The organism is Enterobacter chengduensis (assembly GCF_001984825.2).
Taxonomy (GTDB): domain Bacteria; phylum Pseudomonadota; class Gammaproteobacteria; order Enterobacterales; family Enterobacteriaceae; genus Enterobacter; species Enterobacter chengduensis.
On record NZ_CP043318.1, the window covers coordinates 342,750 to 458,092 of the forward strand.

A 115,343-nucleotide genomic window follows, 5' to 3' on the forward strand; every position below is an offset into this window, starting at 1 on the left:
TCAGGCCGCACATAAACGTTTCCCGGCACTTTGTGATCGCCTTCTTTTTTATTCCGCTCCATAAGCAAAAACTCCTTCCCTTCACCTCCCGCTGGGGTTATGGTCGGATAGTTTTTTGACCATTCGCTCAAAATAAAACGATAACAAGCTGAATATTCAGGGGAAAATATGCGCAAGATCACACTGGCGCTCAGCGCCGCCTGCTTATTGTTCTCACTTAATAGCGCCGTCGTCGCCCGTGCTTCGGCCCCGACGCCGCTTTACACCGGCACCACCGCCGCCATGCTTGCCGAGCAGGCGCCCATTCACTGGGTTTCCGTGGCCCAAATCGAAAACAGCCTGATGGGCCGTGCGCCAATGGCCGTGGGCTTTGACATTGACGATACCGTGCTGTTCTCCAGCCCCGGCTTCTGGCGCGGTAAGAAAACGTATTCACCGGACAGCGAAGCGTATCTGAAGAACCCGGAGTTTTGGGAAAAAATGAATAACGGCTGGGACGAGTACAGCATCCCGAAAGAGGTTGCCCGCGCGCTGATTGCCATGCACGTGAAGCGCGGTGACAGCATTTATTTTGTGACCGGCCGCAGTCAGACCAAAACAGAAACCGTCTCTAAAACCCTGCAGGATGATTTCCAGATCCCGGCTGCCAGCATGAACCCGGTCATTTTTGCCGGCGACAAAGAGGGGCAAAACACCAAAACCCAGTGGCTGGAGAAGAAAAATATCAAAGTATTCTACGGCGATTCGGATAACGACATTACCGCCGCGCAGGACGTGGGAGCCAGAGGTATCAGGGTGTTACGCGCCTCTAACTCAACCTATCGACCGCTGCCGATGGCCGGAAAGTTTGGCGAAGAGGTGATCGTCAACTCCGAGTACTGAGTCCCTGGCAGCGTGTTTGACTCTTTTTTAATCAAATCTCGCTGCCGCGGGTTTTACCTTTCGTCTTCTTGCTGCACACTTAGAAAGATTCGTCTTTCATCATGGAGCATCGCATTCACGGTGGTTCGCGTAAAATTATCGCCACGCTACAAGGGGAATAAAGATGACAATTTCGGAGATACTTCAGTACTGCATGAGCAAGCCCGGCGCGGAGCAGAGCGTTCACAGCGACTGGAAAGCCACGCAGGTTAAGGTGGGTGATGTGCTGTTTGCGATGGTGAAAGAGGTGGACGGCCGTCCTGCGGACGTCGCTGAAAACCAGCCCTGAACTGGCGGATTTGCTACGCCAGCAGCATGATGACGTGAGGCCGAGCAAGCATCTCAATAAGGCGCACTGGAGCACCGTCTATCTGGATGGAACGATTCCAGGCTCTCAAATTTACTACCTGGTGGACGCGTCCTATCAGCAGGCGGTTGAGCTGCTGCCGGAATCCACCCGACAGCAGCTCTCCGTGTGACAATTACAGCAACGGCTTAAGGAAGCGCGCGGTGTGCGAGGCTTCGCACTCTGCAACCGTCTCTGGCGTACCGGAGACGAGAATTTCACCGCCGCCGCTGCCGCCTTCCGGGCCGAGATCGACAATCCAGTCCGCGGTTTTAATCACGTCCAGGTTATGTTCGATGACCACGATCGTGTTGCCCTGATCGCGCAGCTGATGCAGCACGTCGAGCAGCTGCTGGATATCGGCAAAGTGCAGGCCGGTGGTCGGCTCGTCCAGAATGTAGAGCGTCTGGCCGGTGCCGCGTTTTGACAGCTCGCGCGCCAGCTTCACGCGCTGGGCTTCACCGCCGGACAGCGTGGTTGCCGACTGCCCCAGACGAATGTAGGTCAGGCCGACGTCCATCAGCGTCTGCAGCTTACGCGCCAGCGCAGGGACGGCGTCAAAGAACTCGCGCGCCTCTTCGATGGTCATGTCCAGCACTTCGTGGATGGTCTTACCCTTGTACTTAATCTCCAGCGTTTCGCGGTTATAGCGTTTGCCTTTGCACTGGTCGCACGGCACGTAGATATCCGGCAGGAAGTGCATCTCAACCTTGATCACGCCGTCGCCCTGACACGCTTCGCAGCGGCCTCCGCGCACGTTAAAGCTGAAGCGTCCCGGCGTATACCCGCGAGAGCGCGCTTCCGGCACGCCGGCAAACAGTTCACGTACGGGCGTGAAGACGCCGGTATAGGTCGCCGGGTTAGAGCGCGGGGTTCGGCCAATCGGGCTCTGGTCAATGTCGATAACCTTATCGAAATGCTCCAGCCCCTGGATGTCGCGGTACGGCGCAGGCTCGGCCAGCGTCGCGCCGTTCAGCGCCGTCTGCGCAATCGGGAACAGGGTATCGTTGATCAGTGTCGATTTACCGGAACCGGACACGCCGGTGATACAGGTAAACAGGCCAACCGGCAGCGTCAGGGTGACGTCTTTCAGGTTGTTGCCGCGCGCGCCGGTCAGCTTCAGCACTTTTTCCGGGTCGGCCTCCACCCGCTGTTTCGGGACTTCAATCTTGCGCTTGCCGCTCATGTACTGGCCGGTCAGCGACTCGGGCACCGCCATAATGTCTTTCAGCGTCCCTTCCGCGACCACCTGACCGCCGTGGACGCCTGCGCCCGGGCCGATGTCGATGACGTGGTCAGCCGCGCGGATCGCATCTTCGTCGTGCTCGACCACGATCACCGTGTTGCCGAGGTTGCGCAGGTGAACCAGCGTGCCGAGCAGACGCTCGTTGTCGCGCTGGTGCAGGCCGATGGACGGCTCATCCAGCACGTACATGACGCCGACCAGGCCCGCACCAATCTGGCTGGCCAGGCGGATACGCTGGGCTTCACCGCCGGAGAGCGTTTCTGCCGAGCGGGAAAGCGTCAGGTAGTTCAGGCCGACGTTCACCAGGAACTTCAGGCGATCGCCAATCTCCTTCAGCACTTTTTCGGCAATTTTCGCGCGCTGGCCGGAGAGCTTCAGGTTGTTGAAGAAGTCCATCGCGTGGCCGATGCTCATGTCCGAGATGGTCGGCAGCGCCGTGTTTTCCACAAACACGTGGCGCGCTTCGCGACGCAGGCGCGTGCCCTCGCAGGTGGCGCAGGAGCGGTTGCTGATGAACTTCGCCAGCTCCTCGCGCACCGCGCTGGACTCGGTCTCTTTGTAGCGGCGCTCCATGTTGTGCAGCACCCCTTCGAACGGGTGGCGACGCACGGAGGTATCGCCGCGATCGTTCATGTATTTGAACTCGATGTTCTCTTTACCGGAACCGAACAGGATCACTTTGTGCACGTTCGCACTCAGGCTCGCCCACGGCGCTTCAACGTCGAACTTGTAGTGCTCTGCCAGCGACTTAAGCATCTGGAAGTAATAGAAGTTACGCTTGTCCCAGCCGCGAATGGCCCCGCCCGCCAGCGACAGCTCCGGGTTCTGGATCACACGGTCCGGGTCGAAATACTGCTGCACGCCCAGGCCGTCACACGTCGGGCACGCGCCCGCCGGGTTGTTAAAGGAGAACAGGCGCGGTTCCAGCTCGCGCATGCTGTAGCCGCAAATCGGGCAGGCAAAGTTGGCGGAGAAGAGCAGCTCTTCCGCTTTCGGGTCGTCCATGTCGGAGACCACGGCCGTGCCGCCGGAGAGTTCCAGCGCCGTTTCGAACGATTCCGCCAGGCGCGTGGCGAGATCGTCGCGCACCTTGAAGCGGTCAATCACGACTTCAATGGTGTGCTTCTTCTGCAGTTCCAGCTTGGGCGGATCCGACAGGTCGCACACTTCGCCGTCGATACGGGCGCGGATATAGCCCTGGCTTGCCAGGTTTTCCAGCGTTTTGGTGTGTTCGCCCTTACGCTCTTTAATGATCGGCGCCAGCAGCATCAGGCGTTTGCCTTCCGGCTGCGACAGCACGTTATCCACCATCTGGCTCACGGTCTGTGCCGCCAGCGGGACGTCGTGGTCCGGGCAGCGCGGTTCGCCAACGCGTGCATACAGCAGACGCAGGTAGTCATGGATTTCGGTAATGGTACCGACCGTTGAACGCGGGTTATGCGAGGTGGACTTCTGCTCAATAGAAATAGCAGGCGACAACCCTTCGATATGGTCGACATCCGGTTTTTCCATCAGCGACAGGAACTGACGCGCGTACGCAGAGAGCGACTCAACGTAACGACGCTGTCCTTCGGCATACAAGGTGTCGAAAGCCAGTGAGGATTTGCCAGACCCCGAAAGCCCGGTCACGACAATGAGCTTGTCGCGAGGGATTATGAGGTTGATATTCTTGAGATTGTGGGTGCGGGCGCCCCGAACTTCGATCTTATCCATTCACCTTTCCCGGTTGGAACACGGATTGCCTGGTTTGTTTGAAGGACAAACGGCTGTCAGAAACGGCTAATTATGACACAATTTGACCTGTTTGAATATACAGTATTGGAATGCATTTTCTGATTCGCTGTGTAACAATGTCGAGTTGCGGGAGAACTCTGGAACGTGCTACGCAACTATCAAAGTGCAGCATGGAAATGGTACACTCGCGCGTTTACACTATTAAGAAACGTATTCAGGAGACACGAACATGGCCAGCAGAGGCGTAAACAAGGTGATTCTCGTCGGTAATCTGGGCCAGGACCCGGAAGTACGCTACATGCCGAGTGGTGGCGCAGTTGCCAACATTACGCTGGCTACTTCCGAATCCTGGCGTGATAAAGCGACCGGTGAGATGAAAGAGCAGACCGAATGGCACCGCGTTGTGCTGTTTGGCAAGCTGGCCGAAGTGGCCGGTGAGTATCTGCGTAAAGGTTCTCAGGTCTATATCGAAGGCCAGCTGCGTACCCGCAAATGGACCGATCAGTCCGGCGCTGAGAAGTACACCACTGAAGTGGTGGTGAACGTGGGCGGCACCATGCAGATGCTGGGCGGCCGTCAGGGCGGTGGCGCACCGGCAGGTGGTGGTCAGAACCAGCAGCAGGGCGGTTGGGGTCAGCCTCAGCAGCCGCAGGGCGGCAACCAGTTCAGCGGCGGCGCGCAGTCTCGTCCGCAGCAGCAGTCTGCTCCGGCACCGTCTAACGAACCGCCAATGGATTTCGACGACGACATTCCGTTCTGATTTCCGCGTGCTTGAAACAAAAAACCCAGACTCTCGTCTGGGTTTTTTTATTCCATCAGGGATCAGGTAATCACCATCGGCCAGTCTGGTGGCGTGTGGCTCATCGCCTCAACCATCACCACTTTAATATTTTCCCAGACGGCAGCGATATCCACCAGGGTGATCCCAAGCAGACCCGTTGCAAACCAGCAGGCAGCCCCCAGACCCAGCAGGGTGCTGATCACCGCAAGACCGGCATAGTCAGATTTACGAAACTGAATGTTCAGCGTGCTGGCTAAAAACATCAGTACCGCACTCAACAAAGGCCAGCGCAGGAGAACCATGCTGGTAGTAATGGCTGCCATAAATCCATCCTCTACAAAACAGACGACCTGAATGAAACGGTGTTTCTCGTTACAGATTATGTGTGAACTATATCACATTTGTTGATTTATTCGCCAGTGTCTGAGCAATCAAAAAAGAGGATTTTATTCCTCAGGAAAGAAGATTGCGCAGGCGGACCCTGCCTTCAACGCGTGAGGTGACGGATCGACAACGTGCCGTAAACGCCCATCGGGCAAGTGGCGATAACTCAAATTCGGTTTTTATTAGAAGGGTATTATTCGCAGCCGAACCTGAGAATATTGCGGTAAAGACTGATTATTTATAAATCAACAATGGTCTGTTGTGTTATCTTCGCGCCAGCCCTGGTGGGTTGGATAATTATTTCCCTTAATTGAAACGGAACGAATACTCACAGTTTAACTTACGGGAAAATATTATCGTCATAACGAAATTTAAGAATTTTAATACTAAAAGTCAGTTGCTAACTTCGCATGATTCATGCAACGTAATCACCTGTTTAACAAAGCATCCGGCCTTCATTACTACAGGCGTACAACATGCAGGGATATAGGGCGGGAAATGAATCGTAGCGCGCGGCGCAAAATGCTCAGGGTGGTAGGGATCATCATGGTAGTTATGCTGCCGGTGATGCTTGCGCTATGGTTTGCCCAGCTGCGTGCCGTGTCGGAAACAAGCGCCCAGCTACGCACATTTGCTGAACTGGCTTTAGACAAAACTGAGCTTGTTATTCAACAGGTTGACCTGGCGCGGGACGAGGCTGAAAAATATCAGGGTGAGCTTTGTACGCCGGGACACCGTCAATATATGCTGAACGTTGTTCGTGGCCGCCTGTTTGTCGCCGATTTAATTTACGCTGAAGGCGAGCATTTTCTTTGTTCGACCGTTTTTACACCGGATCGCCCCTACGCCATTCCCGCCGCTAATTACACGCGTAAACCTGATGTCGCTATCTATTATTATCGCGATACCCCATTTTATACTGGCTATAAAATGACATATATGCAGCGTGGAAATTATGTGGTGGTCGTCAATCCGCTTTCATACAGTGAAGTCATGTCTGCGGATCATTCTCTTTCATGGGGGGTGTATGACACGGTAACTAACGCTTTCTTTTCCGTCAGCCAGAAAGCCAATGTTTCTTTATTAAATTCGATGATTCGGGATAAGGAATCGGTATTTCAAAAAGATAACCGTTTCTATACCGTCGTGAAATCGCCAAAACGGCCTATTGCCGCTATCGTGTCGACGTCAAATAAACGTTTTTATGAAACGCTCTATCATCAGGCGACGCTGACGCTGCCGCTGGGGATGATTTGCAGCATTATTATTTTGCTGGTCTGGTCTCGCACCCACCGCGAGCTTAATTCGCCGGGGCGTCTGCTGCACCGGGCGCTGAACAAACGCCAGCTTTGCCTGCATTATCAGCCGATTATTGATATTAAGAATAACCAGTGCGTGGGGGCAGAGGCATTGTTACGCTGGCCGGGTTTTAACGGACAGGTGATGAGCCCGGCGGAGTTTATTCCGCTGGCGGAAAATGAGGGGATGAGCGAGCGGATTACGGACTATGTCGTTGAAGAGGTATTCAACGATCTGGGCCATTTCCTGGCCGAGCATCCGCATCTCTATATTTCGATTAACCTGTCGGCGACGGATTTCCACTCCTCGCGGCTGATCGCCATGATTTCCGACAAGGCCCGCCACTACGCCGTCCGCGCGCAGCAAATCAAAATCGAAGTGACGGAACGCGGTTTTATCGATGTGCCTAAAACCACGCCGGTGATTCAGGCCTTCCGGCAGGCGGGGTATGAAGTCGCCATCGATGATTTCGGAACCGGTTACTCGAACCTGCACAACCTCTACTCGCTGAACGTGGATATTTTGAAAATCGATAAATCGTTTATCGATACCTTAACGACCAACAGTACCAGCCACCTGATCGCCGAGCATATTATCGAGATGGCGCAAAGCCTGCGGCTGAAAACCATTGCGGAAGGGGTCGAGACGGCAGAGCAGGTGAGCTGGCTGTTGAAGCGCGGCGTTCAGTTTTGTCAGGGATGGCACTTCGCGAAAGCGATGCCGCCCCAGGAATTTATGACCTGGCAGCAGCAGCCTTTGCACTGAGGGTGATTAATTCAGCTGATGGCGATAGTCGCTCGGCGTGCGGTCAAACTCGCGGCGAAACACGCGGGAAAAGGTTTGTTGCGACACATAGCCCAGATCCATCGCGATATCAAAAATCGGCCGCTGCGTTGAGCGTAGCGCCTGCGCCGCCAGCAGCAGCCTGCGCTGACGAATGTACTCACCCAGCGTCTGATGCATGACCGTACGGAACATTCTCTGTAAATACCATTTCGAATAGCCCGACTTTTTCGCGACCACATCAATGTTCAACGGTTGGTCGATATGGTCATCAATCCATTCAATAAGCGTCTGAATAATCTGCTGATGCGACATAAGGTTGCCCCTCTGTAGATACAACTATCTCGGTTAATTCGTCGTTTTCTCTGCGGGGGAGTATAATTCCTCAAGTTAACTTGAGGTAAAGAGGTTTTATGGAAAAGAGATTGCCGCGCATTAAAGCGCTGTTAACCCCCGGCGAAGTGGCAAAGCGAAGCGGCGTGGCGGTATCGGCGCTCCACTTCTATGAAAGCAAAGGGTTAATTAAAAGCATCCGTAACGGCGGCAACCAGCGTCGCTATACCCGCGACGTGCTGCGCTACGTGGCGATTATTAAAATTGCGCAACGAATCGGAATTCCCCTGGCTACGATCGGCGAGGCATTTGGCGTGCTGCCGGAAGGCCACACGCTGAGCCCGAAGGAGTGGAAAGAGCTGTCGTCCCAGTGGCGTGAAGAGCTGGACAGGCGTATCCATACGCTGGTCGCCCTGCGTGACGAGCTGGATGGCTGCATTGGCTGCGGCTGCCTGTCGCGTAGCGATTGCCCGCTGCGTAACCCCGGCGACAGGCTGGGCGAGCAGGGGACGGGGGCGCGGCTGCTGGAAGAGGATTGAGACGGTGCGGTCTGTTTGTCGGGTGGCGGCTGCGCCTTACCCGACCTACAAACCGAGAACGTAGGCCGGATAAGCGAAGCGCCACCCGACAAAAAGCAAAAGCATAAGAAAGAACTAAAGCGCCACAAAGGGCGCTTTAGTTTTTCCCGGTCTTTGTCTTTCTCTCTATCCCGCTGGTTCACGGGAGGGTTTCCCCCGACATCAGCACCCCTCAGTGTCGAGCTGGTTGGGGAGGTTCCGGATTGTGCTGACACTTTAAGTCTATGCAAGGCCCGTTTTTTCGCCAGCGGCGCTGACCGGTTTTTAGCCGAATTTTTTTCGCGGTGTTGTTCAATTTTCTATAGTTAAAAAGTATGAATAACAGGAGAAAGCCATGCTCACGGTACACCACCTTAACCAGTCGCGCTCGCACCGCGCGATCTGGGCGCTTGAAGAACTCAACCTGCCTTATGAGATCGTTCACTACCAGCGCGAAAAGAACATGCTGGCACCGGAGGCGCTCAAAAAGGTGCATCCGTTGGGCAAATCACCGGTCATCGAAGATAACGGACTGATCCTTGCGGAGTCGGGCGCCATTCTGGAGTACCTGCAGGAAACGTACGACGCCGAGTCACGCCTTAAGCCTCTGGATCCGGCGCATAAGGTGCAGTACCGCTTCTGGCTGCATTACGCCGAAGGCTCGCTGATGCCGCTGCTGTTAATGAAGCTGGTTTTCAACAGCCTCGGCAAGCCGCCGGTGCCGTTTGGCCTCAGAACCCTGGGCAAAGCGCTGGGGCAGGGCGTGCAAAAAGCGTATCTCAACCGTCAGCTGGAAACCCATGCGCGCTTTATTGAGTCGCATCTTGCTAAAAACAGCTGGTTTGCCGGGGATTCGCTCAGCATGGCCGACATTCAGATGAGCTTCCCGATCTTTGCCCTGCTGGCGCGCGGCGGTATCCACAACCTGCCGCATACCCAGGCATGGAAGACAAAGGTCGAGACTTGCCCCGGCTGGCAAAGAACCCTGGAGAAAGGGGGGCCGTTATCTATTCCCGGTGAGGACTGAAAATGTAAACAAATTGCGCATAGACGATAACGTTTGCGCATCCTCTGTTTATTTCTTCAGCGTCATAAGGGAATTTTAGCGAAAAACGATAAAGTTCAGTTGAAAAGGGCGGGGATTAGGCTAGATAATCGTTTGCCTTAATTTGACCACCCGTTTGTAAGCGCGGAGCTAAACGTTTGCTTTTTTTGTGACGCCCTTTCGTCACAAACGCAACACAAGGATTTGACGTTCAGCTGGCAGTGGCGTCTCCACCTCGCTTACGGACTTTCTAAAAAACTCTCAGGGGATGTTTTCTATGTCTACGCCATCTGCGCGTACCGGCGGTTCACTTGACGCCATGTTTAAAATTTCGGCTCGCGGCAGCACCGTGCGCCAGGAAATCGTTGCCGGTTTGACAACGTTTCTGGCGATGGTTTATTCCGTCATCGTTGTGCCGGGCATGCTGGGCAAAGCGGGCTTCCCGCCAGCGGCTGTGTTTGTGGCGACCTGCCTCGTGGCTGGCGTGGGGTCCATCGTGATGGGCCTATGGGCGAACCTGCCGCTGGCAATTGGTTGCGCCATCTCTCTGACCGCGTTCACCGCGTTCAGCCTGGTGCTGGGCCAGCACATCAGCGTACCGGTTGCGCTGGGTGCCGTGTTCCTGATGGGTGTGTTGTTTACCGTGATTTCAGCGACGGGCATCCGCAGCTGGATTTTGCGCAACCTGCCGCAGGGCGTGGCGCACGGTACCGGTATCGGTATCGGCCTGTTCCTGTTGCTTATCGCCGCCAACGGCGTTGGTCTGGTCATCAAGAATCCGCTGGACGGTCTGCCGGTCGCCCTCGGTCATTTCGCCAGCTTCCCGGTGATCATGTCGCTGATCGGTCTGGCGGTGATTATCGGTCTGGAAAAACTGAAGGTCCCGGGCGGTATTCTGCTGACCATTATCGGCGTTTCCATTATCGGCCTGATTTTCGATCCTAACGTCCACTTCTCCGGCATTTTCGCCATGCCGTCGCTGAGCGATGACAAAGGCAACTCCCTGATTGGCAGCCTGGATATCGTTGGCGCGCTGAACCCGGTCATCCTGCCGAGCGTGCTGGCGCTGGTGATGACCGCCGTGTTTGACGCGACCGGTACCATTCGTGCGGTGGCCGGTCAGGCGAACCTGCTGGATAAAGACGGTCAGATTATTGACGGCGGCAAAGCGCTGACCACCGACTCCCTGAGCAGCGTCTTCTCTGGCCTGGTGGGCGCGGCGCCTGCGGCGGTGTATATCGAATCCGCAGCGGGTACGGCGGCAGGCGGCAAAACCGGCCTGACGGCGATCACCGTGGGCGTGCTGTTCATGCTGATCCTGTTCCTCTCTCCGCTCTCCTATCTGGTTCCGGCGTATGCGACCGCGCCAGCGCTGATGTACGTTGGCCTGCTGATGCTGAGCAACGTGGCGAAAATCGACTTTGCGGATTTCGTGGACGCGATGTCTGGCCTGATTACCGCGGTCTTCATCGTGCTGACCTGTAACATCGTGACCGGCATTATGATCGGCTTCGCGTCGCTGGTGATTGGTCGTCTGGTCTCCGGTGAATGGCGCAAGCTGAACGTGGGCACCGTTGTTATTGCCGTTGCGCTGGTGGCGTTCTACGCGGGCGGCTGGGCAATCTAAGTTGTCCTTTGATGCGAAAACGGGTGGCTCAGGCCGCCCGTTTTTATTTTCAGGACTCATCCTGTTGCCTTTTGCGTTACTCTGGGGAAGATAGAATAAAAGGCACGACGCCTTCCGGAGTACATAAGCAACACAGCAAACAGGGAACGCATGGAAATCTTCTTCACAATACTCATCATGACCCTTGTGGTCTCGCTATCCGGGGTGGTTACACGCGTACTGCCCTTTCAGGTCCCCCTGCCATTAATGCAAATTGCCATCGGCGCGCTGCTGGCGTGGCCGACGTTTGGCCTGCACGTGGAATTTGACCCCGAACTGTTCCTCGTGCTGTTTATTCCGCCGCTGCTGTTTGCCGATGGCTGGAAAACGCCCACGCGCGAATTCCTTGAGCACGGGCGAGAGATCTTCGGCCTGGCGCTGGCGCTGGTGGTGGTCACCGTCGTCGGGATCGGTTTTCTGATCTACTGGACGGTACCGGGTATTCCTTTAATACCGGCTTTTGCGCTGGCCGCCGTGCTGTCGCCAACCGATGCCGTGGCGCTGTCCGGCATTGTGGGTGAAGGCCGCATTCCGAAGAAAATCATGGGGATTTTACAGGGTGAGGCGCTGATGAACGACGCCTCCGGCCTGGTTGCCCTGAAGTTTGCCGTGGCCGTTGCGATGGGCACGATGGTCTTTACCGTCGGCGGTGCCACCCTGGAGTTCTTCAAGGTGGCGATTGGCGGTATTCTAGCGGGCTTCGTGGTGAGCTGGCTGTACGGCCGCTCGCTGCGCTTCCTCAGCCGCTGGGGCGGCGATGAGCCTGCTACCCAGATCGTACTGCTGTTCCTGCTGCCGTTCGCCTCCTACCTGATTGCTGAACATATCGGCGTGTCGGGCATTCTGGCGGCAGTGGCTGCAGGGATGACCATCACCCGTTCCGGCGTAATGCGCCGCGCGCCGCTGGCCATGCGCCTGCGCGCCAACAGCACCTGGGCAATGCTGGAGTTTGTCTTTAACGGCATGGTATTCCTGCTGCTGGGCCTTCAGCTGCCGGGCATTATGGAATCCTCGCTGGTGGCGGCCGAAGCCGACCCGAATGTGGAAGTCTGGATGCTGTTTACCGACGTCGTGCTGATCTACCTGGCGCTGATGCTGGTGCGTTTTGGCTGGCTGTGGACGATGAAAAACTTCAGCGTGCGCTTCCTGAAGAAAAAGCCGATGGAGTTCGGCTCGTGGACAACGCGTGAGCTGCTGATCGCCTCCTTTGCGGGCGTTCGCGGGGCGATCACCCTTGCCGGTGTGCTCTCCATTCCGCTGCTGCTGCCGACGGGCGACGTCTTCCCGGCGCGCTACGAGCTGGTCTTCCTGGCGGCGGGCGTGATTCTGTTCTCCCTGTTTGTTGGGGTGATTATGCTGCCAATTTTACTTCAGCATATTGATGCCGGTGATTCGACCCAGCAGCATAAAGAGGAGCGGATTGCCCGGGCGGCCACCGCCGAAGTGGCGATTGTCGCGATCCAGAAAATGGAGGAACGTCTGGCCGCGGATGCGGAAGAGAACATCGACAACCAGCTGCTGACGGAAGTGAGTTCCCGGGTGATTGGTAACCTTCGCCGCCGCGCGGACGGGCGTAACGATGTGGAAAGCTCGCTGCAGGAAGAGAACCTGGAGCGCCGGTTCCGCCTGGCGGCGCTGCGCTCAGAGCGTGCCGAACTTTACCACCTGCGCGCCACGCGCCAGATCAGCAACGAAACGCTGCAAAAGCTGCTGCACGATCTGGACCTGCTGGAAGCGCTGTTGATAGAGAATCAGTAGCGCTGTTTTGCCGGGTGGCGGCTTCGCCTTACCCGGCCTACGTGCTCGATCGGTTCCCTCTCCCTGTGGGAGAGGGTTAGGGTGAGGGCACCCAAAACCCCTTACAGCACTCGAGCCACGCCTGCGCGCTCTGCGACAGATACACCCCTTCACGCCAGATCATCCCCAGCTGCCAGTGCAGTTCGCTCTCCAGCGGGATCCAGCGCAGCGTGTTTTTATCCAGCCGCTCGCAAATCGGCTGCGGCAGAATGGCAATCCCCACGCCGGCCTGCACCATCGCCGCCAGGAAGTCCCACTGTCCGCTGCGCACCGCAATGCGCGGCTTCACGTTATGCTGGTTGAACAGCGTCATCAGCTGACGGCTTAAGGCGAAGTCTTCGTTGTAGATCAGCAGGGGATGTTCGCCGAGCAGTTCGGGCTTCACCGAGTCAATCTTCAGCCAGTCGCCGGAGCGTGGTACCAGGACGCAGAGCGGATGGCTAAACAGCGGCAGGGTCGCCAGACCGCTCTCTTCCTCCACGGGAAGGGCGGTCATTGCGACGTCGAGCTCGCCGTTGGTGACGGCCTGCTGGACGGTTAATCCACCAAATTCCGAAATCTTCAGCTCAACGCCGGGATAACGCTGGCGAAACAGGCTAATCGGCCCGGCCATCATCATCCCCACCATGGGCGGAATGCCGAGGCGAAGCACCCCTTTGGTCAGATGATTAATATCGCCCAGCTCCGCTTCCAGCTGGCGGAACTCCGCCAGAATCGCCAGCCCGCGTTCGAACACCACGCGTCCGGTATCGGTCAGCAACAGCTTGCGCCCGTCGCGGATCAGCAGGGTACAGTTCAGTTCATCTTCGAGGTTTTTCAGCATCTTGCTGATGGTTGGCTGGGTAACGAACAACTTCTCCGCTGCGCGGGTAAAACTTTGCTGGCGAACCACCTCGACAAAATAGCGCAGCGTTCTTATGTCCATGATTATTCCTCGAAACTATACCTGTGATGATTTTAATTCATTTCAGTCCATACCGTACGCTCACTATACTGGCGCCTCGTCTCATTTTTGAGGAAAACCCCCATGGCCGTGGCGTTAAGCCGTGTTACGCCTGCCGTTGTACAACGACTCCAGGTCCCTGTTCAGGTACTGCTCTACGCGGGACTGTTTGTTTTCGCCGAATATCTGGTCGGCTGGCTGCATCTGCCGCTGCCCGCCAATCTTGTCGGGATGCTGCTGATGCTGACGCTTATTCTGTGCCGCGTGATCCCCCTCAGCTGGGTGCGCGCCGGGGCGCGCTGGCTGCTGGCGGAGATGCTGCTGTTCTTTGTCCCTGCCGTCGTGGCGGTGGTGAACTATGCGCAGCTGCTGATGGTAGACGGCTGGCGGATCTTTGCGGTTATCGCGCTGAGTACGCTAATGGTGCTGGGGGCGACCGCCTGGGTGGTGGATAAAGTGTATCGCTTTGAAATCAGCAGGCACAAACATGACTAATTTTCAGGTCAGCATCCTTTGCCTGGTGGCGACGCTGGCGATCTACTTTGCCAACAAGCGGTTGTATCGTCGTTTTCATGCCCTGCCGCTGATGCCGCTGGTCCTCACGCCGATCCTGCTGGTGATGATGCTGGTCTTCGGCCATATCTCCTGGCAAAACTACATCGGTGAATCCCACTGGCTGCTGTGGCTGCTCGGCCCGGCGACCATCGCGTTTGCCGTTCCCGTTTATGACAACCTGGCGATCATCAAACGCCACTGGATGTCGCTCAGCGCGGGCGTACTCACCGCCACGGTGGTGGCGGTATGCAGCTCCGTCTGGCTGGCCCGGCTGTTTACGCTGTCCGATGAAATTCAGCGCAGCCTGGCCGTCCGTTCGGTGACGACGCCGTTTGCGCTGGCCGCGGCGAAACCGCTCGGCGGGCAGCCGGACCTGGTGGCGCTGTTTGTGGTCGTGACGGGCGTCTTTGGGATGGCGGTTGGCGATATGCTCTTTCTGCGGCTGTCTATCCGGGAAGGGATGGCGAAAGGCGCGGGGTTTGGCGCGGCGTCGCACGGCGCGGGCACGGCACGTTCCTATGAGCTCGGCCAGCAGGAGGGCGTTGTCGCGAGCCTGGTGATGATGCTGTCGGGCGTAGTGATGGTCCTGATTGCGCCGCTGGTGGCGTGGGTGATGTTTTAAGCTCCCCGGCCGTAATGGCCGGGGAGAAAGGCTTAGTGCGCGCGGCCCTGCTCAACGCCCAGGCCGGTTTGTGAACGGATAAACTGGGCGCGGAATTTCTCACGCTCCAGGTTACCCTCCGGCGAGTTGTCGGTGGCCGAGAAGAACCAGATGCCGATAAACGCCACGGCGATCGAGAACAGCGCCGGATACTCATACGGGAAGATGGCGCTTGCGTGGCCGAGGATCTGCACCCAGATGGTCGGGCCCAGAATCATCAGGATCACCGCCGTCAGCAGCCCCAGCCAGCCGCCAATCATTGCCCCACGCGTGGTCAGTTTCGACCAGTACATGGAGAGCAGGATGATTGGGAAGTTACAGCTTGCCGCAATCGAGAAGGCCAGCCCCACCATAAAGGCGATGTTCTGCTTCTCAAACAGAATGCCCAGCAGAATCGCCACGACGCCCAGCACCAGCACGGTGATTTTTGAAACCTTCAGCTCATCGCGCTCGCTCGCCCCCTTGCGGAAGACGTTCGCGTAGAGGTCATGCGATACCGCCGACGCGCCGGCGAGGGTCAGACCCGCAACTACCGCCAGAATGGTGGCGAAGGCCACGGCGGAGATAAAGCCGAGGAACAGGTTGCCGCCTACCGCGTCCGCCAGATGCACAGCCGCCATGTTGTTACCGCCAATCAGCGCGCCCGCCGCGTCTTTAAACGCCGGGTTCGCCCCCACCAGCATGATCGCGCCAAAGCCGATGATAAAGGTCAGGATGTAGAAGTAACCCATGAAGCCGGTGGCGTAGAAGACGCTTTTGCGTGCCTCACGCGCGTCGCTTACGGTAAAGAAGCGCATCAGAATGTGCGGCAGGCCAGCCGTACCAAACATCAGGCCCAGGCCGAGAGAGAGCGCGGATATCGGGTCCTTCACCAGCCCGCCAGGGCTCATGATCGCTTCCCCTTTCGGGTGAACCGCCATCGCTTCGGTGAACAGGTTGTTGAAGCTGAAGCCGACGTGCTTCATCACCATAAAGGCCATAAAGCTGGCGCCGAACAGTAGCAGGACCGCTTTGATGATCTGCACCCAGGTGGTCGCCAGCATGCCGCCGAACAGCACGTACATCACCATCAGCACGCCCACCAGCACCACCGCGATGTGGTAGTTCAGGCCGAACAGAAGCTCGATCAATTTACCCGCACCGACCATCTGCGCAATCAGGTACAGCGCCACCACCACCAGAGAGCCGCAGGCGGAGAGGGTGCGAATCGGCCCCTGCTTCAGTCGATAGGATGCCACGTCCGCAAAGGTATAGCGGCCTAGGTTGCGCAGGCGCTCGGCAATCAGGAACAGGATGATCGGCCAGCCGACGAGGAAGCCGAGAGAGTAGATCAGGCCGTCATAGCCGGAGGTGTACACCAGCGCGGAGATCCCGAGGAACGAGGCGGCGGACATAAAATCACCCGCAATCGCCAGCCCGTTCTGGAAGCCGGTAATGTTGCCCCCGGCGGTGTAGTAATCGTTACGCGAGCGCACGCGTTTCGACGCCCAGTAAGTGATGTACAGCGTCAGCAGGACGAATATCAGGAACATGATAATCGCCTGCCAGTTGGTCGGCTGGCGCTGAACGTCACCGGTAATGGCATCCGCCGCGTGGGCGGCAAAGGGGAGGGCGGCGGCGAGCGCCGTCAGGACTCGCTTCATGATGCTTTTACCTCTTGCAGAACCGCTTTATTGAGACGATCGAATTCACCGTTCGCGCGCCAGACGTAGACGCCGGTCAGCAGGAAGGAGATCACAATCACGCCAATGCCAATGGGAATGCCGCGCGTGACGCTGGTGCCCGCATGCAGCGGGGTGCCCAGCCAGTGCGGTGCAAAGGCGATCAGCAGAATAAAGCCGACGTAGATAATCAGCATGATGATGGAAAGGATGAAGGCAAACCGTTGCCGCTTATCGACGAGCTCCCTGTAGTGCGCACTATTCTCTATCTGCTGACAAATATCGTTATTCATCACAGAGTCTCCAAAGGTAAGGTTGGTTTGTTTTATCCCCTCTCCCCTATGGGGAGAGGGTTAGGGTGAGGGGAGAGGGAGAAAACACTAGGAAGGCATTGCGATGGCCTGCTTCTCTTCGAGCAGTTTTTCCACCACGCCAGGATCCGCGAGCGTTGAGGTATCACCGAGGTTGCTGGTATCCCCCGCCGCGATTTTGCGCAATATACGGCGCATAATTTTGCCGGAGCGGGTCTTCGGCAGCGAGTCGGTCCAGTGCAGCACGTCCGGCGTCGCCAGCGGGCCAATCTCTTTACGCACCCAGTTGCGCACCTCGGCGTACAGTTCCGGTGACGGCTCCTCGCCGTGGTTCAGCGTGACGTAGGCGTAAATCGCCTGGCCTTTGATGTTGTGCGGGATCCCAACAACGGCGGCTTCGGCAATCTTCGGATGCGATACCAGGGCCGATTCAATCTCGGCGGTGCCCAGACGGTGGCCGGAGACGTTCAGCACGTCGTCCACGCGGCCGGTGATCCAGTAATAGCCATCTTCGTCACGACGCGCGCCGTCGCCGCTGAAGTACATGTTTTTAAAGGTCGAGAAGTAGGTCTGCTCGAAGCGATCGTGATCGCCGAACAGGGTACGCGCCTGGCCCGGCCACGAGTCTGTGATGACCAGGTTGCCTTCGGTGGCACCGTCCAGCGGGTTGCCTTCGTTATCCACCAGCGCAGGCTGGACGCCGAAGAACGGACGGGTTGCCGAGCCGGCTTTCAGCTGCGTGGCGCCCGGCATCGGGGTGATCATAAAGCCGCCGGTTTCAGTCTGCCACCAGGTGTCCATCACCGGACATTTCTCGTTGCCGATTTTCTTCCAGTACCATTCCCAGGCTTCCGGGTTGATTGGCTCACCCACTGACCCGAGGATGCGCAACGAAGAGCGGTCGGTGCCTTCGATGGCCTTATCGCCTTCCGCCATCAATGCGCGGATCGCCGTTGGCGCGGTATAGAGAATATTGACCTGGTGCTTGTCGACGACCTGGCACATCCGCGCCGGGGTCGGCCAGTTGGGTACGCCCTCAAACATCAGCGTGGTCGCGCCGCAGGCCAGCGGGCCGTACAGCAGGTAGCTGTGCCCGGTCACCCAGCCCACGTCGGCGGTACACCAGTAGATGTCGCCGGGGTGGTAGTCGAAGACGTATTTAAAGGTGGTGGCCGCGTAGACCAGATAGCCGCCGGTGGTGTGCAGCACGCCTTTCGGCTTACCGGTTGAGCCGGAGGTATAAAGAATGAAAAGCGGATCTTCAGCGTTCATCTCTTCCGGCTGATGCTGGTCGCTCGCTTTTTCAATCAGGTCGCTCCACCACAGGTCGCGCCCCTCGTTCCAGTCGATTTTGCCGCCGGTACGCTTAAGGACGATGACGTTGCTGACCGTTTTGACGTTCGGGTTTTTCAGCGCTTCGTCGACGTTTTTCTTCAGCGGGATACCGCGTCCGGCGCGCACGCCTTCATCGGCGGTGATCACCAGTTTTGAGCTGGAATCGACAATACGGCCCGCCACCGCTTCCGGGGAGAAGCCGCCGAAAATCACCGAGTGAATTGCCCCGATGCGCGCGCAGGCCAGCATAGCCACCGCCGCTTCCGGCACCATCGGCATATAGATCGCGACCACATCGCCCTTTTTAATGCCTTTTTCCAGCAGGACGTTGGCGAAGCGGCACACGTCGCGGTGCAGCTCTTTATAGGTAATGTGCTTGCTCTGCGAGGCGTCATCGCCTTCCCAGATGATGGCGGTTTCATTCCCGCGCTCGGCAAGGTGACGATCCAGGCAGTTCGCCGCCAGGTTCAGGGTGCCATCTTCATACCATTTAATGGAGACATTGCCGGGCGCAAAGGAGGTGTTCTTCACCTTCTGATATGGCTTGATCCAGTCAAGAATATGGCCCTGCTCGCCCCAGAAGGCGTCCGGGGCGGTGATAGATTGCTGATACTTCTCGTGGTACTGCTCCGGGTTTATCAGGCAACGGTCCGCAATATTAGCGGGAATGTCATGTTTGTGTATTTGGCTCATGGCTTTTTTTCTCCTTGTAAGATGTTAATAATATGTCACTAAAACGTTAATTGTAGGGGCTTTACAAGCTTTGTTTATTATTTGGGCTACAGATCACGCATTGTTTGAACAGGTTGAAAAATGAGCGAATGAAACTTTGAAGGAAAATAATTCACGCCAACAATTATTCACATTTATGTTTAAAAAAGCGTTTTAATAACAAAAGGTTATTTATCAGAATCAGGAGAAACTCTCGTCACAGACGCTTTTACGGGTGAAATGCGTCGATCTTTAAGGCTTGCGCAACAGGCCGCGCAGATGATACTCATACGCCGCGTTAAAAAATCCCATAAATCGACGCAACACAATTCATACCCTTTCAGTATGTCCCCATATTCATGCAGTTTTCGTGAATAAGGCGCTTCATTGAGGAAGTCAGTTTCTATGAAAAACGTTAAAGTCAGCCTCGCCTGGCAGATCTTAATCGCCCTTGTGCTGGGCATTCTGCTGGGCAGTTACCTCCACTATCACAGCGACAGCCGCGAGTGGCTGATTGCGAACCTGCTTTCCCCGGCAGGGGATATCTTTATTCATCTGATCAAGATGATTGTGGTACCGATTGTGATCTCGACGCTGGTGGTGGGTATCGCGGGCGTCGGCGATGCGAAGCAGTTAGGCCGTATTGGTGCGAAAACCATTATCTATTTCGAAGTGATCACTACGGTTGCGATTATCCTGGGTATTACCCTGGCGAACGTGTTCCAGCCGGGTTCCGGGATCGATATGTCGCAGCTGGCAACGGTGGATATTTCGAAATACCAAAGCACCACGGCGGATGTACAAAGCCATGCGCACGGCCTGATGGGCACCATCCTTTCTCTGGTGCCGACCAACATCGTGGCATCGATGGCGAAGGGTGAGATGTTGCCGATTATCTTCTTCTCGGTGCTATTTGGTCTGGGGCTCTCTTCACTGCCGGCAACGCACCGCGAACCGCTGGTGACCGTGTTCCGCTCTATCTCCGAAACCATGTTTAAAGTGACCCACATGGTGATGCGCTACGCGCCGGTAGGGGTGTTTGCGCTTATCGCCGTCACCGTGGCGAACTTCGGTTTTGCCTCCCTCTGGCCGCTGGCGAAGCTGGTGATCCTGGTTCACTTCGCCATCCTGTTCTTTGCGCTGGTGGTGCTGGGCATCGTGGCGCGCCTGTGCGGGCTGAGCATCTGGATCCTGATTCGTATCCTGAAGGATGAACTGATTCTGGCCTACTCCACGGCAAGCTCTGAGAGCGTGCTGCCGCGTATTATTGAGAAGATGGAAGCCTACGGCGCGCCAGCGTCGATCACCAGCTTCGTTGTTCCAACCGGCTACTCCTTTAACCTGGACGGCTCCACGCTGTACCAGAGTATCGCCGCTATCTTTATTGCGCAGCTGTACGGCATTGACCTGTCGCTGTGGCAGGAGATCGTGCTGGTGCTGACGCTGATGGTGACGTCTAAAGGTATTGCCGGCGTTCCGGGCGTTTCGTTCGTGGTGCTGCTGGCAACGCTGGGCAGCGTCGGCATTCCGCTGGAAGGCCTGGCGTTTATTGCGGGTGTCGACCGTATCCTCGACATGGCGCGTACGGCGCTGAACGTGGTGGGTAACGCGCTGGCGGTGCTGGTTATCGCCAAGTGGGAACATAAATTCGATCGTAAAAAGGCGCTGGCGTACGAACGCGAGGTGCTGGGTCGTTTTGATAAGACGGCTGACCAGTAATGTGTTAAGCCCGGTGGCGCTGCGCTTACCGGGCCTACGGGTTTTGTAGGCCGGGTAAGGCGAAGCCGCCACCCGGCACTTTATTCTCCGCTCAACGCATCAAACTCTTCGCAGCCCGTATCAAACCCTTCAGTGCAGCTCAGGTTCAACCAGTAAAGCGCTTTCTGTTTATTCGGCGTGATAAAGCCTTTCTCGCCCTGCCTGAACAACATTCCTGCCCAGTACTCGGCGTAGCCCGTACGTGAAAGTGCTGAACTGCGCTTGAACCATGAGGCGGCCTGCAGATCATCCTGCGCCACCTCTACGCCGTTGGCATATATCAGCCCGAGCAGCATTTGCGCATCGACCGCAGAGTCGTTGTCGATATCTTCGGTCGCCGTTTGCAGCAGTTTGATGGCCTGAGGGTAGTCGGTTTTACCGGCCTGAGTATTGACCAGCACGCGGGCCAGCATAATCGCGCCGCGTTTGCTGCCTGCAATATTGGCCTGTTGCGCGAGGGCTTTGGCCTGGGCGTAATCGCCCTGCGTAAAGTGGATTTGCGACAACAGCGCCATGGCGTCGACGTCGCCACCTTTTGCCGCTTTTTCGGCCCACAGCGCAGCCTGCTTGCTGTCGCCAGAGCTGAAGTATGTATCGGCAAGATAATACTGGGCGCGGGCATCACCGGCTTCCGCCTGCTTTTGATACTGGCTGCCTATCTCATCTGCATGGGCAAGGGAGGTTAAAAAGAATAACAGCAGAAAAATGGGTTTCATGGATTCTTATCATCTGGGTACACGCCGCGCAGTATAATCGCGGTGGCGGAAGAAAAAAATGGGTGCGTTAAGACCTCAGCATCCTACAAGCCGGGCGGAACCGCTGTTCCGCCCGAAGAGGTTAGCCTGCGTTGCAGGCTAATTTAGCCGCCACCTCCTGATGTTCACCCTTTATTGAAAACTCGCATAACTTACCGCGAGTAATAAAGGTAAAGATCACTATCGTCAGGCAAATAATAAAGACGATACCTAACGCAGTTTTTAATGGCGTCATGCCTTTTACTCCTTGTCAAAAAAAGAATAAGAGGCTACTCTCAACCTGTTGGGAGTTGAGGGAGTAGCCTCGGGTTGTACTGACCCCAAAAAGTTGGACAGTTAAACACGAGGCACATAGGTCTGGGTTCGATATTCAATTGGACTCAGACCTTTTAATTTCAGGCTAATTCTTCTGCTGTTGTAGTAGTCAATATATTCCGTAACAGCATCCTTCAGTTCGCTTATATTACTGAACTCGTCAAGATAAAAACACTCCGACTTTAAGGTTCCAAAGAAACATTCCACGACTGCATTATCCAGACAATTGCCTTTTCTGGACATGCTCTGTGTAATGCCTTGTTCTTTAAGGATGTTTTGATACCTTCTCATACGATACTGCCATCCCTGGTCAGAGTGCAGAATAGGATGCTCGTGAGGCTTAAGCTTTTTGAATGCCTGATCGAGCATATTCTCGACCATGTTCATCACAGGTCTTTCCGACAGGCTGTAAGAAATAACTTCGTTGTTGAAGAGATCTATTACTGGAGACAAATACAGCTTTCGCCCATTGACTGCAAATTCAGTAACGTCGGTAACCCACTTCTCGTTTGGCCGTGTAGCCTTGAAATCCCTTTGGAGAACATTGGGGGCGGTTTGCCCTACCTCTCCTCTGTAGGAGCTGTATCGCTTGACCTTAATCGCTGCCTTAAGCGAGAGGGTTCCCATCAGGCGCTGAACGGCTTTATGGTTAATCCGTTCCCCGTCTCGATGGAGAGACAACGTTACCCTACGGTATCCGTAACGACCTTTATTCTCGTGATAAATCTCACCAATACGCTTTTTAACATCCGCATACTTATCAGGCTTGCTGAGAGCCTTTAGATGGTAATAAAACGTACTGCGCGGTATCTCCGCTGCCTTGAGAAGCTCATCAAGAGGGTAAAACTGCCTTAGCTCGTTGAGTACTTTCACTTTTTCGCGGGATGAGCTAAGGCTTTCAGCTTTTTTAGATACGTAAGCCGCATTTCAAGGAATCGAACTTGTCTTTCAAGATCCTCAATACGTCGGTCTTTCGACAGCTCCAATGCTAACGCCGCTTTTTCTGGATCAACTGACATTGTAATGTTTCTTTTGGTGCCGATCTTGAGTGCGCGTAAACCAGCTTCTCCGTGCTCCTCATAGACTTTCAGCCACTTGGCTACAGAACCACTACCAGCAAGCATAAAGTGAGCAGCAGCCTGATTGAGGGACATCTGCTGCTCGGTCACGGCTTTCACGACCTTAATGCGCAACTCTGGATCAGCACTAACGCCTTTAGGTTTGGGAATTAAACCTTTTTCTCCATGTTTTTCATAGAGGGCAACCCACGTCCTGACCTGGGTTCGAGGCACACCAAAACGTGCAGAGATGATCCTGTAACCATCATCAGTTGTGAAGTAGTGATTCACGACTTCAAGGCGCTTTTCGAAGGGGTATTTTGGCTTTGACATATCAGGGACTATTCCATTTCATCGTCCAACAAAATGGGTGCAGTACAGGTAAATGAAAATTTCCCGGGGCTTCCTACTTTCTGTCCCTCAACAATGCTCAAGACAGAAAGTCTTAAGCACCCGCCGCACATCTTATCTCTCTGAATTAAAATGCAAAGATGTAATTCTATTCTGCGTAAATTACATTATTTCTGCGAGCCGCTTTCCAGAATAATAATTGATATTATTGATGAGCTAATCGGAAATAAAAAGGGAGTGAATAGTTCACTCCCTTTATTCATCGATGAATTAAAGGCTTCAGCCCATTGCGCTTTCGCGCAGGCGGGCTTTCAGCTTGTTATATTCGTCGATCACATACCGTTCCGCCGCGTGCTGATCCGCAATCGGTTCAACGTTGACGGCGCAGTATTTATACTCCGGCGTTTTGGTTATCGGGCTTAAGTTCTCCGTCACCAGCTCGTTGCAGGCGCCAATCCACCACTGGTAGGTCATATAGACCGCCCCTTTGTTTGGACGATCGCTGACCTGCGCGCGGGTGATGATCCGCCCTTTGCGCGAGTTCACCCACACCAGCGCTTCATCCTCGATGCCGAGGCGCTCCGCGTCGGCGGTGTTGATCTGCGCGTAACCCGGCTCGTCCGCCAGCGCGGCCAGCGCGGCGCAGTTACCGGTCATCGAACGACAGGAGTAGTGGCCCACTTCACGTACGGTTGAGAGCACCATCGGATACTCGTCGGTGAGTTTATCGATGGGGGCGACCCAGTCGCAGGTGAAGAACTGTGCCAGCCCGTTCGGGGTGTCGAACTTCTCCTTAAAGAGATAGGACGTGCCTTGATCGGCCTCCGACTCATCCCGGCACGGCCACTGGATGTACCCCAGCTCGCCCATTTTTTCATAGGTGGCGCCGTAGAAGTCCGGGCACAGATGCCGCAACTCGTCCCAGATCTCCTGGGTGTTGTTGTAGTGCATCGGGTAGCCCATGCGGGTGGCGATTTCGCTGATGATTTGCCAGTCCGTTTTCAGATCCCACTTCGGCTCGACCGCCTTAAAGAAGCGCTGGAAGCCGCGGTCCGCCGCCGTGTAGACGCCTTCATGCTCGCCCCAGGAGGTCGACGGTAAAATCACGTCCGCCGCCGCCGCGGTTTTGGTCATGAAGATATCCTGGACAATCACCAGCTCCAGATCCTCAAACCCTTTACGCACCGCAGAGAGCTCGGCGTCGGTCTGGAGCGGATCTTCACCCATGATGTAGGCCGCACGCACTTCGCCATGCGCCGCGCGGTGCGGCAGCTCGCTGATGCGATACCCGGTGTGTTCCGGCAGGCTTTCCACGCCCCAGGCCTTCGCGAATTTCTCGCGGTTTTCCGGGAACTTAACGTACTGGTAGCCCGGATAGGTATCCGGCAGCGCGCCCATATCGCAGGCGCCCTGGACGTTATTCTGACCACGTACCGGGTTAACGCCGACGTGCGCCTTGCCCAGGTTTCCCGTCAGCATGGCGAGGCTGGTCAGGGAACGCACGGTTTCCACGCCCTGGTAGAACTGGGTCACGCCCATGCCCCAGAGAATGGCGGCGGTTTTCGCCCCGGCGTACATTCGTGCGGCCTGGCGGATCTCCTGCGCGCTGACGCCGGTTATCGCTTCAACCGACTCTGGCGTATAGCCTTCGACAATTTTCTTATACTCTTCAAAACCTTCCGTGCGGCTGGCGACAAACGCCTGGTCGTACAGGTTCTCCTCAATAATGACGTGCCCCATCGCATTCAACAGCGCGATGTTCGAGCCGTTTTTCAATGCAATGTGCATATCCGCAATGCGCGCGGTTTCAATTTTGCGCGGATCGCAGACGATGATTTTCGCCCCGTTCTGCTTAGCGCGAATAACGTGGTTCGCGACGATAGGGTGAGAATCCGCCGGGTTATAGCCAAAGATGAAGACGAGATCGGTATTATCTATCTCGTTGATGGCATTACTCATTGCGCCGTTACCGACCGACTGGTGCAGACCTGCAACCGATGGGCCGTGTCAGACGCGAGCGCAGCAGTCGACGTTATTGGTTCCAATAACGGCGCGCGCGAATTTTTGCATCACATAGTTGGTTTCATTCCCCGTCCCGCGTGAGGAACCGGTGGTCTGAATCGCATCCGGACCATACTTGGCCTTGATGGCGCTAAGGCGCGTGGCGACGTAATCCAGTGCCTCGCGCCAGCTGACGGCTTCCAGCTTGCCGCTGCGTTCGCGACGGATCATAGGGCTTTTCAGGCGCGGGGTGAGGATTTGGGTATCGTTAATAAAATCCCAGCCGTAGTAACCTTTCAGGCACAGCGTGCCCTGGTTGGTTTTCCCCTGTGCGGCCTCTGCCCGGACGATTTTGCCGTTATCGACCACCAGGTGGATCTTGCAACCTGAGGCACAATAAGGGCAAACCGTGACGACTTTCTTCATCAGTCTGCTCCAGTTAATCGAATCATTCGCACCCACTATGCAGCTTCTATGCCATGTTTTTTGTATGGCTACTCCCTGACTTTACGGCCCCTTCGCGGTGAAAACCCTGACAAAAAGCAGCCCATCGTCAAAATTGACGTGTCGACAGGGCAGCGGATGTGACATGGGTTGAATTTCCGTCACTGAAAAAACCCTTTAACTGGAGCCGACGGCAGAATGGTTCAGACTTAACATAATCCCCTGACGGAAGCATATGATGAAACCGGCGATTCTGGTGGTTGATGACGATACGGCAGTCTGCGAACTGCTTCAGGATGTGCTGAGCGAGCACGTCTTTAGCGTGCTTGTCTGCCATAACGGCCAGGATGCGCTGCGCCGCGTACAGGAGGAGCCGAATATCGCCCTTGTCCTGCTGGATATGATGCTGCCGGATATCAACGGCCTGCAGGTTCTGCTGCAGCTGCAAAAGCAGCGACCGGCGCTGCCGGTGATCATGCTAACCGGGCTGGGCAGTGAGTCCGACGTGGTGGTGGGGCTGGAGATGGGGGCCGACGACTATATTGGCAAGCCGTTCAACCCGCGCGTGGTGGTTGCCCGCGTGAAAGCGGTATTGCGCCGTACCGGCGTGCTGGCTGCCGAAGTGCCCGCAGCGCCCGCGGCGGGCATCGCGTTTAACGGATGGACGCTCGATACCACCCGCTGCGAGCTCAGCGATCCGCAGCGTAATCCCGTGCCCTTAACCCAGGGCGAGTATGGCCTGCTGCTGGCGCTCACGCAAAATGCCCGTCGGGTGCTGAGCCGTGACCGGCTGCTTGAGCTGACCCACAGCGAAAGTGCTGACGTGTTCGACCGCACTATCGACGTACTGATCATGCGCCTGCGCCGGAAGATCGAGGCCAATCCGCATCAGCCAGCGCTCATTAAAACCATCCGTGGACTGGGTTATGTATTTGCCACCGACGTTAGCCGCCCCGAACAGGCGGCATAAGGTTTACGTTATTGCCGGAACAAGAAGGGCGGCAAAAATGGCGCTGATGCACAGGTACTTGAGGGCGTAATAGGCTTTACGATTCCGTTTTTTAAGACGTTGTCCGCGTTCGCGGCCCGCATGAACATATTTAAAAATGCGGTTAATGCCGCCGGTGCGGTCATTATCGTCATTCGGTGAGCTGGCCGCAGACATCAGCGTGGTGCCCACCCAATGGTTAACCGCCTGCGCCCAGCGCCACTTCATCGGACGCTCGATATCACAGAAAAGAATAATGCGCGTCCGATCGGTTTTATTTTCCGCCCAGTGGACGTAGGTCTCATCAAAAATGACCGCCTCGCCATCGCGCCAGCTATGACGCTGCTGGTCAACTTCAATAAAGCAGCGATCGTCATTCGGGGTAGATAAGCCCAGGTGATAGCGCACCGAGCCCGCATAGGGATCGCGATGCTTGCCCAGCTTTGCCCCCGCAGGCAGTTCGGCAAACATGGCCGCCTTCACGCAAGGAATTTGACTCACCAGCCGCGTGGTCACCGGGCAAAGCGCTTGCGCAGAGGGGTGAGCGTCGGCGTACCATTTCAGATAAAAACGCTTCCAGCCGCGTTTAAAAAAGGTGTTAAAGCCAGCGTCGTTATTATTTTGCGCCGCCTTTATATGATCCTGTAAACGCACCGCCTCTTCACGAATAACCTGCCAGTTTTCCGTCAGCGTGTTTAATTCGGGGAAACGCTCTGTCTCAAAGAAAGGCTGCCTGGCGGGCAGGGAAGAGAACGCCGTCATAAACATATTGATGGGTGCCATGAACGTCGAATGGTCGAACAACTGACGAGACAGCGTCTGTTTTTCTTTGCCGCGTGAATGCGCGTAAATAACGCTAATAATGAAAATACCGATGATGATGGCTGCGAACATTTTTCCCTTGTCCTCTTTCTATCTCATTTCGGAAAAGCGTGCGGACAGAGTGCTGCCCACGCCGAATATGCCAGATGGAGAGAGTGTAGTTCGGGAATGCAAAATTCATAGAACTGTAATGAAAAATCGCAATTTTTGTTAAATTAAGTGCCTTCTCGAATAAAAGCCTCCAGCTCGGCCAGCGTTTTTGCGCCGTCAATCGCGTTGGCGGCCAGCAGGCTTGCCCGCGCGCAGGCGTGCGCCAGATAAATGCTTTCCGTGAGCGGCAGCGACTCATGGCAGCCGTATAAAAAGCCCGCGCAAAAGGCATCGCCCGCGCCGACGCTGCCGATGATCTCTTCCTGCTCCAGCATCCATGACGGGATCCAGCGGCCCTCTTCACCGCGTGCTTCTCCCCATGCGCCTTCCGGACAGTGGATCACCACCCGCTGGCGTACGCCGGCCGCCAGCAGCCGCGCCGCGGCGTCGGCGATATGGGCAACGTGCGGGACGTCGTTTTCGTCACGCATCGTCAGGCCGCTAAACTCACCGGCCTCCAGCTCGTTAATCACCAGATAGTCGAGATGGCGCAGGGCAGGGAGCACCAGCGGCTGATAGCGCGGGTCGCCCTTGCGGGAAACCAGATCGAGCGACGTTTCATACCCCTGGTCGCGCATCTGCGCCAGCAGCCGCGCGCTGCGGGTGCCGAACTCATCGTCGGGCATGTCCAGGCTGTCGAGCAGCAGCAGATAGCCGAGGTGAAAGATCTTCATCGATCCGTCCAGGCGATCGAAGGCGGGAAGATCCAGCAGGCGGTTCGCGCCCGGGGAGTGGAAAAAGGTGCGCTGTCCGCTGGGATCGGTCATCACCTGCGACATGGAGGTTGGCGCAAAGGTGGTACGCTGTACGCGCTGGCGGTTGACGTGGTACTGGTCGAGCATCGCCAGAATGTAGTCCCCGTCGCCGTCTTCGCCAATCAGCCCTACCGCCTGCAGCGGCAGGCCAACGTGCATTTTCGCCAGCGTCAGCAGGACGTTGAGCGGCGCGCCGCCGGTTGACCGTTCGCTGCGGGTGATTTCCGCCAGCCAGCCGCGCTCCGGCCACTGCACGATCTGGTGGACGTGGTCCACCAGCATATTACCAGCGGCGATGATGCCTTTACGTTCCATTATGCCTGCCCCGCGCTGCCGAAGATGCGCATCTGTTCGGCGACCGTATCCGCAATCGCCTCTTCTATCCCCAGCAGCAGCTCGGCAAACTCATCGTAAAGCGGCTGGCGTTTTGCCATCCGCTGCTCCACGGCGGCAAGCGCGGCCTGCGACATCCCAGTATAGAAATTGATTTTATGAATACCCAGCTCGATGGCGCGGCGGAAGTCGGCATCGCTAATCCCGGAGCCGCCGTGTAAAACCAGCGGCAGCCCCGTCTGCTGGCGAATGGCGTCCAGACGCGGGAAATCGAGCTTCGGCTCGCCTTTATACTTGCCGTGTGCGTTGCCGATGGCGACCGCCAGCGCGTCAATGCCGGTTGAATCGACAAATTCGCGCGCGAGCTGCGGGTCGGTAAAGCAGGCTTCATCCGCATGGCCGTAAAGCGCGCCGCCTTCATCGCCCCCGACCGCGCCCAGCTCCGCCTCCACCGACACGCCCACCGCGTGGCACATCTTCACCACCTCCCGCGTCTGGCGGATGTTCTCCTCGTAGCTCAGCGTCGAGCCGTCGAACATCACGGAGCTGAACCCCAGGCGCAGGGCGCGCACCACGGCGTCAAAATGCAGGCCGTGGTCGAGGTTGAGCACCACGGGAATAGCGTGACGGGCGGCCTCGAACTTGACCGCTTCGACAAGCGAATCCAGGGACACGTACTTAAAATGCACTTCGGCGATGTTGATAATAAACGGCGAGCGCTCCTGCTTTGCGGCGGCGAACAGCGCGCGCAGGAAGTGGGAATCAAGGACGTTAAACGCGCCCAGCGCATAGCGGTGCTGTCTGGCGTGTGCCAGACCGTCGGCAAGAGAAATCAATGGCATCATTCACCCCTTAAATCCGAAACAGGTTGTACTCGTTGCACAGCACCAGCACGGCCGGTTCGTCCTCTTCGATGTTGTTATAGCGGGCAACGGGCTGCAAAAAGCGGTTGTCGTGCTCATCGTCATTCACCGATGACACCTCCCCAACCAGCACGTCGCCGAAGCCGCGTTCGCCCCAGAAACTGTGGTAAAGGCCGGGCGTCAGGCAGATGCTTTCCCCTGGCGTGAGGCGAAGCTGGCTGCCGGGCGCGTGAGTCTGACGGCAGCCGTCGACGGTAACCGTCACGTCGGTGTTTTCCGTCTCTTCATGCGCCCCGGCATTCCATAACTCAATGATAAGGTTCCCGCCGCCCCGGTTGATGATGTCTTCCCGCTTGCGCCAGTGAAAATGCATCGGCGTGACCTGGCCGTCGCGCACGTGCATGATTTTTTCGGCATAGCCTTTTTCATACGGCACGCCGTTGGGCGAGCCGTTGCGCAGGGTAAACAGCGTCAGCCCCTCGGCGGCAAAATGATTGCCGCCGAACGCGGTCACGTCCCAGCCGAGCTTGAGGTCGAACACTTCCTGCCATGCGGCCTGGTCAAGCTGCTGCCATTTCGTTGGCGGAAAGCTGGCAAAGGGCGGGAGATGCACGTCGTGCATGGAAAAAAACTGCCGCGTGTGGCCGAGGATCTCGTTAATGTCGGAGCGTTTCATGGGGACTCCTTGAAAACAGTTCCCTCTCCCTGTGGGAGAGGGTTAGGGTGAGCAGCTGTGTTTAAAGTCAACAGCTGACGACTAAGCTGCCGCCCATTTTTTATTGTCCCGCACCATCGCATTCAGGATTGTTACCAGCTTTCTGACGCAGGCTGTCATCGCCACTTTAAAGGCTTTTCCCTTGCTTCTCAGTTTCTCAAAAAAAGCCTGTATGGTTGGGTTATAACGCACCGCTGACATTGCCGCCATGTACAGCGCTGCACGCACCGCACTTCGTCCTCCCCAGATACATCGTTTTCCTTTCATCTTTCCGCTGTCATGGGCATAAGGACACACGCCTACCAGTGCGCTGATTTTACGTCTGTTAAGTTGTCCCAGCTCCGGCAGCATCGACAGCAGAACCGCCAGCGTTGTCCGTCCTATACCCTTGACTTCTTCCAGCAGCTTCACTTTCTCCTGCCATAGCGGCATCACTTTTATCTGCTGGTCGATGTCGTCATCCGTGTCCTTTATCTCTGCGTTAAGCCAGTCAATATGCCGTTTGATACCCATCCGGATAAGCTCATCAGTGCAGGAGCCGTAGCGGTTCTGCTCCATGGTTCTGTTGTCCACCAACTGGCGGCGGCGGGATACCATCATGGCGAGACGCTGCGTCTGTTCGTCCGGAGCGGGTCTGATATCCGGTGTCATCCTGCGGCCAAACTCGCAGATGATGCGGGCATCGTTCGGGTCTGTCTTGAACAGCGTCCCGAGAGCGCGGGCGAAGTGTTTGACCTGAGCAGGATTAACGACGGCGACAGGCAGCCCGGCAAGTTCAAGCGTGGCAGCAAGCAGGTTGTGGTAGCGCCCCGTGGCTTCCATCACGATGCGTGTAACGGTACGGGATGAAAGGGCGTCGAGGAGTAGCTGATGGCCCTGAGGGGTATTATCCAGATGAAGAAAAATCCCGTCAGGACTGATAAATACATCAAAGGTCTCTTTGGCGATATCGATGCCAACGTTGGTATGTTCAGTCATGTTCGAGTCTCCCGGCCTTGTAATATACGGGCTGGCACAGGCCGCCCAGGCAGCTGTTCGGGTTAACAGGAAAACTGATGCCACGCCATGAGCTCACCCGCGGGCTTGGAAACCCAGAGGGCTAACGGGCTGTGGCATCAGGTCAAACTCAGTGACAGTTTACCCGTCTGTTGACGGGTAACTGAAGTGACTTTAAACATACAAGGGCATCAGGCCGCAGCGAGATTACTTAACCGTCCACCCCTTATACGTGCCGACGTTCTTTTTATCGATCATCGTCACCGGGATCAGCACCGGTTCTTTCGGCGCCGGTTTGCCCTGCAGAATGTCATAGCCGATCTCTACCGCCTTCGCCGCCATCACCTGCGGATCCTGCGCCGGGGTTGCCACAAACAGCGAGTTTTCGCGCTTCAGCGCTTCCTCACCGTCCGGGCTGCCATCCACGCCGACGATAAAGAACTCGTTGCGCTGCGCCTGTTTCGCCGCCAGATCGGCGCCGATCGCGGTCGGATCGTTAATCGCAAACACGCCGTCGATCTTCGGATTGGCCGCCAGCAGGGAGGTCATCACTTCCAGACCGCCTTCACGGCTGCCCTTGGCGTTCTGGTTATCCGAGAGCACCTTGATATCCGGATGTTTTTTGAATTCCGTCTGGCAACCTTCCACGCGGTTTTGCACCGCTGAGACCGGCGGTCCGTTGATGATCACCACGTTGCCTTTGCCTTTCAGGCGATCGGTAATGTACTTACAGGCCATTTCGCCCGCCTGGGTGTTATCGGAGGTAATGGTGGCGTCAGCCCCTTCCGCCGCGACGTCAACCGCCACGACCACGATCCCGGCGTCCTTCGCGCGCTTCACCGCCGGGCCGATCCCTTTGGAGTCCGCGGCGTTGAGGATGATCATGTCCACTTTCGCGGCGATGAAGTTGTCGATCTGCGCCACCTGCTGGCCCAGATCGTAACCGCTGGAGACCAGCGTCACCTTAACGTTATCGCCCGCCAGCTTGCGCGCTTCCAGCTCGGCACCTTTGGTGATCTGCACGAAGAACGGGTTAGCCAGGTCGCCCACCGTCACGCCGATGGCCTTCAGATCTTTTGCCTGCGCAAACGGCGTTGCTGCAAGCAGTGCGCCAGCACAGAGCGCGGTTACTAACGGTTTCAAACGCATAGTGTTTTCCTCGAAGCTGTAGGGTTTTGTTGTTATGCACTTTGATGGTGTCGGGTACGGTATTTGTCGATCAGCACCGCTATGATGATCACCGCCCCTTTGATCACCAGCTGCCAGAAGTAGGAGACGCCCATCAGCGTCATGCCGTTGTTGAGGGTGGCGATGATAAGTGCGCCGACCAGCGTGCCGGTGATCGTGCCGATCCCGCCGACGAAGCTGGTGCCGCCGAGGATCACCGCCGCAATCGCGTCCAGCTCGTAGCCCGTGCCGAGGTTGCCGTTGGCGCTGTAGAGGCGCGAGGCGCTCATGACGCCGCCGAGGCCGGAGAGCAGCCCGCTCATGCCGTAGACAAACAGCAGCACCAGCCAGACCTTAATGCCCGTTAAGCGTGCCGCCTGCATGTTGCCGCCCACCGCATAGATGTGTACGCCGAGGGTGGTGCGCCGCAGGATGAACCAGCACACCGCGATTACGGCGAGGGCGATAACCACCAGCCAGGGAATCGGGCCGAGATAGTTATTGCCGATCCACTCGAAGCTGATGTTGGAGTTAATGACCGTCGTGCCGTCGGCCAGCAGGTAGGCCGCACCGCGCAGCGCCGTGTAGGTGCCGAGCGTGACGATAAAGGGCGGCAGCCCGGCAAAGGCCACCAGCGCGCCGTTAAACAGGCCCAGCACCATGCCGAGCATCAGCGCGGCCGGGATGGAGAGCATGGCGAACTCCGGAATAAGCGACACCACCATCGCCGCCACTGCCGTGGTGCCCAGAATCGAGCCGACGGAGAGGTCAATCCCGCCGGTTAAGATGATGAAGGTCATCCCCGCCGCCAGCACGATGTTGATCGACGCCTGACGGGTGATGTTAAGCAGGTTGCTCTCGGTAAAGAAGTTGGGGGCGATAAAGCCAAATACCGCCACAATCAGGATAAGAATCGGCAAAATGCCGACCGTTTGCATCAGATCGCTCATCAGCATTTTTTTTGCGGAGGCGGATTTCGCCACCTGCTGCGGACTGGTTGAATGCGTCATGGTTACACCGCCTGATGATGAGAGTCGTTTACGCCGGTTGCCAGCGTCATGATGTTTTCCTGAGAGATGTCGCGCCCGCGGAGTTCACCCGCGATGCTGCCTTCGCGCATCACGTAGACCCGGTCGCTCATGCCCACCACTTCCGGCAGCTCGCTGGAGATCATTAGAATCGCCACCCCTTTACGCGCCATCTGGTTCATGATGCGGTAAATCTCGCTTTTCGCCCCGACGTCCACGCCGCGCGTCGGTTCGTCGAGAATAAGAATGCGCGGGCCAATCGCCACCCAGCGCGAGATCAGCAGCTTTTGCTGATTGCCGCCGGACAGCCCGCCCGCGCGCACCTGCGAATGCGGTACGCGGATGTTGAGCAGGGCAATCGCGTCATCGGAAATCGACTGCGCTTTTTTGCGGTTCAGCATGCCGAAGGTAGCGTCGCGCTCCAGCGTCGCCATGGTGATGTTCTCCTGCGCCGCCAGCTCCAGAAACAGCCCCTGCTCCTTGCGGTTCTCGGTGAGAAAACCGATGCCGTTTTCGATGGCCGCGCGCGGGGAGTGGATCACTACCGGCTCGCCGTCGACCTCAATCATGCCGCCGGTGGCTTTACGCACGCCGAAGATGAGCTGCGCCAGCTCGGAGCGTCCGGCCCCGACCAGGCCCGCCAGGCCGACAATTTCGCCGGAACGCACCTGCAGGCTGCACGGCTGCACTTTTTTACCGTCGGTGAGGTGATGCACGTTGAGGCGCGGGCTGCCGAGGGGGATATCACGCTCCTTGTTGAACAGGTCGCTCAACGGGCGGCCCACCATCATTTTCACCAGCTCGGAGGCGTTGAGCCTGTCGCGCGTCAGGCTGCCGACGTACTGCCCGTCGCGCAGAACGCTGACGCGGCCAGAGAGTTCATACACTTCCGCCATGCGGTGGCTGATATAGATGATTGCCATCCCTTCATCGCGCAGGCGCAAAATCAGTTCAAACAGGCGGTGCGTTTCCCGCGAGGAGAGGGCGGCGGTGGGTTCATCCATCACCAGAATGCGGCTATTGCGGTGCAGCGCGCGGGCGATTTCCACCTGCTGCTGCTCGGCGATGGTCAGCTTCATCACTAAATCGGTGGCGCTGAACTGCGCGCCGAGGCGGTCAATTACGGCCTGCGCCTGAGTAGCCATCTCTTTGCGCTTTACCATCCCGCCGCGCGACAGCTCGCTGCCGAGGAACATATTCTCGGCTACGGTCAGATTGGGCGCGAGCTGCATCTCCTGATAAATCAGGGTGATGCCTGCGGCCAGGGCGTCTTTCGGCCCTTTAATGTGAAACGGCTGGCCGTCAATCAGGATCTCGCCGCTGGTGGCGGTATAGGCACCCGCGAGGATTTTCATCAGCGTGCTTTTTCCCGCGCCGTTTTCGCCCATCAGCGCGTGGATCTCACCGGGAAAAACCGTCAAATCTACACCCTTGAGCGCGTGGAAGCTGCCAAACGTTTTGGCAATGCCGCGCATTTCTAATACGGGGGTTCTGCTCATGGCGGATCTCCTGTGAATGCCGATTTCTGCACTTCATCACAGGTGCGTAAATGCAAAATGTCAGAAGCTGTTCATATTTGTCATAGTGATGAATAGCTAAGGTGGATCACATTTTACCCTCACCCCGGCCCTCTCCCTGGAAGGGAGAGGGAGCAAATCATCCCCTCGCCCCTTTGGAGAGAGGGTGAGGGGACACCAAACCGCACAGGAGCCCAAACTCATGCCATCACGCCCCCCGTTTTTCGCCAGCGCCCGTGGCCGCCTGCTGATGTTCAATCTGCTGGTTGTTGCGGTCACGCTGATGGTGAGCGGCGTGGCGGTGCTCGGCTTTCGGCACGCCAGCCAGATCCAGGAGCAGGTGCAGCAGCAAACGCTGGATGACATGACCGGCAGCATGAACCTGGCGCGCGATACGGCAAACGTGGCGACGGCGGCGGTGCGGCTTTCGCAGGTCGTCGGGGCGCTGGAGTACAAAGGTGAAGCCGAGCGCCTGAAGCAGACGCAAATGGCCCTGCGCCGCTCGCTGGAACAGCTTGCGGATGCCCCGCTGGCGCAGCAGGAACCGGCCCTGGTAGCGCGGATTATTCAACGAAGCAATGAGCTCCAGCAGAGCGTGACGGAGATGCTGGAGCGCGGACAGCGACGCCACCTGGAGCGGAACGCGCTGCTGAGCGCGCTGTACCAAAGCCAGAGCTACCTGCGCCATCTGCAGGACATCAACCGCCGCTATGGCAGTAACGTGCCGGATGCGCGGCAGCTAATGGAGATGGACCGGCTGATCGCCGCCGCCATCGATACCCCTTCGCCGCGCGCGACCGTTCAGCAGCTGGACGCGGTGGCCGCAATGCTGCCCCAAAATGCCGAACTGCCGGTCGTGAAGGGGGTACTGCCTGATTTTAATGCCGAGCTAGGCAAGCTCGCCCCGCTGTCGAAGCAGCTGGAAGAGAGCGATCTGGCAATAAGCTGGTATATGTTCCACATCAAGGCGCTGGTGGCGATCCTCAACAGCGACATCAATCAGTACGTCGAGCAGGTGGCGCAGGCCTCCCGCCAGCGTACAGCCCAGAGCCACCACGAGCTGCAGTCCATCAGCGTGTTTATCAGCGTCTTCGCCGTGCTGGCGCTGATCATCACCGGGTGCGCCTGCTGGTATATCTACCGCAATCTGGCCTCCAACCTGACGGCGATTTCCCGGGCCATGTCGCGCCTTGCCCACGGCGAGCAGGATGTTTCCGTTCCCGCCCTGCAGCGGCGCGATGAGCTGGGCGAGCTGGCGCGCGCGTTTAACGTTTTTGCCCGCAATACCGCCTCGCTTGAGCACACCACGCGGCTGCTGAAAGAGAAAACCACACAGATGGAGATCGACCGCGTTGAGCGTCAGGGGCTGGAAGAGGCGCTGCTGCACAGCCAGAAAATGAAGGCGGTTGGACAGCTAACCGGCGGCCTGGCGCATGATTTTAACAACCTGCTGGCGGTGATCATCGGCAGTCTTGAGCTCACCGATCCTGAATCAAAAGACGCGCCGCGCATCGGCAGGGCGCTGAAGGCGGCCGAGCGTGGTGCTTTACTGACCCAGCGACTGCTGGCGTTTTCCCGCAAGCAATCCCTGACGCCGCATGCGGTAGAGATGCTGCCGCTGCTGGAGAACCTCCGGGAACTGCTGCGCCACTCCCTGCCCGCCACCCTGACCCTGGATATTGAAGCGCAAACCCCTGCCTGGCCCGCATGGATAGACGTCGGCCAGCTGGAAAACGCCATCATCAACCTGGTGATGAACGCGCGTGATGCGATGGAAGGGCAAAGCGGGGTGATTAAAATTCGCACCTGGAATCAGCGCGTCACCCGCAGCGACGGGCGCAGGCAGGATATGGTGGCGCTGGAAGTGATTGATCGCGGCAGCGGCATGTCGCAGGAGATTAAATCCCGGGTCTTTGAACCGTTCTTCACCACCAAGCAGACCGGGAGCGGGAGCGGGTTAGGGCTGTCGATGGTCTACGGCTTTGTCCGCCAGTCCGGTGGTCGCGTAGAGATTGAAAGCGCGCCGGGGCAGGGCACCACCGTCCGGCTTCATCTGCCGCGCTCCGTGCTGCCCGCCGCGGCAGAGGATGAAGCGCTGTCAGCAACCGCCTCCGTCGATAGCGAGCGCCTGGTGCTGGAAGATGAGGCGGACGTTCGTCAGACCCTGTGCGAACAGCTGCACCAGCTTGGCTACCTGACGCTGGAAGCGGACAACGGCGAGCAGGCGCTGAGCATGCTGGCGGCGTCGCCGGATATTGGCATGTTTATCAGCGACCTGATGCTGCCGGGAAGCCTGGGCGGGGCCGAGGTGATTAACCACGTGCGCAGCCATTATCCGCAGCTTCCGGTGCTGCTCATCAGCGGCCAGGATTTACGGCCCGCGCATAATCCTCAGCTGCCGGACTTTCAGCTACTGCGCAAGCCGTTTACCCGCGCGCAGCTGGCGCAGGCGCTGCGCAAGGTGACGGTAATTTGAGATTTCTTAGTGATTTTCAGAATTTAACCTCTATTTCAGCCATTTACAGCACACTCTCTCCATGCAAACATCCTGATTAACCTTAATTTAAATCAGGTCTTTGTTATGGATAACTGGCTGGCGCTTTTCGACGGACAGACCCGCTATTTTCTGGATATCAACGACAGCCAGGTAAAGCCGGACGTTCTGCGCTTTAGCGGCAGGGAAGCACTGAGCGAGCCGTTTAAGTGGGATATTGAGTTCACTACGCCGCAGGGCAACATCGTCCCGGAAGACGTGCTGATGAAGTATGCTTCCGTCCGGCTGAAATCTCGTGCCCTGAAATCTACGGCACCCTGCCTGCCCGCGTTGAGAGCCGGGAGAAGAATGTCATTCACGCGCATCTGGATGAGCAGGGGCGCTACCGGGTGAAGCCGGAGTTTGACCGCGAAGGAACAGAGCAGGGCTTTGGGTATCTGTGGCTGAGGCTGAAGGCCAGCGAAGGTCCTGTGGAGGTGCAGGCGAAGAATGCAAATATGCGGTTGTTTGCAGAGAGAAAGCTGACGCTGAGCTCGGCGAGTGACATATCCTTTGCCGGTAAAAAACGCATCACGCTGATTGGTGGCGGGAGCTACCTGCGGCTGGAGGCGGGGAAAATTGAGTACGGCACGATGGCGGCGTATCTGCGCCGGGTGAAGCGGACGATGGCGGCGGGTGCGGCCACCATGCAGTTATTCATTCCGCTTCTCCCGGGCCAGTATTCGCCACTGAATGTGAGTGCCTCCTCAATGCCATCAAAGCCAACGACGCTATCGTTCAGGGAGCGTAGACAATGGATGTTACAAAAATGATGCAGGTGCTACCTGAATCAACTCACACTCATATCTTTATGTTGCTGGAAGGCGGTGCGCGAACACAGGACGCTTTTCAGGCTTTTTATAACGAACATGCGTCGGCTTTGTATTCGCTTTATCTCTATCCGCACCTTGCTGAATTCAGAAACTATGGCCCTTGGTTGTTCGCATTAAAAAATAAGGAGACGCAACATCGTTATATTGATTCCACCCCGGGTTTAACCGCTGTTATCGCCTCTTCACGCTCAGGAGGCGCTTTAGCCGTTCAGCTTTCTGCTGCATGTACAATTATTTCGCCCAATGGGGCCGCGGCTTTAGTGCGTTTTTATACGCGGGATGTGATGAGTTTGCTGGCGAGTCGTAACGACCGTGAATGGCACAGTGTGTTATTTAGAGGGGTTTCACAGTGGTGGGCACCTGAAGAAAATGGATGGCATCCTGTAGATATACCACCTTCACTGGTAATAAATGAGAGAGACAGCGCCATACGGCTGAATAAAGAAGAATGGCAATATCTCGCGGATGAACCGGTTGTCACCAGTTTATTAACAGCTTGGAAAAAGTTGCCGTCAAGCCAGCATTTTTCCCCTTGCGTACAAAGGAATATGGTCAAAAAAGCGCTGAAAAAAGCCTGCGAAGGGAAAATGAAAGCAGGCACAGAGCAAAAGCTGTATGCCCTTTTTTATCTTGATGGCGGTAAAATAACACTGGCGTCAGGGACGATGCAATCTGCATTAGAAAATGTGGCTCTGGGGAAAGTCTCGCTGGAGCAGGTTTAAAAAAATGACGTTCAACATCAGGGATGAAAATACATTATGGGATTTTTCAAATCTTATAAGAAAATTGATAATGGAATTAACCGTGGTTATGCCCGCTGGGGGAAATGGCTCTGGGGTGTGTTGTTGTTGCCGGTGGTGATTTACCTTGGCTGGTCGGTGTGGGCTGCTATCTGGGGGCCACCGTCAGGACCGGTCACGCTGATTATTCACAGTGAAATTGACAGGCCTATTCGAGAGTTTAGCGTGAATGGCATGGCAGGGGGGAATGCGTTCGCGCGTGATAAAAGTAATCCGTACGGGACTGGTCCTGGTGCAGCTACCTGCTGCGGAAGCATCAGCGGGGATACAGCAGAAATTATCTGGACAGTTGATTACACACTTGCGCAATACAAAGCGGGGATGCGAACAGAAGTCCACAAAAAAATATTACCCATGCCGCAGCGGGAGTGGGGCGAAAATTACCTCCATACCTATTTCCTGCCGGGAGACAGAGTCTACTTATGGTGGAGCACAGGTTTTAACAGCCCTTCAGCTGATGATATTGCCGCCCAGGTGGAGCAAAAACGTCGGCAGAATATGCACTGATTTTAAGGGATTAAAATGGGATTTTTTAAAACGTTCGATAAAGTAGACGGTGCGGTGAACCGGGGTTATGCCCGCTGGGGAAAATGGCTCTGGGGAGCGTTGTTGTTGCCGGTGGTGATATACCTTGGCTGGTCGGTGTGGGCTGCGGTCTGGGGGCCGCCGTCAGGACCGGTCACGCTGATTATTCACAGTGAAATTGACAGGCCTATAAGAGGTTTTAGCGTAAACGGCGTGGCAGGTGCAAATGCATTTGCTTATGGCGGTGGGAAATCAACCTGTTGTGGAAACATCAGCGGGAATCAGGCAGAAATTATCTGGACAGTTGATTACACACTTGCGCAATACAAAGCGGGGGTGAGAACAGAAGTCCACAAAAAAATGTTATCCATGCCGCAGCGTGAGTGGGGCGAAAACTATCTTCATGTTTATTTCCTGCCTGAAGAAAATGTCCGGTTATGGTGGAGTACAGGCTTTAATCACCCTGACTCTCAAGATATTAAAGTTCACACCTCAGAGTGAAAAAAGGGAAAATAATATATGGATATTGAAAGCCTTATCGCCGCAGCAAATCGGGCCCAGCAGGCAGAAGATGCTGGCTTAGATAACTGCTCGCGGGTATGGCATGCGGGCTTCTTTTTTGATGGGATTCATCGCAATATAGAAAAGGATACACCAGAACATCGCCTCAGCAATATTGCCAGATTATTCAGAGCATTTCCTGATGAGAGAGAAAACATACCAAACGTTACTTACAATGCTTTTTACATTTCTGGCCTAGGTACTCCTTTTAATGAAACTGTCGTTGAAAAACTTCATACCATTATGGACAGCGGTCTGGACAGCATAACGGATGATATAACAAGCCAGCCCGGTGAAATGACCAAAGAAGCGGGTATGGATTTTATAAAAGGTGACAGCTGGTACGAGGTTTTAAAAAAACAGGGAAAGAAACTTCTTAACCCGGCGGAATGGAAAAATCTGGCCTTTGATACGGCTAAAAATGCTGTTAAAAAAGTCAGTATCGAATCAACGCCCTGGCTGCGTGATAATCCTACGGTAGCCGATATGCTGGTAACAGGCGTCGATACCCGTATCACCTCCACAAAGCTAACGTTTCAAGAAGGCTACAAAGAAGCTATTAAAAAAAGCCCGGTTCCCATCAAGCTAATCTCCATTTCACTTTTCGGTTTTGATCTCGGCGCTACCCTGGCACGTAAATTCCTGGATAGTTTGCTAAAAGATATCTGTAAGAAAGAGGGCGATAAATATACTTACCAGAGCATACCCGTCGATATTGTCTTTACCGGGCTGTTTGACTGCTCGCGGCGTACATCTGCCAGCAACAACAACGGCGTGGATTACTTTATCTCTGCGTTCGGCGGTCCGGTAAAAGGGATCGGCGTGTTATTGGGGGATAAATCTATCGACCAGGATACCTCACTGCCAGAAGCGGTAAAGAAAAGCCTGCATCTGGTTGCCGCCCATGAAACCCGCGTCTGGCGCTGCTTGTACCGCACCGGCAGTAATCCAGCGCATAAGGAAGAACTCTATCCTGGGTGCGCAGAGGATATCGGCGGGGGTCTGAAACCGGACGAACAGAAACCGAGTGCGGAACTCAGCCGCGTTGCGCTGCACAGAATGTACCGCGAAGGGACCATGGCGGGCGTGCCTTTCCCTGATTTTCAGACATTGAATGAAAGTAACCCCGTGGTTGCGGCGTATTTCATCGTCCAGGACAACGTCAAAAATCAGTCCGTTCTTCAGTGGGCAAAGGCATACCAGAGCGCACTGCCCCTTTCCTCTCTGAGCACCTCGAATCAAAACCGCCACCTCGACAGCTACATCGACTGGCTGGGACGTCAGTACTACCAGTACAGCACAGAGTGCATGAGGTACGAAAAGCTGCGCGGCGACGTTCTGGCCTCTGCGGGCGCATCGGCGGGTTTTGCGGGCACTACCCAAGAGGCGAAAAACGTCGCCGGACAGTACGCCAGTGAGCTCAGCGTGCTGCGACAGCATTGGGGATGGCTTGACGACGTGAAGGATGCCGCCATCAAGCTGCGAAACAGCATGGAGCACGACCCCGCTGACAGGCGCAGGGAAATCGCACCGCATGTCTATGACCACGCGCTGTGGCGTGCGAAGCGGTTCCTGAACTACGCTAGCGCGGCATACCAGGGTAAACCACAGCCGTTTCCCATCGACGCCGCGCCGCCAGAAATGTACGCGTGGTTCGTTCATGACCTACAAACGGTTGAGAAAGGAACGGGCATTTCGCAGGACTTTTTTGTAATCCGCTCAATGGAAATGCCTGAAGCGTGATGGGCGCTGCTGATAACTGAATTTGAGATTCCTCCGCTACTCCGGCACAGTGCCGTTGATTACCTTAACGCCAGTCCACCTGTGAGTCTGGCCTTATGAAATGTTACTCAACTGCTCTGTTATTCGGTCTGCTGTCGCTCACCAGCCAGCTGGCCCACGCCGACGTGATTGATGATGCTATTGGCAACATTCAGCAGGCGATCAACGATGCCTACAACCCCAGCAGCAGCCGCAGCAATGACGATGACGACGATCGTTACGACCGCAGCCGTCAGATCGACAGTCGCCAGTACGACGATCGCCGCCGGCAGCTTGAAGACAGACGCCGCCGCTTAGACGAGCGCCAGCGTCAGCTGGACGACGACAGGCGTCGGTTAGAAGAAGATGAGCGTCGGTTAGAAGACGATTACGATCGCGGATAAGTGCGGCCTGTTGCCCTCACCCCAGCCCTCTCCCACGGGGAGAGGGAGAAAACCTAGTCGAACACCAACACCATCCCGTCATATCCCGCTTCAATGCCGTCCGGCAGCGGGTTGTTCATCATCCACACGTCAAACTGATGGCTGATGTGCGTCAGGATCACCTGCGGGCAGCCAATCACCTCGTTCAGCGCAACCACGGTGTTCAGATCACAGTGGTTGCGCGGCGGTTCGTCACGCGGTTCATGGCTGCAGTCGATGATTATCGCCTGCGGCTGATTGTTGAGCAGAAACTTCACCGTTTTTTCCGGTAATCCCGCCGTGTCGGAAAGCCACGCCACGCGGCTGTGGGCGGATTCCAGCAGATACCCAAACGTCAGTTTCGAATGGTTGAGGGGCAGCGGCGTCACCCGCAGTCCCTGTAGCTCAAACATCACGAACGGCTCGACGGTGTGGCTGAAATCCAGAATTCCCGGATGTTTAAACAGGTCGTCGCAGCCTGCTTCGTCCGGCGGGCCGTAAACCGGGATCGTCGCGCCAACGCCCCAGCGCAGGGGGAACAGCCCCTGGACGTGATCCATATGGTAATGGGTGAGCAAAAACTGCTGGAAGCTGCCTGCGGGCCAGTCGTCCATCAGGTGCGGAATGCCCGCGTCCAGCAGCGTCACCGCATTGTTGAATTTGACCACCGCGCTACAGGGGCGACGGCGATAGCTGTCCTGCAGGCGCGCCCGGCGGCACGCCGCGCAGTCGCAGCCAAAGACCGGCACCAGCTGGGCGCCACCCGTTCCCGTCAACGTGATTGTCAGACTCATAACGCACCTCTACAGCGGCTTGGTGAATCGAAAATGGCTCTGCGTATAGCCTTCGCGAACGTAAAAGCGGTGCGCATCCACGCGCTTCACGCTGGTGGACAGTTCGGTCAGCTCCGCACCGGCCTGTCGCGCGACGTCCTCTGCCCAGGCCAGCAGCTGGCTCCCCACCTTTAACCCGCGCGCCTGCGGCATCACCACCAGCTCCTGGATCTCGCCGATCCAGCGCGCGTGATGGAGGTGAAACTGCAAGTGCAGGCCGATCGTGCCGATGACTTCCCCGTCCAGCTCGGCAAGCTGGTAGCGCATGTTGCGATCCTGCAAATTGGCAAGATAGCCCGCGTGAAACGCCTGGCGATCGAACTCGGCCTGCTTTAATTCGCAGATTAACGCGTAAACGATTTGCGCATCGTCCGCGGTGGCGGGGCGAAGCGTACAGTCAGGCATGCTGGTTCTCCTTCTGACGGATAAGCGATAAAAATGTCTCGACTGACTGTAGCAAACTTCCGTCGTTATTAAGGATGTGACAGTCGGACGGAGCATAGCGGGCGGCGCGCGCAAGCCGCTGGTCGATCTCGCGGGCGGATTCACGCCCCCGGCTCTGCAACCGGCTGCGCAGAACGTCCGGCGAAACCTGCAGGCAGACGGGCAGCAGGGCCGCCCCGTAGCGGGCGCGCGCCTGCGGAAGATGCGCCCGCGAGCCGTTGACCAGCACGTCGAACCCCGCATGCAGCCACAGGTCGGTCTCAATGCCAATCCCGTAGTAGTAGCCGTTGGCGTGCCAGCTCAGCGCCAGCAGGTTTTGCCCGGCGCGGATGAAAAACTCCTGCTCGCTCAGGGCGATATGATTCTCACTCCCTGCATTGGCCGCGCGGGTAATATAGCGGTGCGCCACCAGCAGCTGGGGGTGTTCCCGCTGCCGTAAGGCGGACAGCAGGCTGTCCTTACCGGAGCCGGAGGGGCCCATTAACCAGACGAGTCTTCCCATCAGAACACCCTTTTTCCCTGACGCCAGACGTGGTCGATATGGATGTGCTCGCCCTTGCGGTGGGCCAGCACCAGATCCGCGCGTTTCCCCTCGGCGATTTCCCCGCGATCGTGAAGATTAAGCGCCGAGGCCGGGTTTTTCGTCACCAGGCGAATCGCCTGCGGCAGCGTAAAGCTGTTGTCCTCGTTGTCGGCCACCCGGAACGCCGCATCCAGCAGGCTGGCGGGGTAGTAGTCGGACGAGAGGATATCCAGCAGGCCGAGGGAAGCAAGCCTGCTTGCCGCGACGTTGCCGGAGTGCGATCCGCCGCGCACGATGTTCGGCGCGCCCATCAGCACGCTCATGCCGTGTTTGCGGGAGGCCTCGGCCGCTTCGAACGTGGTGGGAAATTCGGCGATCGCGATGCCGAGCTGGTGGGATTCACGCACGTGATCGTGCGTGGCGTCGTCATGGCTGGCCAGCGCGATATTGCGGTCCCGGCACATCGCGGCAATCTTAAGACGATTGGGCTGCGACCACCGGGCTGCCAGCGCCAGCTGCTCTTCCTCGTAGCGCGCCATCTCCGCATCGCTGAGGGAATATTTGCCCTGATAGTATTCGCGGTACTTTTCAATATTGGCGAACTGGCGCTGCCCCGGCGAGTGGTCCATCAGGGAGACCAGCGAGACCGGCTCGCGCCCGACCAGCTTTTCAAACAGCGGCAGGGTGGTGTGGTGCGGCAGCTCGCAGCGCAGGTGAAGACGGTGCTCGGCGCGGTTGAGGCCGCGTTTCTGCGTCTCCTCCACGGCGTTGATCATTTTTTCCAGATTCTCCAGGCGATCGCCGCCGTCGCGCACGTCGCCAATGGCTACCGCGTCCAGCACGGTGGTAATGCCGCTGGCGACCATCAGCGCGTCGTGGCTGCTCATCGCCGAATGGGCGGGCCAGTCCACCTTCGGGCGCGGGGTGAAGAACTTGTCCAGGTTATCGGTATGCAGCTCGATCAGCCCCGGCAGCAGCCAGCCGCCTTCACCGTCCATCGCCCCGGGCGCGCGGCTTTGGGTTTCGGCAAACGCGCGGATGACGCCGTCCTGGATCTCAATCGACCCGCCCACGACCTCGTTTTCCAGCACCAGCCTGACGTTATTGATAATCATACGTTTGTCCCCATTGGGTGCAGCCTGTCCGCTATGCGGGTGCGAACGGCATCGTCGTGGAAGATCCCGACGATCGCCGCACCGCGCGCTTTGGCCTGCTCGATCAGCTCCACCACGGCCGCGCTGTTTTTACCGTCGAGCGAGGCGGTGGGTTCATCCAGCAGCAGAATCGGGTAGTCAACGATAAACCCGCGGGCGATGTTGACGCGCTGCTGCTCGCCGCCGGAAAAGGTCGACGGGGCAAGGTGCCACAGGCGCTCGGGCACGTTGAGGCGCGTCAGCAGGCTGGCGGCTTTGGCGGCGCAGGCTTCGCGCGGGACGCCAAGATCGAACAGGGGCTGCATCACCACGTCCAGGGCGGAGATCCGCGGGATCACCCGCAGAAACTGGCTCACCCAGCCGATCGTCGAGCGGCGCACCTCGAGCACCTTACGGGCGGGAGCCTGCACCAGATCGACCCACTCGTCATTGTGGCGAATATGAATATGGCCTTCGTCCGGCAGATAGTTGGCGTACAGGGAGCGCAGCAGGGTCGATTTTCCGCTGCCGGAATGGCCGTGCAGCACGACGCATTCGCCCTTGCCGACCTCCAGCGAGGCGTTTTGCAGGACCGGCAGGCGCACGCCGTTTTGCTGGTGGAGCACGAAGGTTTTACTGACGTTTTGTACGTGGATCATGTTGGCCTCGTGGCGTTTTCTTGCCGGGTGGCGGCTTCGCCTTACCCGGCCTACAGGGTACGGTGTTCGTTGGCTGCGCCATCAATTCTGTAAAACTGACGACACCAGCAGCTGGGTGTACGGATGGTGGGGATCGTCGAGCACCCGATCGGTTAACCCACTTTCCACCACCTGGCCCTGCTTCATCACCAGCAGACGGTCCGCCAGCAGGCGCGCAACGCCCAGATCGTGGGTGACAATCACTACCGCCAGGTTCAGCTCCACCACCAGGCCGCGCAGCAGGTCGAGCAGGCGCGCCTGCACGGACACGTCCAGCCCGCCGGTGGGTTCATCCATAAACACCAGCTTCGGATGCGTCACCAGATTGCGCGCAATCTGCAGACGCTGCTGCATCCCGCCGGAGAAGGTTGTCGGCAGGTCGTCAATGCGCGAGGCGGGGATTTCAACTTCCTCCAGCCAGTGCTGCGCGGTGGCGCGGATGTTGCCGTAGTGGCGCGCGCCGGTGGCCATCAGCCGTTCGCCGATGTTGCCCCCGGCAGAGACCTGACGGCGCAGGCCGTCCATCGGTTGCTGATGCACCACGCCCCACTCTGTGCGCAGCAGGCGGCGGCGCTCGGCCTCGCTTATGCCGTAGAGGGAGCGTCCCTGATACAGGATCTCACCGTGCTGCGGCGCGAGGCGCGCGGAGATGGACTTCAGCAGGGTGGTTTTGCCGGAGCCGGACTCGCCGACGATCCCCAGCACTTCGCCCGGCCACAGCTCGAACGACACGTCGCTGAAGCCTTTGCCCGGCGCGTAAAGGTGGGTCAGGTTGTTAACCGAAAGCAGCGGTTTCATTGGCCGTTCGCCTCGCTCTGTTGGCGGCAGTAATCGGTGTCGGAGCAGACAAACATCCGTTTGCCCGTGTCGTCCAGCACCACTTCGTCCAGATAGCTGTGTTTTGAACCGCAGATGGCGCACGGCTCGTCCCACTCCTGCACCGTGAACGGGTGGTCGTCGAAGTCGAGACTCTCCACGCGGGTGTAAGGCGGTACGGCGTAGATGCGCTTTTCGCGCCCGGCACCGAACAGCTGCAGGGCGGGCATCATGTCCATTTTCGGGTTATCGAATTTCGGGATCGGCGACGGGTCCATCACGTAGCGCCCGTTGACCTTCACCGGGTAGGCGTAGGTGGTGGCGATATGGCCGAAGCGGGCGATGTCCTCGTACAGCTTCACCTGCATGACGCCGTACTCTTCCAGGGCGTGCATGGTGCGGGTTTCGGTTTCGCGCGGCTCGATAAAGCGCAGCGGCTCCGGGATCGGCACCTGAAAAATCAAAATCTGATCTTCCGTCAGCGGCGTTTCGGGGATGCGGTGACGGGTCTGGATCAGCGTCGCGTCTTCGGTTTTTTCGGTGGTCGCAACGCCCGTTACCCGCTGGAAGAAGCTGCGGATCGACACGGCGTTGGTGGTGTCGTCTGCGCCCTGGTCGATGACCTTCAGCACGTCCGCTTCGCCGATCACGCTGGCGGTAATCTGAATACCGCCGGTGCCCCAGCCGTAGGGCATCGGCATTTCCCGGCCGCCGAACGGCACCTGATAGCCCGGAATGGCCACCGCTTTAAGGATGGCGCGGCGGATCATGCGTTTGGTTTGCTCATCCAGATAGGCAAAGTTGTAGCCGCTTAAGTTAGCCATTGGTGCGCTCCCGTTGCAGGCGTTTCAGCAGTTCCAGTTCGGCCTGGAAATCGACGTAGTGCGGCAGCTTGAGGTGCGAGACAAAGCCCGCGGCCTCAACGTTGTCCGCGTGGGCCAGCACGAACTCTTCGTCCTGCGCCGGGCCCGCAACGTGTTCGCCGTAGTCCGGCGCCTGCAGCGCGCGGTCGACCAGCGCCATGGCCATCGCCTTGCGCTCGCCGAGGCCGAACACCAGCCCGTAGCCGCGGGTAAAGTGCGGATCTTCATTTTCGGGGGCGACAAAACCGTTGACCATTTCACACTCGGTCATCAGCAGTTCGCCGACGTTCACCGCAAAACCCAGCTCTTCCGGCACGATTTCCACGTCGATATAGCCGCTGCGAATTTCGGCGGCAAACGGATGGTTGCGCCCGTAGCCGCGCTGGGTGGAGTAGGCCAGCGCCAGCAGATAGCCTTCGTCGCCGCGCATCAGCTGCTGCAGGCGGGAGGAGCGCGAGCACGGGTAAACCGGCGGCGTGCGGGTGATGTCGTCCGGCTGCGCGCCGGCGTCCTCTTCCGCCTTCGCCAGACCCTGTTTTGCCAGCAGGCTGAAGACGTGCGGAGACGGTTCCTGTTCAGCGTCGGAAGTGCTGAGCTGCGGCGCTTCGCCGTTCGCCAGCAGGGTGAAATCCAGCAGGCGGTGGGTGTAGTCGTAGGTGGGGCCGAGCAGCTGGCCGCCGGGAACGTCTTTGTAAACGGCGGAGATACGGCGCTCCAGGCGCATGTCGGCGGTGTTTACCGGCTCGCTCACCGCCAGTTTGGCAAGCGTGGTGCGGTAGGCGCGCAGCAGGAAGATCGCTTCGACGTTATCGCCGCTGGCCTGCTTGAGCGCCAGCGCCGCCAGCTCGCGGTCGGCGATGCCGCCCTCGGTCATCACCCGGTCGACGGCGAGGTTGAGCTGCTGTTCAATCTGGGCAACGCTCAGCTCGGGAAGCTGCTCATCGCCCCGTCGTCTGTGCGCCTGCAGCGCATGGGCGGCGGCGATGGCCTTCTCGCCCCCTTTGACGGCAACGTACATCAGCACACCTCCACGTGGGTAGTCCTCGGGATGGCCAGCAGGCGCTCGCCGCAGGTGAGGAGCAGGTCAATGCCCAGCGGGAATGGGTGCGGGCGCTCGGTCAGCTCGTGAATGATGCACTCCGGCAGCTGCGGCGCGACCATGCGCTCGTCGGCGATGCCTGCGCCCGTCAGGCGCAGCATGCGGCCGCCGCTCAGGCTGGAGACCTGCAAAATCAGCGTGGCGCTGGTCTCCGGGGCGACGGCGCTGCCTTCGCTCAGGGCGTTAAGCTGTTCATGACTGATTTGCTCGTCGGCTACGGCAAAGATTGCCTGCCGGGGCTGCTCAACCAGCGGGGCGCCGGTGTGAAAACGCAGGTTCTGGCTGGCGATATCGTTCGAAAGCGCGCCCGAAAGCCACACCGGGGTGTCGTTGTCGGCAAGCGTCAGCAGCACGCTGGTGGTCGCCAGGTTCAGCGGCAGCCAGCCCTGGGAGAGCTGGTGCAGCGAGACGATCACGCCCGGCTCGCTCATGGCCTTCAGCAGGCGACGAAAACTGTGTTGGGCATCCTGGACGGCCAGGGTAAAAGCAGGTTGAAGCGTCATGCGTTGTCTCCGCGAACGAGCGTAAAGAAGTCGACCCGACTGGTATTCACTTCGGCCTGACGTGCGGCAAGGCGCGCGGCGCGGTCGGCTTCCAGCGGGGCAATAAGGGTTTCCATTAACGTCTGGAAATAGGGTGGTTCCTGTAAAAGCGCGTCGATCACCGCGCAGCGCTCGGCGTGCGCTTTATCGCGCCCCAGCACGTAGCCGTAGCCCAGCGTGCCGCTGTTCAGGCGGATCGCCGCGCGGGTGAGGGTGGCGTCTCCGGCGAAAAAGCGCTCGCCGGTGCCGCCCATGCGCGCCTGGATTTGAACGAGGCCGATCTCCGGGGCGCGGAGGGTGTCGTAGTCTGGCGACAGGCTGAGCGCGTTCATGCGGGCTGTGAGCGCGGCAGGCTGGCTGTGGGCCAGCACGCGCATCCAGCGCTGTCGGGTGGCGGTGTCGAAATGCATTCAGTGCTCCATGGTGAATTCGATCATGTCGGCGCGGGTCAGGCTGACGGAGTATTCCGTCGCGTTGACTTCACCGTCACAGTGGTTGAGGGTGCGCACGCAGAGCAGCGGGGCCATGTTGGGAATTTCGAGCACCTTGCTCTCTTTCGCCTGCGCGCGACGGGCGCTGATGCGCGTCTGGGTGCGCTTGAGCGCAATGCCCGTGGCATCCTGCAGAAAGTCGTGCAGGGAACCGCTGGAAAAGTTTTGCAGCACTGGCCAGAGGGCGAGGTCCGCGAAGTAGTGGTCGATCTGGCACACCGCCACGCCGTTAACGCGACGCAGGGTGCGCAGGTGGACGACGTTGTCGCCCTCCTGAATGCCCAGCGCGTCCGCCACGTGGCTGGAGGCCGGGCGCAGCACCGACAGCAGCTTTTCGCTGGTCGGGTGGCTGCCCTGATCCAGCAGGTTTTGGCTAAAGCGCGCCTGGGCGTTGAGCGGATAGTCGAACGGGCGCATCAGCACCAGCACGCCCACGCCCTGACGACGCTGGACCCAGCCGCGCTCGACCAGCTGGTCAATGGCCCGGCGCAGGGTGTGGCGATTCACTTCATAGCGATCCGCTAGCTGCTGCTCGGCGGGCAGATAGTCCCCGCAGCGGTAGTGGGTGCGCAGCTCCACTTCGAGCCTGGCGGCAATTTCTTGCCAGCGGGTGGGATAACTGGTCGGATGTCTGGATAAGTGCATAGAAAACAAAGCCTCGCTTCTCAGATGAAGTGCTTACGCAAACGTTGAGAGAGGAAATCCAGCAGGCTGACGGTGACGATGATGAGCACCATCAGGGCGCAGGTTTGCTGGAACTGGAAACCGCGAATCGCTTCCCACAGGGTGACGCCGATTCCGCCTGCGCCCACCATGCCGACCACCGTGGCGGAGCGAACGTTGGACTCAAAGCGGTACAGGGAGTAGGAGATCAGCAGCGGCATCACCTGCGGCAGGACGCCGTAGAGGATCTCTTCGATTTTGTTGGCGCCCGTTGCGCGAATTCCCTCAACCGGGCCGGGCTCGATGGCTTCGACCGCTTCGGAGAGCAGCTTGGAGAGCACGCCGGTGGTGTGGATGAACAGCGCCATCACGCCCGCGAACGGACCCAGACCCACGGCGACCACGAACAGCATCGCAAAGACCATTTCGTTGATGGCGCGGCAGGCGTCCATCAGGCGGCGCATCGGCTGATATATCCACCACGGCACGATGTTTTCCGCGCTCATCAGGCCAAAGGGAATGGAGAGAGTGACGGCAAGGGCGGTGCCCCAGACGGCAATTTGCAGGGTGACCGCCATTTCGCTGAGGTAGTCCTGCCACTGGCTGAAGTCCGGCGGGAAGAAGTCGGCGGCGAAGGTCGCCATGTTGCCGGAATCTTTGAAGAGCAGCAGCGGATCCATTTCCGCGCCCTTCCAGGAGATAACCAGCACCGCCAGCAGGATGGCCCAGCTGATGAGCGAGAACCAGCTGCGCTTCGGCGGCGGGAGGGTGATGGTTTGCATGATAACTCCTTTGGGTTTAGTCCCCTCTCCCTTGAGGGAGAGGGTTAGGGTGAGGGGAAACGTGCGCGCTGATGCCCTCACCCCGGCCCTCTCCCACAGGGAGAGGGAGGAAAGAACTACTGCACCGCTTTATTCACGCTGGTCATGGCACCCAGCGCGGCGGTCAGGCGGTCGAGGTCTTCCAGCTGGGCCTGAATGGCGGCCACTTTGCTGGTCTTCTCCTCGTCCTTCAGCCCTTTGTTGTCCTTCACGCCCTGCATCTCTTTAAACAGCGCCAGCTGGCGAATCGGGACCAGCTGCAGGTCGCTTGACGGGCGGAACGGCGCCCAGCCCAGGCGTTCCAGAACCGCTTTCTCTTCCGGCGTTTTGCCGTAGGTCATAAAGAAGTCGTACACCTTGTCCTTGGTGCTTTCGGAGAGGTTTTTACGCCAGACGATCGGGTCGCCGGGGATCAGCGGAGACTTCCAGATAACCTTGATCTCCTTCAGCTTGTCCGGCGCTGAGGTTTTCAGCTTGTCGAGGTTCTCGGTATTGTTAGTGGCAACGTCCACCTGCTTGTTGGCCACGGCCAGGGCGTTGGTTTCGTGGCTGGCGTTTACGGTGCGCTTGAAGTCGCTGGCGGAGGCGTTATTTTTCGCGAAGACGTAGTAGCCAGGGACAAGGTAGCCGGAGGTGGAGTTCGGATCGCCGTTGCCGAAGGTCAGCTCTTTGCGTTTGGCGAGCATGTCGCTGAGGTTGTTGATCGGGCTGTCTTTGTTGACGATCAGCACGCTCCAGTAGCCCGGGGAGCCATCTGCCGCGACGGTCTGGGCAAAGACCTGGCCGTTGGCGCGGTCCACCGCTTCCATGGCCGAGAGGTTGCCGTACCAGGCGATGTCCACTTTATTGAAGCGCATCCCCTGGATGATGCCTGCGTAGTCCGGGGCGAAGAAGGCGTTCACTTTGATCCCCAGCTTGGTTTCCATATCTTTCAGGAACGGTTCCCACTGAGGCTTCAGGTTCTGCTGTGATTCCGTCGAAATAATGCCGAAGTTCAGCGCTTTTTCCTGCTCTTCCGCATACGCTGGGCTTAACAGGGTGCTGATGCTGAACATGCTGGTAAAGGCCAGCGCGGCAACGGCTTTGTAGCTCATGTACTTTCCTCGGATCGGGGTTAATTAAGCAGCCTGCGCGTTCTCTTCGACGCGGTTAATGCTGCGGTAGAGATGGTCAAACCTTTCGTTATCAAACTGATGGCTTGCGCCATCAAAGAACACGTGCCCCTGACGCAGGGCGACAATGCGTTCGCAGTAGCGCAGGGCGTAATCCACCTGATGCAGCGTAACCACCACGGTGATGCCGTCGTTCTGGTTTATGTCGCGCAGGGTTTCCATCACGATGCGGGCGGATTCCGGGTCGAGCGAGGCAATGGGTTCATCAGCGAGAATGATTTTCGCTTTCTGCATCAGCGCGCGCGCAATCGCCACGCGCTGCTGTTGTCCGCCGGACAGGGTGGACACGCGCTGGTGGGCGAAATGCGCCATGCCGACGCGGGTCAGCGCCCGTAAGGCTTCCTGCTTCTGGGAGGGGGAGAACCAGCGCAGACAGGTGCGCCAGAACGGGGTGCTGCCCAGCGCGCCAATCAGCACGTTATCCAGCACCGTGAGGCGGTTCACCAGGTTGAACTGCTGGAAGATGTAGCCCGTCTGGGCGCGGCTCTTGCGGATGTCGCTGGTGAGACGCCCCGCGCGCTGCACGGTATTGCCCAGCAGCTCGACGTGGCTTTCCGGCGTTTTATCGCAGGTGATTAGACCGCTCAAATGGCGCAGGAGGGTGGATTTACCCGAACCGGATGGCCCCAGCAGCGCCACCATTTCGCCCTGCTGGACGGTCAGATCAACGGCATGCAGAGCCTTGTTGTGATGGAAGGTCTTGCTCAGTTTCTCGACGCGGATGACGGTTTGCATGTGCTGGGCCTCACGATAAATGTGGCCTCATGCTGGCGCATCAATATGACATTTGGGTTAAGTCTGGGTTGCGGGAGTTTGAAGAGTTGAGGGGAGTTTGATGACAATCACCGTAGGCCCGGTCAGCGCAGCGCCACCGGGCGCTGTTGCCGGCTGCGCTGCGCTTATCCGGCCTACGACGTTTGGTGTTGCTTAACGACGTTAATCATCCACGGCACGCCGTATTTATCGGTGACTTTGCCGAAACCGTGCGCCCAGAAGGTTTCCTGCCAGGCCATTTCGATATTCCCGCCCGCGGCAAGGCTCTCAAACCAGCGCTTGCCTTCGGACACATCCTGGGTGTCGAGAACCAGCGTGAAACCCGCGTACTGCGCGTGGCTGCCGGGCGGCATCCCGTCGCTCATCATGATATCGCTGCCCGCAATGCGGACGTTGGAGTGAGCGATAGCCGAATCCGGAAATTGCATACCGGACGGACAGCCTTCTTCGCTGTTTTCGCTTTTTGGCATTTCGCCGAATGTGATTTTATAGAGAAGCTCTGCGCCGACGGCCTGCTGGTAGAAGGCGGTGGCCTCTGCGCAGTTGCCGGCAAACGAGATGTAGGGACTTAACGGCATAATCTTTACCTCACGTAAGAAATGCCCGTTAAGTTTAGCTGTTGTAGGCCCGGTAAGCGAAGCGCCACCGGGCGCTTTTGCCGGATGCGCTGCGCTTATCCGGCCTACAAAAAAGAGAAATCAGTTCTTTTTCACGAACTCAGATTTCAGCTTCATCGGACCGAAGCCGTCAATTTTGCAGTCGATATTATGATCGCCTTCAACCAGACGGATATTCTTCACTTTGGTGCCAATCTTCAGCATGGAAGAACTGCCTTTCACTTTCAGATCTTTAATCACGGTAACGCTGTCGCCGTCCGCCAGCAGATTGCCGTTGGCATCTTTGACGACAAGAGTATCAGCGTCGTGTGATGGTTCGGCATCATTCCATTCGTGAGCGCATTCCGGGCAGATGAACATGCCGTTATCTTCATAGGTGTATTCAGAATTGCATTTTGGGCAGTGTGGGAGTGACATATCGGTATCCTCAAAAGTGTTAACGCGCTGGAAAGTGCCAGCTAAATGACGGCAGCGTGCCGAAAAAGGCGGCAAGTATAGCGTAAATCCACACGTTTGTCGGTGACATTGTGAATTAAAAAAAAGGCGATAAGCGTATCGACAGTGACACTTCCTGTCAGTCAGTTAAGCCATGCTTACGTCATTAACACGGTGGAAAGAATGGATGCTAAATATATCGAATATTTTATTGCGGCAAATTGCTACGCTCCTCCATTTCGGATAAGGTGAAGCGACACATTGTTATTTATCTCCTGACTTTGCTGTCAGACATATCTTATGGCAGCGGCGTATTACCTCTCTTTTTAGGTGGGGTAAATAATGATGATATATCCTGAAGTTTCTTAAAAATGGGCTACGCTTTTTTCCTTTGGCTGTCAGGCCTGGAGGGGAGCTATACACGCCATGCAAGGATAGTGAATTATTTCTGATTATCTTCAATCAGTTATATTTCGGCGAACATGTTTTCCACACGTGATCATATAAGCCTGAACAACATAATTAAAACCAGTGGCTTAATAAAAGTAATAAATTTGCGTTAAGGAAAGGCTTTTATCATGCACACACAGACCATTTTTGAATTAAGCCAGGAAGCTGAGCGTTTGTTACAGCTCGCCCTGCAAAATCTTGATACGTTGAAATCAATGCCGACTGCAATGCTGGAGAGCACAGCGGCTGCCATTACGGGTGAAAAGAGCAACGTTTTACCTTTGCATTTTAGCGCGCGCGGTGTCGAAGCGCAGCAGGCGATGCTGAATAATGAATTACGCAAAATAACCCGGCTGGAAATGGTTCTGGCGATTGTGGGTACCATGAAAGCGGGGAAATCGACCACCATTAATGCAATTGTGGGTACCGAAGTGCTGCCGAACCGCAATCGTCCGATGACGGCGCTGCCTACCCTGATTCGCCATACGCCGGGACAGAAGGATCCGGTGCTGCATTTCTCCCATGCTTCGCCCATTGATGAATTGATTCAACTTCTGCAGAAAAAGCTGTGCGATTACGATCGCGGGAAGCTGGCCCATCGTCTGGAAATTGATAAAGACATGAATACGCTGCTGGAGCGCATTGAAAAAGGCGAAGCGTTTGAGAAACATCACCTGGGCGCGCAGCCGATATTTCATTGTCTGAAAAGCCTCAACGATCTGGTGAGGCTATCCCAGGCGTTAGGCGTGGCGTTTCCGTTCTCTGAATATGCGGCTATCGAGCATATCCCGGTGATTGAAGTGGAGTTTGTGCATCTCGCGGGGCTGGATGCGCATCTCGGTCAGCTGACGCTGCTCGATACGCCCGGGCCGAATGAGGCCGGACAGCCGCATCTGCAAAAAATGCTCAGCGAGCAGCTGTCCCGCGCGTCGGCGGTGCTGGCCGTGATGGATTATACCCAGCTTAAATCCATCTCCGATGAAGAAGTTCGCCAGGCCATTTCCGCGGCGGGAAAATCAGTGCCGCTGTATGCGCTGGTCAACAAATTCGATCAGAAAGATCGCAATAGCGACGATGAAGAGCAGGTCCGGGCGATGATCTCCGGCACGTTAATGAAAGGCAATATTTCGCCAGGCCAGATCTACCCCGTGTCGTCCATGTGGGCGTATCTGGCGAACCGTGCTCGCTACGAGATGAATGCCCGCGGACGACTGCCGGATCATCAGGAGCAGCCCTGGGTGCAGGATTTTGCCGAAGCTGCCCTTGGGCGTCGCTGGCGTACGGCGGACCTGGAGGATATCGACCATCTTCGTCACTCCGCCGATTTGCTCTGGGAAGATTCGCTATTCGAACAGCCCATACGCAAATTGATCCACGCCGCCTATGCCAATGCCTCGCTCTACGCGCTACGTTCGGCCTCGCACAAGCTACTTAACTACGCACAAAATGCGCGGGAGTACCTCGACTTCCGCTATCAGGGGCTGACGGTGGCCTTTGAGGCGCTGGAAATGAATATCGCACGTCTGGAAGAGGACATGGCGCTTCTGCAGACGCGTCAGACCGCGGTGAGCGATGAGGTGAAACATGAAGTTGAGGAGGCGCTGAACGCCACCGCGGACTTTATGGGGGCCCAGAAAGCCGCGCTTAATCAGGCCATTGACCAGGTGTTCAGCGCTCAGCACCTTCTTGATGTGGCAGGTATCGATCGGCAAACCCCTCACGATGATGGGCCGCACGAGCTGAAGCAGCTGGTTCTGGACGATGAAGGGCAGGCGCAGATCGCGCTGAATAAAATCCGCTCCTCCTGCGAGCGCGTGATGCTGGAGGCACAGACGAAGATCTGCCGGGAGCTGGCGTTACGCTTCGATCAGCTGGAGTCTACGCTGGCGCGCTCCCTGAACGAAGCCATGCGCCCCATCGAAACGCGTATTAAAGCGCATCTGAGCCACGCGGGTTTTCGGGCGCGGATCAGTTTCCCGGCGTTTCAGGCGAGCCAGCTTAACTTCAATACGCGGGCGCTGTTTAACGATGCGATAGCGCAGGATGACAGTCAGGCCGTTCGGCCATCAGGCGGGAGCAGTATGCGAGAAACGGTCTCTCGCTGGCTCAATAATCCGGGCTGGGGCTGGGATGAGTATGTGGAAACGCGCACGCGCTATGTTATCGACATTGCGCAGTTGCATGACAAATTTAAGCAACATATTGAGCAGTTTTGTGAACAAATAGGTAAAGCTTTGTCCGCGCAGGTCGATGTCTCTGTTACGGCAGGAATGGCAACGTTCTTTGCAGAATTTTCGTTGTGCCTGACCGGGTTACAGGAAAGCTTGCGTGATAGCCTCGCAGTGCGTCAACAGAATGAGCATTCAACCCGAGCGCTCTGTCAGCTGTTGAAGCAAAGCATTACTACTGCGACGTGGATACAGGAAGATACCCGACTGTTACGCGATGATATTCAAACTCTATTCGCGGCAGAGCAACCATGACAACACCACTACTGGACGGCCCCGGGCGAACGCTCGAATGTATTAATCCAAAATTTATGGTCGATCTGGTGCAGGGGGTAGACGCGTCGCGTCAACCTCATATGGGACCACAGCAGCTTCAGTTTCGTGAACGCCTGACGCAGGAAATCATGACGCATACCCGGTTACGCCCCTGGGCGATGGCGGGTATGCTCAACGAGAATGCAGCGCTGCGCCTGGGGCTGGCGGAAAAATTGGCCGGCATGCTTGACCCGGGGCATCTCGCGCTGAGGCTGATGGCAGAGAAACTGATTGCTTTGCGCCAGCAAACGCATCCTCGCGCCCAGCAGTCCCCCGGGCTGATGCAGCAGTACGCTGAACTCGCTTCTCATTTTACCCAGCGCGCTGCCTGGAAAGAAAAGGCGCTGACCCAGCGCGGGCTGACGGTGCAGGCGGGCGAGCATAGCGAGCAGATTTTTACCCGCTGGCGGGCGGGGCATTATGATGGCTGGTCGCTGGCCGGGCGCTGTTTTATCGTCCTGGAAGAGCTGCGCTGGGGGGCATTCGGTGATGCATGCCGCCTGGCGAATGAAGATGTGTCCGCAATGCTTAAGGATAACCTGCGCAGCATGGCGGCTAACTATCTGGCGCAGGGCATCAATGCGTCACCCACGACCCGCCATTTCTATCATCAGTGGCTAACAACGCCAGCTTCTCCGGGATTAATCGATCATAAAGACATGCTGGGCTGGCTGGGGGACTGGTGTCAGGCGGACAAACATCCGTTGAGCTGGTCAGTGACGCAAAACTGGCAGACCGTCGCGCTGGGGATGCCGAGGCTCTGCTCGGCAAAACGGCTGGTGGACGGGATGGTGGAAGAGATTTTTGGGTGAACCCTTGCCCCTCACCCTAACCCTCTCCCCGGAGGGGAGAGGGGATGGTTTGGTGCGGTTTGTTAATGATTCATTTCTATTGGTTTCGGTTCTGGCAGGGTCTCTTGCATATTCCCGTAGCGTTTCGCATACAGCGCCGTGATGATGGGGACCAGAATCGCGGTGACAATTACGCTGGCGGCAACCAGTGCCGTTGCAGAAGCGGCTACCGGTTCGAAGGCCGGGTTAATCTGAGCAATAATCACCGGGTTTGCGACGGCAGCACCTGCGGCTGAAGAGGCGGCGACGCCCGCCGTGCCGTTTCCTCCGCCAATCACGCGGTCGGCAATAATCAGCGGGATACCGGTGATGATGATGACCGCAACGCCCAGCACAATACCCAACAGGCCCGTATCAAGGATCACGTTCAGGTTGATGGTGTTGCCCAGCGCAAAGCCAAAGAACGGGATGAGCACCGGCGTGGCTTTGCTGAAGAAATCACGCAGATCGCGATCGAGATTTCCGAGGGCGAAACCGATCAGGAAGGGCAGGATTGCGCCAACAAAGTGGTGGGGTTCAAACGACGCCAGGCCAGCAGACCCGAGAATAAGCATCGTCATCAGCGGGCCGGATTCCAGAGACATCAGCACAAATGCGCCGGACTCTTCCTTCGTTCCGTACTGGTTCATCAGGCTGGCGTACAGCCCGCCGTTGGTCATATCCATCGCCGAGACAATCGCCAGCACCGATAAACCCGCGAAGAACCCCGTCTGAATTCCATTCTCCGGAATGAACATCGCACATATCATGGCGACAACCCAGGCAACCGCTATTTTGGTTATGACCAGCGTGCCGGATTTTCGTAATACGGTACCCGTTGCCCGCAAATTAATGGATGCGCCGATACAAAAAAACCAGACGGCAAGAATGGGAACCGTGCCGGTTATCATGCCTTTAGTGAAACCCCCAAAATAAGCTCCGGTCTCCGGAGCAAGCGTATTCAGGATCGCCCCCAGTACCAGCGGAACCAGCATCATACCGCCCGGTATGCGTTCTATCGTCGCTTTAATCTTCATAAACAAACCTCACATCGGATCCCGCAGGATGGGTGATAGGTGCTAAAAATTAGTCAATAAATTCAATTGTTTGCTCTTATTGCCTGTGGTGTTTTTTGATAACCCTGCAGCATAATTAAATGAGTGCTTTCGATTAAGCTCTTTCGAAAACACATAAAACGCTGTATTCGGATTTATCATGCGATCATTGGAATATTGATTCAATGAAAATAAAACATTGTTTTAGTTATCTTTGTCACATATTCAATGTAAACATTGAGGCCGGTTTCTGTGGATTGAAATTTATGTAAACCTGGTGTGAATTAACGTGGTTTGTTTTTTTGTTAGGGAAGAAATAATGACGCACGTGAGGATGTTATTTAGGTGGGATAAGGAAGTGCCTATTTGCGCTTCTTGACAAAAAATGGACTGTGCTGACCAGATGTCGAAATATGTGTGAAGTTGATCACAAATATAAACGCTGGTAGGGTAAAAAGGTCATTAACTGCCCGGGCAGGCGTCAACAGGTTCGGTTGTATCGACGGGAATCGTCAATGTAAGTAAACCTGCTACGCTTGAATAAGGCGATTCGCATGGAGCGAATGCCATGGTTCACAGTACGCACGCTGGACTGTGAAACAGACAGGGCCGAGTCAACGAGGATAGCTATGCTGAGAAGGAAAAAGGTTAAACCCATCACGCTTCGCGACGTCACCATTATTGATGATGCAAAACTGCGTAAAGCCATTACCGCAGCGTCGCTCGGTAATGCGATGGAGTGGTTCGATTTTGGTGTCTACGGCTTTGTGGCCTATGCGTTAGGTAAAGTATTTTTCCCCGGGGCCGATCCCAGCCTGCAGATGATTGCCGCACTGGGTACGTTCTCCGTTCCCTTCCTGATTCGCCCGCTGGGCGGTCTGTTCTTCGGTATGCTTGGCGATAAATATGGTCGTCAGAAGATTCTGGCTATTACCATCGTCATTATGTCGATCAGTACATTCTGTATCGGTCTTATACCGTCTTATGCCACCATCGGCATTTGGGCACCCATTCTGCTGCTGATCTGTAAGATGGCGCAGGGCTTCTCCGTGGGCGGTGAATATACCGGCGCCTCGATCTTTGTTGCCGAGTATTCCCCCGACCGTAAGCGCGGTTTTATGGGGAGCTGGCTGGACTTTGGCTCCATTGCCGGGTTTGTCCTGGGCGCGGGTGTGGTGGTGCTGATTTCAACCGTCGTGGGCGAAGAGAACTTCCTCGACTGGGGCTGGCGTATCCCGTTCTTCCTGGCCTTGCCGCTGGGGATCATTGGTCTCTACCTGCGTCATGCGCTTGAAGAGACGCCTGCGTTCCAGCAGCACGTCGATAAGCTGGAGCAGGGTGACCGTGAAGGGCTGCAGGATGGTCCGAAGGTTTCGTTCAAAGAGATTGCCACTAAGCACTGGCGCAGCCTGCTGACCTGTATTGGTCTGGTGATTTCGACCAACGTGACCTACTACATGCTGTTGACCTACATGCCGAGCTATCTGTCGCATAACCTGCACTACTCGGAAGATCACGGTGTGCTGATTATTATCGCCATCATGGTCGGTATGCTGTTTGTACAGCCGATTATGGGCCTGCTGAGCGACCGCTTTGGCCGTCGACCGTTCATTATCCTGGGGAGCGTTGCGCTGTTTGCCCTGGCAATTCCGGCTTTCATCCTGATTAACAGCGACGTGCTGGGGCTGATTTTTGCCGGTCTGCTGATGCTGGCGGTGATCCTTAACTGCTTTATCGGGGTGATGGCCTCAACGTTACCCGCGATGTTCCCGACCCACATTCGCTACAGCGCGCTGGCCGCGGCCTTCAACATCTCGGTGCTGATTGCCGGTCTGACCCCGACGCTGGCCGCTTCTCTGGTAGAGAGTACCCAGAACCTGATGATGCCGGCTTATTATCTGATGGTGATCGCGGTGATTGGTTTGATTACCGGTATTACCATGAAGGAGACGGCGAATCGTCCTCTCAAAGGCGCAACGCCTGCGGCGTCGGATATCCAGGAAGCGAAAGAGATCCTGCGTGAGCACTACGATAACGTAGAGCAGAAGATTGAGGATATCGACGCAGAGATTGAAGAGCTGCAGAAAAAACGCTCCCGACTGGTGGACCAGCATCCACGCATTAACGAGTAAACGCGTTATAAAGAAAACCCGCCAATGGCGGGTTTTCTTTTATTAGCATCCGGCAGCGATGTAGTCGCCGTTGGCGCTGATGGGGATCACCGTCAGGAACAGCACCGTTGCGAACAGGATCAGGACTATCCCTCCGGCTAGTTTGACTGCCGGCACGAGCCATCTTAATGAGGCGCTTTCTCCGAACCATGCCACCGTGCGCTCGCGGGCGTAACGTACCACCAGCGAAAGCCCCATAATAGACAGCGCGGTGCCCAAAGACATGGTCATGACCGCGGCCATCCCCCAGGTGACAATCCCCAGCGCATTCGAAAACATCAGAATCATGATCGCCCCGCTGCACGGCCGTGCGCCAATCGCCAGAATGACGCCCAGGCGCGTCTTCCAGTCACCTTCCGTCAGGTTTACTCCCACGCCATGATGGCCGCATCCACAGCGTTCATCATGATGATGTAGCGGCTTAATGGCGGAAATCGTCAACCTGCGCGGGCGCAGGCTCTTCAGCGCCTGATAAATGACGAATGCGCCGAAGGCGCCGATAAGCACTGCGCTTATCTTCTCTACATACCAGCGGCTGGTACTGATATCGCCTGAGGCGAGGTTGAACCCCACTGCCAGAATGAAGACGAATAGAATGGCGCTCACGCCCTGCATCAGGCTTCCCAGGAAGGGGACGACCCGGGCGGCCAGCTCGCTTTCCTTATTGGTGGTCAGATAGGTCGTCACGATGAATTTTCCATGACCGGGTCCGATAGCGTGAAGGACGCCATAAAGGAAAGCGCCCGTTAACAGCCATAGTCCGCCGCTGTACTGGTGATTATTAAGCTGCAGCAGATACATCACCAGATAACGGTGCAGCGTAATTTGCGTGGCAAGACACCACTGAATAAAAGCGTTCCAGTGCGCATGTAGGGTAAAACCGGCAAAGAGAATTGCCAGCAGCATCAGCCCAGCGGTAGGGAGACGCCAGTCACGGGTGAGGCGTTGTGTAGTCATGAAGAAGGGCCTGCACAGAGGAGAATATTTGCCGCTAGTATAGTTGATCTTCCTGCTCAATTCGTGAGATCGCACTGCGATCCGTTCCTGATTGTGGATAACTTTGTGCATAAATGGGTATAAGGCGAGGTTTTGCTGTGGAATGCAGCAGTCAGTCATTTTTCTGTCATTTAGCGGTTGCGGCCCGCTGAGAACTCCCTATAATGCGCCTCCATCGACACGGCGGATGTGAATCACTTCACAAACAGCCGGTTCGGTTGAAGAGAAAAAATCCTGAAATAACGGGTTGACTCTGAAAGAGGAAAGCGTAATATACGCCACCTCGCAACGGTGAGCGAAAGCCGCGTTGCACTGCTCTTTAACAATTTATCAGACAATCTGTGTGGGCACTCAAAGTGACATGGATTCTTAATGTCTTCGGACAATAAATGAATACCAAGTCTCTGAGTGAACATACGTAATTCATTACGAAGTTTAATTCACGAGCATCAAACTTAAATTGAAGAGTTTGATCATGGCTCAGATTGAACGCTGGCGGCAGGCCTAACACATGCAAGTCGAGCGGTAGCACAGAGGAGCTTGCTCCTCGGGTGACGAGCGGCGGACGGGTGAGTAATGTCTGGGAAACTGCCTGATGGAGGGGGATAACTACTGGAAACGGTAGCTAATACCGCATAACGTCGCAAGACCAAAGAGGGGGACCTTCGGGCCTCTTGCCATCAGATGTGCCCAGATGGGATTAGCTAGTAGGTGGGGTAACGGCTCACCTAGGCGACGATCCCTAGCTGGTCTGAGAGGATGACCAGCCACACTGGAACTGAGACACGGTCCAGACTCCTACGGGAGGCAGCAGTGGGGAATATTGCACAATGGGCGCAAGCCTGATGCAGCCATGCCGCGTGTATGAAGAAGGCCTTCGGGTTGTAAAGTACTTTCAGCGGGGAGGAAGGTGTTGAGGCTAATAACCTCAGCAATTGACGTTACCCGCAGAAGAAGCACCGGCTAACTCCGTGCCAGCAGCCGCGGTAATACGGAGGGTGCAAGCGTTAATCGGAATTACTGGGCGTAAAGCGCACGCAGGCGGTCTGTCAAGTCGGATGTGAAATCCCCGGGCTCAACCTGGGAACTGCATTCGAAACTGGCAGGCTAGAGTCTTGTAGAGGGGGGTAGAATTCCAGGTGTAGCGGTGAAATGCGTAGAGATCTGGAGGAATACCGGTGGCGAAGGCGGCCCCCTGGACAAAGACTGACGCTCAGGTGCGAAAGCGTGGGGAGCAAACAGGATTAGATACCCTGGTAGTCCACGCCGTAAACGATGTCGACTTGGAGGTTGTGCCCTTGAGGCGTGGCTTCCGGAGCTAACGCGTTAAGTCGACCGCCTGGGGAGTACGGCCGCAAGGTTAAAACTCAAATGAATTGACGGGGGCCCGCACAAGCGGTGGAGCATGTGGTTTAATTCGATGCAACGCGAAGAACCTTACCTACTCTTGACATCCAGAGAACTTTCCAGAGATGGATTGGTGCCTTCGGGAACTCTGAGACAGGTGCTGCATGGCTGTCGTCAGCTCGTGTTGTGAAATGTTGGGTTAAGTCCCGCAACGAGCGCAACCCTTATCCTTTGTTGCCAGCGGTTAGGCCGGGAACTCAAAGGAGACTGCCAGTGATAAACTGGAGGAAGGTGGGGATGACGTCAAGTCATCATGGCCCTTACGAGTAGGGCTACACACGTGCTACAATGGCGCATACAAAGAGAAGCGACCTCGCGAGAGCAAGCGGACCTCATAAAGTGCGTCGTAGTCCGGATTGGAGTCTGCAACTCGACTCCATGAAGTCGGAATCGCTAGTAATCGTAGATCAGAATGCTACGGTGAATACGTTCCCGGGCCTTGTACACACCGCCCGTCACACCATGGGAGTGGGTTGCAAAAGAAGTAGGTAGCTTAACCTTCGGGAGGGCGCTTACCACTTTGTGATTCATGACTGGGGTGAAGTCGTAACAAGGTAACCGTAGGGGAACCTGCGGTTGGATCACCTCCTTACCTTAAAGAACCTGCCTTTGCAGTGCTCACACAGATTGTCTGATGAAAAGTAAATAGCAAGGCGTCTTGCGATTGAGACTTCAGTGTCCCCTTCGTCTAGAGGCCCAGGACACCGCCCTTTCACGGCGGTAACAGGGGTTCGAATCCCCTAGGGGACGCCACTTGCTGGTTCGTGAGTGAAAGTCACCTGCCGTCATATCTCAAAACAGACTTACGAGTCTTGTTTGAGATATTTGCTCTTTAAAAATCTGGATCAAGCTGAAAATTGAAACGACACACATTTTATGTGTGTTCGAGTCTCTCAAATTTTCGCAATCATGAAGTGAAACATCTTCGGGTTGTGAGGTTAAGCGACTAAGCGTACACGGTGGATGCCCTGGCAGTCAGAGGCGATGAAGGACGTGCTAATCTGCGAAAAGCGCCGGCGAGGTGATATGAACCTTTGACCCGGCGATGTCCGAATGGGGAAACCCAGTGTGTTCCGACACACTATCGTTAACTGAATACATAGGTTAACGAGGCGAACCGGGGGAACTGAAACATCTAAGTACCCCGAGGAAAAGAAATCAACCGAGATTCCCCCAGTAGCGGCGAGCGAACGGGGAGCAGCCCAGAGTCTGAATCAGCTTGTGTGTTAGTGGAAGCGTCTGGAAAGTCGCACGGTACAGGGTGACAGTCCCGTACACGAAAGCACACAGGTTGTGAACTCGAAGAGTAGGGCGGGACACGTGGTATCCTGTCTGAATATGGGGGGACCATCCTCCAAGGCTAAATACTCCTGACTGACCGATAGTGAACCAGTACCGTGAGGGAAAGGCGAAAAGAACCCCGGCGAGGGGAGTGAAAAAGAACCTGAAACCGTGTACGTACAAGCAGTGGGAGCACCTTCGTGGTGTGACTGCGTACCTTTTGTATAATGGGTCAGCGACTTATATTCTGTAGCAAGGTTAACCGTATAGGGGAGCCGAAGGGAAACCGAGTCTTAACTGGGCGTTAAGTTGCAGGGTATAGACCCGAAACCCGGTGATCTAGCCATGGGCAGGTTGAAGGTTGGGTAACACTAACTGGAGGACCGAACCGACTAATGTTGAAAAATTAGCGGATGACTTGTGGCTGGGGGTGAAAGGCCAATCAAACCGGGAGATAGCTGGTTCTCCCCGAAAGCTATTTAGGTAGCGCCTCGTGAACTCATCTTCGGGGGTAGAGCACTGTTTCGGCTAGGGGGCCATCCCGGCTTACCAACCCGATGCAAACTACGAATACCGAAGAATGTTATCACGGGAGACACACGGCGGGTGCTAACGTCCGTCGTGAAGAGGGAAACAACCCAGACCGCCAGCTAAGGTCCCAAAGTCATGGTTAAGTGGGAAACGATGTGGGAAGGCACAGACAGCCAGGATGTTGGCTTAGAAGCAGCCATCATTTAAAGAAAGCGTAATAGCTCACTGGTCGAGTCGGCCTGCGCGGAAGATGTAACGGGGCTAAACCATGCACCGAAGCTGCGGCAGCGACGCTTATGCGTTGTTGGGTAGGGGAGCGTTCTGTAAGCCGTTGAAGGTGGCCTGTGAGGGTTGCTGGAGGTATCAGAAGTGCGAATGCTGACATAAGTAACGATAAAGCGGGTGAAAAGCCCGCTCGCCGGAAGACCAAGGGTTCCTGTCCAACGTTAATCGGGGCAGGGTGAGTCGACCCCTAAGGCGAGGCCGAAAGGCGTAGTCGATGGGAAACAGGTTAATATTCCTGTACTTGGTGTTGCTGCGAAGGGGGGACGGAGAAGGCTATGTTAGCCGGGCGACGGTTGTCCCGGTTTAAGCATGTAGGCGGAGGTTCCAGGTAAATCCGGTACCTTTTAACGCTGAGGTGTGATGACGAGGCACTACGGTGCTGAAGTAACAAATGCCCTGCTTCCAGGAAAAGCCTCTAAGCATCAGGTAACACGAAATCGTACCCCAAACCGACACAGGTGGTCAGGTAGAGAATACCAAGGCGCTTGAGAGAACTCGGGTGAAGGAACTAGGCAAAATGGTGCCGTAACTTCGGGAGAAGGCACGCTGATATGTAGGTGAAGCCCCTGCGGGTGGAGCTGAAATCAGTCGAAGATACCAGCTGGCTGCAACTGTTTATTAAAAACACAGCACTGTGCAAACACGAAAGTGGACGTATACGGTGTGACGCCTGCCCGGTGCCGGAAGGTTAATTGATGGGGTTAGCGGCAACGCGAAGCTCTTGATCGAAGCCCCGGTAAACGGCGGCCGTAACTATAACGGTCCTAAGGTAGCGAAATTCCTTGTCGGGTAAGTTCCGACCTGCACGAATGGCGTAATGATGGCCAGGCTGTCTCCACCCGAGACTCAGTGAAATTGAACTCGCTGTGAAGATGCAGTGTACCCGCGGCAAGACGGAAAGACCCCGTGAACCTTTACTATAGCTTGACACTGAACACTGGTCCTTGATGTGTAGGATAGGTGGGAGGCTTTGAAGCGTGGACGCCAGTCTGCGTGGAGCCGTCCTTGAAATACCACCCTTTAATGGCTGGTGTTCTAACGTAGACCCGTGATCCGGGTTGCGGACAGTGTCTGGTGGGTAGTTTGACTGGGGCGGTCTCCTCCCAAAGAGTAACGGAGGAGCACGAAGGTTAGCTAATCCTGGTCGGACATCAGGAGGTTAGTGCAATGGCATAAGCTAGCTTGACTGCGAGAGTGACGGCTCGAGCAGGTGCGAAAGCAGGTCATAGTGATCCGGTGGTTCTGAATGGAAGGGCCATCGCTCAACGGATAAAAGGTACTCCGGGGATAACAGGCTGATACCGCCCAAGAGTTCATATCGACGGCGGTGTTTGGCACCTCGATGTCGGCTCATCACATCCTGGGGCTGAAGTAGGTCCCAAGGGTATGGCTGTTCGCCATTTAAAGTGGTACGCGAGCTGGGTTTAGAACGTCGTGAGACAGTTCGGTCCCTATCTGCCGTGGGCGCTGGAGAATTGAGGGGGGCTGCTCCTAGTACGAGAGGACCGGAGTGGACGCATCACTGGTGTTCGGGTTGTCATGCCAATGGCACTGCCCGGTAGCTAAATGCGGAAAAGATAAGTGCTGAAAGCATCTAAGCACGAAACTTGCCCCGAGATGAGTTCTCCCTGACCCTTTAAGGGTCCTGAAGGAACGTTGAAGACGACGACGTTGATAGGTCGGGTGTGTAAGCGCAGCGATGCGTTGAGCTAACCGATACTAATGAACCGTGAGGCTTAACCTTACAACGCCGAAGCTGTTTCGGCGGTGAGACAGACAATCAGATTTCAGCTTTGATACAGATTAAACAGAATTTGCCTGGCGGCTTTAGCGCGGTGGTCCCACCTGACCCCATGCCGAACTCAGAAGTGAAACGCCGTAGCGCCGATGGTAGTGTGGGGTCTCCCCATGTGAGAGTAGGGAACTGCCAGGCATCAAATAAGAAGAACCCCGTACCGTAAGGTGCGGGGTTTTTTGCTTTTGTGCGCAGAAAAAGCCCAGTGGCGCTGCGCTTACCGGGCCAACCCAACCCAACCCAACCCAACCCGCAGGCCGGGTGGCGGTGACCTGCTCCCCGTTGATTAGTACACCCCGATGTTAGTAATGTCTTCATAAGCCACATGAGGACATCCCCATGAAGAAGCGTTTTTCCGACGAACAGATCATCAGTATTCTCCGCGAAGCCGAAGCTGGGGTACCCGCCCGTGAACTCTGCCGCAAGCATGCCATTTCCGATGCCACGTTTTACACCTGGCGTAAGAAGTATGGCGGTATGGAGGTGCCTGAAGTTAAGCGCCTGAAGTCGCTTGAGGAAGAGAACACCAGACTCAAGAAGCTGCTTGCCGAAGCCATGCTGGATAAAGAGGCGCTTCAGGTGGCTCTTGGGCGAAAGTACTGACGACAGACCAGAAGCGGGAAGCCGTGATGTTGATGTGTGATGCGACCGGTCTGTCGCAACGTCGTGCCTGCAGGCTTACAGGTTTATCCCTGTCGACCTGCCGCTATGAGGCTCACCGTCCGGCTGCTGATGCGCATTTATCAGGGCGCATCACTGAGCTGGCACTGGAGCGCAGGCGTTTTGGCTACCGTCGTATTTGGCAGTTGCTGCGCCGTGAAGGGCTTCATGTTAATCATAAGCGCGTGTACCGGCTTTATCACCTCAGTGGCCTGGGCGTAAAACGCAGAAGACGTCGTAAAGGGCTGGCAACAGAACGTCTGCCGCTGCTCCGTCCGGCGGCGCCCAATCTGACCTGGTCGATGGATTTCGTCATGGACGCACTTTCCACCGGTCGCAGGATCAAGTGTCTTACCTGCGTCGATGATTTCACAAAGGAATGCCTGACGGTCACTGTTGCCTTTGGGATTTCAGGCGTTCAGGTCACGCGTATTCTGGACAGCATTGCACTGTTTCGAGGCTATCCGGCGACGATAAGAACTGACCAGGGGCCGGAGTTCACTTGCCGTGCACTGGATCAATGGGCCTTTGAGCATGGTGTTGAGTTGCGCTTAATCCAGCCGGGCAAGCCAACGCAGAACGGATTTATTGAGAGCTTTAACGGACGATTTCGCGATGAATGTTTGAATGAGCACTGGTTCAGCGATATCGTTCATGCCAGGAAAATTATTAATGACTGGCGGCAGGATTATAACGAATGCCGCCCGCACTCCACGCTGAATTATCAGACACCGTCTGAATTTGCAGCGGGCTGGAGAAAGGGTCATTCTGAGAATGAAGATTCCGACGTTACTAACTGAGTGTTGTATCTAATCGTGGGGGCAGGTCAGCGGGTCGCACGATCGCGATCTTACTGGAGAGAGATACAGAAATATAAAAACAGGGAAGGTTTTGATAAACGCACAAAAGCAAAAACCCAGCCATAGGCTGGGTTCTTTAAATAGTGGTGCCCGGACTCGGAATGGATTTTGTTTTGTAATTGCATTGATTAGAATGGTTTTTATCTTGTTCCATAAACGTTGAGGCCCCCATTAAGGCCCCCTTCTGCAAAGGGTCAAAATTTGATGGTTGAACAGGAACTTTTACATCCATCTGAATACTATTTGATGGCAAGGTATAGTGATCTACTACGGAATCGCAGTGAGCACCATCCATGTTTGAAAATGATACCATAATTTGGTTCCTTACTGTTTAGTGGGCAACGCCCCTGGATAGTGTTTCGCGATAATGTCGTTCAGCTTATCGACCAGCTCCGATCGCCTGAACGTGATATGGACAGTTCCCTTCTGAAAATACTTAATCACAGACATCTCATCCTCATAACGGGTGCTATGCCTGTTCTCATGGATATGGTCGCTTAACCGGCGCGTGACGTCGGCGCGATTGTCGGGGATGGCCTTCCCATCCAGCAGCATCAGCATGCGCTCAAGGTCCGTTAACCGGTCACGCTGCCAGCCCCAGTTCAGACCAAATCCCCACCGGTCATATTTGACAAGCCCCGTCACGATGATTTTCCCGCCAAACCTACAGGGGCTGTTTGTCTTAAAATTCCAGCTCAGACCTTTAAACACGTTAATCACACCTCGTTCAAACACCTCACCTTTATTCAGATGCAGTTGTTCGAATGTGTTGAGAATATTCTCTTCACTGATAGCCGGAATATCGTCTTTCTCCAGGCTGTTGTACCACTCGTCGCGGACCTGTGCGTCCATGAGCGCCAGCATTCCCGAGCGTTGCATCAGATCCCGCCATATACCACGATCGATATTGCGAGTAATGGCTTTCATGGCCGTATCAGTATCCTCCATCAGCCAGCAGTCGTAGCTGTATTGCCGCATTCCCTATTCATTCGCTTTACCACCGCCGATGCTGCGGGTCAGCGTCGAGATATCGTCAAGTTGTTGTATCAGCGTTTCAATCTGTGCAATCGCGAAATTACGTCCGGTGATGATGCGCTCAATACTGGTAGAACAAATCACATCGGTATGGCCGGTTAACACTTCAGGTTCGGTGAGGGTAAGATCTGACATTTTAATTTCCTTTATATAAAGCAAAGCGCCAGCCGGTAAGGGCTGGGGCTTATAGGTGTGTGGTGAGTATGGTTCGGTGGCTAACAGGTTCTGGTCTGTTGCAGAAGCTGAAGATGGCGGAGATTACGAACATCGTTTCGCGCCTGCTCAATCCAGGGCAACAGCACTGCTGAATCCGTCTTGTCTTCGTCGTTGTCGAAAATAATGCCGGTGTTGCAACTGATGTTGTCCTGCAGCCAGCCAATCAGAATGTTGAGAGCCACTTCGGTGGTTAATTCCGGCATGTAAAAACCTTGTGGTGATTGAGGTGGGGTTACCAGTCAAAGGTTGTAAAACTTGGTAGCACTTCGCCAAAGGCATCCAGATGAACAATGCCAGCGGCGTAGCGACGCATAAGCGTCACTAATAACCGACGGCAGGCTTTTGACAGACCGAGGCGTTTGAGGCGTAAGACCGGAAACGACCACGCGCCCAGGTGGAGCAGATAACCCGAGCCGGTATAACTAATCCATTCAGACTCGCCAAAGTCTTCATGCTGGTGTGAAAGGGTAAACAGCAGAGCATTGTCTTCCGCCGTGATATGTGCAGTGCTGCACTGAATGCCGTTCAGGCGGGCAACGGGCGGAATTGGATCTTCAACAATCAATTTCCCCGGTTCGTCAGCAACGAGAAGCGAATAACCGTTCTGGTTCACCACATTGATCAGGTCGGTCAGTTCAATACCGTCAATGTCTACGACGATCCGGCCCATGTTGAGGGCCAGTACGTTGATGGCATCGGCTTCCACCGTCAGGGACAGCTTCATGGTTGCACCTCACGGTATTTGCCGGTGGTGATGTCGGTAACGGCCCTGTAGCTATGACGGGTCATCAGCCCGGTGGCTTTGCGGGCGCGGAGAATATCGATACTGGTGAGAAGCGGCGACTGAGTTTCCGCGTTAAAACCGCGACGATCAGTGCGTACCAGGTCGTATTTCTCCACGATGAAATTCACCGCGTCGCACAGTGAGATACCGGCATCGATATGCTCTTGGATCACACCATCTTTGCCAAATGGCGTGTCGTTGAGCGTCAGACCGTAGTGACGGTCCAGCAGGTGACTCAGGAGGCGCTGCCAGATCGCCACGGGTGACGGGCGTGGCGAAACCTCCCGTTTCGGAGGAACAGGTTGTGTTTGCATAATGGAAACCTTTACTGGTGAGTTAAACGAAGGAAAACTGCCGGGAGGTTTATTCTGTTGTTGCAGGTGTCGGGTAAATTGCGAGATAGACGTACCCGTGCGAGCCGAGGCTGTCGGCCTCGCATATCAGCCCTTTTGCATACAGCGTGACGCAGTGCTGATGACGGGGATTCAGCTCACCGGAAAGCAGCATCAGCTCCAGTTGCTTCAGCAGTAGCGGGAATGCCTGGTCGAGATGGCGTAAATCCGCGTCGCTGAAGGTGCCGGTGATGCTGGCGCGGTCGTTCAGGTAATGCAGCCGGTTGCCCTCCTGCACCAGACGTGCGCCAAAACAGGGGGTGATATCGCGTTTAAGCCCCCACCAAGGGGCGGCGATATCGTGGTTTACAGGCGGTATTGTATTCGACAATTTTAGCCTTCCTTAAACGTGAATTAATTCAGCGTAACGCTGCGTAATACGACGTACGGGCCGTTGCGGTCCTGACGGTGTTCTGCGAAGACGGCGAGCACGCCGCTGATATCCTGCACTTCCCGACCTGCGTAGTGGCAGATGCTGCCGGACCATGTGTATTTGCCGGCACAGAAGCGAAACAACCGGGACTGCGGATGCTGGCGGTATATCGCCATCGCCTGGCGTTTGCTGATGATTTTCATCGTTATTCTCTCCTTAAAGCCACCCTCTCTCAGCAAACGAGACGATCTCCATGCCGCCCACCACCAGGTGATCAAGCAGTCGGATATCAACCAGCTCCAGCGCCTGCTGAATACGCGTAGTGACCTGACGATCTGCATTGCTGGGTTCGGCAAGGCCTGACGGGTGGCAATGCGCCACAATGACAGCGGCACAGTTATGCTTCAGACCGGCCTTAACCACCTCGCGGGGATGGACCTGCGTATGATTGATGGTGCCGGTGAAGAGCGTTTCGTGGGCTATCAGACGATGCTGGTTATCGAGGAAGAGTACAGTGAATACTTCACGCTCCAGTGAGGCGAGTTGCAGACGCAGCCAGTCACGAACGGCGGTGGTGGAGGTAAAGGAGGCGCCGGGCTCGCGTAACTGGCGTTCCAGCAGGGTCAGCGCACGTCGGATAGTGCGCTGTGCGGCGGGAGATATTCCCCCGCTGTCGGGGGGGCAAGGGGTTATATTCATTGGCTTTTCCTTTATGTTGACCCGTCCGGGATTGATGTGTTGTACAGTTTCACGGCAACGACGAACTCGTCGTGCTGGGATTCAAACCATGACCAGATAGGGAAGAGAGAGGTGCCCGTCAGAAAATGCAGGAAGAGTTCGTCGGTCACAACGTCTCCGTCCTCATCCCTGACCGTTATTTTCCCCAGCGCATCCCACAGGGTATTCAGGTGAGACAGTTCATACGACATGGCGGGATGCTCAGTCGATGATGTGCATGATGGCGCTGCATTCCGGGTGACTGAGCGCGTAATCCCGCAGGCGGTAGTAGTGCTCCGTCATGGCATCGCATTCGGTGCGCATGGCATGGTGGCTGTAAGTCATCAGACAGACGGCAATCCCCGCAGCGTCGGCACTGAGTTCACCGCCGTTGCCGTTCATAGTGTTGAACAGCGACCACGGTTCATTGTTCTCCGCTTCCGGGGCCATAAACGCACCACCGTTGCTGAGCGTATAAAAATTCCAGATACCGCCGTTGTAGTCGGCGCAGAAACGGTCCATCCACGCGAAGACCGTCGGCTCAAGGATTATCCACTGCGGTATGCTGCCGAAGTACTGCGGCCAAAAGCCGATGCGCTGCTCGTCCTGTACGAGGGTGGCGGTCAGCGCTGGCGCAGAACCGGCAGGTTGTGGCGGTAACGGAAGGGTATCGTGAAGGTTAATAATGTCGGTCATGTTAGTTTTTCCTTGTTTATTTATCGGGTTGGGGATGCTGGTTCAGCAGGAGTGACGGGCAGGACTGCGCATAGCCATCTTCATCGCACCGTGAGGGCCAGATGCTGTCAGATACAGACAGTCGGCACAGGCTGAGCTCGCCGGGACGGTAGCAAAGATGTCTGCACCAGGCGCAGAGGTCATCGTCGGAGATGGAACGGCAGCCGGACTGGTTTTGCAGGGAAACGGGCCAGACAGCCGTCAGACGGGTATTTGCAGGAATGTGCTGCATCAGCTCAGTGCCTGCTGCAGTTCTTCGGCCATCACCCAGAGCGCGCGGTTGAGTTTGATATCCCCGTCGATACCGTTAACCGCACGAGTGTGGGTACGTTTACCCTGTGCGGTGCGTCCGCTCAGCCCGCCTTTCAGCAACGATTCCTGAATGCGGTTATAAACGGTCCACAGGTCGTCCTGATGGTCCTCATACCGTCGCGGTGTCAGTATCTGCGCTGCGGTCACCGGCTGATATTCTTCACCAAAGCGGTATGTCAGTGCGGCGTTCGCCAGGGCATGTTGCGCGGGTGCTGGTAGTCGAAGTGACTGCATGGCCTCGCGCTTTTCTTCCACCCGATCAAAGACACCGAGCACTTCATAAGCCCCCTCAATCACTTTCCCGGCCACATCGCCACGATGCGGTACACGAATTTCACCGAACGACTGTCCGCAGACGAGCCCGTTGGTGCAGATGGCTCTGAACAGCCCCGGCAGCATCTGGTATGAGCTGCTACCATCGTGCGAGTTAAGCAAAATGATTTCGGGAACCTGCTGGCCGGTTATCTGACCGGTACGACGCAGGCGCAGCAGATGTTTGGTGTGCTCCCGGCGGTCAGGGTCGCGTACGCGTGACTGGCAGGCGAAGAAGGGTTCAAAGCCTTCGCGTTGAAGATTTTCGAGCAGAGTAATGGTGGGTATGTAAGCGTATTTTTCGCTCCTGGAACCGTGGCGATCTGCACTGAATACGCTGGGAACGACCTGCATCAGTTCTTCGCGGGTTAACGGACGATCGCGACGGATCTGGTTTGTCCGTCCAAAGCGGCTGGCTAGTCTCATGGTAAATTCCTTATTGTTGATTTAACGGCATAAACAAAACAGCCATGCTCCTGTGGGAGCATGGCTTTTTTGTGTGGTCGCTATTGGGTTAAGCTGTGGTGTGTCAGTGTTTGGGGATCCCGTGGCTGAGCAGATAGCGGTTAAGCCATTCCCCGGCACTGGCTTCAAAATTCCAGGCCCGCCAGATTAACGTCCCCTCGCTGTCGCGAATAACCAGCCGAAAGTGCGTACCCTGGTCATCTTCTATAGTGACGTTGTGGTAAAGCGTGACCACGGCTTCAGCCTGTCGGCGGGTGAATTGCCCTGGCGGTAACGACGTATCGTCAGTGACTTGCATATTCAGTTCCTGATGAATGGCATAAAACAAAATGCCCCGCTCAGTGAGCAGGGCATCAGTGGGTTAAGTGTGTGGCAATAAGCTGCAGTATCTGTTCCATGAGCGCTGTGATTAAGGCACCTGCGAGCAGGGTTGCCGCCTGTCTGGCGATGTAAATACTGTCTTCGTCATAGCCTTCTTCGCGGAAGTGGTCTTCCACAAACTGCTGCGCCCGGCTGCTGGCGCACCACGTCAGCACCTGACGCAGGGTGTTGAGCACGATTTTCAGTAATGTCATTGGGTCAAATCTCAGAGGGGGGATCCGGATGAATCTGGGGCACACAGGAATGCCCCGGCCGGATAATAAGAGGAGAGCTGCGTTACTGCGGTGACGGAGACTCCGGCGGCACAGGGGCCTGACCATGAATAATGCGGTGCTTCGCCAGTGCCTGCGGCATATCGTTGATGCAGTATGTAATGTAGAAGACGTTGAGCACCACGGTATAAAACGCATTCATCTTCAGGTCAAACCGGAAGGTGTTCAGCGCATAGTGTCGCAGTGCTGCTCTGGCCTTAAAGGCCCAGACGATGTACATCACGCCGCAGGTGAGCGACAGAATGCCGCTTAAGGCCAACAGTGTATCGCTGCCCGTGTAGTAGCCCGCCAGGTCCGGTGAGGCCATCACGCCGAACTGTCGTCCGAGCCCAAAACAGACGGCGAGCCAGATGATAAACAGATTGCCGCAAACCGGATATCCGGTGGTGTCGCTGATAATCTGCTGTTTTCGGTACAGCCACAGTAACGGCCAGATGCCGCAGGTGGCGACGGTGAGTAGAACAAAATGCAGGGTTGGCGTCGTCAGTCGCTGGCTGAGTGTCGAAATGTCGGTCATATCGTATTGTCCTTGATTGATTTTGCTGTAAACCGGGGATGCGCCGGGTTACCCGGCGGTCAGTGTCGTGCATTCGGGCATATCAGCCAGAACCTTGTGAACGTTTCCAGCCGAAGGGGTAAAGTGCCCCACCTGTTTGTCGTTGACGTAAATCTCAAACGACGTTGCTTTTCTGATGGCATCAATGAACGACAGCCAGGCGTTGTCGCCGTTACGCCAGCCCAGAGAGGACGGCAGGGGGAACGTCTGGTCATCCGTGACGACGGTGATGGCGGTTTTCTCATCCTGTGAATCGGCACCGCTGCCGTCAGGCAGGGTGAGCATGACGTGATGCTGCAGGATATTCTGGTCGTCAGGGTTGCCGGTGCAGTTCAGGTTCATCATCACGTTTTCCGGGCTGGTGATGATGTACTCGGTGACGCCCATACCGAAGCCACTGCTCCACATATTGGGGACCGCCTGTGCCGTGATGGCAAAGGTCAGTAATCCTGCTGACAGGATGGCGTGCATGAATCGCATGGTATTTTTCCTTCTCAGTCAAAAATGTTGTTGGGGGGCAGCCGTGTTACATGAGTTGTTTACCCACGACGATAAGTCCGGCCAGCCAGCCGATATACTGTGGGCCCACAAGCCAGAACAGACGGGCCTTGAGTAATCCGGTCATTCCTTCGCGGGTGTATACCGCATCCGGCATCAGCCATTGTCGAAGAGCAGCACCGACCGTCATACCGGCTCCGGGCCCAAGCGTCATCCAGAACAGATATTCCATTCCCTGACCAAAACTGCGTATCTCGCCGGTACTCCCGAACACGTTAAACAGCACGACCACAAGCGCGATGGCGAAGGCAATCGCGAAATATTTAATGACAAGCGCCATGTTCAGATTTCCTTATTTTCTGCACTGCTGAGCAGCGCTCAGCATGTTGTCCATGAAGCGCGGGGGGACATAACCGTATTGCTGGTTCATTTTCTCCAGCTCCCCGTGCGTATATTTCGTTTTGAGGTCATCCCGGATACATCCGCAGACGGCGGTAGTACCGCCGCCTGATTTGCATCCCCGGATAAACTCGCGTTCATTTTTGTCGCCACAGCCGCTCAGGGTTACGGCAGACAACATCAGGGTGAAGAGCAGCAGAGGGCCTTCGACAGGTTTCACGATTTGACTCCTTTGGGTCTGGATGGATGTTCAGGGTGTTGTTCCCTGAAGGTGTGAATGACATCACTGATAAAGCGAAAGTGGGGCAGTGCGCTGATAAATCCCTCTTCAGTAATGAGCGAACTGATTTCGCTCCGGCGACGGAAGGTTTGCTCTGAGAGTGAGGCCGAGATAATGTCTTCCAGCCGGAACACCCGAAGGCTCCCCCGGCAACAGACGACCAGATACCAGTGCTGATGCCGGTAAATCAGGCGGTAAGGCTCCTGCTCATCGTGACGGACACCGCCGACCAGCAGACTGACCACCCGGTGATGACAAATGGCTTCGGCCAGACGATGAAAACTGTCAGCCTGTGTCCATGCTGGCGGTAAGTCGTGCCAGATAAAGCAGGGTGAGGTGCCCGTTTCATTCATCAGCAGGTGCATCAGTTGCCGGTTCTGCGACGGGATAATGCGTGCGATACCGGTACTGCGGGCAAAGGAAACGGCCCCCGGAGAGTGATCACGCGTGGCGCTCTCACTGAGCCGATACGTGCCGTTCTCCCCGATAATGTCGAGGTGGACCAGCCGTTGATGTAAGTCACGACGCAGGGTGCGTATCGATACACCAAACTCACCGGACAGTGTCTGAAGGGTCAGCGTTTCTCCGGCCATTAACCGGCTGATAATGACCGACAATCTGACGGCCAGCCGGTCGTAGCGGGCCTCTTCATCGGGTCGTTGCATGGACGCTCCGTGTGCGATAAATAGGTTGATATTTCATGCGGTTATTATGCGGGCGGGGAGGGACACGTTATGTCCATCCCCCGTAATGGCGGAAAAGAAAAAGTAAAATTCATCTTTCAGTAAACAGGAGAATTAACAAAGGGTTAGTGCCAGGTAGCTGAAATGACGACAGCATGCTGACACGCCCTGTCATCAGTCGTGCCGTAGCGAGTACGGTCAGCGGCTCAGGCTTTGTGCAGGATGGGCTGACCCTTATTAACGTTACGGTGCACTGAAGATATGCTCGCACTGCGTGCAGCCGTATTCATCAAAGACGGTACCGTCCAGTTGTTCTCCGGCCAGAGAGCCTGCCACCGCACCAGCACAGGCGCCGGACAGAAAACCAATGAGGCCTCCGGCTATCGTACCGACAACCGGAATGACTGAACCTATCAGCGCACCGGTGGAGGCTCCTTCAAGCCCGGCAATGCCTCCGGCTGTTGCGCCAATGACCCCACCCGTCTTTTTACCCACATGGCGCAGTCGTATGTTTTGCGAACCGCAATTCGGACAATGCATTTCTTTCTCCCTTATTACTGGCAATAAATAGCCGCCTTCATGAGCTGGCGGACCGTGTATCAGAGAGACCTGGGTACCGGAACAGAAAGCATAGCTGTGACTTAGCGCGAGAAGCATACGCACGGGTATTTTGTGGGACAGTTGACCCGGGAGAAGGAATAACGACGGTAACAGGGTATCGGGACCCCGTTTGTTCTTACTGGACACATTAACCTCCGTGAGTGAAATAACAAAACGGCAGCACTTCTGCTGCCGTTCTCACACCGGTAATATAGGTCTGAAATTATTTTGAATGTCATTTCTGGTCTGTATTACTGCCTCCGCTCACCTTGTTTTTAGCGCAAAGCCCTCACTCACCACCACAGGTTTTTCGGTAATGGTCATTAATCAGCATTTCCAGCATATCACTGATGCGAACTCCGCTACGTTCTGCCATAAAGTCCAGTCGAGTTTTTGTTTCGTTCTTCAGGTACGTATTGAGTGCTTTTTTATCGGTACGGGACTGACGTAATTTTTGCTGGTTCCAGGCTTTATTCAGGTTCAGAAGGAATAAACGCTTTGTATCCGGTGCATCGTCCCATAAGTCGATCGCCGTGCGCAGGGCTAAATTGCGTTCAGAATGACTCAGGGGGGTAAACCAGGTACTCATTCCTGGCGTTGAAATATTTAATGAGAGCCCGATAGTGGGCGCATTTCTTTCTTCCTGAAGCGATTTGAGGCTGTTCCATGCCCACAGTACCGCGTCTTCTTCATTAGGTAACCATTTCAGCGGAGCTGGTTTGCTGTAAATATTTTTCCACTGGTCTTTCAGCCTGTCCATGACCTGGCGCTTGAGATGATTTACCGGTGGGGTCGGAATAATAATGTTGTCGAAAAAAGAGATGATAATATTAATTCTTTCCTGGTGGCTTGTCGGAGATACACTCAGATTCATTCGCTGATACCAGTTCTTTCCGAACTCTGCATTTGCTGGTTTGTCAATACCAAGTTCGTAGTCTCCGGCCTTGCAAATATACGCCCATAACCAGAATGTTGCCCGTTCATCCTGTTCTAGCCAGTCAAAACTTTCCAGCGGAAGGATGTTTTCATCACGGGCTGTTTCCATATCAGAAAAAAGTCTTGCCCGCTGTTCTGCATTCGGTATGAACTGATTAATCAGTTTGTTGAGTGCCTGTCGACAACTTTCTGCATCCTGGTGAGGAATGTCACGGGTGTTAATTATTTTATTAACACCCAGCCACCCGGCATAAAAAGCACAGACTCTCAGGTCACGGGTTTTTATAAGATGTTGTCTGCCATTGTCGTAATGTACAACCATTGTGGATACCTGTAATCGTAAACTACATAGTAGTGGTTATGGTGGTGATTGTTGTAGCTACACAGTATCACGATGATGGTTTTATCGTCACTTAAAAACACATCTGGTAGTCATCGTGAGGTTTTATTGTTGATTTATACTGGTTTTGACAAGGTTTTACCATGGTTTTAAAGTTGTCATTTTCTTTGTTTATCTCTCAGATGCTTCTCTGTTTACTGGATGAGTATCGTCTCAATAGGTTATCTTGTTCTCCTGCATGCTTTCGTTTTCATCCCCATCATGGTGCCTGGTTCGCTTCAGGGGGCATTTCTGGTATCAGGTCGGGCTGCCATGAGGTATTTCCATTTTGTTGCTCATAATCAGGATTGAGGGCTTCTGCGGGCAGTGATGATACGGGGTTAATTTGATTGAGGTTATTTGATATGACGTGGTGTCTATTTTCATGTTATTGAAAAAAGATAATTCCAGAGTAACTGATGCAGGCGTTTGTTGTAGGTAAGTGCTGTCTGGCGTGGTTATCTTCATAGCTATTGTTATGCCTGGCGTGTTGGATTGGTATTAATATATTAAAGAAGGGGTCTTATCATTTGTAACAGTAATCGATGATGTGTTATCAGTAAGTGGGTTATGCCTGGGAGGTATTATTATCTGAAGGTATTCACTAAGGGGATAGTACTATTGGATGGTATCCATTGAGCAATCATTGCCATCAGGTAAGAAATACACCATTCAATGTAGTCACAACCTGAATGTTTAGCACTCATTAAAAATCTATCATTAAGAAAACAGAATTGAATTGAGTCGATATTACCATTGACTAGTCCTCGTCAGGATAAAAGTGAAGATGATTAACATCAGTAATCTAATAATCATAACGACAGGGTGGTTACTGGTTAACAGTAACGTTTTGGGTGAATGGTCATGCCTGAAAATCAGCAGGTGAGTATCAATGGTTTATTACTGGTCTGCGTATTAGTGATGAGCGTTAAATGCTCAGTCAGTGAACTAACCTGTAGTAAGCCTGTCGGTATTGCTCTGTCTGCCTGATATTGACGCTTACAATACCTGTCAGTTACAGATACTACGGTGACCCGTTATCCCTGAAAGTTTTTTGATATGTGTAAACAAGGCCATTGGTAACGACTGTAAACGGGGCATTATCCGTGTTGGTGATAATAGTCATGATTGTATCGTAAACAGAATAACCCGATTGAGGTGACGTGGAATAGGGTGATTATCCTGGTAATCACCGCAAGCTATTTAATAAGTAATTGAGCGCTGTAGTGTCTTATACCGCCATAGCTTCCTGTGAGCCTGCATAAGCGCATTGAATAACACGATAGTGGAAATCTGTGGTTAGTATGAATATGGCGCTCCTGATGCGTTACAGGGCGTTTTAGCAGTAGTCCCGATAACGATTATTTATCGGGCTTATTGAACGGGGTAATAATATCATGACAGCAATGAGGGACTGGTACAGGGGCTCTTGCCCCGGGTATATACATCCCTCTGGGGTAATATTTGCTTTTCAGGGTAACCACAACCTATTTTGGGTCCAGGTCAATACAAGGGCATCGCAATCTTCAGCTGCTTCTGTAAGCCAGAATTGCAGCGACTTAACAGTTTCGATCTTCGCTACTGGCCTGACATTGCCGGGATCATTCGCTCACTGGGGATGGAAGAGGTGGAGGTAACATTCAGGGATGAAGCGACAGAGGCAATTATCAACGCCCGCAGACCTTCACAGACGGATTTCTTCAGAGCGTTATTCGATAACATCAGTAACCAAAAAACCGGGGATTACTACGCCTTGTCACGGAGTTTTAAACTCTCCGATACAGCACTGGCGACGATTTGTAATATCACCCGTGATTTGCCACCCGATGAACTCGTTGACGCCGCTTATGTCAAGCGTACCCGCCATCGTCTAACGGGAAGACTGTTTTTTCGCAGCCTTCGGGTCACCCGGCATTAGAACCGATTTCTGAGAGGCGATTACCCTTTACGCAATCATTCTGCCAGCCACGATATTTTACTGAAGCCAGCCGTCTCTGAGGGATCGACTGGCGGACTCGCTGAAGGCAATAAGTTTTTTTTAACAGCACCGGTAATGGTTATGAACGATAACCCACCGGAGTCCATTTTAATGAGTTACACATACGACCCTTACTGGCAGCAACGCATCGCTGATACCTTCAGTTGCGCTCTTAACGCTTACACCCGCTTACTGGCCCTGCGTGTTGACCTCCGTCTGCCGGATACGCCAGCGGCCACCGATGCTGCTGTTATCTCCCGCTTCACCGATTCCCTGAAAGCCCGGATTGATGCCCTTCAGACGCGTCAACGTCGCGAGGGCAAACGCGTCTGGCCGACCACGCTGCGTTTTATCTGGGCGCGGGAGTTTGGTGAAATCAAAGGGAAGAAGCATTACCACGCGGTGCTGTTGCTGAACCGCGATACGTGGTGCGGACCGGGAGATTACAAAGACCCGGATTCGCTTGCAGGTATGATTAAACAAGCGTGGTGCAGCGCCCTGAAGGTGGATGCACAGGCGCATGCCGTTCTGGCTCGTTTCCCGGCGAGTCCAGTCTCATGGTTGACACGTGGCGATGGTGCTCAACTGCAACAGGCCCTGTCGCAGGCGGCCTATTTAGCCAAGCTGGAGACCAAAATCACCGGTGACGGTGAGCGTAACTTCGGTTGCAGCCGTGGCTGAGCCAGACATATCTCGATTCATCAGGCCTGATTGTGCGGGCCGGGTAATTTTTTACAACGTTCCCCTATCCTCTGAGGAGAACCGGTAACCCCATGATTCAACCACCACCGGACGTCTCCCGATAGCCATATCCTCAGAGGGAGAAAAATACCATGACCACGTTGAATACGAATATTAATGCCAGCCCTGACACACTGCTTTCAGCTCAGGACCCGCTTATCGACATGACCTTTATCACCACGTTTACCGGGATGACCGACAAATGGTTTTACAAACTGATTGGCGACGGGTTGTTTCCGAAACCCATCAAGCTGGGGCGCAGCTCCCGCTGGCGCAGAAGCGAGGTGGAAGCCTGGATGCAGCAGCGTATTGCTGATTCCCGTGGCGTCTGAGCAGGGAGGATATCTGAATGGAAAAACGACGCCGCACTCAGCCACAGGCCATCCCGGTTCGCTGGACGTGTCCCCGTTGCCGGCGACAGTACTGTGGCGCCAGACCCTGTCCCGTTTGTTTCAGACCCACCGACGCACCTGCACAACCGTAACCTTTCTGTATTCCGGTGCCGACCACCAACCGTACCGACCCGCTAACGCATAACTGAACCGCCATTCACCCTGCCACGCTGCCCGTACCGGGACGGCTGACGCCTGCGTGTCGTCTGGCGGTAAGGAGAGTACCACTATGTATGCAAAATCGTTTATGGCTCTGGACGGCAACGGCCGTCTCACGGGAGCCATAACCGCGCAGACCGCGCCGTATGACCGCTACAGCTGCCATCTGTGTGCCAGTGCCCTGCAGTACCATCCTGAATACGACACCGAACGTCCGTGGTTTGAACATCATGCAGCAAAGCTTTCGGAGAACGGTCGACAGCACTGCCCGTATGTAAAGCCCGGGGTGAGGGAGACCCGCCATATCCGGCAACTGCAGTCTTATGTACCGGAAGCCCGTCCCCTGGTTTTCTACGCAGACTGGCACTGTCACGGCTGCGGCAGTGATTACCACGGTGAGCGCTACTGCCTCACCTGCCGGACGGGCGAGCACAGTGATGTGCGTGCTGATACCAACCGGATAGAGGAAGTGACGGCATGCGCATGCTGAAATGTTATCTGGCCAATGACCGCGAAGGCCACTTCGCGACAGCCGGGGAGGCCGTGAGTGCGCCGGGGCAGATATGGAGCTGCGCGTCCTGCGGCTGTCGACTGGTGCTCCATGCGGGGACATACGGGGAGCCGCCGTGGTTTGAACATGACCAGCAGAGCGTGGCCCGGCATGTGCTGATGGCCTGCGCCCACCTTGACCCGGAAGTGAAAACCGAAGCCCGGCACCGAAAGCTGCGCAGTCTCATCAACGGGCTGGAAGCGACGGTAATGGTGCTCTCCTGGTACTGCGTGTGGTGCGGCGACCATTACCAGGGCGTGAAGCACTGTCCCCGGTGTCTGACTGGTATCTACAGCATCGAAGAAGCGCACTGGCAGAGAAACTACTGCTGCAGTACCAGATAGTTCCCCGTCTTTATGAACCAGATACCGCCGTAGAGGCGGTGTCCTCCCTGATTTAACCTAAAGAGAGTCTGCATTATGAATCATTCTTACATACGGGCGTCTGATGCTGTCAGCGCGGATGCCGTCAGCACGCGTGCATTTCTGCAACAGGCCGTTGACCATTACCCGCGACTGGCGGCATTCAGCTTTACGCTGGCGCTACCGTATCGTGAAGCCATGAGCGAATACCGGTCATTGATTCTGCGTTTTCACTCTGAAGTCTGGCAGCGCACCGGCGAATATTCGCGCCAGCGTCAGCAGGCACGACATCGTTCACTCCCGACGCTGTTACGCTGGATATGGGAGACGGCCAGCGCACCGGAGTGCAAAATGGTGCTGCTGCTCAATCTCGATACGCTGGGTACAGGGCGAAACCTGCAACTGACCGACAGTGCGCCTCCGGGGCTTAACGCCATCATCGCCGACGCATGGCAAAAGGTGACCGGTACCGCCTGCACTGACGGTGTAACGAGTATGACGCAGATCATTATTAACCGCGTCGCTCAGGGAGTCTTCGCAACACCCTTTAACCAGCTTACCGTGCATGTTAAGGCCATGTCAGAGCCAATAGCAACGGCCAGAACGGGGATGATTTGTCCGTGAAAGTAATAGCTTCTCTAATTAATGGGGGAGTTATCCAGGTCTTCCCCGGTGTCTGCAGCGCCGATATAATCCCTGAATGAAAAAAGCTCACGATACCTTACCCCCGGAACAAACCGTCACAGCACTTGCGCATTTCGCCTGGTGCGCCCTTGTCGCCTTACGTACCGCTCAGCAGGATGGTCAGGCATTGTCGCCACTCAGCACGCATGCATTTATACTGCGCTGGTTAACGGTGGCGTATAAGCAAAAACGGTTTCCACGTGCAATCGCATCTGATATTGAGGGATTGCTGACGCTGGGGCGTAACAAAGGCCTTGCCGCCAGCTTATTCAGTCGTCTGGAATATCTGTGGTCTTCGTGCACCGGACCGGTGTCAGCGCAGTCGGATTTGTATCGGCTGACGTACGCAATTGAACAGCTTAAATCGCGGGGCTGGGTCAATGCAGCGGTGAGTGACAGGGACTGGGACAATGAAACGCTTCTGGCCCTGGAATACAGCGATGCGAATGCACTGCTGGTAAGGAAGTCGGCACTGACCTGCGGATTTTCGGATGGAGGGAAACTCGTTGCGCCGGTTGAGTTTCTTGTGAATGGCGACTTGTCAGCCTGTATGGCTGTTTTTGCGGCTCATACACTGTCGGCTGTCATGCTGGAGTCGAATCGGATCGTGTTACAACCTTGAGCAGTAAAACAACCGTTCTCAACCCGCAGCAAAGCTCATCACTGTCCACGTCTGTCTTTCTGTAAACCGAACGGGTGTTGTTCCTGGTCGCGCTAATGCACCGGCGGCTGAGATATTCATATCGCTGGTACAGGTATGAGATATGCGTAAAGTCCGGGCGTTGCAATTCCTTTAATCTGAAAAAAAATAAATAAGCCCGGTTTACGTGAATAATAAGAAATGATGGAAACCTGAAACTGTCGCCAGTTTTTCACATGCTCAGTCACGTCCAGCTTCTCAATTTCTGATAAAAGTACAAAATCAGATATTTCACGTGACTGGTGATATTTTGTACAAATATACACCCTAAGCCAAATTGATCATTTTCTGTACATCCTTATCCCGCGGGGCCTGAAGGGTTATGGTGTAAAATTTTTATAAATCAGAAAGATGATATTTTTTTTGTTAAAAGCCAGGAATGTAAATCTTTGTTACATTTTTTCATTTTCGATCTGGCAGGGAACGTTCCCAAACTCCAGCCATTGGGCCTTATCCGAAATTTTTCATTTCAGACAAATACCCAGAAAATACAGTGTCGACATGCTGGTGGATGGAATGCGCCCGCTTTTTTTGGTTCCGGGATTTTTATTTACGTCGGATGACGCGAACCGGAAAGTTGTTCTGGCTGGGTAATTTTTTCTTATTTATTTTTCACTGGCATTGACCGTTTCTATCACTCCATAGAACAGGGACAGCCATGTCTAATTCTTCCTTTCAGTCCGAAATCCCTAAAGCGCGTATTAATTTAAAACTTGATTTGCATACCGGTGGTGCGAGCAAGAAAACGGAGCTCCCCCTGAAATTGCTCGTGGCGGGCGACTTCAGTAATGGTCAGGAGTCTGCCCCTTGTCTGAGCGCAAAAAAGTTGATTTGAATAAAAATAATTGTGATTCTGTCATTTCTGAATATTCCCCAAAAGTCAATCTTACCGTTAAAAACACGCTTGCTGATGATGGCAGTGAAGACAACATCAGTCTGACCTTCCGGAGCATGAAGGACTACCAGCGTCGGTGAGACATCCGCGTCATACAACTCTTTGAACGCAGCCACTATCTCACGGGTGGTCATCCCTTTGGCGTACAGTGACAGGATTTGGTTATCCATCCCGGTGATCCGGGTCTGGTTTTTCTTCACCAGTTGGGGCTCGAAGGAGCCGTCACGATCGCACGGCGTACGCAGTTCCAGCGGGCCATCGCCGGTGGTAACGGTTTTTGTGAAATAGCCGTTGCGGGAGTTGGCACCCGGTTTAGACTGATGTTTACCGTAGCCGAGGTGATGGAGCATTTCGGCGTTGAGGCGGCGCTCAACGTTGATTTTTTTCAGCAGGCGATCGAACTGGTTGAGATCGTCAGGGGTTTTGAGATTTTTGGTCAGTTCGTTAGCCAGAGCCTACAACTGTTTTTCGTCCATAAAGTAACCTGCTTTTGATGTTGAATTGAACATATCAAAATCAGGCAATTACACAAACTTGTGTACAGGCTCCATACAGCTAACCCGGCCCGTCACATCGTAATGTCAACCCGTAATGCATAACATCATGCAGCGTTCCATTAATGAGTCGGGAATCATATTCAACCTTCTTGAATCGCCACGGGTAATCTAGACACTTCCGAGCCGTTGATGGACTGACCCCACCCCGGTAGACGATCCTGCCCTATAGTAACGAGCGCATGGCAGACATGTCCCCGTTCTGGATGCTAAATGTTCTGAACAGCGCCGAACTGGTACTGGGGCAGTATCAGCGCCTGCAGCACAGCCCGCCAAGTACTGTGGTTCCGACCTTAATGGGGGCCGCCAGCTGTCAGTAAAGGTCAGTGTCTGACCCCGGAGACACGCGGACAGCCAAGCACCTACCAATCATCTGCTGGTCCCGCGCTAGCAAATCAGCCAGTTGCGTAAAGAAATGCGGCATGTTGTGCCGCTGGTTCTGAATGGTCAGGTTGGCAGCGCGATGACGAATGACATGCTGCCGCAGGCGGCTATCCCGGGAGAAGGGGGAAGGTCTGGCGTGAGTCTTCAGCGGTGAGCTCAATTGCTGCATGGGTCACTACCTTCGCCATATCTTGAGCATACTACCGGAGTAGTCCAGCAACAAAGTGGCCGAACTACTTCCATGGAACGTGGTTCTTCCCGATAAATAATCGTCAATACGGCGCTCGTTTAACGCTTACACATTAAATATTAATTAAGCCTGATTGGATGTTTTTCATTTTTTTTAATTGGTGTGCTTGACCTTCCAGTAACATCAACCTTTAGCCTTGTAAGAAATTGCTACAGCGCCGTTTTCGGATGGGCCGGGGCTGCCTGTGGCGTATGAAAGGATCACTGTTATGAAAATGAAAATTGGGGTTCTGATTGTGTCGGCCGCAATCATCGCCACTGCCGGGATTGCGTTTGCCCGGGATAGTGGCGGCAACGATGAGCCGGCCGCAGCGGCCGCACCTATGGCTCCCCAGGTTCCCGTAGCCGAAGTGCTCTCGCGTCAGATAGTCCCTTCGGCAGAGTTTACCGGTTCATTGGCGGCCCCAAAAACCGTAGAGCTACGCCCACGCGTTGGCGGTACCATCGACGCTGTCAGCGTACCTGAAGGCAGCATGGTGCGTCAGGGGCAGCTGCTGTTCCAAATTGATCCTCGTCCATTCCAGGTGGCTCTTGACAGCGCGCAAGCACGACTCAAGCAGGCAGAAGCGCTGGCTATCCAGGCCAATCGCGATTTTGAACGAGTTGGTCGGCTGGTGAACAATGGCGCGGTATCCCGGAAAGATTACGATGACGCCGCTTCTACACGTCATGCTCGTCAGGCTGAGGTGCAGGCTGCAAAGGCCGAGGTTGCGGCGGCGAAACTGGACTTGTCTTATTCGCGCGTGGTGGCACCGATTACCGGCCGCGTGGATCGCATGCTGGTGACTGAGGGAAATCTGGTCAGCGGCGGTGGTACGGGATCTGCGACGCTATTGACAACGATTGTTTCCGTCAATCCGCTATACGCTTACTTTGATATTGACGAAGCGACGTTCCTTAATTCAGTCAGCAAGGCACGTCCTGACGCAGTTAACAAGGTGGAAGAGCGTTTACCCGTGCATGTTGGGCTGGCGACAGAAAAAGGTTTCCCGCATCAGGGAACGCTCGATTTTGTCGGGAATCAGATCGATCGTAGTACCGGTACTGTCAGGGTACGTGCCGTAATCCCTAACGACGATGGGAAACTGACGCCAGGTGCCTTTGCCCGCGTGCAGCTGGCCACCGGTGCGGCACATCAGGCGATTCTGATTGACGATCAGGCGATAGGGAGCGATCAGGGACGCAACTATGTCCTGGTGGTGGGTGCGGATAATAAGGCGCAGTATCGCCCGATTGAGCTGGGCGCGGTGGTTGATGGTTTGCGCGTGGTCAAGAGTGGCCTGAAAGCCGGTGAGAACATTATTATCAAGGGGCTGGTGCGTCCCGGTATGGCGGTGACGCCGCGTTTGACCCCGATGCAGGCTTCTGGCGCGTCGGTTAGCGAGGGGGAAAAAGCCGGCTCCGTTGAAGGGGGAGGCCAATAATGAAATTCCCACACTTCTTCATCCAGCGGCCTATTTTCGCGATTGTGTTATCGGTGTTTATGCTGATAGCTGGCGCTCTGGCTTTCTTTCAGCTTCCGCTGAGTGAATACCCATCGGTAACACCGCCTACCGTGCAGGTTTCGGCAAGCTACCCTGGTGCTAACCCTAAGGTGATTGCTGACACCGTTGCTGCTCCACTGGAACAGGCAATCAACGGGGTGGAAGGCATGTTGTACATGAGTTCCCAGATGTCTGCCGACGGTCGAATGGTCTTGACGATTTCATTCCGGCAGGGAACCGACCCCGATATTGCGCAGATTCAGGTGCAGAACCGGGTTTCTCGGGCCTTGCCGCGCTTGCCGACTGAGGTGCAGCAGATCGGTGTCGTGACGGAGAAAACGTCACCGGATATCCTCATGGTTGTGCATATATTTGCACAGGGCGATCGCTACGATCCGCTTTATGTTTCCAACTATGCCATGTTGAACGTGCGTGATGAGCTATCACGCTTGCCAGGTATTGCCAGCGTCACGCTTGGGGGCGAGGGTGAATACGCGATGCGCGTCTGGCTGGATCCGACCAAAGTCGCTTCCCGCGGTTTGACGGCCAGTGATGTGACCGCAGCAATTCGTGAGCAGAATGTCCAGGTCGCGGCCGGTTCTGTCGGTCAACAGCCGAACAGCTCCTCAGCCTTCGAAGTCAGTATCAATGCCCAGGGGCGTCTGACCACCGTTGAGCAGTTTGGCGATATCGTGATCAAAGCTGGCGCTGACGGGCAGGTTACCCGCCTGCGCGATGTTGCGCGTCTGGAATTGGGATCGGACAACTATTCCCTGCGCAGCCTGCTGGACGATAAAAATGCCGTGGGTATGCACATCGTTATGACGCCAGGCGCCAATGCGCTGGACGTCTCTGCCTCGGTTCGGGCGACGATGGCGAGGCTGCAGGCCAACTTCCCGGAAGGTATCGAATACCGTATCGCTTATGACCCGACAGTGTTTGTCAGCGCCTCGTTGAAATCAGTGGCAATGACGTTGCTGGAGGCGACGGTGTTGGTGGTACTGGTGGTGATGCTGTTCCTGCAAACCTGGCGGGCTTCGATCATCCCTCTGGTCGCGGTACCTATTTCGTTGGTCGGTACTTTCGCCCTCATGTATTTGTTCGGCTTTTCGCTCAACACGCTGTCGTTGTTTGGTCTGGTGTTATCGATTGGTATCGTTGTCGATGATGCCATTGTGGTGGTTGAAAACGTCGAACGGCATATTGCACAGGGCCGTTCTCCGAAAGAAGCGGCAAGAAGGGCCATGGACGAGGTGACTGGCCCTATTTTAGCCATTACTTCCGTTTTGGCTGCTGTGTTTATTCCTTCTGCGTTCCTGTCAGGATTGCAGGGGGAGTTCTATCGCCAGTTCGCGCTGACCATCGCCATTTCGACGATCTTGTCTGCGATCAACTCGTTGACGTTGTCGCCGGCGCTGGCATCGGTTCTGCTTAGACCCCATCAGGATATGGCGCAGGCCGACAGGTTGACGCGCATCATGGATCGCGTATTCGGTGGTTTCTTCCGTCGCTTTAACGCTTTCTTCGATAGATTGTCGAACAACTACGTTGGCGCAGTCCGCCGGGCCGTACGCGGCAGTATCATCGTGCTGGTGCTGTATGCCGGTTTCCTGGGCCTGACACTGTTGGGGTTCCAGCAGGTTCCTAACGGTTTTGTGCCCGCTCAGGACAAATACTATCTGGTTGGGATTGCTCAATTGCCTTCCGGCGCCTCGTTGGATCGCACGGAAGCCGTAGTGAAAGAGATGTCCCGAATTGCGCTGGCGGAACCTGGAGTGGAAAGCGTCGTGGCGTTTCCTGGGTTGTCGGTAAACGGCCCTAACATGCCTAACTCCGCATTGATGTTTACCATGCTGAAACCCTTCAGTGAACGTAAGGATCCTTCGCTGTCTGCCGAGGCTATTGCCGGTAGCCTGATGGGGAAATTTAGCCAGATACCTGACGGTTTTGTCGGGATCTTCCCGCCACCACCGGTACCGGGGCTGGGCAGCATGGGAGGATTTAAACTCCAGATCGAAGACCGGGCAGGGCTTGGCTTTGAAGAGCTGACCCGTGTTCAAGGGATGGTTATGGCGAAGGCCATGCAGGCTCCTGAACTGGCAGGGATGATGGCCAGTTTCCAGACCAACGCACCTCAGTTGCAGGTTGATATCGACCGCGTCAAAGCCAAGTCTCAGGGCGTCGCACTGACCGATATCTTTGATACGTTGCAGGTGAATCTGGGGTCGCTGTATGTAAATGACTTTAACCGCTTCGGTCGTACGTATCGGGTGATCACTCAGGCGGATGCGCAATTCCGTATGCAGCCTGAAGATATCGGGTTGCTTAAAGTGCGTAATGCCGCGGGTGACATGATCCCACTGGGAACGCTGGTGAACATTACCCGTACCTCTGGACCAGACCGTGTTATGCGTTACAACGGTTATCCGTCGGCGGATATTACCGGTGGCGCAGCGCCTGGCTACTCCTCCGGACAGGCAACGGCAGCTATTGAGAAGATCGTTAGTGAAACGCTGCCTGAGGGAATGACATACGAATGGACCGATCTGACTTACCAGGAGAAGCAGACTGGCAACTCGGCGCTGTATATCTTCCCGTTGGCGGTGTTCCTGGCGTTCCTGATCCTGGCCGCACAATACAACAGCTGGTCGCTGCCGTTTGCGGTGCTGTTAATTGCCCCAATGGCATTACTTTCCGCGATCGCCGGGGTTTGGCTATCGAATGGAGATAACAACATCTTCACGCAGATTGGTTTTGTGGTGCTGGTGGGACTGGCGGCGAAAAACGCAATCCTGATCGTCGAGTTCGCTCGCGCCAGAGAGAGTGAAGGCGTCGATCCTCTGGCTGCTGTGCTGGAGGCCGCTCGCCTGCGTCTGCGCCCGATACTGATGACCTCGTTGGCATTTATTGCGGGGGTTGTGCCTTTGGTGATCGCGAGCGGTGCCGGTGCGGAAATGCGTCATGCCATGGGGATTGCCGTGTTTGCCGGGATGCTGGGGGTGACGCTGTTCGGACTCTTGTTGACGCCAGTGTTCTATGTCGTGGTCCGTAAGCTGGTTATTCGCCGGGAAATCAAGCAGGCACAGCGGGCAATCAGTGATTCACGGCCATGACGGGCGGAGAGAGAATAATGAAAGCAGAGTATGAAATGAACCATCGTATTAATAAACTCTCGGTGCTGGCGATGGCGCTGGTATTGGCCGGTTGTACTATGGCGCCGGACTACGAACGGCCTTCTGCACCAACGAGCTCAAGCTATCCTTCGGGAGCGGCTTATGCTCAGGGAACAGTTTCAGCGGCTCAGACTGCCGTGGCTGATATCGGTTGGCGCGATTTCTATCGTGATCCGTTGTTGCAACAATTACTTGAGGTCGCGTTGGCAAACAACCGCGATCTGCGCAAGTCGGTGCTGGATGTTGAGGCCGCGCGGGCTCAGTACCGGATCCGTCGTGCCGATATGTTGCCAACACTGAATGTGGATGCGGGCGCTACCGTGCAGCGTCTGCCCGCAGATGTCAGCCCGAGTGGTACAACGCAGATAACGCGGAGTTATGACGTTAATGGTGCGGTGTCAGCCTGGGAGCTGGATTTGTGGGGACGGGTTCGTAGCCTCAGCGATCGGGCGCTGGCAACGTACCTGGCGTTGGATGAAACACGGATTGCGGCAAGGCTGAGCCTGCTCGCTGAGGTGACAAACGCTTATCTGACGTTGCGTGCGGATCAGGAGTTGCTGCAACTGGCTCACGATACGCTGAGCACGCAAAAGAGGACTTACGCATTGACCCAGGCGCTGTTTGATGCGGGTAATGCAACGCAAATTGATTTGCGGCGCGCAGAGATTGCGTTGCGTACTGCGGAAGTCAGTCAGGCTGCTTATACGAGGGTGGCGGCGCAGGATCGCAATGCACTGGTTTTGCTTTTAGGGCAGCCATTGACGGCCGAACTCTCGGCCAGCCTGGATAAGGCGAATACCTTGCCCGATGACATCATCCCTTCCGCGTTGCCGGCGGGCTTGCCGGCAGAATTGCTGGTGCGTCGTCCGGATGTCCGTGCGGCAGAGCAGCAACTGCGTGCGGCCAATGCCAATATCGGGGCCGCTCGCGCGGCATTTTTCCCGGCAATCAGTTTGACAGGATCGGCTGGTACGGCCAGTTCGAGTCTGGACGGGTTGTTCGAGCCGGGGTCAGCGGCCTGGAGTTTTGTTCCGCAAATCTCGTTGCCTATTTTCCGGGGAGGCGCTCTGCGCGCCAATCTGGACCTAGCCCAGGTACAAAAGCGCATCGAAATTGCGAATTACGAGAAGGCGATTCAGGTTGCCTTCCGCGAAGTGGCTGATGGCCTGGCGGGCAGACAAACCCTGGACGATCAATTCCGTTCAGAACAATTGTTGGTGCAGGCCAGCCAGGCTAACTATGAATTGGCCTCACAGCGCTTCCGGGCCGGTATTGACGATAATCTGGCGGAGCTTGACGCGCAACGAGCGCTGTTCAGTGCACAGCAAACTCTGGTTCAGACCCGACTGGCGCGAATGAGCAATTTGGTCAATTTGTATAAAGCGCTGGGGGGCGGATGGACAGAAAGCTCTCCGGCTAAGCCATAACTCTCCGGGCAGGTTAACGCCACTGTCTGGCGATAAGGTCGGCAATACGTGGGTGGAGGGATAAAACCGCCCGCGTATTGCATTGTCGTAGGGATAAGGGGTTACGGCGCGGCAACCACTTCTTTTACTGCGAGGACTGCTACGTCTTCGTCTTGTTGCCCGACAGCCGGCAGAAAGCACAACTGAACGGTTTACTTGAAATACTTTGGGGCAGTATATATCCCCACCTCAGGTGAAACGCTTAGTCAGAGAATATAAGCACGAAAATTTTTGGCGATAGGGCTTGACCTTACAACGGTGGCAAGTTCTATCATTGAAGTTACTACAACTAAATAGGATATATATATGCAATTACATCTAGAAAATATGACATGCGGCGGATGTGCCCGGACAGTGACTAAAGTGATTCAAAATATTGATCCTGAGGCAAGTATCATAACTGATCCACCGACTCGTAAGATCGAAGTGAAAACTTCTTTATCTACTGAACAAGTTGCTAATGCTTTACGTGAGGCAGGTTTTCCTCCGAGAGAGTAGTTAACTAAAAATGGTTACCTCCCCGCTGTGGTAACCATTTTTTATCATGTATCCTTACGGTTAGAAGTATTTCTGTTATTATTATGCACCATGGTGGGGTGTTTAGATGTCTTGAGTTGTAGTTTTGATTTAATATGTCTATTACTTAACTCACTAATTTTTTCTCTATGTTAAATGTATTGTGTTCAATATTTATGTGTGATTTACTAAATCATCGGTTTTTTCTTTTAAGGCCTCATTAATGTATCATGTGACGTCAAGTATTTGTGGAGGGAGTATTTGGTTTTTTTTAAATATATTAAGAACAGGGTGGTATGCCAAATTTATCATCATAAAAAGTAAGAAGAGCGAAGTATACGTAAACCAAACGCTGTAAGTTTAAGCATGCCATTTTTGTTCCATGCACTTCTTGATAGCTCCGGGTTTTCAGTCATCAGCCGATACCTCTTCCTGTATCAGGTTATTCAGAGATTCATGAGGCCGCTCGTTATTGTATTACCTCAGCCAGCATAATGTAATTCTCCCGTACCTCATTCTGAGTTCTAAATAGATTAAAATCCAGTATTTATGTCCGATAGCGGCGGTTAAACAGTTCTGCTTTGCATTAGTAACCCGCGTCCCCGGTAGGCGTTGATACGATATGCTTCCCGCAGAGAATGCACCGACTGGTATTTCTGTGCCGGCCTTAGAACTTTTGCTTCAGCATCTCCTGAAGCATCTCCTTGTCCACACTCAGGCCAGCCACCTGTTTCTTCAGTAGCTGATTTTCATCCTCCTGCTACCGCATGTGATTCAGTTCTGAATGAGAAATATCGCCTTATTCCTTACGGTATGTAATGGGATTGTCAGGGCATCGTACAATAGCGTGTTCGACAGCGTGATGAACTACTATCCAGAAGAGCTTGACCGTACGTTCGAGATAATTCTCGATAGCGTGGAGGCTCATATAAAGGTCTATGTGTCGGTCAAGAATCTTGATGCCAGTATGGCGGTAGAAGTACTCAATGAAGTAATATCAGCAAATATTATTGCTATCTAAAAATCAAAGAGACTGATATGTTAGTCTTAAAATAATAGTCAGTTAGAGACTCAACGGACGGAACAAACTAGCTGGCAGTTCGTACTATGCCCATACTATTATGGAATGACGATATTCAATTTATGTCAAATTTTTCAAGTATTCATTCGTCAATTCTGGTTAAGCTGGGATTCGGCCCATCTGACATGTGATGTCGTAGTTTTCCTGATATTTTCGTGGTCATTGTTTATGGGGGGGAGAAGAACCTCGGCGCAAAAGACTGTCGGTGCGGTCTTATTTAAGGTGCTAGGGTTTTCTTTCGCTATACATGATTTTATACTAGCGAGAATATAGATAAAGGATTTGGGAATGTAATGAATTTTAATGCTGTCCTCATATGCTATTATCCTGCGCTTATAATCCACTCCACTGAAAGTGTAATAGTACATGCTCCTGCTCGTAATCTTCCGGTGATATATCACTCAGGGCTTGAAGCCATTTCCAAGCCAGTAGATGACTCGCAAAACATCATCTGATATCAACATTCAAATATATGTTTCTGATAGTCCACTTTTCGGAGACTCTGCCAGTTCCTGGCGTGTCAGAATGTCCAGTTGATACCAGCAAAACCGCTGATATTGTCTCGCGCTGACACAACAGGACTGTCACTGGTTTTATCCGCAAGCCAGGCATATGAAGCGCCCAGTAGGGTGCCCCAGTGTTCATTAAACTGATGCTGCCAGCTCAGGGTAGTCTGCGTAGCATAAAATCCTGCGCTACGGTTGTATTCCCGGAAACCGGTTGTGCGGCTCTGGGCAGCATTAACGCCGTACCAGGTGTTAATGTACCGGGCGTCACCAAAAAGTGCCGCGCCCTGCAGGGCAACCGTATCTGTGTCGTTCTGCCAGGGCACGAGCGTCAGCGAGGCCTGGTACTGTACCCCCTGTGAATCCGTCAGCGGCAGAGTTGCACGGATTTCCGGGGTAAACCAGCTGTTCACCTGCCAGCCAACAGCAACCTGCGTGTTCAGTGCACCACGGATGTTTCCCATTCCTTTCAGTTTGTCAGAACCATCGCGCCACGATGAATTTTGATCGGCACGGCCAAAACTGTATCCGAACGCATTTTCAAAATAGAGGCCATTATCCGTCTGCAGGTCATAACCGATACCTTTTGTTGAGTCGAAGAAAAACGCGCCTTTACGGACCTGCAGGGAAGGCATCACTGTCCAGTGCTGCTTATCCGCGCCACTGTAGCGGGGGGCGTTTTCTCCCATTATCCCCACCGTCACTCCATCCTGATTGCCGCTGTCGGCAATAGCGGACCCGCAGGTCGCTGCCAGCAGGATCACTGTACACCCTGTTACAGACGAATACGTTGCCATCATATATCCCTCGTTTTATGTTTATGCATTACGGTAAGCTGTGACCCGCCCGGCCACCCGCAGTGGATTATGACGATGCTTTATCAAGACTCAGCGTGGAAACCATCAAGAAACCATCAAGGCAGAATGAATGAACACAAAACGTATTCTGATTATCGAGGACGACCGGGATGCGGCGAATGTGCTCGAAGCCTATCTTCGCCGTGAAAACTTCGGGGTCATACTGGCCCATGATGGAAAAGCAGGACTTGAAGCCGCCCTTACCCAGCATCCTGCACTTATTCTGCTTGATATCATGCTGCCGGGTATGACCGGAACAGAAATACTCAGCCGGCTGCGCCGCGAATCCGATGTTCCCGTGATAATGGTCACCGCAATGGGCGAGGCCCCGGACCGTATCGGGGCCTTACGCTTCGGTGCGGATGATTATGTCGTCAAACCTTATCATCCGGGTGAGGTCGTGGCCCGGGTGCAGGCGGTGTTACGGCGTGGGGCGGCAGCGCATGCTAGCGCTGAAAATTATCGCCGGGTGGGGGCCGTTGAACTCAACCGGGACACCATGTCAGTCGCTGTTATTCACGATGAAAACCGGGTGCACCTTGAGCTGACCCCCACCGAGTTTTCACTGCTGGACATGATGATGACCCGCCCCCGGAGCGTCTGTTCCCGTCAGACGCTGCTTGAACACTGCCTGCCGGAAAGTGATGCGCTGGAGAGGGTGGTTGATACACACATCTATAACCTACGCCGCAAACTGGAAAAAGCGGGGGTCAGCGGTGTGCTGACCAGCGTGAGAGGGATCGGTTACCGGTATCTGCAGCCATGAAAAAAAGAGAGTCCCGTTCATTATGGCGCTGGATTTGCGTCAGGGTGTTGTCGCTGGCGGCCGGCAGTGTCGTGCTTATCGCCCTGTGCATGTGGCTGCGTTTTGCCCTGCTGGATGCCTGGGTACAGCATCGGATGCCGGAGGCGGTACGACAGGAATTTCTGCATCTGCGGGAAAATCCCGATCTTAATCGCATCCGTTACCATGAAATTATTGATGACTGGTACGGACTGCAGTTCTCAGATCCGTCCATTGCGTCAACAGACTGGCTGACGCTGGGAGGGCTGGTCCTGTTTGTGACACCGCTGATAATTATGCTCGGTTTGCTGGCCGCCCGGCCTCTCGCCCGGCAGTTCGGTCTGCTGACGCGAGCCTCCGCAGCGATAGCGCAGGGGCGTTTTACCACTCGCTCAAAAATGGATGCAAGTGCGCCCTCTGAATTGATGTTGTTTACGCAGAACTTCAATACCATGGCCGAAAGACTTGAACGTTATGACCGGGAATTACGGGCATCTCATGTTGCAGCCGCGCATGAACTGCGCTCTCCACTGACGGCCGCGGTGGGCCGTCTACAGGGAATGATGGACGGCGTATTCCCGGCTGATAAAGCGCAGATGAATATGGTGATGAACCAGCTCCTGAGCCTCAGCCGTCTGATTGATGATTTGCACCTGCTCTCACTGGCTGATGCAGGGCAGCTTACGCTGAATAAACAACGCTTCTCACCCGCCGGATTACTGCAGGAAAAGATTGCCTGGCTACGGCCACAGGCTACCGCCGGGCATTTCGGTTACGACACGGATATCCCTCCGGGAGAATGTTGTGCGGACCCGCTGCGAATCGGACAGGTCTTTACCATTTTAATGGAGAACGCACTGCGTTACGCGACGGAAGGCGGGAAGCAAACGATACAGGGTTCCGTTCAGTCAGGCTACTGGACGTTCTCCTTCCGGGATTACGGCGCGGGCGTCGAACCGGATTTTCTGCCGGTGATGTTTGACCGGTTTACCCGTTCTGATGTTTCCCGTTCCCGTCATTCAGGAGGCAGTGGACTGGGTCTGTCGATTGCCAGAGCCATTTGTGAGTCTCACGGCGGAACGCTGACCGCCAGTATCCCGCAAGAGGGGAACGGACTCCTGTTTCGGGTGAAACTGCCCGTATGAGTTTTCTTTTTCACTTTTCTTGACCAAATCTTGATGGTTCGTCGAACGTATCTGGACACACCTGCGGTTTACTCATGGCAGCATTTTTTCCGGAGGCTGCCATGCCATCATATTCATTCATCCCCCTGATAGCGTCTTTGCTTTTCTGGCGACGGGGCTCAGCCCTGGTTTTCGCCCTCGCCCTGCAACTGACCGGCTGTGATAATGAGCCGGTATCCCGCCATGTCCCACCAAGACCGGTGATGACCACGGAGGTATCTGCCGGCAATCATGGCGGACAGACGCTGATGACCGGTGAAATATTGCCCCATGAAGAGACGATTATCGGCTTCCGTACCGATGGCCGGATGGTGAAACGACTCACGGATGTGGGGCAGTCAGTGGTTGCCGGGCAGGTACTGGCTGAACTGGATGATACCGATTTGCGTAATCAGTACCGCAGTGCTCAGGCGGCAGTACAGGAAGCCGAGGCAAGCGCCAGGCTTGCTGAGATAAACCTGCGACGCATGACGCTGCTTGCCCCGCAGGGTGCGGTTGCCCGGGTTCAGCTTGACGAGGCCCGCACAAACCGCGACACGGCAACAGCAAAACTGCAGAGCGCTCAGGCCGACCTGAGCAGTGCAGCGGACCGTCTGGGGTATGCGCGACTGCTCTCACCGGTTACCGGGGTGGTCACCACCGTCAGCGCCGGTCCGGGACAGGTAGTGACCACCGGACAGGAAATCCTGCGGGTGGCGCAGTCAGGGGCCCGTGATGCGGTCTTCAGCGTACCGGGGGCTCTGGCTGACACCCTGAAACAGCAGCAGACACTCACCCTGCGTATGGCGGATAACCCGTCGGTGTCGGTAACCGGAACGCTGCGTGACATCAGCCCGCAGGCCGACACACAGACCCGGACCTGGCGGGTACGCTATGACCTTGAGAATGCACCCGCGGTAATGGCTATGGGGGCGACGGTCACCGGGTCATTACCCCTGGGCGGCAGTGAAGTGTTTCAGGTACCGGCATCTGCCCTGACGAGGAAAGAACAGAAACCGGCAGTGTTCGTGGTGGACACCGGCAAAAATCGCCTGCGCCTGACACCCGTTGACATTGCGGCCTATATGACCGATTCGGTGCTCATCCGCAAAGGGCTGACAGCCGGTGAACAGGTGGTCACTGCCGGGGTCAGTCAGTTACGTGACGGGGAAAACGTGCTGACGGAGAACCAAAAATGAAAAATGTTATGCACGCTTCCGGCGGTTTTAATCTTTCTGCCTGGGCACTGGCCCACCGACAACTGGTGGCTTTTCTGATGCTGATGGTCACGGTGACAGGCGTCATGAGCTTTCTAAATCTGCCGCGCAGCGAAGATCCGGCGTTTACCATTAAGACCGCCGTGGTGTCGGCACAGTGGCCGGGCGCAACGGTAAAAGATACCGTCAGTTTCGTCACCGACACGCTGGAGAAGAAGCTCCAGGAAATCCCACATCTGGATTATATCGAGAGTTACACGCGTCCGGGCTCGTCGGTGATTTTTGTGAACCTGCGTGATGACACACCGCCGTCAGAGGTTGCGGGTATCTGGTATAGCGTGCGGAAAAAGATGGACGACATCCGGGCATCCCTGCCGGACGGCACCACCACCCCGGCCGTGGATGATGAATTCGATGATACATACGGCACAATTTATGGCTTCACGTCGGACGGCTTCACTCCCCGGCAGTTACGCGATACCGTCGATGATATCCGGACATCTCTGCTGGCTGTTCCGGGAACAGGGAAAGTTACGCTGCTGGGTGACAGCGAACAACAGGTGGTGATTGCTTTTGATCCACTGAAACTGTCGGGAATGGGACTCGATCTTCAGCAGGTGACGGCGGCTCTGCAGGCACAGAATGCCGTCACGCCCGCCGGACGTATCCGGACATCACAGGAAAATATGTCGGTGGAAGTCAGTGGCGCCTTCACATCCGTGGACAGCCTGCGGCAAATTGTGCTGCATACCGGAAACCGTTTTATCCCACTCACCGATTTGGCCACGGTCACACTGCAGCAGGCAGATCCGCCCTCACCGGAGTTTAGGGTTAACGGTAAACCAGCACTCGGGCTGGCGATTTCGATGGCTCGCGGTGGAAATATTGTTGATTTTGGTCGGGCGCTGAACGCGACGATGGACAGGATCCGCACGCATCTTCCTTACGGGATCAGTGTGGAGAAGGTGGCAGACCAGTCGGCCGTAGTCAGTGACGCGGTGGGAGGATTCGTCCAGGTGCTGGTTGAGGCCGTTATTATTGTGCTGGCCGTTTCTTTTGTTTCGCTGGGCAGCCGGGCAGGTCTGGTGGTCGCCGTGGCCATTCCGCTGGTGCTGGCCATGACATTTACCGGGATGGAACTGGCCGGAATAGGGCTACAGCGAATCTCCCTCGGTGCCCTGATCATTGCACTGGGACTGCTGGTTGATGATGCCATGATCACCGTAGAAGCCATGGTGTCGCGGCTTGAGGCTGGCGATGCCCTGAGTGTGGCCGCCACGCAGGTATTTCGTACCACCGCGTTCCCGATGCTGACGGGGACACTGGTGATGATTGCCGGATTTATACCGGTGGGATTTGCGGCATCGAGCGCAGGAGAATACTGCTACTCCCTGTTTGTGGTGGTACTGACAGCGCTGCTGAGCTCATGGCTGGTTGCGGTTCTTTTCTCGCCGCTTACCGGCGTCTGGTTACTGCCGGAACAGCATTCACATCAGTCACATAAGCACAGTTTCTTTCACCGTCATTATACCCGCCTGCTCGACCGGGTGATGCAGCACCGGCGCAAGACACTCGGTTGTGCCCTGGCGATACTGATATTGTCCGGGGGCGGAGCCCTGCTGATGCAGGGTGAGTTTTTCCCAGCGTCCGATCGCCCGGAGCTGCTGGTGAGCCTGACTCTGCCGCAGAATGTCAGCCAGGCACAGACGCACCGCGACGTCCTGAAGTTTGAAGCGAAGTTGCGCGATAATCCTGATATTGACCATTACTCAAGCTACATCGGTTCCGGCGCTGTGCGTTTTTATCTGCCGATGGATGTTCTGCTGCAGAAAGAGAACATTGCCCAGCTGGTCGTAGTGGCGAAAAATGAAGCGGCGAGAAACCGGCTGCAGAAACAGCTTGAGCAGATCCTGTCGAAAGATTTCAGTACGCTCACAACCCGGGTATCCACACTGGAGCTGGGCCCTCCGGTGGGCTGGCCGGTCAGATACCGGGTATCCGGGCCGGATAATACCCGTGTACGTGAACTGGCCACGCAACTGGCAGGGATGATTGCCCGCAATCCCGATACCCGGGGTGTCAATCTGACGTCCGGTGAACCGGAGCGGGTCATCCGTCTGCGGGTGGATCAGACGCAGGCGCGTGCCACCGGCATGACGTCTCAGTCACTGGCAGGAACGCTTGCCACGCTGTTTTCCGGAACCACCGTGACCACCCTGCGCGACCGTAACCGCCAGATTGATGTGGTGCTGCGGGGAAATGAAGCCTCACGACAAAACCCGGCGTTACTGAATGCTCTGATGCTGACATCATCGACCGGGAATAAAGTTCCCCTGGGACAGGTCGCCACGCCAGAATGGACGCTGGATGATCCGGTTATCTGGCGTCGGCAGCGGTTGCCGTTTATCACGGTTCAGTCGGATACCGCGCCCGGCGTTCGTGCAGAGACCGTGTCATCGGCACTCTCTCCGGTGGTTGCCGGTTTCCGGGAGAGTCTCCCGCCGGGTTACAGTGTGGAGGAAGGTGGAGTGGTTGTGGAATCGGAGAAAGGAAACAGCTCAGTGTATGCGGTATTGCCTGTCACGCTGATGGTGATGCTGTTACTGCTGATGATTCAGTTACAACGCTTTTCGTCGATGCTGCTGGCCCTGCTGATGGCACCGTTTGGTTTGCCTGGGATAGTTGTGGCTATGCTGCCTTTTGGCATACCGATGGGGTTTGTGGCGCTGCTGGGGATCATTGCACTGGCCGGGATGATCATCCGTAATGCCGTCATTCTTATTAGCGAAGTGGATGTGGGGATGAAAAATGGTTTCACTGCGGATGAGGCGATCAAAGTCGCCGCGCTGCACCGTTCACGCCCCATCATGCTGACCGCTTCGGCGGCCATTCTCGGGATGCTGCCGATTGCCCGGGATGTTTTCTGGGGACCGATGGCATTTGCCATTATTGGTGGGCTGCTTTCAGCCACACTGGCAACGCTGACACTACTGCCGGCAGCAATAAGTCTAATCTTTCACTGGAAACCGTATCCCTGACGAGTCCTGCCGTATCATCGCCTAGTGCTTCGACTAATGATTGCAACCCGCGGATATGGGGATGACCGTCGCTGCCGGTTGCGACTGCTAGGATCATGGCGCCGGACGCCGCCATGACCTGCTGGATCGTGGTGAACTCAGGAGGGGATTCGGCGTGTGAGACAGCGACTATCTGTGACCTCCGAATGAGGTGAATGGATGGTTCGTCGTTGTCTGAGCGCGCACTGGTTCAGTCGTCTTTCCCAGAACCACTTCAAGTACCAGCGCAATTTCGAGCATCCAGGGGATGGGACCCAGCAGACGTTTGAGGATAGCACGCACCTGGTCCGGAGGCTGTTCACGCACTTCGTTATAGCCACATTGACCCAGCCGGGTCTGCACCTCGGCTTCGGAAAGTCCCTTCACGATATTCTCAGGGAGCATCTCCATACACCCTTCTCCGGAAATACCTGACCCGGCAGGTCAGGTATGTTGTTATGGCGATAAAATGAAAATCTGCCGGAGACATGGCGCGGTTAAGTGTATGGCGCATATGCTTTTACAGCAGTGTCATCACAAAGAAACCAGTGGCAGTCATCAGAAGCGAGCCAGTTACGTGCGTCAGTACGGAAATGACAGCCCATGCATAATTGCCATTCTGAAGTAACACCACCACCTCAGCAGAAAAGGTGGAAAAGGTTGTCATACCGCCACATATGCCGGTGGTAATAAAAAACTTCCAGGCGGGATCAAGGTGAGGCTGCCGGACAAAAAAGGCCAGTGCCATACCGATGATAAATCCGCCAACCAGATTAACCACCAGGGTACCAGGTGGAAGATTGGGGAAAAGTGCATTGAGACGCATGGACAGTATCCAGCGGATCACACAGCCGATCGATCCGCCTATCACCACCGCGAATAATGATTTGTACATACCACCTCGCTGAAATCAGGGCACCATCAGACCGTCATTCAAGGGAATAACGTGCGGTGATGGCCCGTTTTTCATTCATTTCATACAGTACGGGGATTCCCGTCAGGACATGCAGATCGGGAACCTTATTTTCATCAATCTGCTCAATAAACATGGTCAGCGCACGCAGTGTATTAGCATGACTGACCAGCAACATGGTTTCGCCACTGGCGACGCGCAGGACAATGACGTGGTGCCAGTAAGGCAACAACCTTCGTTGCGTCATTTCCAGACTTTCTCCCCCCGGCAAATCCGTCAGGGACACATGACGATAACGTGCCTCACGATGAAGTGAAGCAGGTGCATCCGGCAACGGAGGGGAGATACCACGATAGCTCCTCCGCCAGTGATAAACGATTTTCTGGCCAATCTGTTGAGTGGCTTCATCTTTGTTCATTCCCTGAAGCGCACCGTAATGACGTTCATTTAACCGCCATGATTTGTCCACCGGTAACCACAATTGATTCAGCGCTTCCATTATCAGCCAGAGCGAATGAATTGCCCGGTTCAGAACGGATGTGCAGGCTCCATCTATGATTGTAGTGGCACACTGATTCCGGACCGTTTTATCAGGTTTGCTGCGCGCCGGGTTTCCTCCACTCCTTTCAGCATCAGCGGGACATTTTCCCATCCGGTAAAACGATTTTGCGATTCAACTAACTTTCGCCATGGCGGAGTAAAATAATTTTCCCCATAACAACTACCTGTCTGTCACCCACAACTGAACCGGAAGGACCTGAACCCGTTGAGTTGTTTGTACTGATTACCCGGATTTACCTGGACTCCGGTCAAGGAGGTGACGCATCAGAAGATGGGCACCGCTCCCGATGAACAGCGCGATTACAACGGCACTGGTATCATCCGGCAGTATATTAAAAAAGGCATCAGCGATCAGGAAAACCAGACAGTTTGCCTGGATCCCCGTTGCTGTTACAGTATGAGTATTTTTCCGTTCACAGAACCACCCTACCCCTTCCCGTATCTGAGCATACGGGAAGGGTGACGGAATCAGCGTTTTTTGAAGGCGGCTTTACCGGCGAAGATGGCGGCATCACCTAATTCATCTTCAATACGCATCAGTTGATTGTATTTCTCAATGCGCTCCCCACGGCTGGGTGCACCGGTTTTCAGGTGACCAGCCCGCAGGCCGACGGTCATATCTGCAATGAAGCTGTCCACGGTTTCCCCGCTCCGGTGCGAAATAAAGGTTCCCCAGTTGTTATCCTGACACAACTGGACGGCTTCGATGGTTTCACTCAGGGTGCCTATCTGGTTCAGTTTGATCAATGCGGCATTGGCCAGGTTTTCATCGATACCTCGCTGGATATATTTCACATTGGTCACAAAGATATCATCGCCAACCAGCTCAACTTTATCGCCGAGCGCGCGGTGCAGGAGCTGCCAGCCGGCCCAGTCGTCTTCCGCAAGGCCATCTTCAATCAGGACTATCGGGAAATCCTTCACCAGTTGCTCATAGTAGCGGGTCATTTCGTCGGCGCTGAGCCGGGTATTTTCGGTACGCAGGGTATATTTCCCATCGACGTAGAATTCACTGGAGGCCGGATCCATGCAAATAACGATATCTTCGCCTGGGCGGTATCCCGCCTTGCTAATTGCCTCCACGATAAGCTCCAGCGGCTGACGGTTTGAGGAAACGGCCGGTGCAAAACCGCCTTCATCGCCCACGCCGGCGGATAAACCTTTTTCCAGCAGGACCTGACGCAGGGCCTGGTAGACCTCACTGCCCCAGCGAATAGCTTCGCGTACGGAAGAGGCTCCCCATGGTGCAATCATAAACTCCTGAAAATCAGCGCCCTGCCAGCGGGCATGAACTCCGCCGTTAATGATATTCATACAGGGAACCGGCAGCAGATTCGCGCCGACGCCACCCAGATAGCGGTAGAGCGGGGTAGAGGATAGTTGTGCCGCCAGGCGGGATACTGCCAGCGATACGCCAAGGATCGCATTAGCACCCAGCCGGCCTTTGTTTTCTGTGCCATCAAGGGCAATCAGACAGTTGTCGATTTCTTTCTGGCGGCGTACATCGTAGCCCTGCAGGGCATCGTTAATTTCGGTATTGACGCACTGGACCGCATCCTGAACACCTTTACCGCCAAAACGTGTCTTGTCATCATCGCGATGCTCGATGGCTTCACGGGAGCCGGTGCTGGCACCGGAAGGAACGGAGGCACGGGCCATACTGCCCCCTACAGAAGTCACTTCAACCTCTACGGTCGGGTTACCGCGGGAATCCAGAATTTCTCTTGCGATGATACATTCAATTTCAAAGCTCATAAGTTTGACCTTCTTTTAAGGGGCTGGAATATGTTTAATCAGAACATCAACAGAAAGGTGATTGATGAATTCGAAAGAAAAGGAGGAAAAAACCCCGAACAGGCGGTTTTCATGCCCCAGCATGACCAGATCGATATCTTCATGCTGAACAACGGCCTCAACGTCCCGGAAACGATGGATGCTGACGATGGACCTGACGTTGATATCAATACTGCTGGACTCCACCAGACGGCTAAGCATTGCCTTTGCATCAATAACTTCGCGGGACTGACGGTCTTTGGTTAATGAGTCACTGGTATAATCCAGTTCCCTATAGTCAGCACTGAGATGCCCGACAGTAATACGGGTGCCCATCTCTTTTGCCAGACGTTCTGCCTGCTCAAGCAACAGCAGACCATCGGTTTCATTCTGTACAAGTAACAAGGCATGCCGGTAAATTTGCATAAATCACCTCTTATAAGAAGCGAAGCGGTTGGTCAGCCAGGGGAGGATTTCTTTTTTCCGGCTTGTCATGCCGGGCAGCGATACCTGGCGGGAGCCTGTCAGGCTGCTGTCTGAAAAAAGCAAAACGGAGTTCCGGCTGGTAATGTCTGTCACCATCAGGATCACCATGTCCAGCACGCTGTCCTTGCAGGTTTTATCCATTTCCTGCAGTAGCTCAGGCAACAGGGGAGTAATATCAGCCATGTCGCGGACCTCAATTTGTGACAACAACAGCGGCACATCATGGATCCGGTAATTTTTGGCGTCACGATTGAGTAAAACCGACGCGGATTGCCCGGTTATATCTGTTTTGGCTCGCAGCAGCCCTGTCACAAACTGGTCATAATCGATACCGGCGATTTCCCGCAAAACAGCCACGGATTCCTGATCCTGAGTGGTGGTGGTGGGACCCGTCAGCGCAACGGTATCACTGAGGATCGCCCCCATCAGCAACACAGCCTGAGCGGCAGTCAGCGGCATCGGAATGTCATGCATGAGAATTGAGAGAATTACTGTTCCGCAGCATCCTACCGCCCGCACCCAGACATCCGGTGGATTGCGGGTAACAAGGGTACCAATACGATGATGGTCAATGATGCCGATGACGTTGCTGTCCATCAGCGAAGACGGTCCCTGCTCTGCATCCGTAAAATCAACCAGCCATACGGTTTTATCTGTCAGATCGACGGTGAGTAAATCGGGTTGTGAAACACCCGCAGCGTTGAGGATATAACGGGTTTCCGGGGTGATATCCCCCAGGCGCCAGGGCGTTGCGGGACGACCGGTGTAATTAAGCCAGTCAGCCACAACCAGCGCGCTGCAAATAGCATCGCTGTCAGGATTTCGATGACCGAAGACATAAATCGGATTATCTCTTTGAAAAGAGAGAGATTCTGCGGTAAGCGGTAATGTGGTTTTATTTTGCATAGCTATACCTGACATACATGCCTATAAGAGGACAACTTCATCTGTATATCAGGCGCCATCATCCGGTGTTGAAAAACCGGCGGTTGGGAAAGGTGGAGCACCATCACCTTGTAAATCAATCTTATATGGGCCTTTGCATTAAATCAATATTTATTGTTGGCCCTCGGTTTCGTACACACAAGTACATCCTGTCCCGCCAAAAACGTTTACAATAGTGCGCCGAATGAAGCAATTTATACCTTCTTAATTATATTTATGATGAGTATTATCGCCGACGTATCCTGACTCAGCTTAACCGGAGAGAAGGTCGTAATGCAGTGGCTAGGGCAATCTGTTATGGCCAGCGTGGTGAGATCAGAAAACGTTACAGTGAGGGATTGCGTGTGAGGTCGCCAGCGGAACCAGATGCATCCCACTGGGGGACAGCCAGTCCGGCTATTTGCTCTGCGACCATCTCTTGCGTTAACTGGTCAGGTTCAGGGTAGTACAGTCCCGGGTTACTTATCTAGGACTGCAGTCATGCGGGCAAAGTTGTTCTGGTCAGCACTGGTGATGCGGTAGGACGAAGCACCGGATTCCTTGGCGATAGCGGCAATTTTCGCTTCCGCGTTGCTGAGTGTGTCAGCAGTAACACTGACTGACTGGGCGAAGCCAGAGAAAGAGACTACGGAGAGCATACTGGCAGCAACAAGCAGTTTGATATTTTTCATGGTCATATTCCTTGGGTTATCTGGTCATCTGGTGATACCGGCATCATCGCCGTCTCACCTGTTGATGTGCATTAAAAACCCTGTAGTAAATACAGGGTCAATAAGTTATTTTGTAAATTATTGTTGGCTGTGTTTTTTCGTTTTCATACAACCCAGCTCTTGAAAGAGCCTCACCGTGGCTGACGAGGCATGAGAAAATACGGCCGTAACAGACACCGCGAAACCGGGATTGCGCTGGGGAGATAGGTCGGTGCAGGGCCGTTAACTTACAGGATTAGTGAGGGTTTATGATGTTATGGCTACTGATTAAGTACGCGATCACCGCCGGAATGGTTGTTTTTATCTCTGAAGTTGCCAAGCGTAGTGATCGGCTTGGTGGTCTTGTCGCCGCGCTTCCCCTGGTTACTGTGCTTGTGCTCGTGTGGATGAAGCTGGAAGGACAGAGTCAGCAAAAAATAGCCAATCATGCGTGGTATACATTCTGGTATGTAGTGCCGACACTACCTATGTTTTTACTATTCCCTGTTTTCTGTCAGCGATTTGGCTTTTGGATCACGCTGGGTAGCTGCTGCGTCGTAACCGTCCTTATTTTCTTTTTGTGGGCCAGTGCGTTACGCCGTTTTGGCATAAATCTGATGTGATAATGTACGCTGTTGTGAAGCCAACTGCACTATTGCCGGAGGAAACACCGACTAACTCCGAACCATATCAGGCTTTTTAACAGGATAAGAGAGTTTTCAAGGGGGCCGGCTTCCTGCCGGAAGCGCGGTTCTTTCTGTCAAAGACAAATTCAGATGTTCTGGGGAGGTGCGGATATTACAACTATTATACTCGCTGTCTTTCCTTATTGATAATGTCACCCTGATTTCCCGGTTTTAAATGTCACTTTCTGCTGATTTCTGATGAAGAAAAAAGGGCAGTGAGCTCATTTTTTCAGGCTTGATTTGAAAAGAGAGGGTTCAGCCAGAACCGGATTGATGGCTCTGAGCTGAGCCTGAATCTGTGCCCGCCTTTTAGGCATACTCTGGCTGCGCCTTTCTTTTTCCTGCGGCTTCAAGCTCATCCTGTTTTTCCTTCGCCAGCTTCAGCACCGCGTCAAGCCTTTTGTTATCAACGATGCGCCCCTGACTGATGCAGTCCAGCTTATCGAACATCTGATATTTCAGTGTTCTGTTTCCATGGCGGAATTTGAGCGTACCGTCCGTATAATCAAAAGCGAGGATTTCTTCTCCGACTATGCGTGAGTTTTCGTCAGTGGGATCAACCAGATAAAGGATTTTTTCATACTGAAAAGTCAGTGCTTTTGAGAGCGTCCGAAGCGTCTGCCAGGCGAAAATGTCGTCCAGTTCCAGGTGGCTCTCTAGACCGTGCGGTGAAGGTTTTTCGGGTATTTTGCCAGTCTGGCAAAGCGGTGGTTGAAGTCGCTGATGAACGTTTCGATCCAGGCGTTGGCGGCATCAATGCAGGTGATATTCTCCAGGCACATCTCCTTAACCAGCCGCTCCTGCAGCGTCAGGTTGGCGCGCTTAACGCGGCCCTTGGCCTGAGAGCTGTTGGCACAGATACCCGCCAATAGTGGACACGCGACTAAGTGAGTAAACTCTCAACCAGAGGTAGCTCACATGACTAAATCAGTAACCGTCAGTAAAAAGCCGCGTAAACAGCACACTCCCGAATTCCGCCAGGAAGCTCTGAAGCTTGCTGAACGCATTGGCGTCGCTGCCGCTGCCCGCGAACTCAGTTTGTATGAATCGCAACTCTATGGCTGGCGAAAAAAACAACAGCAACAACTGACATCATCTGCACGCGAAAGCGAACTGGATGCTGAAAATGCCCGGCTTAAACGCCAGCTTGCGGAGCAGGCAGAGGAGCTGGCTATTCTCCAAAAGGCCGCGACATACTTCGCGAAGCTCCTGAAATGAAGTATGTTTTTATCGAAAAATATCAGGCTGAGTTCACCATCAAAGCCATGTGCCGGGTGCTGCGCGTGGCCCGTAGCGGCTGGTATGCCTGGTGCTCCCGGCGTCATCAGATAAACACGCGACAGCAGTTCCGTCTGGCCTGTGATGCCGCGGTTCTCAGAGCATTCACTGATGCAAAACAACGGTATGGTGCGCCACGGCTTGCGGATGAGCTCCCGGCCTACAACATCAAAACGATAGCTGGCAGCCTGCGTCGCCAGGGGCTTCGGGCAAAGGCAGCCCGCAAGTTCAGCCCGGTCAGTTATCGTGAGCATGGCTTGCCTGTGTCTGAGAACCTGCTGAAGCAGGACTTTTACGCCAGCGGCCCGAATCAGAAGTGGTCGGGAGACATCACCTACTTACGCACCGATGAAGGCTGGCTGTATCTGGCAGTGGTGATTGACCTGTGGTCGCGAGCTGTCATCGGCTGGTCAATGGCACCGCGAATGACGGCACAACTGACCTGCGATGCGTTGCAGATGGCGCTGTGGCGGCGTAAACGCCCGAAAAATGTCATTGTTCATACTGACCGTGGCAGCCAGTACTGTTCAGCGGACTATCAGGCGTTGCTGAAGCGGCATAATCTGCGCGGGAGCATGAGCGCGAAAGGCTGCTGTTACGACAATGCGTGTGTGGAAAGCTTCTTCCACTCGCTGAAAGTGGAATGCATCCACGGTGAACGCTTTATCAGCCGGGAAATGATGAGAACAACTGTATTTAATTATATTGAGTGCGATTACAATCGCTGGCGTCGCCACAGTGCCTGTGGTGGGCTCAGTCCTGAACAATTTGAAAACCAGAACCTTGCTTAGGGCCGTGTCCACATTACGTGGGTAGGATCAGTTCACACCAGGAAAACGATTAATGACTGGCGGCAGGATTATAACGAGTGCCGTCCACATTCATCGCTGGATTACCAGACTCCAGCTGAATTTCCAGCAGGCTGGCGAAACGGGAAATATGAAGAAAAACCAACCGACATTACTAATTGAAGGTTATATCTAATCCTGGGGTCAGTCCAGTTTATTTAGACAGTTTTGGCATTTCATGTCACGTGATTTAATGTCTGGGTATTTATTCTTTTGATCAGAGTAAAGCTAGAGTTGTTTGAAGGGAAGGGGATAGGAATGCGTGAGTTCCAGCCTCCAATTACCTGCAAAGACATATTTTGAAACCTATATAAATGGGGTAAGAAAAAATATCTTCAGTGTAAAACGATATAAAAATTGCCATATCTTATTGATTATGAGTGAATTTTATTGTTTAAGAAAAATTTCTCGATAAGTGGATGTTCAAGACAGTCAGCGCTATATAAAAAATACAATAAAAAGTATTGACCCTATAGTAGTTGCAGGGTTTTTAATGCTCATCAACAGGAAACGAGCAGTATGCTCTTATGATGAACATTAACTTTACTAGGGTTATCACTATGAAAAATATCAAACTTCTCGCAGCAGCTGGTTTTCTCTCTGTTGTCTCATTCTCTGGTATGGCGCAGACGGTCAGCGTAACTGCTTCCACTCTTGACAGTGCAGAAGCAAAAATTGCTGCTAAAGCAAAAGAAGCACAAACGTCATACAAAATTCTCTCTGCGTATACTGGTAATCGAGTGCATATGACCGCTAAATTAGGGGATTAATAGATAATCATTTTAGGGTATCTATAGGAATATATACCTTGATAAAATCTGCCACTATATACTAATTTTTAATGCTTGATATGCCACATGTTTTTTCCTTGAATAGACTTTAGCGGACTGCTGATAAAGAGTCCGTATTTTTTTAATGTAATACTAATAGTTAAGTATGGTTTTTTATCCGTGCAAATATTTTAGCTCCACGTCCTCTTTGTGGAGTTGCCCCCGCTAAAACGGACACGGTTAATTTATAGCTAGCAGCGAACTTCTGTATTCCCTTGGTGACTGCATTTTCAGCCCTTTATGGGGATGCCAGTTATTATAGTCTTCCATCCATTCCGTCAGTTTTCACATCACTGTCATGGCATCCGGCAGGTCATTAACATACACGTAGTCACGCTTGAACGTTTTAACGAACGATTCAGCCATCCCATTGCTCTCCGGACTGCGCACTGGCGTCGTACACACGATGAACCTGAGTGAGGTGGCGAACGTTCTTATTGAGTCCGCTATGTAGCAACAGCCATTATCGGTCAGCCACTCAACGGCATGTGGCAGGTAAAGCGTATTGCCAAAGCGCTTTTCCACACTCTCTGTCAGCAGATCCTGCACCATAACGCTGTTTATTCCACCTGTTGTCGCCGACCAGCAGATGGCTTCGCGATCACAGCAGTCAAGGCTGAACACTACCCGCACGACTTCCCGATTCAAGCAGCGGATTTCAACACCAGTGCGTATCCGGCTTGAGTGTCACGACGTTGCCGGTATGACTGTGCTCTGGCTTTCTATGGCCAGATTTTGCCAGCAACAGGTTATTCGCCTGCATGATCCGGTAAATGCGTTTGTGGTTAACCCGCCAGTTTTGTTCCTTCAGCGCACGATTGAGGTGTGCCGTCACGCGACGGTAGCCGTTTGTCGCCCGCTCGCTGCATATCTGGCGGATAAGCGGTAACAGTCGGGCGTCATCATCTTTGCTATAGCGGGCTGGCCGCTGCTGGCGCTTCTTTAGCAGCCGTTCATAAAGATTCGAACGCGATACGCAGAGCACTTCTGCTATTCGGATGAGGAGGTATCGTCCGGTGGCAGCAATGGCATGCGCGATATCAACTTTTTTGCCTAGGCTATCTCAAGCGCGTTCCTATGGATTTCGGCTTCCATCGTCTTGCGGCCCAGCATTTGTTCAAGCTGTTTGACTTTTTTCTCCAGCGCTTGGACCTCGGAGACACTGACGACCTCGTCGCCAGCGACGATCGCAGACTTTCCACCCTCGTTCATGAGCCGTTTCCACTTAAAAAGAAGACTGGGTGTGATGTCATATTGCCGGGCAACGAGTGAGACGGTGTAGCCGGGCTGCATGGCGAGCGCAACAAAACGGGCTTTCTCTTCAGGAGTATAACGACGGCGTTTTTGCTCGCCAGTGATCACTTCGATTCTTTGCACAGGACACTCCTTAAACATAGCTCTATGACTATGTCTTACTGGTGAGGTGTCCGGTTCAAACGGAGGCTATTACCCTTTGATATTTTCACTTTTTTGATTCATTCTCAATGCCGATGCTTGGTTAAATCAGAGAAGCGTTCATCATCAGCTATCAACCGGTGCTTTTACGATTTAAGGGGTTAAGACACCGCTCACTATTCTATTCCGTTAGCCTGACTCTGTGATTTCCCGAACATAGTTCAGTGTTCTGAACAGATAAAACCAGCATATTTCTGTCCGGAGCGTCAGACAAGATTGTCTGATAAAGGGGGAGCTGCTCCTTGCAGATTAGAGCATCTCTATGTTAGCAACGTCCGCTCCTGGCACGCATGAGACATTCAGAGCCATAACTGCTGGGGACAGCCTGGCAGTCCAGTTCTTCTGTTCGGTTTCACGACTACACGTCGCCATAATTCGCTATGATGAGAAAAACAGAATAGGATATCGAAGATGAAAACTGTCGAATTTTTGCTGTACACCCTCAAACCCGGTACTGGAAAAGACTTTCATAGAATAATGAAAGAAGTGAGTGTTCCACTTCACCGTTCAGTGGGAATGGATGTTATTTCTTATGGTATATCAGCACATGACGACGATGCTTACTATCTGATCAGGGCTTATAACAGCCTCTCTCACCTGAAAACTGCCCAGGACACCTTTTATGATAGCGAAGCATGGCGTCATGGTCCCCGGCAGGCCATTATCGATAGAATAAGCATCAGCGTTAAATCGGTACTGACTCTCACTGAGAGTGCCGTTGAGCATTTACGAACCCACTGACCCTATCGCTATACGTCATGGTAAAGCCGGGATAGACACACCAGCAAGACGTTACTGTTATTCAGTACATCAGAGATGAGGCTACCGCCTCACATGCTGAATGCGGGATGTTTGACCGGCATCTATGAGCGAAGAGCGGAAGTTCGCTTTCGGAAAACCTAATCCATGTGCCAGAGGGTCTCTGAAAGAGAATGGGGCGTTTAAGTGGGGTACTTACAAAAAATCAGCCTTAACGTACAATAATTTTCGATATCCAAACTGACCCCATTAAGAGTTATCCAGCATGTATGTCTCTTCAATCAACGATTAGTACGGAGACTCATACTAAACTGGAAATAAATCTCATAATAGCGCTTAAGCCGGAATGACTAGCGCTGTCCGGCAAATAGTCGCGGATGATTCAAGATCCACTTATTAAGTGGATCTTGATAGCATCCTGTTAGTAAACCGCTTGTTTTATAAGTAAAATTCCTTTGGCGGGTGTGTAATATTCAGTAGGCTGGCCGGTTATTTCACGCAGCACCTCAGTGACAATACTATTGACCATTCCCGTCAGTTTAAGCAATTCGGCAAAAGTTTCATTCTTGTCAATTATCTTTCTGGTGCCATTTGGAACGTAGAGCAGCATTGCAGCATTAGGGTTCTGTGCAAGATAATTTAGCCATCTGTGAGTCTCTACAAGGACAGCCAGCTCGTAGTATTGGCTATGTCGGAGATTGTTACCATCTGCGTGGTACATCAGCGAGGCAATATCATAACTACTGAGTTCAATTTTAGTACCCTCAGCTTCACTATCCGCTTTTAGTGTCTTAAGAAAACGAATAGACTTACGCAATCCTCCATTACATTGATCGCATTTGTCTTTAATTCGTTTGATGTGGAGGAAAGGTAGGTTGTAGATACGTTGACGTGTGTTTTTATCTATAATAGTGACCCCACGTTGATCTACATCTTTAGTATGTTGGTACTCTTTGGTATCCCACCAGATGCTTGGCACCACATCCACTTCTCTCTGCAAAGACCCTCCCGTTATTCTCAAAGATTTGGCGTTGTTGTCATCAACATCTGCCGCAGGGAAAGTTGCTTTCAGGGCATCCCTAGCGGCATCCCTGAGTTCAAGGATGACATCCCCATCATTTTTGTTCGTAGGGGTGTAGCGGCCAATACCGTCGCTATCATAAATAAGCATCTGAGTGTCTATAATCAGCAGATCCACATCACTGAAACTTTTAATATGAATATCCAGTGGTACAGAGCCTTGGACACGAAACTCCAGATTAAGATCTAATTTCTTTACCAGTTGGTTCTCAATACGCTTGGCAGTTTCAAAAGAAATTTCGGTATAGCGGTTATCAACCGGTTGCATGGCACCTATAACATAGCGGGTTGCAGAATCTTGTTTTCCCCTGGTTTCCCAACTTTCATTTAAATCCAGGAAACCTTCTAGCAAAGCATAGTTTTCCAGTCCATCAATCCTCTGGTTACTGATTGACTCTCTGGCTACGTTTAATTGATCGAATGTCCCTTTACGACGAGACTTCATGCGTTCAATTC

At 54.7% G+C, this 115,343-nt stretch carries 105 protein-coding genes, 1 tRNA gene, 3 rRNA genes, 10 pseudogenes and 1 riboswitch (1 of these 120 only partly in view); of the genes and pseudogenes, 49 read left to right on the plus strand and 70 right to left on the minus strand.

The window, feature by feature from the left end:
• Positions 1-168: 168 nt before the first annotated feature.
• Both aphA and FY206_RS01630 read left to right on the plus strand, forming a co-directional pair.
• Positions 169-882: an acid phosphatase AphA gene (gene aphA / locus FY206_RS01625; RefSeq protein WP_032644707.1), complete on the plus strand. Its 714-nt coding sequence runs from the start codon at positions 169-171 to the stop codon at positions 880-882.
• Positions 883-1,045: 163 nt separating this feature from the next.
• Positions 1,046-1,400: pseudogene (locus FY206_RS01630) on the plus strand (MmcQ/YjbR family DNA-binding protein).
• Positions 1,401-1,403: 3 nt separating this feature from the next.
• On the opposite strand, the gene uvrA reads toward FY206_RS01630, so the two are convergent.
• Positions 1,404-4,226, minus strand: a complete 2,823-nt coding sequence (gene uvrA, locus FY206_RS01635) for an excinuclease ABC subunit UvrA (RefSeq protein WP_032644709.1) — start codon at positions 4,224-4,226, stop codon at positions 1,404-1,406.
• A gap of 250 nt (positions 4,227-4,476) precedes the next feature.
• Between uvrA and ssb1 the strand changes: the two genes are divergently transcribed.
• Positions 4,477-5,007, plus strand: a complete 531-nt coding sequence (gene ssb1, locus FY206_RS01640) for a single-stranded DNA-binding protein SSB1 (RefSeq protein WP_006177466.1) — start codon at positions 4,477-4,479, stop codon at positions 5,005-5,007.
• A gap of 62 nt (positions 5,008-5,069) precedes the next feature.
• Here ssb1 and FY206_RS01645 read toward each other — a convergent pair whose 3' ends face one another.
• Positions 5,070-5,351: a YjcB family protein gene (locus tag FY206_RS01645; protein ID WP_032644710.1), complete on the minus strand. Its 282-nt coding sequence runs from the start codon at positions 5,349-5,351 to the stop codon at positions 5,070-5,072.
• Between the two features lie 559 nt (positions 5,352-5,910).
• Here FY206_RS01645 and FY206_RS01650 point away from each other — a divergent pair.
• Entirely contained in the window at positions 5,911-7,476 is a 1,566-nt protein-coding gene (locus FY206_RS01650; protein ID WP_032644711.1) for an EAL domain-containing protein, read from the plus strand.
• A 6-nt stretch (positions 7,477-7,482) separates the two neighbouring features.
• Here the strand turns inward: FY206_RS01650 and soxS are convergent, their stop codons facing one another.
• A complete protein-coding gene (gene soxS, locus FY206_RS01655) occupies positions 7,483-7,809 on the minus strand; it encodes a superoxide response transcriptional regulator SoxS (RefSeq protein WP_008503387.1) in 327 nt (108 codons plus the stop codon).
• A gap of 98 nt (positions 7,810-7,907) precedes the next feature.
• On the opposite strand from soxS, the gene soxR reads away from it, so the two are divergent.
• The 4 genes from soxR (at position 7,908) to FY206_RS01675 (ending at position 12,853) form a co-directional block, all read left to right on the plus strand.
• Positions 7,908-8,366, plus strand: coding sequence for a redox-sensitive transcriptional activator SoxR (gene soxR, locus FY206_RS01660; protein ID WP_023331806.1), 459 nt, complete (start codon positions 7,908-7,910; stop codon positions 8,364-8,366).
• 373 nt (positions 8,367-8,739) lie between these two features.
• Entirely contained in the window at positions 8,740-9,411 is a 672-nt protein-coding gene (locus tag FY206_RS01665; protein WP_032644712.1) for a glutathione S-transferase family protein, read from the plus strand.
• Positions 9,412-9,706: 295 nt separating this feature from the next.
• Positions 9,707-11,056 carry a guanine/hypoxanthine transporter GhxP gene (gene ghxP / locus FY206_RS01670; RefSeq protein WP_032644713.1) on the plus strand — a complete coding sequence of 450 codons (1,350 nt, stop codon included), beginning with the start codon at positions 9,707-9,709 and terminating at the stop codon, positions 11,054-11,056.
• A 150-nt stretch (positions 11,057-11,206) separates the two neighbouring features.
• Positions 11,207-12,853: a Na+/H+ antiporter gene (locus FY206_RS01675; protein ID WP_032644714.1), complete on the plus strand. Its 1,647-nt coding sequence runs from the start codon at positions 11,207-11,209 to the stop codon at positions 12,851-12,853.
• A 76-nt stretch (positions 12,854-12,929) separates the two neighbouring features.
• On the opposite strand, the gene FY206_RS01680 is transcribed toward FY206_RS01675, so the two are convergent.
• A complete protein-coding gene (locus tag FY206_RS01680) occupies positions 12,930-13,817 on the minus strand; it encodes a LysR family transcriptional regulator (RefSeq protein WP_032644715.1) in 888 nt (295 codons plus the stop codon).
• Between the two features lie 102 nt (positions 13,818-13,919).
• On the opposite strand from FY206_RS01680, the gene FY206_RS01685 reads away from it, so the two are divergent.
• Positions 13,920-14,330: a CidA/LrgA family protein gene (locus FY206_RS01685; protein ID WP_032644716.1), complete on the plus strand. Its 411-nt coding sequence runs from the start codon at positions 13,920-13,922 to the stop codon at positions 14,328-14,330.
• Positions 14,323-15,012: an LrgB family protein gene (locus FY206_RS01690; RefSeq protein ID WP_032644717.1), complete on the plus strand. Its 690-nt coding sequence runs from the start codon at positions 14,323-14,325 to the stop codon at positions 15,010-15,012. The genes FY206_RS01685 and FY206_RS01690 overlap by 8 nt, the downstream gene beginning before the upstream one ends.
• A 32-nt stretch (positions 15,013-15,044) precedes the next feature.
• Here FY206_RS01690 and actP read toward each other — a convergent pair whose 3' ends face one another.
• From actP to acs, 3 genes are all read right to left on the minus strand, one after another.
• A complete protein-coding gene (actP, locus tag FY206_RS01695) occupies positions 15,045-16,694 on the minus strand; it encodes a cation/acetate symporter ActP (protein ID WP_077064488.1) in 1,650 nt (549 codons plus the stop codon).
• Positions 16,691-17,005, minus strand: a complete 315-nt coding sequence (locus FY206_RS01700) for a DUF485 domain-containing protein (RefSeq protein WP_032644719.1) — start codon at positions 17,003-17,005, stop codon at positions 16,691-16,693. Before FY206_RS01700 ends, actP begins: the two co-directional genes overlap by 4 nt.
• An 87-nt stretch (positions 17,006-17,092) precedes the next feature.
• A complete protein-coding gene (gene acs / locus FY206_RS01705; protein WP_032644720.1) occupies positions 17,093-19,051 on the minus strand; it encodes an acetate--CoA ligase in 1,959 nt (652 codons plus the stop codon).
• Between the two features lie 423 nt (positions 19,052-19,474).
• On the opposite strand from acs, the gene gltP reads away from it, so the two are divergent.
• Entirely contained in the window at positions 19,475-20,788 is a 1,314-nt protein-coding gene (gene gltP, locus FY206_RS01710) for a glutamate/aspartate:proton symporter GltP (RefSeq protein ID WP_024906735.1), read from the plus strand.
• Between the two features lie 80 nt (positions 20,789-20,868).
• Here gltP and FY206_RS01715 read toward each other — a convergent pair whose 3' ends face one another.
• From FY206_RS01715 to fdhF, 4 genes are all read right to left on the minus strand, one after another.
• A complete protein-coding gene (locus FY206_RS01715) occupies positions 20,869-21,543 on the minus strand; it encodes a tetratricopeptide repeat protein (RefSeq protein WP_032644721.1) in 675 nt (224 codons plus the stop codon).
• A gap of 121 nt (positions 21,544-21,664) precedes the next feature.
• Positions 21,665-21,817, minus strand: a complete 153-nt coding sequence (locus FY206_RS01720; protein WP_032644722.1) for a Hok/Gef family protein — start codon at positions 21,815-21,817, stop codon at positions 21,665-21,667.
• Between the two features lie 101 nt (positions 21,818-21,918).
• Positions 21,919-23,288 (minus strand): IS3-like element ISKpn8 family transposase gene (locus FY206_RS01725; RefSeq protein WP_085949440.1). Its coding sequence is split into 2 segments (ribosomal slippage): positions 21,919-22,808 and positions 22,808-23,288, totalling 1,371 coding nucleotides; the frame shifts between segments, so codons are not numbered across the junction.
• A gap of 297 nt (positions 23,289-23,585) precedes the next feature.
• Positions 23,586-25,733, minus strand: a complete 2,148-nt coding sequence (fdhF, locus tag FY206_RS01730) for a formate dehydrogenase subunit alpha (protein ID WP_080283052.1) — start codon at positions 25,731-25,733, stop codon at positions 23,586-23,588.
• Positions 25,734-25,989: 256 nt separating this feature from the next.
• Between fdhF and FY206_RS01735 the strand changes: the two genes are divergently transcribed.
• Complete coding sequence (locus FY206_RS01735) at positions 25,990-26,721, plus strand: response regulator (RefSeq protein ID WP_032644725.1); 732 nt, start codon at positions 25,990-25,992, stop codon at positions 26,719-26,721.
• Positions 26,722-26,724: 3 nt separating this feature from the next.
• Here FY206_RS01735 and lpxO read toward each other — a convergent pair whose 3' ends face one another.
• From lpxO to FY206_RS01775, 8 genes are all read right to left on the minus strand, one after another.
• Positions 26,725-27,633, minus strand: coding sequence for a lipid A hydroxylase LpxO (gene lpxO / locus FY206_RS01740; RefSeq protein WP_032644726.1), 909 nt, complete (start codon positions 27,631-27,633; stop codon positions 26,725-26,727).
• Positions 27,634-27,776: 143 nt separating this feature from the next.
• Complete coding sequence (locus FY206_RS01745) at positions 27,777-28,781, minus strand: carbohydrate kinase family protein (protein ID WP_032644727.1); 1,005 nt, start codon at positions 28,779-28,781, stop codon at positions 27,777-27,779.
• Positions 28,781-29,641, minus strand: coding sequence for a ketose 1,6-bisphosphate aldolase (locus tag FY206_RS01750; protein WP_032644728.1), 861 nt, complete (start codon positions 29,639-29,641; stop codon positions 28,781-28,783). The genes FY206_RS01745 and FY206_RS01750 overlap by 1 nt, the downstream gene beginning before the upstream one ends.
• 10 nt (positions 29,642-29,651) lie before the next feature.
• Complete coding sequence (locus tag FY206_RS01755) at positions 29,652-30,338, minus strand: D-lyxose/D-mannose isomerase (protein WP_032644729.1); 687 nt, start codon at positions 30,336-30,338, stop codon at positions 29,652-29,654.
• Positions 30,339-30,419: 81 nt separating this feature from the next.
• Positions 30,420-31,355 carry an IS110 family RNA-guided transposase gene (locus tag FY206_RS01760; protein ID WP_032638800.1) on the minus strand — a complete coding sequence of 312 codons (936 nt, stop codon included), beginning with the start codon at positions 31,353-31,355 and terminating at the stop codon, positions 30,420-30,422.
• A gap of 225 nt (positions 31,356-31,580) precedes the next feature.
• Positions 31,581-32,522: an ABC transporter substrate-binding protein gene (locus FY206_RS01765; RefSeq protein WP_032644730.1), complete on the minus strand. Its 942-nt coding sequence runs from the start codon at positions 32,520-32,522 to the stop codon at positions 31,581-31,583.
• Positions 32,523-32,554: 32 nt separating this feature from the next.
• Positions 32,555-33,550 carry an ABC transporter permease subunit gene (locus tag FY206_RS01770; RefSeq protein WP_032644731.1) on the minus strand — a complete coding sequence of 332 codons (996 nt, stop codon included), beginning with the start codon at positions 33,548-33,550 and terminating at the stop codon, positions 32,555-32,557.
• Between the two features lie 2 nt (positions 33,551-33,552).
• Positions 33,553-35,067, minus strand: a complete 1,515-nt coding sequence (locus FY206_RS01775; RefSeq protein ID WP_032644732.1) for a sugar ABC transporter ATP-binding protein — start codon at positions 35,065-35,067, stop codon at positions 33,553-33,555.
• 220 nt (positions 35,068-35,287) lie between these two features.
• Here FY206_RS01775 and FY206_RS01780 point away from each other — a divergent pair, with 220 nt between their 5' ends.
• The 8 genes and pseudogenes from FY206_RS01780 to yjdP all read left to right on the plus strand — a co-directional run bounded on the left by FY206_RS01780 (position 35,288) and on the right by yjdP (position 42,502).
• Entirely contained in the window at positions 35,288-37,561 is a 2,274-nt protein-coding gene (locus tag FY206_RS01780; RefSeq protein ID WP_077064533.1) for an ATP-binding protein, read from the plus strand.
• A gap of 105 nt (positions 37,562-37,666) precedes the next feature.
• Positions 37,667-37,972 carry a hypothetical protein gene (locus FY206_RS25240; RefSeq protein ID WP_032644734.1) on the plus strand — a complete coding sequence of 102 codons (306 nt, stop codon included), beginning with the start codon at positions 37,667-37,669 and terminating at the stop codon, positions 37,970-37,972.
• Between the two features lie 50 nt (positions 37,973-38,022).
• Positions 38,023-38,391, plus strand: a pseudogene (locus FY206_RS01785) (DUF2345 domain-containing protein); the annotation flags it as partial.
• On the plus strand, positions 38,373-39,173 hold the full coding sequence (locus FY206_RS01790; RefSeq protein WP_032644735.1) for a DUF4123 domain-containing protein: 801 nt from the start codon (positions 38,373-38,375) through the stop codon (positions 39,171-39,173). The pseudogene FY206_RS01785 and the gene FY206_RS01790, both read left to right, overlap by 19 nt.
• 36 nt (positions 39,174-39,209) lie before the next feature.
• Positions 39,210-39,758: a DUF3304 domain-containing protein gene (locus FY206_RS01795; RefSeq protein ID WP_032644736.1), complete on the plus strand. Its 549-nt coding sequence runs from the start codon at positions 39,210-39,212 to the stop codon at positions 39,756-39,758.
• 15 nt (positions 39,759-39,773) lie between these two features.
• Positions 39,774-40,277 (plus strand): DUF3304 domain-containing protein, encoded by a 504-nt coding sequence (locus tag FY206_RS01800; protein ID WP_032644737.1) that lies wholly within the window; start codon positions 39,774-39,776, stop codon positions 40,275-40,277.
• Between the two features lie 18 nt (positions 40,278-40,295).
• Positions 40,296-42,080 (plus strand): DUF2235 domain-containing protein, encoded by a 1,785-nt coding sequence (locus FY206_RS01805; RefSeq protein ID WP_032644738.1) that lies wholly within the window; start codon positions 40,296-40,298, stop codon positions 42,078-42,080.
• Positions 42,081-42,175: 95 nt separating this feature from the next.
• Entirely contained in the window at positions 42,176-42,502 is a 327-nt protein-coding gene (gene yjdP / locus FY206_RS01810; RefSeq protein ID WP_032644739.1) for a DDRRRQL repeat protein YjdP, read from the plus strand.
• A gap of 53 nt (positions 42,503-42,555) precedes the next feature.
• On the opposite strand, the gene phnP is transcribed toward yjdP, so the two are convergent.
• The 16 genes from phnP to FY206_RS01890 all read right to left on the minus strand — a co-directional run bounded on the left by phnP (position 42,556) and on the right by FY206_RS01890 (position 54,426).
• Complete coding sequence (gene phnP, locus FY206_RS01815) at positions 42,556-43,314, minus strand: phosphonate metabolism protein PhnP (RefSeq protein ID WP_032644740.1); 759 nt, start codon at positions 43,312-43,314, stop codon at positions 42,556-42,558.
• Between the two features lie 9 nt (positions 43,315-43,323).
• Positions 43,324-43,758 carry an aminoalkylphosphonate N-acetyltransferase gene (gene phnO / locus FY206_RS01820; protein ID WP_077064534.1) on the minus strand — a complete coding sequence of 145 codons (435 nt, stop codon included), beginning with the start codon at positions 43,756-43,758 and terminating at the stop codon, positions 43,324-43,326.
• Positions 43,751-44,302: a ribose 1,5-bisphosphokinase gene (gene phnN, locus FY206_RS01825; protein ID WP_086379807.1), complete on the minus strand. Its 552-nt coding sequence runs from the start codon at positions 44,300-44,302 to the stop codon at positions 43,751-43,753. Before phnN ends, phnO begins: the two co-directional genes overlap by 8 nt.
• Positions 44,299-45,435 carry an alpha-D-ribose 1-methylphosphonate 5-triphosphate diphosphatase gene (gene phnM, locus FY206_RS01830; RefSeq protein ID WP_032644743.1) on the minus strand — a complete coding sequence of 379 codons (1,137 nt, stop codon included), beginning with the start codon at positions 45,433-45,435 and terminating at the stop codon, positions 44,299-44,301. The genes phnN and phnM overlap by 4 nt, the downstream gene beginning before the upstream one ends.
• Positions 45,432-46,112: a phosphonate C-P lyase system protein PhnL gene (phnL, locus tag FY206_RS01835; RefSeq protein ID WP_032644744.1), complete on the minus strand. Its 681-nt coding sequence runs from the start codon at positions 46,110-46,112 to the stop codon at positions 45,432-45,434. Before phnL ends, phnM begins: the two co-directional genes overlap by 4 nt.
• Before the next feature lie 81 nt (positions 46,113-46,193).
• A complete protein-coding gene (gene phnK, locus FY206_RS01840; RefSeq protein WP_032644745.1) occupies positions 46,194-46,949 on the minus strand; it encodes a phosphonate C-P lyase system protein PhnK in 756 nt (251 codons plus the stop codon).
• The gene (gene phnJ, locus FY206_RS01845) at positions 46,946-47,791 is read right to left on the minus strand and encodes an alpha-D-ribose 1-methylphosphonate 5-phosphate C-P-lyase PhnJ (protein WP_032644746.1); all 846 of its coding nucleotides are present in this window, start codon (positions 47,789-47,791) and stop codon (positions 46,946-46,948) included. Before phnJ ends, phnK begins: the two co-directional genes overlap by 4 nt.
• Positions 47,784-48,848, minus strand: a complete 1,065-nt coding sequence (locus tag FY206_RS01850) for a carbon-phosphorus lyase complex subunit (RefSeq protein ID WP_032644747.1) — start codon at positions 48,846-48,848, stop codon at positions 47,784-47,786. Before FY206_RS01850 ends, phnJ begins: the two co-directional genes overlap by 8 nt.
• Positions 48,848-49,432 (minus strand): phosphonate C-P lyase system protein PhnH, encoded by a 585-nt coding sequence (gene phnH, locus FY206_RS01855; RefSeq protein WP_032644748.1) that lies wholly within the window; start codon positions 49,430-49,432, stop codon positions 48,848-48,850. The genes FY206_RS01850 and phnH overlap by 1 nt, the downstream gene beginning before the upstream one ends.
• Positions 49,429-49,881 (minus strand): phosphonate C-P lyase system protein PhnG, encoded by a 453-nt coding sequence (gene phnG, locus FY206_RS01860; RefSeq protein ID WP_032644749.1) that lies wholly within the window; start codon positions 49,879-49,881, stop codon positions 49,429-49,431. Before phnG ends, phnH begins: the two co-directional genes overlap by 4 nt.
• Complete coding sequence (gene phnF / locus FY206_RS01865) at positions 49,882-50,607, minus strand: phosphonate metabolism transcriptional regulator PhnF (protein WP_032644750.1); 726 nt, start codon at positions 50,605-50,607, stop codon at positions 49,882-49,884.
• A 20-nt stretch (positions 50,608-50,627) separates the two neighbouring features.
• Positions 50,628-51,407: a phosphonate ABC transporter, permease protein PhnE gene (gene phnE, locus FY206_RS01870; RefSeq protein ID WP_032644751.1), complete on the minus strand. Its 780-nt coding sequence runs from the start codon at positions 51,405-51,407 to the stop codon at positions 50,628-50,630.
• 116 nt (positions 51,408-51,523) lie between these two features.
• On the minus strand, positions 51,524-52,540 hold the full coding sequence (phnD, locus tag FY206_RS01875; protein WP_032644752.1) for a phosphonate ABC transporter substrate-binding protein: 1,017 nt from the start codon (positions 52,538-52,540) through the stop codon (positions 51,524-51,526).
• A 24-nt stretch (positions 52,541-52,564) separates the two neighbouring features.
• Positions 52,565-53,353 (minus strand): phosphonate ABC transporter ATP-binding protein, encoded by a 789-nt coding sequence (phnC, locus tag FY206_RS01880; RefSeq protein ID WP_045890673.1) that lies wholly within the window; start codon positions 53,351-53,353, stop codon positions 52,565-52,567.
• 173 nt (positions 53,354-53,526) lie between these two features.
• A complete protein-coding gene (gene yjdN, locus FY206_RS01885; RefSeq protein WP_032644753.1) occupies positions 53,527-53,970 on the minus strand; it encodes a VOC family metalloprotein YjdN in 444 nt (147 codons plus the stop codon).
• A gap of 120 nt (positions 53,971-54,090) precedes the next feature.
• Entirely contained in the window at positions 54,091-54,426 is a 336-nt protein-coding gene (locus tag FY206_RS01890) for a zinc ribbon domain-containing protein YjdM (protein ID WP_032644755.1), read from the minus strand.
• A 596-nt stretch (positions 54,427-55,022) separates the two neighbouring features.
• On the opposite strand from FY206_RS01890, the gene crfC reads away from it, so the two are divergent.
• Positions 55,023-57,377, plus strand: a complete 2,355-nt coding sequence (gene crfC, locus FY206_RS01895; protein WP_032644756.1) for a clamp-binding protein CrfC — start codon at positions 55,023-55,025, stop codon at positions 57,375-57,377.
• Complete coding sequence (locus FY206_RS01900; RefSeq protein ID WP_032644757.1) at positions 57,374-58,249, plus strand: diguanylate cyclase regulator RdcB family protein; 876 nt, start codon at positions 57,374-57,376, stop codon at positions 58,247-58,249. The genes crfC and FY206_RS01900 overlap by 4 nt, the downstream gene beginning before the upstream one ends.
• 62 nt (positions 58,250-58,311) lie before the next feature.
• On the opposite strand, the gene kdgT is transcribed toward FY206_RS01900, so the two are convergent.
• Positions 58,312-59,304 (minus strand): 2-keto-3-deoxygluconate transporter, encoded by a 993-nt coding sequence (kdgT, locus tag FY206_RS01905; protein ID WP_032644758.1) that lies wholly within the window; start codon positions 59,302-59,304, stop codon positions 58,312-58,314.
• A 647-nt stretch (positions 59,305-59,951) separates the two neighbouring features.
• Between kdgT and proP the strand changes: the two genes are divergently transcribed.
• On the plus strand, positions 59,952-61,454 hold the full coding sequence (proP, locus tag FY206_RS01910) for a glycine betaine/L-proline transporter ProP (RefSeq protein ID WP_032644759.1): 1,503 nt from the start codon (positions 59,952-59,954) through the stop codon (positions 61,452-61,454).
• A gap of 42 nt (positions 61,455-61,496) precedes the next feature.
• Here the strand turns inward: proP and FY206_RS01915 are convergent, their stop codons facing one another.
• Complete coding sequence (locus FY206_RS01915; RefSeq protein ID WP_032644760.1) at positions 61,497-62,450, minus strand: nickel/cobalt transporter; 954 nt, start codon at positions 62,448-62,450, stop codon at positions 61,497-61,499.
• A gap of 496 nt (positions 62,451-62,946) precedes the next feature.
• On the opposite strand from FY206_RS01915, the gene FY206_RS01920 reads away from it, so the two are divergent.
• From FY206_RS01920 to FY206_RS01945, 5 genes are all read left to right on the plus strand, one after another.
• Positions 62,947-64,488: ribosomal RNA gene (locus FY206_RS01920) — 16S ribosomal RNA — on the plus strand.
• An 85-nt stretch (positions 64,489-64,573) separates the two neighbouring features.
• Positions 64,574-64,649, plus strand: a tRNA-Glu gene (locus FY206_RS01925).
• 183 nt (positions 64,650-64,832) lie between these two features.
• Positions 64,833-67,737, plus strand: a 23S ribosomal RNA gene (locus FY206_RS01930).
• A 73-nt stretch (positions 67,738-67,810) separates the two neighbouring features.
• A 5S ribosomal RNA gene (gene rrf, locus FY206_RS01935) occupies positions 67,811-67,926 on the plus strand.
• The 16S, 23S and 5S rRNA genes sit together here with 1 tRNA gene alongside, the layout of an rRNA operon.
• A 201-nt stretch (positions 67,927-68,127) precedes the next feature.
• Positions 68,128-69,248, plus strand: a protein-coding gene (locus tag FY206_RS01945) for an IS3-like element ISSen4 family transposase (RefSeq protein WP_085950818.1) whose coding sequence is annotated in 2 segments (ribosomal slippage) — positions 68,128-68,386 and positions 68,386-69,248 — 1,122 coding nt in all. Because the reading frame shifts where the segments join, the coding sequence is not laid out codon by codon here.
• Between the two features lie 136 nt (positions 69,249-69,384).
• Here the strand turns inward: FY206_RS01945 and FY206_RS01950 are convergent.
• The 21 genes and pseudogenes from FY206_RS01950 to FY206_RS02050 form a co-directional block, all read right to left on the minus strand.
• Positions 69,385-69,621, minus strand: a complete 237-nt coding sequence (locus FY206_RS01950) for a hypothetical protein (protein ID WP_016154458.1) — start codon at positions 69,619-69,621, stop codon at positions 69,385-69,387.
• A gap of 11 nt (positions 69,622-69,632) precedes the next feature.
• Positions 69,633-70,478, minus strand: a pseudogene (locus tag FY206_RS01955) (DUF4942 domain-containing protein).
• Between the two features lie 80 nt (positions 70,479-70,558).
• Complete coding sequence (locus FY206_RS01960; RefSeq protein WP_009652505.1) at positions 70,559-70,762, minus strand: DUF957 domain-containing protein; 204 nt, start codon at positions 70,760-70,762, stop codon at positions 70,559-70,561.
• Positions 70,763-70,791: 29 nt separating this feature from the next.
• Positions 70,792-71,283, minus strand: a complete 492-nt coding sequence (locus FY206_RS01965) for a DUF5983 family protein (RefSeq protein WP_009652438.1) — start codon at positions 71,281-71,283, stop codon at positions 70,792-70,794.
• Positions 71,280-71,657 (minus strand): TA system toxin CbtA family protein, encoded by a 378-nt coding sequence (locus FY206_RS01970; protein ID WP_016154457.1) that lies wholly within the window; start codon positions 71,655-71,657, stop codon positions 71,280-71,282. Before FY206_RS01970 ends, FY206_RS01965 begins: the two co-directional genes overlap by 4 nt.
• 49 nt (positions 71,658-71,706) lie before the next feature.
• Positions 71,707-72,066 carry a type IV toxin-antitoxin system YeeU family antitoxin gene (locus FY206_RS01975; protein WP_009652436.1) on the minus strand — a complete coding sequence of 120 codons (360 nt, stop codon included), beginning with the start codon at positions 72,064-72,066 and terminating at the stop codon, positions 71,707-71,709.
• Between the two features lie 23 nt (positions 72,067-72,089).
• Positions 72,090-72,311, minus strand: coding sequence for a DUF987 domain-containing protein (locus FY206_RS01980; protein ID WP_009652392.1), 222 nt, complete (start codon positions 72,309-72,311; stop codon positions 72,090-72,092).
• Between the two features lie 13 nt (positions 72,312-72,324).
• Positions 72,325-72,807 carry a RadC family protein gene (gene radC / locus FY206_RS01985; RefSeq protein WP_016154455.1) on the minus strand — a complete coding sequence of 161 codons (483 nt, stop codon included), beginning with the start codon at positions 72,805-72,807 and terminating at the stop codon, positions 72,325-72,327.
• A gap of 11 nt (positions 72,808-72,818) precedes the next feature.
• A complete protein-coding gene (locus tag FY206_RS01990; protein ID WP_009652503.1) occupies positions 72,819-73,037 on the minus strand; it encodes a hypothetical protein in 219 nt (72 codons plus the stop codon).
• Between the two features lie 10 nt (positions 73,038-73,047).
• Entirely contained in the window at positions 73,048-73,521 is a 474-nt protein-coding gene (locus FY206_RS01995) for an antirestriction protein (protein ID WP_009652453.1), read from the minus strand.
• 16 nt (positions 73,522-73,537) lie between these two features.
• Positions 73,538-73,792: a hypothetical protein gene (locus FY206_RS02000; protein WP_009652519.1), complete on the minus strand. Its 255-nt coding sequence runs from the start codon at positions 73,790-73,792 to the stop codon at positions 73,538-73,540.
• On the minus strand, positions 73,792-74,610 hold the full coding sequence (locus FY206_RS02005) for a DUF932 domain-containing protein (protein ID WP_009652424.1): 819 nt from the start codon (positions 74,608-74,610) through the stop codon (positions 73,792-73,794). Before FY206_RS02005 ends, FY206_RS02000 begins: the two co-directional genes overlap by 1 nt.
• Positions 74,611-74,713: 103 nt before the next feature.
• Complete coding sequence (locus FY206_RS02010) at positions 74,714-74,947, minus strand: DUF905 domain-containing protein (RefSeq protein ID WP_009652474.1); 234 nt, start codon at positions 74,945-74,947, stop codon at positions 74,714-74,716.
• A 55-nt stretch (positions 74,948-75,002) separates the two neighbouring features.
• Positions 75,003-75,224, minus strand: a complete 222-nt coding sequence (locus tag FY206_RS02015) for a hypothetical protein (RefSeq protein WP_009652443.1) — start codon at positions 75,222-75,224, stop codon at positions 75,003-75,005.
• 82 nt (positions 75,225-75,306) lie between these two features.
• A complete protein-coding gene (locus FY206_RS02020) occupies positions 75,307-75,819 on the minus strand; it encodes a DUF4234 domain-containing protein (protein ID WP_009652395.1) in 513 nt (170 codons plus the stop codon).
• A gap of 48 nt (positions 75,820-75,867) precedes the next feature.
• Positions 75,868-76,338 (minus strand): hypothetical protein, encoded by a 471-nt coding sequence (locus FY206_RS02025; protein ID WP_009652431.1) that lies wholly within the window; start codon positions 76,336-76,338, stop codon positions 75,868-75,870.
• A gap of 46 nt (positions 76,339-76,384) precedes the next feature.
• Positions 76,385-76,696, minus strand: coding sequence for a hypothetical protein (locus FY206_RS02030; protein WP_009652410.1), 312 nt, complete (start codon positions 76,694-76,696; stop codon positions 76,385-76,387).
• Positions 76,697-76,708: 12 nt separating this feature from the next.
• Positions 76,709-76,975 (minus strand): hypothetical protein, encoded by a 267-nt coding sequence (locus FY206_RS02035; RefSeq protein ID WP_009652486.1) that lies wholly within the window; start codon positions 76,973-76,975, stop codon positions 76,709-76,711.
• Complete coding sequence (locus FY206_RS02040) at positions 76,972-77,700, minus strand: helix-turn-helix transcriptional regulator (protein ID WP_009652433.1); 729 nt, start codon at positions 77,698-77,700, stop codon at positions 76,972-76,974. Before FY206_RS02040 ends, FY206_RS02035 begins: the two co-directional genes overlap by 4 nt.
• Before the next feature lie 261 nt (positions 77,701-77,961).
• Entirely contained in the window at positions 77,962-78,258 is a 297-nt protein-coding gene (locus FY206_RS02045) for a membrane protein (RefSeq protein ID WP_009652512.1), read from the minus strand.
• A gap of 349 nt (positions 78,259-78,607) precedes the next feature.
• Positions 78,608-79,576 carry a hypothetical protein gene (locus FY206_RS02050; protein WP_016154453.1) on the minus strand — a complete coding sequence of 323 codons (969 nt, stop codon included), beginning with the start codon at positions 79,574-79,576 and terminating at the stop codon, positions 78,608-78,610.
• A 2,146-nt stretch (positions 79,577-81,722) separates the two neighbouring features.
• On the opposite strand from FY206_RS02050, the gene FY206_RS02060 reads away from it, so the two are divergent.
• The 7 genes and pseudogenes from FY206_RS02060 to tssB form a co-directional block, all read left to right on the plus strand.
• Entirely contained in the window at positions 81,723-82,292 is a 570-nt protein-coding gene (locus FY206_RS02060) for an inovirus Gp2 family protein (protein ID WP_016154452.1), read from the plus strand.
• A gap of 152 nt (positions 82,293-82,444) precedes the next feature.
• Positions 82,445-82,684: a helix-turn-helix transcriptional regulator gene (locus tag FY206_RS02065; protein WP_009652493.1), complete on the plus strand. Its 240-nt coding sequence runs from the start codon at positions 82,445-82,447 to the stop codon at positions 82,682-82,684.
• A gap of 289 nt (positions 82,685-82,973) precedes the next feature.
• The gene (locus FY206_RS02070) at positions 82,974-83,393 is read left to right on the plus strand and encodes a putative zinc ribbon protein (RefSeq protein WP_016154451.1); all 420 of its coding nucleotides are present in this window, start codon (positions 82,974-82,976) and stop codon (positions 83,391-83,393) included.
• Complete coding sequence (locus tag FY206_RS02075) at positions 83,381-83,797, plus strand: putative zinc ribbon protein (protein ID WP_009652429.1); 417 nt, start codon at positions 83,381-83,383, stop codon at positions 83,795-83,797. Before FY206_RS02070 ends, FY206_RS02075 begins: the two co-directional genes overlap by 13 nt.
• A 75-nt stretch (positions 83,798-83,872) precedes the next feature.
• Entirely contained in the window at positions 83,873-84,439 is a 567-nt protein-coding gene (locus FY206_RS02080; protein ID WP_009652434.1) for a YagK/YfjJ domain-containing protein, read from the plus strand.
• 76 nt (positions 84,440-84,515) lie between these two features.
• Positions 84,516-85,121 carry a DUF2913 family protein gene (locus FY206_RS02085; RefSeq protein ID WP_009652485.1) on the plus strand — a complete coding sequence of 202 codons (606 nt, stop codon included), beginning with the start codon at positions 84,516-84,518 and terminating at the stop codon, positions 85,119-85,121.
• A gap of 736 nt (positions 85,122-85,857) precedes the next feature.
• Positions 85,858-86,162: pseudogene (tssB, locus tag FY206_RS02090) on the plus strand (type VI secretion system contractile sheath small subunit); the annotation flags it as partial.
• On the opposite strand, the pseudogene FY206_RS02095 reads toward tssB, so the two are convergent.
• A pseudogene (locus FY206_RS02095) lies at positions 86,160-86,546 on the minus strand (transposase); the annotation flags it as partial. The pseudogenes tssB and FY206_RS02095 sit on opposite strands and share 3 nt — an antisense overlap.
• A 272-nt stretch (positions 86,547-86,818) precedes the next feature.
• Here FY206_RS02095 and FY206_RS25245 point away from each other — a divergent pair.
• The 5 genes and pseudogenes from FY206_RS25245 to FY206_RS02120 all read left to right on the plus strand — a co-directional run.
• A pseudogene (locus tag FY206_RS25245) lies at positions 86,819-86,944 on the plus strand (hypothetical protein); the annotation flags it as partial.
• A 546-nt stretch (positions 86,945-87,490) separates the two neighbouring features.
• Positions 87,491-88,705 (plus strand): efflux RND transporter periplasmic adaptor subunit, encoded by a 1,215-nt coding sequence (locus FY206_RS02105; RefSeq protein ID WP_009652401.1) that lies wholly within the window; start codon positions 87,491-87,493, stop codon positions 88,703-88,705.
• Complete coding sequence (locus tag FY206_RS02110) at positions 88,705-91,878, plus strand: efflux RND transporter permease subunit (RefSeq protein ID WP_009652455.1); 3,174 nt, start codon at positions 88,705-88,707, stop codon at positions 91,876-91,878. Before FY206_RS02105 ends, FY206_RS02110 begins: the two co-directional genes overlap by 1 nt.
• A 17-nt stretch (positions 91,879-91,895) precedes the next feature.
• Entirely contained in the window at positions 91,896-93,365 is a 1,470-nt protein-coding gene (locus FY206_RS02115) for an efflux transporter outer membrane subunit (RefSeq protein WP_009652383.1), read from the plus strand.
• Between the two features lie 345 nt (positions 93,366-93,710).
• Positions 93,711-93,902, plus strand: a complete 192-nt coding sequence (locus FY206_RS02120) for a heavy-metal-associated domain-containing protein (protein WP_016154448.1) — start codon at positions 93,711-93,713, stop codon at positions 93,900-93,902.
• Between the two features lie 1,619 nt (positions 93,903-95,521).
• Here FY206_RS02120 and FY206_RS02130 read toward each other — a convergent pair.
• Positions 95,522-96,307, minus strand: coding sequence for a MipA/OmpV family protein (locus FY206_RS02130; protein WP_016154445.1), 786 nt, complete (start codon positions 96,305-96,307; stop codon positions 95,522-95,524).
• A 127-nt stretch (positions 96,308-96,434) separates the two neighbouring features.
• On the opposite strand from FY206_RS02130, the gene FY206_RS02135 reads away from it, so the two are divergent.
• From FY206_RS02135 to FY206_RS02150, 4 genes are all read left to right on the plus strand, one after another.
• Complete coding sequence (locus tag FY206_RS02135) at positions 96,435-97,130, plus strand: response regulator (RefSeq protein WP_032950081.1); 696 nt, start codon at positions 96,435-96,437, stop codon at positions 97,128-97,130.
• A complete protein-coding gene (locus FY206_RS02140) occupies positions 97,127-98,293 on the plus strand; it encodes a sensor histidine kinase (protein WP_009652412.1) in 1,167 nt (388 codons plus the stop codon). Before FY206_RS02135 ends, FY206_RS02140 begins: the two co-directional genes overlap by 4 nt.
• A 101-nt stretch (positions 98,294-98,394) precedes the next feature.
• A complete protein-coding gene (locus FY206_RS02145) occupies positions 98,395-99,510 on the plus strand; it encodes an efflux RND transporter periplasmic adaptor subunit (protein WP_009652501.1) in 1,116 nt (371 codons plus the stop codon).
• Positions 99,507-102,566 (plus strand): efflux RND transporter permease subunit, encoded by a 3,060-nt coding sequence (locus tag FY206_RS02150; protein WP_016154444.1) that lies wholly within the window; start codon positions 99,507-99,509, stop codon positions 102,564-102,566. Before FY206_RS02145 ends, FY206_RS02150 begins: the two co-directional genes overlap by 4 nt.
• A 168-nt stretch (positions 102,567-102,734) precedes the next feature.
• On the opposite strand, the gene FY206_RS02155 is transcribed toward FY206_RS02150, so the two are convergent.
• The 6 genes from FY206_RS02155 to FY206_RS02180 all read right to left on the minus strand — a co-directional run bounded on the left by FY206_RS02155 (position 102,735) and on the right by FY206_RS02180 (position 107,223).
• On the minus strand, positions 102,735-102,995 hold the full coding sequence (locus FY206_RS02155; RefSeq protein ID WP_016154443.1) for a cation-transporting P-type ATPase: 261 nt from the start codon (positions 102,993-102,995) through the stop codon (positions 102,735-102,737).
• A gap of 109 nt (positions 102,996-103,104) precedes the next feature.
• Positions 103,105-103,479 carry a fluoride efflux transporter CrcB gene (gene crcB / locus FY206_RS02160; RefSeq protein ID WP_016154442.1) on the minus strand — a complete coding sequence of 125 codons (375 nt, stop codon included), beginning with the start codon at positions 103,477-103,479 and terminating at the stop codon, positions 103,105-103,107.
• Between the two features lie 34 nt (positions 103,480-103,513).
• Entirely contained in the window at positions 103,514-104,149 is a 636-nt protein-coding gene (locus tag FY206_RS02165) for a 2,3-bisphosphoglycerate-dependent phosphoglycerate mutase (RefSeq protein ID WP_223175621.1), read from the minus strand.
• A gap of 377 nt (positions 104,150-104,526) precedes the next feature.
• Positions 104,527-105,813, minus strand: a complete 1,287-nt coding sequence (gene eno, locus FY206_RS02170) for a phosphopyruvate hydratase (protein WP_009652415.1) — start codon at positions 105,811-105,813, stop codon at positions 104,527-104,529.
• Between the two features lie 15 nt (positions 105,814-105,828).
• Positions 105,829-106,257 carry a universal stress protein gene (locus FY206_RS02175; protein WP_009652460.1) on the minus strand — a complete coding sequence of 143 codons (429 nt, stop codon included), beginning with the start codon at positions 106,255-106,257 and terminating at the stop codon, positions 105,829-105,831.
• A gap of 3 nt (positions 106,258-106,260) precedes the next feature.
• Positions 106,261-107,223, minus strand: a complete 963-nt coding sequence (locus FY206_RS02180; protein WP_009652407.1) for a DHHA2 domain-containing protein — start codon at positions 107,221-107,223, stop codon at positions 106,261-106,263.
• A 42-nt stretch (positions 107,224-107,265) separates the two neighbouring features.
• Positions 107,266-107,340: riboswitch (Fluoride riboswitch) on the minus strand.
• A gap of 116 nt (positions 107,341-107,456) precedes the next feature.
• Here FY206_RS02180 and FY206_RS25790 point away from each other — a divergent pair.
• Positions 107,457-107,600: pseudogene (locus FY206_RS25790) on the plus strand (Tn3 family transposase); the annotation flags it as partial.
• 120 nt (positions 107,601-107,720) lie between these two features.
• Here FY206_RS25790 and FY206_RS02190 read toward each other — a convergent pair.
• Complete coding sequence (locus FY206_RS02190; RefSeq protein WP_009652456.1) at positions 107,721-107,933, minus strand: YdgH/BhsA/McbA-like domain containing protein; 213 nt, start codon at positions 107,931-107,933, stop codon at positions 107,721-107,723.
• 290 nt (positions 107,934-108,223) lie between these two features.
• On the opposite strand from FY206_RS02190, the gene FY206_RS02195 reads away from it, so the two are divergent.
• Positions 108,224-108,574: a DUF3147 family protein gene (locus FY206_RS02195; protein WP_016154441.1), complete on the plus strand. Its 351-nt coding sequence runs from the start codon at positions 108,224-108,226 to the stop codon at positions 108,572-108,574.
• A gap of 284 nt (positions 108,575-108,858) precedes the next feature.
• On the opposite strand, the pseudogene FY206_RS25495 reads toward FY206_RS02195, so the two are convergent.
• Positions 108,859-109,497, minus strand: a pseudogene (locus FY206_RS25495) (transposase family protein); the annotation flags it as partial.
• Positions 109,498-109,555: 58 nt separating this feature from the next.
• Here FY206_RS25495 and FY206_RS02205 point away from each other — a divergent pair.
• Together FY206_RS02205 and FY206_RS02215 are read left to right on the plus strand one after the other, a co-directional pair.
• Positions 109,556-110,886: pseudogene (locus FY206_RS02205) on the plus strand (IS3 family transposase).
• A gap of 437 nt (positions 110,887-111,323) precedes the next feature.
• On the plus strand, positions 111,324-111,533 hold the full coding sequence (locus FY206_RS02215) for a YdgH/BhsA/McbA-like domain containing protein (RefSeq protein WP_032443218.1): 210 nt from the start codon (positions 111,324-111,326) through the stop codon (positions 111,531-111,533).
• A gap of 240 nt (positions 111,534-111,773) precedes the next feature.
• Here the strand turns inward: FY206_RS02215 and FY206_RS02220 are convergent.
• A pseudogene (locus FY206_RS02220) lies at positions 111,774-112,970 on the minus strand (IS3 family transposase).
• A 489-nt stretch (positions 112,971-113,459) separates the two neighbouring features.
• Between FY206_RS02220 and FY206_RS02225 the strand changes: the two are divergent.
• A complete protein-coding gene (locus FY206_RS02225) occupies positions 113,460-113,789 on the plus strand; it encodes an NIPSNAP family protein (protein WP_016154439.1) in 330 nt (109 codons plus the stop codon).
• A 439-nt stretch (positions 113,790-114,228) separates the two neighbouring features.
• On the opposite strand, the gene FY206_RS02230 is transcribed toward FY206_RS02225, so the two are convergent.
• Positions 114,229-115,343, minus strand: partial view of a nucleotidyltransferase-like protein gene (locus FY206_RS02230; RefSeq protein WP_009654824.1) — the 3' portion only. It continues 22 nt past the right edge of the window; 1,115 of the gene's 1,137 nt are visible here — the last part of the coding sequence; its start codon lies off the right edge, out of view; the stop codon is at positions 114,229-114,231.

Bases quoted from the DNA above. Each gene is read 5' to 3' on its own strand.
- FY206_RS01890 (WP_032644755.1), bottom strand. From the start codon at position 54,426: ATGTCACTCCCACACTGCCCAAAATGCAATTCTGAATACACCTATGAA.
- actP (WP_077064488.1), bottom strand. From the start codon at position 16,694: ATGAAGCGAGTCCTGACGGCGCTCGCCGCCGCCCTCCCCTTTGCCGCC.
- phnC (WP_045890673.1), bottom strand. From the start codon at position 53,353: ATGCAAACCGTCATCCGCGTCGAGAAACTGAGCAAGACCTTCCATCAC.
- phnE (WP_032644751.1), bottom strand. From the start codon at position 51,407: ATGCAAACCATCACCCTCCCGCCGCCGAAGCGCAGCTGGTTCTCGCTC.
- FY206_RS02145 (WP_009652501.1), top strand. From the start codon at position 98,395: ATGCCATCATATTCATTCATCCCCCTGATAGCGTCTTTGCTTTTCTGG.
- FY206_RS01680 (WP_032644715.1), bottom strand. From the start codon at position 13,817: ATGGACATAAGAACGCTGCGCTATTTTGTCGAGGTGGTTCGCCAGCAA.
- soxS (WP_008503387.1), bottom strand. From the start codon at position 7,809: ATGTCGCATCAGCAGATTATTCAGACGCTTATTGAATGGATTGATGAC.
- phnM (WP_032644743.1), bottom strand. From the start codon at position 45,435: ATGATTATCAATAACGTCAGGCTGGTGCTGGAAAACGAGGTCGTGGGC.
- eno (WP_009652415.1), bottom strand. From the start codon at position 105,813: ATGAGCTTTGAAATTGAATGTATCATCGCAAGAGAAATTCTGGATTCC.
- FY206_RS01665 (WP_032644712.1), top strand. From the start codon at position 8,740: ATGCTCACGGTACACCACCTTAACCAGTCGCGCTCGCACCGCGCGATC.
- FY206_RS02110 (WP_009652455.1), top strand. From the start codon at position 88,705: ATGAAATTCCCACACTTCTTCATCCAGCGGCCTATTTTCGCGATTGTG.
- phnO (WP_077064534.1), bottom strand. From the start codon at position 43,758: ATGCCTGACTGTACGCTTCGCCCCGCCACCGCGGACGATGCGCAAATC.
- FY206_RS01645 (WP_032644710.1), bottom strand. From the start codon at position 5,351: ATGGCAGCCATTACTACCAGCATGGTTCTCCTGCGCTGGCCTTTGTTG.
- acs (WP_032644720.1), bottom strand. From the start codon at position 19,051: ATGAGCCAAATACACAAACATGACATTCCCGCTAATATTGCGGACCGT.
- FY206_RS02020 (WP_009652395.1), bottom strand. From the start codon at position 75,819: ATGACCGACATTTCGACACTCAGCCAGCGACTGACGACGCCAACCCTG.
- FY206_RS01760 (WP_032638800.1), bottom strand. From the start codon at position 31,355: ATGACTGAACATACCAACGTTGGCATCGATATCGCCAAAGAGACCTTT.
- FY206_RS02045 (WP_009652512.1), bottom strand. From the start codon at position 78,258: ATGCATTGTCCGAATTGCGGTTCGCAAAACATACGACTGCGCCATGTG.
- phnD (WP_032644752.1), bottom strand. From the start codon at position 52,540: ATGAGCTACAAAGCCGTTGCCGCGCTGGCCTTTACCAGCATGTTCAGC.
- FY206_RS02070 (WP_016154451.1), top strand. From the start codon at position 82,974: ATGTATGCAAAATCGTTTATGGCTCTGGACGGCAACGGCCGTCTCACG.
- FY206_RS02195 (WP_016154441.1), top strand. From the start codon at position 108,224: ATGTTATGGCTACTGATTAAGTACGCGATCACCGCCGGAATGGTTGTT.
- phnP (WP_032644740.1), bottom strand. From the start codon at position 43,314: ATGAGTCTGACAATCACGTTGACGGGAACGGGTGGCGCCCAGCTGGTG.
- FY206_RS01690 (WP_032644717.1), top strand. From the start codon at position 14,323: ATGACTAATTTTCAGGTCAGCATCCTTTGCCTGGTGGCGACGCTGGCG.
- gltP (WP_024906735.1), top strand. From the start codon at position 19,475: ATGAAAAACGTTAAAGTCAGCCTCGCCTGGCAGATCTTAATCGCCCTT.
- kdgT (WP_032644758.1), bottom strand. From the start codon at position 59,304: ATGAAGATTAAAGCGACGATAGAACGCATACCGGGCGGTATGATGCTG.
- FY206_RS02115 (WP_009652383.1), top strand. From the start codon at position 91,896: ATGAAAGCAGAGTATGAAATGAACCATCGTATTAATAAACTCTCGGTG.
- FY206_RS02005 (WP_009652424.1), bottom strand. From the start codon at position 74,610: ATGAGACTAGCCAGCCGCTTTGGACGGACAAACCAGATCCGTCGCGAT.
- FY206_RS02215 (WP_032443218.1), top strand. From the start codon at position 111,324: ATGAAAAATATCAAACTTCTCGCAGCAGCTGGTTTTCTCTCTGTTGTC.
- FY206_RS01650 (WP_032644711.1), top strand. From the start codon at position 5,911: ATGAATCGTAGCGCGCGGCGCAAAATGCTCAGGGTGGTAGGGATCATC.
- FY206_RS02140 (WP_009652412.1), top strand. From the start codon at position 97,127: ATGAAAAAAAGAGAGTCCCGTTCATTATGGCGCTGGATTTGCGTCAGG.
- FY206_RS02180 (WP_009652407.1), bottom strand. From the start codon at position 107,223: ATGCAAAATAAAACCACATTACCGCTTACCGCAGAATCTCTCTCTTTT.
- phnK (WP_032644745.1), bottom strand. From the start codon at position 46,949: ATGAAACCGCTGCTTTCGGTTAACAACCTGACCCACCTTTACGCGCCG.
- FY206_RS02025 (WP_009652431.1), bottom strand. From the start codon at position 76,338: ATGCGATTCATGCACGCCATCCTGTCAGCAGGATTACTGACCTTTGCC.
- phnF (WP_032644750.1), bottom strand. From the start codon at position 50,607: ATGCACTTATCCAGACATCCGACCAGTTATCCCACCCGCTGGCAAGAA.
- yjdN (WP_032644753.1), bottom strand. From the start codon at position 53,970: ATGCCGTTAAGTCCCTACATCTCGTTTGCCGGCAACTGCGCAGAGGCC.
- FY206_RS02135 (WP_032950081.1), top strand. From the start codon at position 96,435: ATGAACACAAAACGTATTCTGATTATCGAGGACGACCGGGATGCGGCG.
- FY206_RS01900 (WP_032644757.1), top strand. From the start codon at position 57,374: ATGACAACACCACTACTGGACGGCCCCGGGCGAACGCTCGAATGTATT.
- FY206_RS01850 (WP_032644747.1), bottom strand. From the start codon at position 48,848: ATGTACGTTGCCGTCAAAGGGGGCGAGAAGGCCATCGCCGCCGCCCAT.
- FY206_RS01980 (WP_009652392.1), bottom strand. From the start codon at position 72,311: ATGAAAATCATCAGCAAACGCCAGGCGATGGCGATATACCGCCAGCAT.
- FY206_RS01795 (WP_032644736.1), top strand. From the start codon at position 39,210: ATGGGATTTTTCAAATCTTATAAGAAAATTGATAATGGAATTAACCGT.
- phnG (WP_032644749.1), bottom strand. From the start codon at position 49,881: ATGCATTTCGACACCGCCACCCGACAGCGCTGGATGCGCGTGCTGGCC.
- FY206_RS01715 (WP_032644721.1), bottom strand. From the start codon at position 21,543: ATGAAACCCATTTTTCTGCTGTTATTCTTTTTAACCTCCCTTGCCCAT.
- FY206_RS02105 (WP_009652401.1), top strand. From the start codon at position 87,491: ATGAAAATGAAAATTGGGGTTCTGATTGTGTCGGCCGCAATCATCGCC.
- FY206_RS01750 (WP_032644728.1), bottom strand. From the start codon at position 29,641: ATGCCATTGATTTCTCTTGCCGACGGTCTGGCACACGCCAGACAGCAC.
- FY206_RS02040 (WP_009652433.1), bottom strand. From the start codon at position 77,700: ATGCAACGACCCGATGAAGAGGCCCGCTACGACCGGCTGGCCGTCAGA.
- FY206_RS01790 (WP_032644735.1), top strand. From the start codon at position 38,373: ATGGATGTTACAAAAATGATGCAGGTGCTACCTGAATCAACTCACACT.
- FY206_RS01995 (WP_009652453.1), bottom strand. From the start codon at position 73,521: ATGACCGACATTATTAACCTTCACGATACCCTTCCGTTACCGCCACAA.
- FY206_RS02175 (WP_009652460.1), bottom strand. From the start codon at position 106,257: ATGCAAATTTACCGGCATGCCTTGTTACTTGTACAGAATGAAACCGAT.
- FY206_RS01700 (WP_032644719.1), bottom strand. From the start codon at position 17,005: ATGAATAACGATATTTGTCAGCAGATAGAGAATAGTGCGCACTACAGG.
- FY206_RS01745 (WP_032644727.1), bottom strand. From the start codon at position 28,781: ATGGAACGTAAAGGCATCATCGCCGCTGGTAATATGCTGGTGGACCAC.
- FY206_RS01755 (WP_032644729.1), bottom strand. From the start codon at position 30,338: ATGAAACGCTCCGACATTAACGAGATCCTCGGCCACACGCGGCAGTTT.
- uvrA (WP_032644709.1), bottom strand. From the start codon at position 4,226: ATGGATAAGATCGAAGTTCGGGGCGCCCGCACCCACAATCTCAAGAAT.
- yjdP (WP_032644739.1), top strand. From the start codon at position 42,176: ATGAAATGTTACTCAACTGCTCTGTTATTCGGTCTGCTGTCGCTCACC.
- aphA (WP_032644707.1), top strand. From the start codon at position 169: ATGCGCAAGATCACACTGGCGCTCAGCGCCGCCTGCTTATTGTTCTCA.
- FY206_RS02150 (WP_016154444.1), top strand. From the start codon at position 99,507: ATGAAAAATGTTATGCACGCTTCCGGCGGTTTTAATCTTTCTGCCTGG.
- FY206_RS02050 (WP_016154453.1), bottom strand. From the start codon at position 79,576: ATGGTTGTACATTACGACAATGGCAGACAACATCTTATAAAAACCCGT.
- FY206_RS02075 (WP_009652429.1), top strand. From the start codon at position 83,381: ATGCGCATGCTGAAATGTTATCTGGCCAATGACCGCGAAGGCCACTTC.
- phnJ (WP_032644746.1), bottom strand. From the start codon at position 47,791: ATGGCTAACTTAAGCGGCTACAACTTTGCCTATCTGGATGAGCAAACC.
- FY206_RS02225 (WP_016154439.1), top strand. From the start codon at position 113,460: ATGAAAACTGTCGAATTTTTGCTGTACACCCTCAAACCCGGTACTGGA.
- FY206_RS02000 (WP_009652519.1), bottom strand. From the start codon at position 73,792: ATGCAGCACATTCCTGCAAATACCCGTCTGACGGCTGTCTGGCCCGTT.
- crfC (WP_032644756.1), top strand. From the start codon at position 55,023: ATGCACACACAGACCATTTTTGAATTAAGCCAGGAAGCTGAGCGTTTG.
- FY206_RS25240 (WP_032644734.1), top strand. From the start codon at position 37,667: ATGGATAACTGGCTGGCGCTTTTCGACGGACAGACCCGCTATTTTCTG.
- FY206_RS01720 (WP_032644722.1), bottom strand. From the start codon at position 21,817: ATGACGCCATTAAAAACTGCGTTAGGTATCGTCTTTATTATTTGCCTG.
- phnL (WP_032644744.1), bottom strand. From the start codon at position 46,112: ATGATCCACGTACAAAACGTCAGTAAAACCTTCGTGCTCCACCAGCAA.
- FY206_RS02030 (WP_009652410.1), bottom strand. From the start codon at position 76,696: ATGGCGCTTGTCATTAAATATTTCGCGATTGCCTTCGCCATCGCGCTT.
- FY206_RS01780 (WP_077064533.1), top strand. From the start codon at position 35,288: ATGCCATCACGCCCCCCGTTTTTCGCCAGCGCCCGTGGCCGCCTGCTG.
- FY206_RS01685 (WP_032644716.1), top strand. From the start codon at position 13,920: ATGGCCGTGGCGTTAAGCCGTGTTACGCCTGCCGTTGTACAACGACTC.
- ssb1 (WP_006177466.1), top strand. From the start codon at position 4,477: ATGGCCAGCAGAGGCGTAAACAAGGTGATTCTCGTCGGTAATCTGGGC.
- FY206_RS01990 (WP_009652503.1), bottom strand. From the start codon at position 73,037: ATGTCGTATGAACTGTCTCACCTGAATACCCTGTGGGATGCGCTGGGG.
- FY206_RS02060 (WP_016154452.1), top strand. From the start codon at position 81,723: ATGAGTTACACATACGACCCTTACTGGCAGCAACGCATCGCTGATACC.
- FY206_RS02080 (WP_009652434.1), top strand. From the start codon at position 83,873: ATGAATCATTCTTACATACGGGCGTCTGATGCTGTCAGCGCGGATGCC.
- FY206_RS01950 (WP_016154458.1), bottom strand. From the start codon at position 69,621: ATGGTATCATTTTCAAACATGGATGGTGCTCACTGCGATTCCGTAGTA.
- FY206_RS02015 (WP_009652443.1), bottom strand. From the start codon at position 75,224: ATGACATTACTGAAAATCGTGCTCAACACCCTGCGTCAGGTGCTGACG.
- FY206_RS01800 (WP_032644737.1), top strand. From the start codon at position 39,774: ATGGGATTTTTTAAAACGTTCGATAAAGTAGACGGTGCGGTGAACCGG.
- FY206_RS01735 (WP_032644725.1), top strand. From the start codon at position 25,990: ATGAAACCGGCGATTCTGGTGGTTGATGACGATACGGCAGTCTGCGAA.
- ghxP (WP_032644713.1), top strand. From the start codon at position 9,707: ATGTCTACGCCATCTGCGCGTACCGGCGGTTCACTTGACGCCATGTTT.
- FY206_RS01970 (WP_016154457.1), bottom strand. From the start codon at position 71,657: ATGCAAACACAACCTGTTCCTCCGAAACGGGAGGTTTCGCCACGCCCG.
- phnH (WP_032644748.1), bottom strand. From the start codon at position 49,432: ATGACGCTTCAACCTGCTTTTACCCTGGCCGTCCAGGATGCCCAACAC.
- FY206_RS01915 (WP_032644760.1), bottom strand. From the start codon at position 62,450: ATGACTACACAACGCCTCACCCGTGACTGGCGTCTCCCTACCGCTGGG.
- FY206_RS01965 (WP_009652438.1), bottom strand. From the start codon at position 71,283: ATGAAGCTGTCCCTGACGGTGGAAGCCGATGCCATCAACGTACTGGCC.
- FY206_RS01805 (WP_032644738.1), top strand. From the start codon at position 40,296: ATGGATATTGAAAGCCTTATCGCCGCAGCAAATCGGGCCCAGCAGGCA.
- FY206_RS01765 (WP_032644730.1), bottom strand. From the start codon at position 32,522: ATGCGTTTGAAACCGTTAGTAACCGCGCTCTGTGCTGGCGCACTGCTT.
- FY206_RS02065 (WP_009652493.1), top strand. From the start codon at position 82,445: ATGACCACGTTGAATACGAATATTAATGCCAGCCCTGACACACTGCTT.
- FY206_RS02085 (WP_009652485.1), top strand. From the start codon at position 84,516: ATGAAAAAAGCTCACGATACCTTACCCCCGGAACAAACCGTCACAGCA.
- proP (WP_032644759.1), top strand. From the start codon at position 59,952: ATGCTGAGAAGGAAAAAGGTTAAACCCATCACGCTTCGCGACGTCACC.
- FY206_RS02130 (WP_016154445.1), bottom strand. From the start codon at position 96,307: ATGATGGCAACGTATTCGTCTGTAACAGGGTGTACAGTGATCCTGCTG.
- FY206_RS02010 (WP_009652474.1), bottom strand. From the start codon at position 74,947: ATGCAAGTCACTGACGATACGTCGTTACCGCCAGGGCAATTCACCCGC.
- FY206_RS01775 (WP_032644732.1), bottom strand. From the start codon at position 35,067: ATGAGCAGAACCCCCGTATTAGAAATGCGCGGCATTGCCAAAACGTTT.
- lpxO (WP_032644726.1), bottom strand. From the start codon at position 27,633: ATGTTCGCAGCCATCATCATCGGTATTTTCATTATTAGCGTTATTTAC.
- FY206_RS01675 (WP_032644714.1), top strand. From the start codon at position 11,207: ATGGAAATCTTCTTCACAATACTCATCATGACCCTTGTGGTCTCGCTA.
- FY206_RS02165 (WP_223175621.1), bottom strand. From the start codon at position 104,149: ATGGGAAAATGTCCCGCTGATGCTGAAAGGAGTGGAGGAAACCCGGCG.
- FY206_RS01960 (WP_009652505.1), bottom strand. From the start codon at position 70,762: ATGCCGGAATTAACCACCGAAGTGGCTCTCAACATTCTGATTGGCTGG.
- FY206_RS01770 (WP_032644731.1), bottom strand. From the start codon at position 33,550: ATGACGCATTCAACCAGTCCGCAGCAGGTGGCGAAATCCGCCTCCGCA.
- radC (WP_016154455.1), bottom strand. From the start codon at position 72,807: ATGAATATAACCCCTTGCCCCCCCGACAGCGGGGGAATATCTCCCGCC.
- soxR (WP_023331806.1), top strand. From the start codon at position 7,908: ATGGAAAAGAGATTGCCGCGCATTAAAGCGCTGTTAACCCCCGGCGAA.
- crcB (WP_016154442.1), bottom strand. From the start codon at position 103,479: ATGTACAAATCATTATTCGCGGTGGTGATAGGCGGATCGATCGGCTGT.
- FY206_RS02190 (WP_009652456.1), bottom strand. From the start codon at position 107,933: ATGAAAAATATCAAACTGCTTGTTGCTGCCAGTATGCTCTCCGTAGTC.
- FY206_RS02155 (WP_016154443.1), bottom strand. From the start codon at position 102,995: ATGGAGATGCTCCCTGAGAATATCGTGAAGGGACTTTCCGAAGCCGAG.
- FY206_RS02120 (WP_016154448.1), top strand. From the start codon at position 93,711: ATGCAATTACATCTAGAAAATATGACATGCGGCGGATGTGCCCGGACA.